This is a genomic window from Corallococcus sp. CA047B, from assembly GCF_003612065.1.
GTDB classification, from domain to species: Bacteria; Myxococcota; Myxococcia; order Myxococcales; family Myxococcaceae; genus Corallococcus; species Corallococcus praedator.
Genome location: NZ_RAWD01000006.1, coordinates 1 through 86,675, shown reverse-complemented (window position 1 = coordinate 86,675; position 86,675 = coordinate 1). Strand labels below are relative to the sequence as shown.

The window sequence follows — 86,675 nt, the reverse complement described above, 5'->3', positions numbered from 1 at the left end:
CTCCCGCCCCACGCCCGCGCAGACGCCGGCCGTGAAGGCCCCGCCCTCGCCGGCGGACGCGGAGTCCATCGCCCAGGCCGACATGGAGCTGGGGCTGCTGGAGGAGTTCCCGGACGCCGACGCGCAGAGCGGCATCGCGTCCGCCATGCTGCACGCGCACTCGGATGCGCCGGTGTCGCAGAACCGCATCGTGGAGCGCCTGAAGCAGGACGGCCGCCTGGAGTCGCTCTTCGGTGAGGTGTTCCGCGAGGACAACCCCTTCGTGGAGCAGCCGCACAAGGCCGCCATCGTGCGCGCGCTCGACACGGCGCTCACCCGCGGCACGGTGACGTCCGACGACCTGCGCGCCTTCTCCCGTGGCACCTACGCCCAGGAGTGGCAGCAGATTGGCGTGGCACTGGGCGACGCCCGGAAATAACCGGCTTCCCCGCTTCGCCCCCATCGCTTCACGCTTCTTCACGCGCGCGCCGGTTGCGCCGTGACGCGTGCGCGCGAGGATGGGGCCGCCATGGAAAGCCCGTTGCGCTTCATCCTGTTCTTCCTCTTCGTCGGCGTCGCGGCGGTCTACGTCCACATCTATCTGTACCGGCGCCTGTTCCGGGACACGTCTGAAAGCCGTGCGTGGCGGCTCACCGGCAAGGTGCTGCTGACGCTGCTGTGCCTGCCGCTGCTGTTGTCGTGGGTGGTGACGCGCGTGCTGCCCTCCGCGTTCGCCATGGCCGTCATGTCGTGGACGTGGATGGGCGTGGCCGTGTACCTGCTGCTCTCCCTGGCGACGCTGGGCGGGGTGCGCTGGCTCGTCGCCCGGACGCGGGGCCACCGGGGCGTGAAGGCCCCCGTCGCGGCGCCATCCCAGGAGCCGGTGGCGACGCCCTCCCTGGCGGAGCTGTCCGTCACCGTCCCGCCCCCTGGCGTGGACGAGGACCGGCGCCGGTTCCTGGCCCGGGCCACCGCGGGCGGCGCGGTGCTGGCGGCCGGCGGCCTGACGGGCTTTGGCATGTGGAGCGCCTTCCACCCGCCGGTGGTGAATGAAGTCACGGTGCGGCTGCCCGGCCTGCCCAAGGCCCTGGACGGCTTCAGCATCGTCCACATGAGCGACATCCACGTGGGCCCCATCATCCAGCGCCGCTTCATGGACGAGCTGGTGCGCCGGGCCAACGCGCTCAAGCCGGACCTGGTGGCCATCACCGGCGACCTGGTGGACGGCACGGTGAGCGACCTGGCCCACTCCGTGGCCGCGCTCCAGAACCTGAAGGCGCGCGCGGGCACGCACTTCATCACCGGCAACCACGAGTACTACTGGAACTCGAGCGCCTGGGCGGACGCGCTCACCGGCCTGGGCATCACGGTGTTGCGCAACCGTCACGTGTCCATCGGGGACGCGGGCGGCGCGTTCGACCTGGTGGGCGTGGACGACTGGTCCATGCGCAACGGGCCGCAGGGCTACAACCTGGACGCCGCGCTCGCCGGCCGGAACCCGGACCGGGCCTCCGTGCTGCTCGCACACCAACCTTCCAATTGGGATGTGGCGGCGAAGGCCGGCATGGGACTGCAACTGTCCGGGCACACCCACGGCGGACAGTTCTTCCCCTTCACCGTCGCCGTGTCCGCCATCTGGAAGCACGACGCCGGCCTCTTCCAGGAGGGCGACCGCCACCTGTACGTCAGCCGGGGCACCGGTTTCTGGGGCCCGCCCCTGCGCGTCGCCGCGCCGTCCGAAATCGTTAAGGTGACGCTTATCTCGTGAGGTGTAGATTTACCCGGAAATGAGCAAGGAACCAGCGAAGCGCGAAATCAAGCAGGAGCGGGCAGCGCGGACGCGGGTCGAAATCCTGGAGGCCGCCATCACATTGTTCGCTCGGCGGGGATACCTGTCGACGACGATGTCGGACCTGGCGAAGGCCATCCGGATGACGCCCGGCGCGCTGTACTGGCACTTCCCCACCAAGGAAGACCTGCTGCTGGCGGCCATCGAGGAGCTGCACTCCCGCTACCAGGCGGAGTTCCTGCCACTGCTCACCGAGCGCCGGATCCTCTCCGGCCGGGAGCAGCTGGTGTTCGTCGTCTCGCGCACCTCGCAGTTCCTGCGCTACCACCGCGAGTACGGCATCTTCTTCGGGATGCTGTCCGCCGAGTCCGCGGAGTCCAACGACCGCGTGACCGAGCTGCTGCGGGAGAAGATCGCCATCTACGTGCAGGTGCTGGCGGGGATGATCCGCTACGGCCAGAAGCGCAAGGAGTTCCGCGAAGAGGTGGACCCGCTGCACATGGCCCACACGATGATGGGCGGCTACCTGGGCATCCTGCTGCACCACAACCTGTTCCGCGCCATCGTGAACTACGACCCGCTGATGGCGTCGTTGGATCAGATCCTCTCCGGCGGCCTGCACGTGCGCGGCCCGCTGGGCTAGCCAGCGCCCCCCGGAAACGAAGACGCCCGCCCCCCGATGCGCTGGGGAGCGGGCGTCTTGTCATTTCAGGGGATTCACGACGGCGGTACACCCCGCCTCCCTCCACCTTCGAGGGAAGCGGAGCGGGGTCCGCGCGCTACGGCAGTTCGACCGGGCTCTTCGAGCTCTGCGGCTGGCGCACGGCGCGGGTCACGAAGTCCGTCGAGTTGTCGTCCGTGTCGTAGCCATTGCCCAGGGTTTCGTCCGCGCCGCCCACCGCCATCGTCGCGGAGGTGGAGGTGGCCTTGGCCTTGCGCTCCAGGCTGCCACCGGACGCGGGGTGCGCCGGAGCGGCCTTGCCTTCCGGGCCCGCGCCCGTGCCGTAGCCCATCAGGTCCACCACGTTCGGGTCCGTGGCCGTGGTGCCCATGGCGCCCGTGCCGATGCGGATGTGGCCGCCCGCCGTCATGCTGGCCGACGAGTTGATGCCGGACGTCTCGTCCGCGGTGACCTTGGGGTCGGAGAAGGTGCTGCTGCCAATCAGGTAGTAGCCGTGCGCCTTGATGACGGCATCCGCCTTCAGGGTGAAGGACCCGGAGTAGGTGGCGCCGGTGGCGGAGCGGTACTGGACCTTCCACCCGCCGATGCTCACGTCCTGGTTGGTGGGGTTGTAGAGCTCCACGAACTCGTCGGTCGCCGACGCCGTCGTGCCACCGCAAACCTCGCTGATGACCACGTGGCCCACGTTGGCGACGAGGCTCACGGTGATGGCCGCGGACTTCGTCACGCCCGCGTAGGACGCGTTGAGCTGGGTGCTGCCCTCCGCGCTCCCCGCCGTGAACGTCACCGAGGCGGTCGTCTGACCCTCCGGCACCGTCACCGTCGCGGACGACAGCTCACCCACGCCCGAGGGCGCGAGCACCACGTCCACCACCGCACCGCCCGCCGGGGCCTTGCGGTCCAGCGTCACGGTGAACACCTGCGTCTTGCCCGCGTTCACCGTCACCACGTCCGGCGTGATGCTGGCGAGCTTCGGGGGCGGAGGCAGCACGGTCAGCGCGCCCGTGCGCGTGATGCCGTTGAGCGAGGCGGACACGGAGCCCGCCCCTTCCCCGTCCGCCGCCGCGGTGAACACCACCGTCGCCGTCGTCTCACCGGGGTTCACCGTCACCGACGTGCTGGCCAGCGCGCCGAAGGGCGTGCCCGTGGGCGACGTCAGCGACAGCAGCACCTGCACCGCGGTCGTGGGCGCGGACTCCAGCGTCACCGTGTACACCTGCTGCGCGCCCGCGTTCACCGTGGCGGTGGACGGGGAGAGCGACACCAGCCGGGGCACGTCCGTGATGACGTTCACGGTGGCGTCCAGGGTCTGGCCGACATGGGTCACCGTCAACGTGCCGGCACCGGTGCTGGCCTCGTCCACGGTGAAGTCGAAGGTGGCGCTCTGCGCATCCGTGGCCACCGTCGCGTTGGTGAAGGCGCCGAAGCCCGCGGGAGACACCGTCAGCCCCAGCGTCGTGCCGGCCGGCGCGGGCCGGTCGAACGTCACCGTGAAGCGCCCCGTTCCACCCGGCGCCAGCCCCTGCGTCCGCGGCGTGAGGTTCGTGATGGACGCGGCCTCGTCCGTGCCCAGCACGCGCAACGTGGTCGTCTGCGAGGACGCGCCCAGCGTCGCGGTGAGGGTCACCGCCGCCGAGGGCGCCAGCGCCTGCAGCGCCACCGTGGCGCTCGTCTGGCCCGCGGGGATGACGACCTGTCCACCCACCGCGTTCAACGCCGCCGAATCGCTGGAGGTGATGGACACGGTGATGTCCACCACGGAGGCGAACGCCACCGACACCGTGAGCGCCTGGGGAATGGCGCTGGCGTTGCCCACGCGCGCGAAGCCGCCGGACGTGAAGGCCGTCAGGGCCGGCAGCGGCGTGAGCATGTCGACGACGCCCCGGGGCAGCAGCTTGTGGTCGCTGAAGGTGTAGGTCAGCACGCCGCGCAGCACGCGGTACTCGGTGCCCAGGACCTGCGTCGGGTAGGTGTAGGCCTGGTCGTCCACCATCAGGCCCGTGGCCGTCGGAGTCCCGGACTTGTTCTCATCGACGATGAACTCGCGCTGGGCGTTCTCCAGGCGGGTGTTGAACACGTTCTGGACCTCCACCAGCGCGCCCTCCAGGGCCTTCGCCCGGGGACCACCGGTGCGGATGGCCTCCGTGCGCACGACCACCGGCGCGGGCAGCGCGTTGCCGGAGCTGTGCTTCGTCACCGTGGCATCCGTGACCTCCAGCAGGCCGAAGTACTCCTTCAGCGTGCCTTCCACCCGGATGTTGTCACCCACCGCCACGGCCGCCTTGTCCGAGTAGATGTAGAGGCCGGAGTTCTCCGCCCCCATGCCCGCCGGATAGTTGGCCACCTGCACCCAGTAGCCACGCGTCGACTTCGCATCCACGGCGGTCACCACCACGTCGTCCACCGCCACCTTGGCGTTCACGAGCGACGTCTTGCCGGAGGAGGGCGTCGTCTTCACGTCGTAGACGGTGACGGGGCACGCGGCGCCGTTGGCGTTGGCGACCTGGCACGGATCGCACTCGTCGCCCACGCCGTCGCCGTCCGCGTCCTTCTGGTCCGGGTTGGGCACGAGCGGGCAGTTGTCGCCGGGAGCGACGATGCCGTCGTAGTCGAAGTCCGAGGGGTCGGTGGCCTCGCAGGCGCCGGCCGCCGCGGGGCAGCCGTCGCAGGCGTCGCCCTTGCCGTCAGCGTCGGTGTCCTTCTGGTTCGCGTTGGCCACGTACGGGCAGTTGTCACGCCACGTCGGCACGCCGTCGTGGTCGTCGTCCTCGCCGCGGAAGGCCACACAGGCGGTGGTGCCCGCCTCCAGGGGGCACGGGTCGCACGCATCGCCCACGCCGTCACCATCCGTGTCCGCCTGGCGCCCGTCGTCCATGGGACGCACGGGGTTGAAGATGGCCGGGCAGTTGTCCGTGGCGGCCGGGATGCCGTCCGCGTCCGCGTCGTCCGCGCTCGCCACGCCCGAATAGACGGTGGAGCCGTTGACCGCGGCGACGGGGAAGACGGTGCCTACCGCGTTGCGCGCCGGCTCGCACGTCGGCTCGTTGGCGGGCGTCTCACAGGCGAACAGCGGGTAGAGGTTCCGGGTGTCCGTCGAGCCCTGGAACGCCGTCAGGTTCTTGCCAATCTCCGACTGCACGCACGCGGCCTTCTGGGTGCCACACACGGCCAGCGCGTCACAGGTGTCCGCGCCCTTGAGGCCGTCCACCAGGGCCTGGTCGCCGTAGAGCGGCTTGCCACCGCGCATCGTCAGGACCACGTCCTGCGGATCCGCGGCGATGACCGCGCGGTACGGAGAGCCGGCGTAGGCGCCCTGCCGGAAGATGGCCAGGTCCGCCAGCTTGCCCGGCTTGATGCGGCCCACCTTCTCATAGACGTCCACCGCGTCCGCCGCGTTGGCCGTCACCATGCGCCACAGCTCCTCGTCGGTGAAGGTCTTGGCGTAGCGGGTGGAGTTGAGGTGGTCCGCGCAGCGCAGCTCGCGCAGCAGGTTCATGGAGCCGGAGCGGATCCAGTCCGTGCCCAGGGAGACGGACACGCCCAGCGTCTTGAACGCCGTCACCATGGCCGTGTCGCCGTACAGCGAGACGTTGGTGCGCGGCGACCAGACCAGGCCGGTGCCGTGCGCGGCCATCTGCGAAATCTCCCGGGCGGTGAGGCCCACGCCGTGGATGATGGCCGAGCGCGGATACAGCACGCTGGCCGCCCCGGAGGACAGGCAGCGGAACTCGTTGAGGGACGAGGCCTCGATGCCTTCGGAGACGTGCGGCAGGTACGCGGACGTGCGCGACGCGACATCCGCCGCGGACGGGAAGGAGCTGTAGGCGCAGCTGCCCACCAGCTCGGTGCCGCCACTGTCGCCCAGGGGGAAGGTGTCCGAGTCCGCGGCGCCTTCACCCAGGCCCTCCTGCAGGGCCGAGGCCGACACGTCCAGGTTGCGCAGGAACCCCTTCTGGCCACCCGCGCCCGCGACGGAGGTGGTGCCCGCCATCACCTGGCGCAGCTCCGCCCAGAGGATGGCGTCCGCCTTGGCGCTGCCCGAGTTGTTGAGCTGGGTGTGGCTGTTGTTGCCCGTGCGCCAGTCGTTGCGGTGCTCGTAGCGCTCCGTGCTGTTGCTGGCCAGGGGCGCGCCCTGGAAGCTGATGTGGTCGTGCGGGTTGATGAGGCCCGGGGAGATGACACCCGTGGGGCACATCACCTGCGTCGCGTCCGCGGCGCCGGCCGCCGTCGAGCAGTCGCACGCGGAGCAGGTGATGACGCCCTGCGCATCCACCAGCACCTGGCCGCCCAGGAACGTCTCACCGTCCGTGAGCACCACGCCGGTGAACAGCGTGCCCGCCGTGCCCGCCTTCGTCACCGCGCACGTGGCGCCGTCCGGAAGCGCCGCGGGAGGCGTGGCCCAACACTGCGTCGTCTTGGTGGGCGTGACGGTACAGTCCGCCTCGCACCCGTCGCCGCTCACCGCGTTGCCGTCGTCACAGACCTCCGTGACTTCCTTCTCGCCGTCGCCACACTTCGACGGAGTCAGCGTGCAGTTGGCTTCGCACCCGTCGGCCCCTTCCTTGTTGCCGTCGTCGCACTGCTCGCTTCCCTCCTTCTTGCCGTCGCCGCACACCACCACGGGAACTTCAGGATCATCGGATCCACAGGCACTGCCCAAAAGGAGGACCGCGCCCAGGGCGGCCAGCAATAAGCGGGGGGAGCTGCGCATGAAGCCTCCTGCCGGATAGGCAGTGCCGAGAAAGGTCGGAGCGTCGAGAAGCACCCCGGACCTCGCACGCGGCAGAGGACCCGGGGTGCAACATTTCAGCGATACCTGACCCGTGAAGTCCACTTCGTGGGACTCAAAGCGTCCGCCGTGTACCTGGAGGTGTGGTAGGAGCGCACCCAACGTGTGGGGGAGCGTGCTCATGACGCGGGCGCACAAGGTCTAGAGTAGGGGGGCACATGATCACCCGGAATCCGTCGAGTACCGTTTCCCGCTTCCTCGAAGGGCACCTGCGGCGCGATGCGCAGGCGCGTGAGCTGTCGGTCGCGCGCTTCATGAGCATCCTGTCCGGCATCTGCGTGGTGGTGGCCGCGGCGCTGGGTCCGTCCATGGGCTGGGACCTGACGCTGGCGCTGATGGGACTGTCGGCGGTGCTGGCGGGCTATTACGCGGTGATGTGGGCGGTGCTGCGCAAGGGCGTCTTCCACCCGGCCATCCCGTGGCTCAACGTGGCGATTGAAGTGAGCATCCCCGCGGTGGTGCTGACGTTCGACCTGCGCTACCAGGGGCCCGTCTACGCACTCACCGCGCCCACGATTGTCATCTGGGGCGCGCTGGTGACGCTGGCGGGCCTGCGCAGCAACCCGCGCCTGGGACTGGCCGCGGGCGCGCTGGTGGCGGCCGAGTACCTGACGCTCTACTTCGGCTTCGTGCGGCCGCTGTTGCCGGAAAGTCCGCTCATCACGCTGGCGCCGCTGTTCATCTGCGTGCGCGCGTTCTTCTTCGTGGCCACCGGGGCGCTGACGGCGGTGCTCGCGCGGCACTTCCTGGAGCGCACCCGGAGCGCGCTCGCGTCGCTGCGCGAGCAGGAGGTGATGGGCAAGTACGTGCTGCATGAGCGGCTGGGCGCGGGCGGCATGGCGGAGGTGTACCGGGCCACGTACTCGCCCGAGGGCGGCTTCGAGAAGCAGGTGGCCCTCAAGCGCATCCTGCCGTCGTTCGCGGACGACGCGTCCTTCGTGACGATGTTCCGCCGCGAGGCGGAGCTGTGCTCGTCGCTCAACCACCCCAACATCGTCCAGGTGTTCGACCTGGGCCGCCACGGCGGCACCTACTTCCTGGCGATGGAGTACGTGGACGGGCTGCCGCTCAGCGGCGTGCTCAAGCCGCAGGTCCGCAAGCCGCTGCCGCTTTCGGCCGCGACGTTCCTGGCCGCGGAGCTGGCGTCCGCGCTGGACTACGTGCACCGCAAGACGAGCCCGGACGGAGAGCTCCTGCGGCTGGTGCACCGCGACGTCAACCCGCCCAACGTCCTCATCTCGCGCATCGGCGAGGTGAAGCTGTCGGACTTCGGCATCGCGCGCGACGCGGCCCGCGCGAACCTCACGGTGGCCGGCAGCGTGCGCGGCAAGCTGGGGTACATGGCACCGGAGCAGGCCATGGGCCGGGACTTCGACGGGCGGGCGGACCTGTTCGCGCTGGGGCTCACGCTGCATGAGGCCCTCACCGGCCGGCGCGCACTGAGCGGCCATTCGGAGGAGCTGCTCCTGCGCGCGGCGGTGGATCAGGAGGTCGTCCCGCCCTCGCAGCTCAACCCCGCGGTGCCGGTGGCGCTGGACGCCATCGTCATGTCGCTCCTGCAGAAGGACCCGCAGCGGCGCACGCCCAACGGCGCGGCACTGCGCCAGCAACTCCTGGCGCTGGAGGGCCCCGCGGCCCCCTTCCCCCATGGACAGGCGGAGCTGGGACGGGTGGCGCGCGAGGCGAAGGCGCTCGCGACGGCGCTGACGAAGGAGGAGTCGGAGTCGTTCGCCGCCGTGGAGGCGCCGGCCGTGCGCTCGGCCTGAGGCCGGTCCCGTGCCCCCGGGGCGCGGAGCCGGGACGGTGCGGGAGCGCTGCACGGGGCATCGGAGCGCGCTACAACCCGACGCGTCCCCGCTCCTGGAGTGCGTCGCCTTGGACATCGCCGTCATCACCTACGCAGGAATGCCGCAGCTGTACCCGCTGGATGCGCCACTGGTACCCGCCCTGCGCGCGCTGGGGCTGGATGCCCGGCCGGTCATCTGGGACGACCCCTCCGTGGACTGGAGCAAGGTGCGCGCGGCGGTGGTGCGCAACGCGTGGGACAGCCACCTGCGCCGCGAGGAGTTCCTCGCGTGGGCGGAGCGGGTGGACGCCGTCACGCGGCTGTTCAACCCGTTGGACGTGCTGCGCTGGAACACGCACAAGGGCTACCTGAAGGACATGGAGGCCCGGGGGCTGCCCCTGACGCCCACCGTGTGGGTCGAGCCCGGCGGCACGCTGGACGTGGAGCAGGTGGCGCGCGAGCGGGACTGGGACGCGGTGGTGCTCAAGCCCGCGGTGGCGGCCGGCGGGCTCAAGGTCTTCATCTTCCGGCGCGAAGCGCTGCGCGACGCGAGCGCGAAGGTGACGGAGCTCGCGAAGGAGGGCGACGTGATGGTGCAGCCCTACCTCACCGCCTTCGAGACGGAGGGCGAGCGCTCCTACATCTTCTTCAACGGAGTCTTCAGCCACGCGGTGCGCCGCCCGCCCACGTTGGCCTCAGCGCCCCGGGGCTTCGCGGAGCCGCACGCGTTCACGCCGGACAACCCGGCGGAGCTCAAGGTGGCGGAGGCGGTGCTGGAGGCGTCCGGTGGCGCGCGGCTGTTGTATGCGCGCGTGGACGTGGCCACGGACAACGCGGGGCGCACCCGGTTGCAGGAGGTGGAGGTGACGGAGCCGTGCCTGTTCCTCACCCTGGATGCGGCGGCGCCGGAGCGGTTCGCCCGGGCCGTCATCGCCCGGCTGTAGCGTCCGGCCGGAGGTTCACGCTCGCCGGCCATTCGACCACTCGTGGACACCTGCGAACGCGGTGTGGCGGCGAGGGGTCGTGATGGGGTTATGTGTGGAGCATGCGCGCCCTGTTGCTCTCGTTGCTCATCCGCCAGCACATGGCCCTCAAGGAGAAGTTCAGCGCCAAGTACCCGCACGCCTGGTTGGTGTGGGAGGCGGGCGCGTGGAACGTCCCTGAAGAGCAGAATGTGTCGGCCACGCGGTTGCCCATGATGGACCTGCGCGACTGCCTGCCCGCGGGCGACGCGCTGTGCTTCGAGCTGATGGGGGTGGCGGAGCGCGGCCCCTTGAAGCTGGGGCGCGCCGAGCACAACACCTTCGTCGTCAACGACGCCACGGTGTCGCGCGAGCAGCTGGCCCTGCACCCCACCCCGGAGGGGCGCTGGACGGTGGAGCGGCTGGCGCACTCCCGGCCGGTGACGGTGAATGGCGGAACGCTGGAGCCCGAGCAGCCCCGGGTGCTTCAGCCCGGCGATGAGCTGAAGGTGGGCGACGTGCGCCTCACCTTCCACGACGCCGTGTCGTTCAACGCGCGCATCGGCCGTATCGCCGCGCAGGTGCTGGCACAGGCCTCCTCTCCGCCGCCGCGCTGACGCGAAGGCCGTGCGCCGCCTCCGGGAAGCCGTGAGCCCGGAAGCGCGGCACCGGATGCCGCGAACCCGACCTCAGGTGGCCGCGACGGACAGCGGACCGCCCCGGGCCCCTACCGCCCCACGGTGCCGAGCGTCGTGTCCCGGGGGTTCGGTGCCGTGGCGACCCACACCGCACCGCCCGCGAGCAACGCCGCCGCGCCCACGCCGGCCCAGACGTACCAGCGACGCGACCAGGGCTTGGAGGCCTGCGTCGTCACCGCGCCTTCCGGCACCTGCATCGCCAGGGCCTCGGAGGCCCCGTTCTTCTCCTGCGCGGCGACCGGCGTCGCGGAGGGATTCGCGGCGAGCCTCGCCTGGCTGGCGCGCGCCTCCGCCAACGCGGCCTGCTCACGCGCCCGCTGCAGCTCGCGGTCCCGCGTGAAGCGTTCGCGCTCCCGGCGCTGCTCCTCCTGGGCGCGCGCCTTGCCGTCCATCTCCGCGATGAGCTCGCGCACCACGTCCGCGTTCGCGGGCTCCTCCGACGACAGCGCCAGGTAGCGCCGGTAGAAGAAGGCCGCGCGCGACGGGTTGTTCAACTGCCGGTGGCACTGCGCGATGTTGAAGAGGAACGCGGGCAGCGGCTTGAGGCGGTACGACTCGCTGAAGGCCTTGAGCGCCCGGTCGAACTCACCCAGGTCGTACGCCAGGTTGCCTTCGGAGAAGCGATCGCGCGCCTGGGCTTCCGAAGAAACCGTGGGCGCCTCCTGCGCCACCACCGGCAGCGGCGCGCCCAGCCCGAGCGCCAGCACGAGGCTCAGCGCCTTGCGGTCAATGCGCCGCGAATGGATCAATGACCGCATCCCTGCTTCCTCCCTTGCGGCCCGGCCCGCGAGCCGGCGCGCGGCGCGGCCCCGCGCTCGCCTTCACGAGCGGCACGGTCAGCTCCGCGGCGGCGGCATCCTGCTTCAGCTCCACCGCGCGCTCCAGCGGAACGTAGCCCGCCAGCTCCACGCGAAGCTGCGACGGCACCGCCCGCCGGGCCAGCGCCTTCGTCAGCGGCGTGACGCCCAGCTCCTCCCCGGTGTCCACGCGAACCACCTTCGCGCCGGGCGGAGACGAGTGCACCGTCAGCGTCACCGCGTCGTTCGCGCCCGCGACCGTCCCGCTCGCGGCGGCCGTGGCCCCCTCCACCTGGACGACGTCGGCTTCGGGCGAGCGCGACGGATGCAGGCGCTTCCACGTCGTGATGCCGGACACCAGCGCCAGCGCGGCCAGCGCCGCCGACACCTGGAGCCGCCGGTCGCGCAGCACGGAGGGCACCCGCATGCGCAGGGTGGGCCGCTCCAGCTCCTCCACGGGAGACAGGGCGGAAGGCGCCGCCGTCACGGCGGGCAGCAGCAGCAGCGCGGTGGTGACCTCCGCCAGTTGCTGCGGCCGGGCTTCCGGCTCCTTCGCCAGGCAGCGCATCACCAGCGCCGCGAGCGCGGGCGGCATCGGTTCACCCGACGGCAGGTGCGAGGGCAGCGGCGGCGGCGGCTGGGTGATGATCTGCACCACCAGCTGCCCGAAGGCCGACGCCTGGAAGGGCGGATGGCCCGAGAGCATCTCGTAGAGGATGTTGCCCACCGCGTAGATGTCCGCGCGAGCGTCCACCGGCAGGCCCGCGGCCTGCTCCGGCGCCATGTACGCGGGCGTCCCGATGATGGTGCCATCCAGCGTGCCGGTGAGGCTCACGCCGGTCTGCGTCGTCATCAGCTTGGCGACGCCGAAGTCCAGCACCTTCACGAAGTCCGACTGCCCCGAGCGCTGGCTGATGAACAGGTTGTCCGGCTTGATGTCCCGGTGCACCACGCCCACCTGGTGGGCCGCGCCCAGCGCCGCGCACACCTGCACGGCCATGCGCTGCACCCGCGCGAGCGTCAGCCCCTCTTCCTTCAGCAGCGCGCCCAGGTTCTGGCCGCGCAAGAGCTCCATCACGCAGTAGACGTGCCCGTGGGGCGAGTCGTCCACGAAGTCGAAGACCTCCACGATGTGCTCGTGGTTGATCTGGTTGACGGTGCGCGCCTCCTGGAAGAAGCGCTGCACGAACGAGCTGTCCCGCGCGTGCTCCGGCCGCAGCACCTTGAGCGCCACCTGCCGACCCAGCCGCACATGCCGCGCCTGGAACACCCGCCCCATGGAGCCTTCACCCAGGAGCCGCTCGAGCTGGTAGTTGCCCAGCACCGTGCCCTCCTGGACCTCTTCTCCAGGCTGCGCCATCAGGGCCTGCGTCGTCCCGCCACCGTCGCTCACGGCGTCACCGTGGCCGGACAGGACTGTGTGGGCGAAGAGATCGTCGGTGACCATGGGGGGATCAGGTTTCCATGGCGGGGCGACCCTGCAACCCAGGGGCGGTCATCTATCGCTCCAACGACGGAAAAACTTTCGCCACGTGACGATTGGACCGCCCCACCCCGCATGGAGCTGTCCCATGTGCGGCCAATACGCACCTTCCGTCCACGGACATTGAAATACTTCTCCATACAGCGCACTCCCGTCCCGTTCCCCCGCATGGATGGTCGCCGCTTGGATGCGGTTGGTCAACGTGGGCGGAAGGCCCGGTAGCACGGTGGCTGGTGGATTGTTCCTGCCGTAAGGGGGCGCCAGAAGGGTCGCCTGGACACCGCTCGGCGGGCAGGAGGCTCGCTGGGGGAAGCTTGCCGGGGACGAGGGGGGTCCGCACTCCTCAAGACACGACCCAAGGGAGGCATGAAGATGGCGGACAAGAGGCTCTGGATCCTGGTGGCCAACGCGAGTCGCGCCCGGCTCTTCGCCACGGACGCGAAGGCGGAGAAGTGGGACCTCATCGAGCAGTTCCAGCATGACGAGAGCCGGGCCAAGCCCGTGGACCTCTTCAATCAGGCCGACAATCCCAACGCGGGCACGCTGCATGGTCCGGTGCCGGAGAACGACCCCAACGGACGGCGGGAGCTGGAGCACGACCGCTTCGCGCGGGAGCTGTCCGCGCGACTGGACAAGGGCGTGGATTCGCAGTCCTTCGACGAGCTGGTCATCGCCGCGCCGCCCGCGTTCCTGGGCAGGATGCGGGGCCTGCTGAGCACGCGCGTGAAGCAGCGGGTGCGGCTGGACCTGGACGCGGACTACTCGAACCTGCCCGCGCGGGACCTGCCTGACCGGGTGCCCCTGTTGTAGGCAGCCAGTCGGCCGGGGGGTATGTGGCCCGGGTTCTGGTATAGGACCTGGGTTACCTCTCTTCGCGCCCGACGTGCCATGCCTCCTCTCTTCTTGCGATCCCTGACGCTGCGTGGGCGGCTGCTGCTGTACATGACCCTGGTGTCCTGCGTGCCCCTGCTGGCCCTCACCGGGATGCAGGACTCGCTGATGCGGCGGCAGACGGAGGCGCAGATCGACTCCTCGCTGCGCATGGAGGCGGAGGGCTTCAAGGACCTGCTCGAGTCCACCCTCGCGGAGCGCGAGTCCAGCGCGCGCAGTTGGGCGGAGGACCCGGTGCTGCGCGCCGCGCTGCGCACGAAGGACGCATCCTCCAGCGACGCGATGCTGGCGCTGCTCCAGCGGCGCTACCTCACGCTCAACGGCATCGTGCTCTTCAGCAATGACGGCGTGGCCATCTCCACCAGCACGTCCGGCCTGCGCGACGCGTACGCCGGCACCAGCGCCCAGGTGCGCGCGTCCGCGTGGTTCCGCGAGGCCCAGGTCGGCCGCACCACGGCGGAGGGCGTGGACGTGGAGGATCCCATCTTCAGCGTGCACGTGCTGCCGCTGGCGGTGCCGGTGACGGACGAGGCGGGAAAGCCCCTGGGCGTGCTGCTGGCCGCGTTCGACTGGGGTCAGGTGGGAGAGCTGGCGAAGCCCGCGCTCGCCCGGGCCCAGCAGCGCGGCCACCCCAGCTTCTCCATGGAGGTGAAGAGCGCGAACGGCGCGACGCTGTTCGACACGCGCAAGGGCGCGCACGACGACACGGGCCGGGTGGCGGTGGCCGCGGTGAACGGCACGCTCGTGCGCGACGTGGGCGACGGGTGGCGGTTCCTGGCCCAGTTGGATCCCGCGGAGGCCTACGCGCCGCTCAACCACATGCGCCGGCTGGTGCTGGGACTGGCGGCCCTCTTCGTCGCGGCGGTGGGCGTGGGCTCCTGGATGCTGGCGCGCGGCATCACCCGCCCCCTGCGCGCGCTGAGCGAGATGGTCCGCCGCGTCGTGAAGGAGGGCGACCTCACCCAGGTGATGGAGGCCCAGACGGGCAAGGACGAGGTGGGCGAGCTGACGGAGGCGTTCGTGCAGATGATGAAGAACCTGCACGAGACGGCCACCAGCCTCCACCAGGGCACGCGCGTGCTCAGCGAGACGGTGGCGGAGCTCAACCTCGCCTCCGAGGTGCAGGAGCGCAACGTGGCCCGGCAGGCGGCCGCGCTCCAGGAGACGCAGGTCACCGCGCAGGAGATCAAGCAGACTTCGCTGCTGGCCGCGGAGAAGGCGGAGACGGTGCTGGGCGTGGCGGCGCGCGCGGAGGAGGTGGGCCGCGCGGGCGAGGGCGCCATCCGAGACAGCCTGGACGGCTTCCAGGGCCTGCACGAGCAGTCCGGGGAGATGGCCATGCGCATCGTGCAGCTCAACGAGCGCACGCAGCAGATTGGCGGCATCACCCAGACGGTGAAGGACCTGGCGGACCAGTCCAACATGCTCGCGCTCAACGCGGCCATCGAGGCGGTGCGCTCCGGCGAGCACGGCAAGGGCTTCAGCGTGGTGGCGCGGGAGATCCGCAACCTGGCGGACCAGTCCATCCAGGCCACGGAGAAGGTGCGCGACATCCTGGGGGACCTGGGCCACGCCATCATCTCCACCGCGAAGATGACCGAGCAGAGCCACGCGAGCGTCGCGGAGGGCCTGGATCAGGTGCGCACCAGCGGCGAGCACCTCAAGGAGCTGGCCGCCATCGTCCAGGACAACGCCGCGGCGGCGCGGCAGATCGCCGGCGCGGTGAGCCAGCAGAACGCGGGCATCGCCCAGATCTTCAGCGCGGTGACCGACCTGTCGTCGATGATGACCGAGACGCAGGCCAGCCTGAAGTCCACCACCGGCGCCGCGCGGCGGCTGCAGGAAGTGGCCGGACGGATGGAAGGCGTCGCCAGGGCGTACCGCATCTAGCCTGTCCCCCGGAGGAATCCCCGTGGCCGCTGTCCCCGCCGTGAAGGCCGTGCTGTTGGATCTGGGCAACGTGCTGGTGTTCCACGACAACGCCCTGCTCTTCGCGCGGCTCGCGGCGCGGGCGGGCCTGGAGCCCCAGGAAGCGGCGCGGCGGCTCACCGGCGCGGGGTGGACGGCGGCGAACCGGGGCCTGCTGGACGCGGAGGGCATCCGCCAGGACGTGTGCGGCGCGCTGGGCGTGGAGCTGCCCATGGCGGAGTTCGCGCCCCTGTGGAGCAGCCACTTCACGGTGCACCACGCGGTGCTGCCGCGCGTGGAGGGGCTCGTCGGCCGGGTGAGGCTGGTGCTGCTGTCCAACACCAACGCGCTGCACGTCGCGTACTTGAAGCCGCTCTTGCCGCTGCTGAAGCGCTTCGACGCGCTGGTGATGAGCTGCGAGGTGGGCGCGGTGAAGCCGGAGCCGACCATCTACCGGCTGGCGTTGGACAAGGCGGGCTGCGCGCCGGACGAGGCCGCCTTCTTCGACGACCTGCCCGAGTTCGTCGACGCGGCCCGGGCCCTGGGTGTGCGCGGGCACGTCTTCACGGACGCGCCCGCGTTCGATGCGCAGTTGAAGGCCCTGGGACTCTGAAGCCGGGACGCTAGCGGTAGCGGGCCAGGGGCGGCTCGCCCTGGGCGTCCTCCGTCCACTTGATCATCGCGGGCAGGCCGAGCACGGCGTCGCGCCAGGAGGTGAGCTCCGGACGGAACGGCACGCCGTAGGTGACGAAGCGGGTGATGACGGGCGCGTAGAACGCGTCCGCGATGCTGAAGGCACCGAAGAGGAACGGGCCTCCCTTGCCGTGGCGCTCGCGGCAGCCGGACAGGAGGGCCTGGATGCGGGCGATGTCCGCGTGCACGCCCGGCGCGTCCAGCCCCGGCACCGTCTTGCGCGCGGTGAGGTCCATGGGCAGGTGGCTGCGCAGGGCCTGGAAGCCGGAGTGCATCTCCGTCGTCACGGAGCGCGCCATCGCCCGCACGGGGCTCGCTTCGGGCCACAGCTTCGCGGCGGGGAAGGTCTCCGCCAGGTACTCGCAGATGGACAGCGAGTCCCACACCACGGTGTCGCCGTGCTTGAGCACCGGGACGCGGCCGCTGGGCGAGTGCATCGCGATGAGCGCCGCGGTCTCCGGCGTATCCAACGGAACGAGCACCTCGCGGAACGACTGGCCGGTGTGGGCCAGGGCCAGGTAGGGGCGCAGCGACCACGAGGAGAAGTTCTTGGAACCAACAACCAGGGTGAGTTCGGACATGGCGCGGCACCATACCGCCGCGCGCCCATCCGTCAGCTTCAACCGCCCGCGGTCACCCGCCGACGGCCCAGCAGTGAACGCACGCGCGACATGAGCGCGCTTTCGCCTCGGGGCTCCACGGGCGCGTCGATGCGGAACACCGCCACCGGCAGCTTGATGTTCTTCAATTCATTGCGGCCCAGCCGCACCGGGGGCGCCTTCAGCCGGCCCTCCACCTGCGCCGCCACCGTCTCGCTGACGTACACGGTGCCCGGACGCGCCAGGGACTCAATGCGGGCCGCGAGGTTCACGCCCTCGCCGAACACGTCGCCATCGCGGTGCACCACCATGCCCAGGTGCGCGCCCGCGCGGATGGCCATGCGCCGCTCACCCGGCACGCAGCGGTTGCGCGCATCCACGGCGGCGCGCCACTCCAGCGCGAACGACACCGCGGACAACCCCGCCTCGAACTCCAGCAGGAAACCACCCTCCTCCATCCGCTTCACCTCGCGCCCTCCGTGGCGCGGCAGCAGGTCCCGCACGAGCTGTCCATGCTCGTCGTGCAGGGCCTGCTGAAGACACTCATCCCGCCAGCGTTGACCAGCAGGGGCCTCCATGTCCGTGAACATGATGGCCGACAACTTCCGGGGCTCCGGGGCCTCCACCACCATCGTGCATCCTCCCTCCCCCCGGCGCAGACACCGTGATGCTACTGCACGACGGGCCCGGGCTCCCAACCTGGCCGGGAACCCACCCGGACGGACACGTTCCGGGGAACGCAACCGTGCGAAGTCAGAGGCGGACCCCACGTCCGCACCCCCAACCTAGTGACTTCCTGACGCGGCGCACCAAGCACCCGGAGGGTTCCGGGCCACCGGTGTCCGGCACCCGACGCGTCGCGGTGGGAGACCGTCCGCTGCGTGTCAGGAGGCCCGCGCGAAGCCGCGTCCCACGCGGCCTCGGAGGGCCTGCGGGCCATGCCTTACGCCGACGAGAAGGTCCGACAGAGGGCGCGCTCCCGGCTGCCTTCCACGAACCGGAAGGGGGGACTCACAGAAGCCGCGCGCGCGTGCTCACGTCTGTCGCGAAGAAGCGGAGCCCCGGCGATCCGCGCTGGACGCAGGATCGCCGAGGCTCGATGCGGCCTTACTGGACGGCGCGCAGACCCGACTGCTCTTCCGCCGCGTCGCTCAGCTCCGTCAGGAGCCGATCGCCTTCTGTCTCGTCGATGGGAACGAAGCGGCCGAGGTCAGCCCGGTAGGCGTGGACCTGCGCCGCCCCGATGTCGAACCACCAGCCGTGCAGCCGCAGCGTCCCCGCCGCGAGCCGATCCCGCACGATGGGGTAGGTCTTCAAGTGCTCGAGCTGCTCGAGGACGTTCAGCTGGGAGAGGCGATCCGCCTCGGGCAGCCCCACGCCCACCTGGGTGTTCTCCCGCAGCGCCTTGAGCGAGGGCGTTCCGTGCGCGAGCCACTTCTCCAGGTTCGGTGCGCCGTCCACGGCGCCTCCGGCCAGGATCGCCTTCATCGCGCCGCAGCTCGAGTGTCCGCAGACAACGACGTCCTCGATGGGCAGGAAGCCAAGAGAGAACTCGATCGCCGCCGCCTCCGAGCGATCCGCCGTGGGCTGCCCGTTGAGCGCGGCGGTCGGAACGAGGTTGCCCACGTTGCGCACGGTGAAGAGGTCACCGGGGTCCGTGGAGACGAGCAGATTCGGCACCACGCGGCTGTCCGAGCAACTGATGAAGAGGCAGTCCGGAGTCTGTCCCTTCGCGAGCCTCGCGAAGGTCGCGCGGTACGAGGGCAGGGTGTGACGCTGGAAATCGAGCAGACCTCTGATGAGCTTCTTCACTGAGCACCTCCGGGAGCGAGAGACGAAACGTGATGTGCGGGGGATGAAGGGGGGAGCGCAGCGGCAGGGCCCGTAGCGAGGGCCGCACGCGCGCCACGCCGACTCCAGACGTCCTCGAGCGGCTCCATGGTCACGGTGCCGCCCGTCTTGCGATACGTGTCAGCCCAGCTCTCGAGCGCCTCGAAGCCGGAGTGGTCGAGCATGTTCACCGCCACGTCCACCTCCACCTTGGAGCCCGAGGGAATCTTCGCGAGCGCCGCCGACAGCTTCGGCACCCCGACGAACGTCAGCGCGCCGCTGATGCAGACCTGGTGGGCGCCATTGGCGGCGTGGCTCTCCACGCGCACCTGGCCCAGCTGCCACAGGAGCCGGAGGATGGCCGCACCGAGCCCAAGGCCGATGCCCGCGAGCAGGTTGATGCCCACGACGCCGGCCACGGTGATGAGGTAGACGGGCAGCTCGCCCCGGTGCCGGAGCTCCCGGATGTGGGCCAGGTTCACGAGCTTCAGGCCCACGTGCACGAGCAGGCCGGCGAGCACCGTCAGGGGCACGAAGGACGCGAGCCCCCCCAGCAGGGTCACGAAGGCGAGCATCCACACCGCATGCAGCACCGCCGACCAGCGCGTCTTCGCGCCGGCATTGATGTTCGCGGCACTGCGCACGATGACGCCGGTGATGGGCAGACCGCCCACCAGCCCGGAGAGGGTGTTCGCCACGCCCTGCGCGAGCAGCTCGCGATCGAGGTTCGCCCGCGCGCCCGTGTGGAGCTTGTCGGTCGCCACCGCGCTCAAGAGCGATTCGGCGCTCGCCACGAGGGCGAGGGACAGCACGGCCACGACGAAGGCCCCCAACATGGACCCTTCTGGAAGGGAAGGCAGATTGATGGCCGACAGCGCGTCCGCCGCCAGTTGCACCCGTGCCACGTCCGCATTCAACACGGCCGCGACCGCGGTCCCGCCCACGACCGCCACCAGCGGACCCGGGACCTTCTTCAGCCGCCCGTTCGGCAGGAACTGCCACGCGATGAGGATTCCAAGCGTGAGCAGACCCAGCAGCGTGGCCGGTCCATGAAGGTCGGCGATCTGCCCGGGCAGCTCCCGCAGGTTGTTCCAGGCGTTGCTCTGCGGGGAGCCGCCGAGAACGATGTGGATCTGCCCCAGCACGATGAGGATGCCGATGCCCGCGAGCATTCCGTGAATCACGGCCGGCGAGATGGCGAGCGCCGAACGCGCCACCTTCAGCGCGCCGAGCGCCACCTGCACGAGCCCCGCCACGGCCACCGCCGCGCACGTCACGGCGAAGCCCAGCTCCTGGATGAAGCCAAAGACCATCACCGCGAGGCCCGCCGCGGGGCCGCTCACGAGAAGCGGCACGCCGCCCATGAGACCCACCACCAGGCCTCCCACGACGCCGGCGATGAGTCCCGCCATGATGGGCGCTCCGGAGGCGAGCGCGATGCCCATACACAGGGGCAGGGCCACCAGGAACACCACCAGCGAAGCTGGCAGATCCGAGGCGAGGATCTCCTTCAACGAGGGTCTCGCCTCTGCCGCTTTTCCACCCGAAGTCATTGCTTGCGCTCCCCTGTCATCTGCCGAGCCGTACAGGGGCTCGACGCGACAGGGGGGACTACGCAAGCGTTGTGCCAGCCCTGATCGGGCCCTTTCCTCCTGGGGCGTGGCTCGTCAGAACCGGGGGATGAAAGAAACTTGAAGCCCGCGGCTCAAGCGATGAAAGACTTTTTAAGTCCTTCACTCCGAGGGTGGGTTCTCCTCTAGACGGCGGAGAAAGGTCGGATAGGACAGGCCCAGTGCGCGGGCCGCCTCCATGCGCCTGCCTCCGAGCTGCTCGAGCACGTGCCGGACATAGAGTCGCTCCACTTCATCGAGCGGCCGAGGTGGACCTGACACGGAGAATGCGTTGGGATCGACCAGGGCCGGCGTGCCGCCCCCCTTGGAGAGGGACAGCAGCTCGAGCGCGGGCCCGCCCTCGAGCACGAGCGCCCGCTCGAGCACGTTGCGCAGCTCCCGGACATTGCCGGGGAAGGGATAGCTCAGCAGGCGCTCCTCCGCCGCGGGAGAGAAGGGGACCGGGCGTCGACCGAGCTCCGAGCACAGCTCCAGCACGAGCGTCCGTGCGAGCGGCAGCACATCCTCGCGACGCTCGCGCAAGGGAGGCACGTCCACCCGGAACACGCTGAGCCGGAAGAGGAGGTCCTCGCGAAAGCGCCCGGCGGCGACCTCCGCTTCGAGGTTCTTGTTGGTGGCCGCCACGATCCGGGCGGTGCTCGTCAGCTCGGTCGTGCCACCGAGTCGTCGGAAGGCCCCCTTGTCGAGGAACGTGAGCAGCTTTGCCTGGAGCGCGAGCGGCAGCTCACCCACCTCGTCGAGGAAGAGAAGCCCATCGCTCGCGAGCTCCACGAGCCCGCGCCTCGCCGTCTTCGCATCCGTGAAGGCGCCGCGCTCGTGTCCGAAGAGCTCGCTCTCCATCATCGTGTCCGGAAGCGCGGCGCAGTTGATCTGCACGAAGGCCCCCTGCTTCTGGCGCAAGGCGTGGAGCTGGCGGGCGAGCACCGCCTTCCCCGTACCCGTCTCCCCGAGCAGCAGGACGGGACTTCGCGGAGTGGTGGCGATCCGCCCCAGCATCTCGAGGGTTCGCTGCATCGCCGGCGAGCGAGGCTCCGCCATCCGATGCTGTCCTTCGAGGACGCTCTCGGCCTGGCGCAGCCGTTCCTGGAGCTGGAGGTCGCTTGCCGCGCGGCGTGCGCGCATCACCAGGTCGTCGATCTCGACCGGCTTGCTCAGGTAGTCGCGAGCACCCGCCCGGATGGCCTCGACAGCGCTCTCGATGTCGCCGTGCGCGGTCACCATCAACACGACCGTCGTCGGAAGCTGGGCACGCAGCTCGGGCAGGAAGACGAGCCCATCTCCGTCCGGCAGCCTTCGATCCAACACGACGAGGTCGGGCGCCTCCGCGGCGAGCGCGGCGCGGGTCTCATGCAGCGAGCGAGCAACCCGGACGCGAAAACCCTCCTGGCTCAGCATGGAGGCGGCGAGCGAGGAGAAGGTCCTGTCGTCATCGACGAGCAGCAGGGAGGTGCTCATGACGCCATTTTCTCGAGCGGAAGGCGAACCGTGAAGCGGCTGCCTCCGGGCACTCGGGTGTAGGAGACGCTTCCTCCATCATGGGCACGGATGGCCGTGCGCACCATCGGAAGCCCGAGCCCGATACCCTTCGACCGCCCCACCGCGAAGGGCTCCCAGAGCCGCGGCTCGAAGGCCGGGGGCACTCCTCCGGCGTTGTCCTCCACGACGAGCACCACCTCTCCACCTTCGCGAAGGAGCCGGACCTCGACGCGAGGCGTGGGCTGCTGGCCTATATCATGGGCCACGGCGCCGGCTTCGACGGCGTTGCGGATGAGATTGTCGACCGCGGAGACCAGCAGCGTCGGGTCCCCCTTCACGAAGAGCCCTTCCTGCAGCGTGGTCTCGATGGCGACATCCGCTGCTTCCGGCAGGAGCCTCACGGCTTGAAGCGCGTCCTGGACGAGCAGGTGTATCTCGCAGCTGCGCCGCTGCGTGGACTGGGGGGAAGCAAAGCTCAGCAATGAGCGGGCAAGGTGGCCAAGCCGGTCCGCCTGGGAACGCAGCGCCTGGACGGGCAATGTCGTCTCCCCTCCCTTCGCGCGAATCATGCTGAGCGCTGCCTGCATGCTGTTGAGCGCGTTCTTCACCTCATGGGCGATGAGCGAGGAGGCCGTGCCGAGCGCCGCCATCGTCTCCTGGCGCCGCAATCGTTCTTCCGCGGCCACCAGCGAACGGTAGGAGCGACGCAGGAGCACCGTGAAGAGGAGGAGCACTCCGCCGAGCAGCGCGGTGTGGAAGCCGAGCTGGCCGAGGTAGCGGCGCTTGAGCATCTCGCGGTCGCGCGCCTCGTCCTCGAGCACGGCGAGCAGCATGCCGGTTCCGGGAACAAGCGCCGCTGCGCCGAGCAGCCGCGTGCCTCCGAGCGTGACGGCCCCGGGAGCGTCCACCAGCGGGCGAAGGCGCGTGGCGAGCTCCGGCTGACGCAGCAGTGGCGGGGGCGTTGCCGGGAGGAGGAGCCGACCGCGCTCGCCGAGCAGGGCGACCATGGACTCGTTCGTCCCGCGAGGGGTCGTCGGTAGCAGCTCGTTCGCCGTCGCGAGCTCGCCCACGAGGAGGCCCACGACACGCTCGTCGCGCACGATGGGGACCGCGACCGCGACGAGCCCTCCGCCTTCCTCGTCCAGCAGTCCGACCGAAGCGACCCGCTCTTCCACCGTCCGCCGGAACCACGCGCGCGAAGCGAGCGGTGTGCGCCCGAGCGGCATGTCCGCCGGGTCGCTCCACATGCGATTGCCATTCGATGACACCAGCGCGACGCCCGCCGAGAAGAGGGACGTGTGGCTGAAGGCATTCTCAAGGAGCGCGACCTCGGGTCCTGCTGCTCCATCCTCGGGTCTGAGCGACGGGTGCTCCGCGAGCCGTTGCAGCTCCGAGCGCAGCAGTCCGAGATGTGCGCCAAGTGCCTGGGCCTGGAGGCCCGCACGGTCCGACAGGTGAGCGAGGAGCTCGCCCTCCGCTGCCTTCACATCCTCCTGGTAGGTCACGACGGGGCTCACGAAGGCGGCGCCCCAGAGGAGCATCAGACCGACCACGGCGGACCGGCCCGCTTTTCTCTGCGTGCGAAGAAGATCGCCCGGTGGGGGCACGAGAGAGGTCAGGGAGGGATGGGCCGGGGGCGACGACATGCGCCCATCATCAACACATTTCGACCCGCACGGCAGTCGCTCGTGGAGGAGGAGGACCCGCTGCCGTCCCCCTCCTACCCCTCCGAGCGCCTCCGCTTCAGCGTGCCGGAGCAGCGGGCGCCGTCTGTGCCCCCTTCAGCTCGTTGACCACGCGCGTGGCGCCGTACACGTGCTCCAGCGCGGCGAGGATGCCGTCGCCGTGCACCGCGACCGCGCGGTTGGACTCGGGCACGTAGGCGTAGCGGCCGCCCAGCGACGGCAGGTTGCCGTCGAAGATGAGGCCCACCACCTGCCCGTCGCGGTTGACCACCGGCGAGCCGGAGTTGCCGCCGATGATGTCGTTGGTCGTCGCCATGTCGAGCGGCGTCTCCGCAGGCACCTTCCCCTTCGCCTTCATCCACGGGTCCGGCAGCTTGAAGGGCTCCTTGCCGGTGTCGCGCGCGTACGCGCCGCCGAACGTGGTCAGCGCGGGCACCGCCGTGCCGTTGTCGTCCCAGCCCTTCACCTGTCCGTAGTTGAGCCGCAGCGTGAACGTGGCATCCGGCGCGCCCGACGTGCCGTTCACCGCCAGGTACGCCTTCGCGAGCCGCTCACCGTTGCGCTTGAGCACCGCCTCCACCGTGTCCTCGTACTGCTTGCGCGACGCGCGCGTCTGCGCGTCCACCTTGCGCGCCAGGACAATCATCGGATCCTTGGAGGCGTCCACCGCTGCCTTGCCGCCCTCCAGCAGCGCCTTGCGCACGTTCACGTCCCCCAGCTTCGTGCCGCGCACCAGCGAGCGCGCCAGGTCCGCCGGGGCTTCCTTGCCCAGCACCTCGCGCACGAACGCGTCATCCGCGCCCAGCGTCTCGCGCAGCTTGTTGAAGCCGAACGTCATCTGCAGCGTCTCCAGCTCCGGCGGGATGGGCGCGTCGCGCAGCAGCTGCTGACGCAGGCCGGGAAGCTGGCCGTCGGTGTACTCGCGCAGGCGCTCCGCGTTGGCCTTGGGCAGCTCCTCCGCCGCGCGCACCAGCGCCTGCGCGTGGGCGAACAGCTCCGAGCGGAAGGCGTCCCCCGCCCCCTTCATGCGGTGGTCGTTCATCATCCGGCGCCACGCATCCAGCGCCTTCGCCGTCTCCTCCCACATGCCCTGGGTGAGCGCCTTCGCCTGGGGGTTCGCGTCGATGCGCTTCTTCAGCTCCGCCTCCTCCTGACGCTTGCGCGCGAGCAGCGCGGGGTCCGCCAGCGCCTCCTGCCGGCCGCGCAGGGCCTTGAGCCCGTTCTCCACGCCACGCAGGCGCGAGCGCGCCATCCGGTAGCGATCCGCCGAGCCGCTGGTGAACTCGCGCAGCATCCCGCGCAGCTCCGCCAGCGTCAGCAGCGTCTGGGGCAGCGCCACGTCCCGCTGGAACTCCAGCTCCGCCACGGTGCTCTTGCGCTCGGTGCCGCCGGGGTGGCCGGAGACGAAGACGAGGTCGCCCTCCTTCACGCCCTCCTTCGCCCACGGCAGGTAGTCCGGGCTCTTCGCGGGCGCGTCGCCCTGCCACACGCGCACGAAGGACACGTCGTAGCCGAAGCGCGGGAAGTTGAAGTTGTCCGCGTCCCCGCCGAAGGCGGCCATGGAGAACTCGGGCGCGAAGACGAGCCGCACGTCCTGGAAGCGGCGGTACTTGTAGAGCTGGTACTTGCCACCGTTGTAGAGCGTCACCACGTCGCACCGCACGTCGGTGCCGGTGGCGCACGCGCCCTCCACCGCTGCGGTCTCCTTCTTGAGCGCGGTGTTGAAGGCCGCGCCGGTGAGCCCCTTCGTCGCCGTGTTCATCCGTTCGGTGACGTCCGTCATCTCCACCAGCTGGTTGGCCTCCACCTTGGGACAGCGCCGCTCCTCCTTCGCGGACTTCGCCTGGAAGCCCTTCGCCAGCAGGTCGTCCTTCGCGGTCGTCAGGTCCTCGATGCAGCTGCGCACGCAGTGGTGGTTCGTCATCACCAGGCCGTCCGGCGACACGAAGCTCGCGGAACAGCCGCCCGCCAGCCGCACCGAGCCCAGGCGCACCTTGTCCAGCCAGGCCTGCGTGGGTTCGAAGCCGTAGGTCTTCTTCACCTGGGCGGAGGGAAAGGCATCGTAGGTCCACATGCCCTCCTCCGCGGATGCGGGGAGGGACAACAGCAGGCCGAGCGCGAGCAGTCCGCGGTGCATGGGCAGGCTTCCTTGATGGGTGAGAAAAGGGCGTCCGGTTCTGTCAATGCGGACGGGCGCGCGTCAACCCGGCAGGCGACCGTGTATTCCAAGCCGGCGTGGGGGGCGGCGGGGTATGCTCGGGCCCAATGTCCGCGAAGCACCACGTCTACCTCGTCCCCGGGTTTTTCGGGTTCACCAACCTGGGCGAGCTCCTCTACTTCGGCCATGCGTACGAGTTCCTGAAGAAGGACCTGGCGCGCCGGGGGGTGGACGCGGAGGTGGTGACCATCGTCTCGCACCCCACCGCCTCCATCCGTCAGCGCACCGCGGATCTGCTCAAGGCCGTGCACGAGACGGCCTCCGGCGACGACGGCCCCATCCACCTGGTGGGCCACTCGACCGGCGGACTGGACGCCCGCCTGTTCGTCAGCCCGGGCGCGCAGGTGTCCGAGTCCCTGGAGCTGGAGCCCTTCGCGCGCCGGGTGCGCACGGTGGTGACCCTCTCCGCGCCCCACGCGGGCACGCCCCTGGCCACGTTCTTCCTGGGGCTCTTCGGCCAGCAGCTCCTGAAGCTCCTGTCGCTGTTCACCATGTACGTGCTGCGGTTCGGCCGGCTGCCCCTGAGCGTGGTGTTCCGCTTCGGGCACCTGATGGCGCGCGCGGATGATCAACTGGGGTGGAAGGCGACGCTGTTGGATCAGCTCTTCGACCAGCTCCTGGGTGACTTCTCCAGCGAGCGGCGCGACGCGGTGACGAAGTTCCTGTGGGACGTGGGGCGCGACACGTCGTTGATTCCGCAGCTCACGCCCGAAGGCATCGACCTGTTCAACGGCGGCACCCACGACCGGCCCGGCGTGCGCTACGGCTCCGTGGTGACGCAGGCCCGGCCCCCGTCCCTGCGCACGCGCCTGGCCGCGGGCATGGATCCGTACGCGCAGCTCACGCACACCATCTACGCGTTCGTGTATGGCCAGACGCAGCGCATGCCGCTCACGCAACTGCCCCTGCACACGCCCGCGCAGACGGCGGCGCTGGTGCAGGCCTACGGCGCGATGCCCGGCCCCACCGCGTGCGACGGCATCGTGCCCACGCGCTCGCAGGTGTACGGGCGCGTGCTGACGGCGGTGCGCGCGGACCACCTGGATGCCATTGGCCACTTCGACCAGCCGGCGCACCAGCCCCCGCACGTGGACTGGCTCATCTCCGGTTCGGGCTTCCGCAGGCCCCAGTTCGAGGCCATGTGGAAGACCATCGGCGACTTCCTGATGGAGGAAGAGCCCCCGCGCTAGCCGCGCTTGAACACCGCCAGGAAGCGCGCCTCCGCGACGCGCTGTCCGTCGGTGCCGGTGAGCTGCACGGGGATCCACGCCTCCGCCTTGTCGCCCGTGGATTGAAGCGAGGCCGCGAGGCCCGCGAGCAGCTCCTCGGAGGGTTCACACACCGCGCTCACCGCGCTCTTCGCCTTGGCGTGGAAGGACACCTCCATGCGGTTGACGAGCATCTTGTATTGGCTCGGCGGGAAGCGGCGGAAGAGCATCACGCCCATCGTCAACTCCATCACCGTCACCTGGGCGCCCAGGTACACGCTGCCCACGTGGTTCTTCGTCTTGCGGTTGAGCGGCACGGTCGCCTTCACGCGCGCGTCCGTCACCTCCTCCACGCGGTAGCCCATGGCCGCCGCCAGCGGGACGATGTTCTTCACCGCCAACGTCGTCAGCGCGTTCGCCGCGCCCGGCGACACCTGCCGCACCTTCTCCACCATCTCCAACGCGAACATCCGGACCTCCACCCTTCGACGCCACGCACATCCTGGCCACGTGGTGCTTCCGTCATAGAGTGCCCGGCCCTATGGACACCAGCGTGGACGTGGTCGTCATCGGGGCGGGTGTCGCGGGGCTCACCGCGGCCCGGGACATCGCCCGCACGGGCGCCACCGTGGCCGTGCTCGAAGCGCGCGACCGCGTGGGCGGACGCACCCTCACCCGCGAGGTGGGCGGCGGCGGCGTGGACCTGGGCGGCCAGTGGGTGGGCCCCCGCCAGCGCCATGTCCTGCGGCTCGCGGATGGCCTGGGCCTCAAGCGCTTCGCCCAGCACCACCAGGGCACCAAGGTGCTGGAGGTGCGCGGCGAGCGGCGCACGTACACGGGCAAGGTGCCGTCACTGCCCCTCCTGTCGCTGTTGGATCTGCAGCGCACGGTGTGGAAGCTGGATGGCCTGGCGAAGAAGGTCCCCCGGGAACAGCCCGCGGCCGCCGCCCGCGCCGTCGAATGGGACGCCCTCACCGTGGAGGAGTGGAAGCAGCGCCACGTGCCCACCTGGGGCGCGCGCGCCGCGCTGGACATCGCCACCCGCGCGGTGTTCGCCGCCGAGCCGTCGGAGCTGTCGTTCCTGCACTTCCTGTCCTATGTGCACTCCAACGGCGGCCTCATGCCGCTCACCGAAATCGAAGGCGGCGCCCAGGCCGAGCGCTTCGTGGACGGCGCGCAATCCCTCTCACGCCGGCTGGCCGAAGCCCTGCCCCCGGACCGCGTCGTCCTCTCCGCCCCCGTGCGCGCCCTCCTCCAGGACGCGCGCGGCGTCAGCGCCACCACGACCGAGGGCCGCACCGTCCGCGCGCGCTACGCCGTGGTGGCCACGCCGCCCGCGCTCGCGGAGCGCATCGACTTCGGCGCGGACCTGCCCGCCGGCCGCCGCCGCGTGCACGCGGAGCTGCCCATGGGCAGCGTCATCAAGGTCGTGGCCACCTATGCCCGCCCCTTCTGGCGTGAAGCGGGCCTGTCCGGCGAGGCCGTCAGCGACGTGGGCCCGGTGCGGCTGTGCTTCGACGACTGCGGCCCCGACGGGCACCACCCCGCCCTGGTGGGCTTCTTCCTGGGCGACACCGCCAGGGCGTGGACCGGCCGTCCCGCCCCGGACATCCACCGGGCCGCGCTGGAGGGCTTCGCGCGCTTCTTCGGGCCCCAGGCCCTGACGCCCGTCGCCGTGGCGGAGCTGGACTGGAAGGCGGAGGCGTTCAGCACCGGCTGCTACGTGGGCCTGCCCCGCCCCGGCACGCTCACCGCCATTGGAGACGCCCTGCGCGCCCCTTTCGGCCGGGTGCACTGGGCGGGCACCGAGACGGCCATCGAGGGCTGTGGCTATCTCGACGGCGCGGTCGAGTCCGGCGAGCGCGCCGCCACGGAGATCGCCGCCCGCCTGACCGCCCCCGACACGGCCTGAACCGGCGTGGATCGTCCGGCCGTCTGCCCTCCAGGCCGGCCGGACAGCCAGGCGCCGTATGCCGTGCCGTGGCACGAGGCCATGGCCATCCCCACCCTACCGGAAGCGCCGCGACGCCCTGCCGCGCACAACCACCTTACGAGGGATGCGGACCATGTACTCCACCAGCCACGTGAACCTTCCCCAGAACGCGCGCGAAGAGCTCATCGACATGCTCAACACGCTGCTCGCCAACGCCGTCGACCTGCATTGGCAGGTCAAGCAGGCGCACTGGAACATCCGGGGCACGCACTTCTACAGCCGCCATCTGCTCTTCGACGAAGTGGCCAAGCACGCGCGCAAGCACGCGGACTCCTACGCCGAACGCGCGGGCGCGCTGGGCGGCTACGCCCAGGGCACCATCCGCCTGGCCAGCAACAACAGCCAGCTGCCCGAATACGACCTCCAGGCCGTGGACGGCGAGGCCCACATCCGCGCGCTGGTGGAGCGCGTGGGCCGCTACGCCTCCAGCCTCCGCGACGGCATCACCAAGTCGGATGAGGTGAACGACCCGGTCACCGCGGACATCCTCACCCAGACCCTGGGCGAGACCGAGGAGGACCTCTGGTTCCTGGAGAGCCACCTCAACGGCGACGCCCGCGTGGGCACCACCATCCCGCCCCGGGGCGGCGGCAACCGCCGGGGCCGCACCGCCGAGGACATCAGCCAGGCCACCACCTGAGCGCCGTGTCCGGGATGACTCCCGCGCGGATCCCCTGCGCGGGGAAGTCCCAGGCCGTATAGAACGCGTCCTCTGGATTCCAGGAGGGCGCGGCGCATGGCGACTCAGCACGACCGGTTGGACGGCAAGGTGTGCCTCATCACGGGGGCCACCGGCGGCATCGGCCAGGAGACGGCGAAGGCCCTGGCGCGACTGGGGGCCACGCTGGTCCTCTCCGGCAGGGACGAGGCCCGCACGGCGGCGACCGTCGCCGCCGTGCGTGAAGCCGCGCCCCAGGCGCGCGTGGAGTCGCTGCTCGCGGACCTGTCGTCGCTTGCGTCCGTGCGCGCCCTGGCCCAGGCCTTCAGGGAACGCCATCAACGCCTGGACATCCTCATCAACAACGCGGGCCTCATCATCGACCGTCGGCAGGTGACGGTGGATGGTTACGAGGCCACGTTCGCGACGAACCACCTGTCGCACTTCCTCCTCACGCACCTGCTGCGCGACCTGCTGGTGGCCAGCGGCCCCGCTCGCATCATCAACGTGTCGTCGTTCGGGCACGCCTTCGCGAACACCGACTTCCTGGACGACCCGCAGACGGCGAACCAGCCCTACCGCCCCATCCAGGTCTACGGCAACGCCAAGCTCAGCAACATCCTGTTCACCAAGGGTCTAGCGAAGCGCCTCGCGGGCACGCAGGTGACGGCGAACGCGCTGCACCCGGGAGCGGTGCGCACGGGCTTCGGGCACAACAGCCAGGGCATCTTCCGCCACCTCGTGAAGCTGGGCGCGCCCTTCATGATCTCCCCCGAGAAGGGCGCGAGGACGTCGGTGTACCTGGCGGCCTCCCCCGAGGTCGCGGGCGTCAGCGGGGAGTACTTCAACAAATGCCGCAAGGCGAAGCCGTCGTCCGCCGCGCGGGACGAGGCGCTCGCGGAGCGGCTCTGGCAGGTGAGCGAACAGCTCACGGGAGTGAAGGCATGATCGACCTGTACACGTTCAAGACCCCCAACGGCCGCAAGATCTCCATCGCGTTGGAAGAGCTGGGCATCCCCTACAAGACCCACGTGGTGGACATCTCCAAGGGCGACCAGTTCAAGCCCGAGTTCCTGGCCATCAATCCCAACAACAAGATTCCGGCCATCGTGGACCACGCGGCGCCGGGCGGCACGCCCCTGGCCCTCTTCGAGTCGGGCGCCATCCTGCTGTACCTGGCGGAGAAGACGGGCACGCTGATGCCCACGGATCCGCGCGGCAAGGCGGAAGTGACGCAGTGGCTGATGTTCCAGATGGGCGGCGTGGGACCCATGCTGGGCCAGCTCAACCACTTCGAGGTCTACGCCAACACGAAGGTGCCCTACGCCATCGACCGCTTCCGCACGGAGTCCAAGCGCATCCTGGGCGTCCTGGACAAACACCTGGCCTCGCGCGACTACCTGGCGGCCCACTACTCCATCGCGGACATCGCCACGTACCCGTGGGTGAAGGCCGTGCACGGAAACCCCAAGTTCGCCGAGCTCTTCCAGGACACGCCCAACATCCTCCAGTGGCTGCACCGCGTGGGCAGCCGTCCCGCCGTGCAGCGGGGCATGCAGGTCCCCTGACAGGGGTTGGCCCCAAGGCATGGCTCCGCTCGAACAGCTCGTCTTCGACAACACCTACGCCCGCCTGCCTCCCGGGTTCGCCGCCCGGGTGGCCCCCGCGCCCTTCCCGGACGCGCACGTGGTGAGCGTGAACCCGGCCGCGCTGCGCCTGCTGGGATTGGACGCGGACGCGGCGACGCACCCGGAGTTCGCCCGGGTGTTCGGCGGGGCCCGGCCGCTGCCCGGCATGGAGCCCCTGGCCATGGTGTACGCGGGGCACCAGTTCGGCGTGTACGTGCCCCGCCTGGGAGACGGCCGCGCGCTGCTCCTGGGCGAGGTGCGGGCGCCGGACGGCGCGAAGTGGGACCTGCACCTGAAGGGCGGCGGGCCCACGCCCTTCTCGCGCGGCGGTGACGGCAGGGCGGTGCTGCGCTCCACCGTGCGCGAGTACCTGGCCGGGGAGGCCCTGCACGCCCTGGGCATCCCCACCACCCGGGCGCTGTGCATGCTGGGCAGCCGCACGCCGGTGTACCGCGAAGAGGTGGAGACCGGGGCGATGCTGGTGCGCATGGCGCCCTCGCACGTGCGCTTCGGCACCTTCGAGTTCTTCCACCACACCGAGCAGCACGCGCACGTGGCCACGCTCGCGGAGCACGTCATCACCGGCCACTTCCCGCACCTCGCGGCGCAGGAGCGGCGCCACGCGCGCTTCTTCGAGGAGGTGGTGGAGCGCACCGCGAGGCTCATCGCCGGATGGCAGGCGGTGGGCTTCGAGCACGGCGTGATGAACACCGACAACATGTCCATCCTGGGGCTCACGCTGGACTACGGGCCCTACGGCTTCCTGGACGACTTCGACCCCGGCTTCGTCTGCAACCACTCCGACCACCAGGGCCGCTATGCGTTTGACCAGCAGCCGCGCGTCGCGCTGTGGAACCTGGCCTGTCTGGGTGAAGCACTCCTGACGCTCATCACCGAGGACGAGGCCCGCGCCGCCCTGGGCGCCTTCCAGCCCGCGTTCGCCGCGCACTTCCTCGCGCGCATGCGCGAGAAGCTGGGCCTGTCCGGGACCCGCGACGAGGACCGCGCGCTGGTGGAGGACCTGTTCGGCCTGATGGCCGCCTCGCACGTGGACTACACGCGCTTCTTCCGCGCGCTGAACCGGTTCGATTCAAGGCCCGACGCGCGCAACGACGCGCTTCGCGATTCCTTCCTGCCGCCGGAGGACTTCGACGCATGGGCCGCGCGCTACCGGGCGAGGCTTGCCTCCGAGGGCAGCGTGGACAGCGTGCGCCACGCGCGCATGGACCGCGTCAATCCGAAGTACGTCCTGCGCAACTGGGTGGCGCAGCAGGCCATCGCCCGGGCCCAGGAAGGGGACTTCGCGGAGGTGGACCGGGTGCTGGCGCTGGTGTCCGCGCCCTTCGACGAACACCCCGGTTCGGAGGCCTCCGCGGCCTCTCCGCCGACGTGGGGCCGGCACCTCGTGGTGAGCTGCAGCTCCTGACGCGCTCTGTCGTTGGAGGCCCGTGGGGAAGCCCAGCAGGCAGGCGGGCACCTCCGGGCGGGAAGCCCGGGAACGGGGTGCCTAGCTTGGAGGGCATGATCGAACCTCCTGCCCCGCCCCGCCTCGTGTTCCGCGCCCTCGGTCCAGGGCTCGCCGGCGCCACCGCGCTGACGCTGGTGCACGAGGGTGCCCGCCGCGTCCTGAAGCACCCTCCGCGCATGGATGTGTTGGGCATGCGCTCGCTCAAGAAGGGCATCCGCTTCTTCGGCGGCGAGCCCGCGAGGGACCGTCAGTTGCATCGCCAGACGCTGGCGGCGGACCTGGTGTCCAACGGGCTCTTCTTCTCGCTCGTCGCCCTGGGGCGTCCCAAGCGGCCGTACCTGCGCGGCGCGGTGCTGGGGCTGCTCGCCGGCCTGGGCGCGGTGGTGCTGCCGCCGAAGCTGGGCCTGGGCAGGGCGCCGTCCCAGGCAAGGCCCTCCACGTCGCTGCTCACCGTGGCCTGGTACACGCTGGGCGGACTCGTGGCCGCGCGCGCGACGCGCCGGTTGATGGCCCGGAGCGAACTCCTGCGGCCCCTGGGGCGACCTGTCGGTTAGGGGCCCGCACGCGGGGCGGGCACCAAGGTTGGCGAGTGGATTCCGTCTCGCACGGGCACTTGCCGCATACGTCGGGGCGACACCAGCCTTGAAGGTTCATGGCCACTGACTTCACCCGCCTGCCCTTGCGCGGCTTCCAGGATGCGTTGAACGTCGTCGTCGAGTCGCCTCGCGGTTCGACGGTGAAGCTCAAATACGACACGAAACTCCAGGCCTTCACCCTGTCGCGGCCGCTGACGCGCGGGTTCCGCTATCCGTTCGACTGGGGCTTCATCCCCAGCACGCAGGGCCCGGACGGCGACCCGCTGGACGCGCTGGTGTACTGGGACGTGCCCACGTGGCCCGGCGTCGTGCTGCCGTGCCGGCCGCTGGGCGTGCTCCTGGTGGACCAGAAGAAGAAGGACAGCCAGACGGGCGCGCGCGAGCGCAACGACCGCGTGCTCGTCGTCCCCGTGAACGCGCCCCGCGCGGAGGGGATGAATTCCTACCAGGACCTGTCCCGGCGCGAGCTGGAGGAGCTGGAGCACTTCTTCCTCGCGGTGGTGCATTTCGCGGACAAGGACGCGCACGTCCTCGGCTGGGAAGGTCCCGAGGCCGCCGAGCGCATGGTCGTCCAATACGCCCAGAAGGAGGGCTGAGCCACCATGCCCCCTCCCACTCCCATCCGGGGCCTGGGCCCCGACACCGCGCTGGGCGACGCCGCCCGCCGCATCCTCGCCGGACGTCTGGCCGACGCACGCCACCCCGAAGCCCAGTTGGACGGTGAGCTGGACGAGGATGGCGTGCACGACATGCGCGTGGCCACCCGCCGCCTGCGCGCCGCGCTCCAGGTGTTCCACGCCACCGGCAGGCTCACCCGCCTGGAGGCGGACGTGAAGCGTCTCCAGGACGCCCTGGGCGAAGTGCGCGACCTGCACGTCCAGGACGCGTGGCTGGGCTCCGCCGCCAAGGGGAAGAAGGACACGGCGAAGGCGCTGGCCGGCCTGCGCGAGTCGCATCTGTCCGGCCTGAAGGCGAAGGAGAAGACGCTGCGCGCGGAGCTGGAGCGCTGGTCGGAGCGCACCGTGCCGCGCCTGTTGAAGAAGCTGGACTCGCTGGAGGATGACCACCGCTTCGCCGGCAAGCGCGTGCGCGGCCACCTGCGCCAGCGCCTGCGCCGCGTGGAGAAGCGCCTGGAGCGCTACGCGGACGCGCCCGACGCCATGTCCGCGCATGCCCTGCGCAAGGACTTGAAGAAGCTGCGCTACGAGCTGGAAATCTACCAGCCGGCCTTCCGCCGCACCGTGGGCGCGCTGCTGGAGGTGCTGGTGCCCCTGCAGGACGGGCTGGGCGAACTGCACGACGCGGACGTGCGTCTGGAGCTGTTCGAACGCGCCGCCGCCGAGGCCCCGCCCGGACAGCGCAAGGCCGCGCGCAAGCTGCTGCCCCGGGCCCGGGAGGAGCGCGCGGAGCGCTCCGCCGAAATCGCCCGCGAGGTGCAGCGCTGGCACGCGGAGGCCATTCCCAAACGGCTGCGCAAGGCGTTGACCTGACCTCAGGCGTGGACAATCCACCGACACTCGCCCCGCCGGGCCCCTGGTGGGGAAGCGGAGGCGTCCCTACATCCCTGAGGCATGTGATCCCCCCTGCGCACAGGTCGGAGGGCAGGCAACCCTCCCCAGGGGGCATCCGGAAGAACCTTCGGATCAGGGCTCTGTAAAAACTGCCGGTTTCCGCCCTAAGCATTGGGGCGTCTTCGCGCAACTCACCAGAATCATTGAGGTTGGTCGTCGGCCGGCATTGGCACCTGCATTGCTAAAGGTCTCCCCGTCGCAGCAAACGAGCGGAACACATCCCGCCCTCTTCCCCGAGAGACCCCCATGCAGGCTTCCAACTCCTTCTCTTCTGCTGACTCGCTCTCCACGTACCTCTCGGAGATCAACCAGTACCCGCTGCTGAGCCCGCAGGAGGAGCAGGCGCTCTCCCGCAGCTTCCGCGCCGGCGACCTGTCCGCGGGCCACCACCTGGTGACGAGCAACCTGCGCTTCGTGGTGAAGGTGGCGTACGAGTACCGCTCCTACGGCCTGAAGATGTCGGACCTCATCCAGGAGGCGAACATCGGCCTGATGAAGGCCGTGCAGAAGTTCGACCCGGAGAAGGGCATCCGCCTCATCTCCTACGCGGTGTGGTGGATCCGCGCGTACATCCAGAACTACGTGCTGCGCAACTGGAGCCTGGTGAAGCTGGGCACGACGCAGGCGCAGCGCCGGCTGTTCTTCAGCCTGGCCCGCACCCGCCGCGAGCTGGAGAAGCTGGGCGCCGGCGACGGCCACATCGTCAACGCGGAGGAGATCGCCCGCAAGCTGAACGTGAAGCCCACGGAAGTGCGTGAGATGGAGCAGCGCATGGGCGGCCGGGACCTGTCCCTGGACGCGCCAGTGGGTGAGGACGGGGACGCCACGCACCTGGACTTCGTGGAGTCCGAGGCCGCCTCCCACGCGGATGAGGTCGCGGACCGGCAGCAGGCGGGCCTCACCCGCACGCTGGTGCAGCGCGCCCTGACGCGCCTGGACCCGCGCGAGCGCTTCATCATCGAGCAGCGCGTGATGAGCGACTCGGAGATGACCCTGAGCGAGCTGGGCGAGCACTTCGGCTTCTCCCGCGAGCGCGCCCGTCAGCTGGAGATCCGCGCCAAGGACAAGCTGAAGGCGGAGCTGGCGAACCTGATGGCCGAGGCCGGCCTGGACCAGGCGGAACTGGCCGCGTAACGCGCGAGGCGCAGCACCTGCGACAGCGATTCGGCCCCGGACCCTCGCGTGGGAAGCGCGAAGGCACGGGGCCGAGTCATGTCCACGCTACTGCGGCGTCGTGGCACCCGGCGTCGACTCACCGCTCTCCGGCGCGGCGGGCGCCGCCGGCTGTGCGCGGGACGTGGCGTCGATGCGCAGCGCCTGGGGCTCGCCGCTGTTCGCGTCCGTGCGGTACGAGGCCCGCACCTGCGCGCCCTCCTGGATGTCCGCGGCGCTCGCGGCCCGGCCGTCCACCCGCACCTGCGTGGTGGGGCCCACCTGGAGCCGCAGTTGGGGCTCTCCGCCCTGGCTGAGCAGCACCTCGCGGGCGCTCGCGCTCAGCACCTCGCCGGAGATCTGCGAGTCCTGCGCGGCCGGCTGCGCGTTGGCGACCGGGGCCGCCACGGGGGCGTTCTGGCCCACGACTTCACGCGAGGGCGTCAGGCCCTGCTGGAGGCGGCGTTGGGCGTCCAGGGCGCTCGCCTGGGCCTGCTGGGCCTCGGACTGGGCGTGCTGGGTGCGCGCCTGGGCCTGCTGCTGGCTGGCCTGGGCCTCCTGGGATTCCTTCTGGGCGGTGGCCTGGGCCTCCTGGAGTTCCTGCTGCTTGCGCTGGAGGTCCTCCTGCGCGCTCGCGGCCTCGCGCTGTTGCCGGGAGGCTTCCTTCTGGGCGTCGCGGGCACTGTCGAAGGCCTCCTCCGAGCGGGCCTGCGCCTGCTCGACCTCCTGCCCTGGCGCGGCCCGGGTGGAGTCCTGCCGGGTGCGATCTCCGTCCTGGCAGGCGGTGCCCACCATCAGTGCGGCGACTCCCGCCGTGAGCCATACCGTGCGCGATTTCATGGGGTTCTCCTGTCGAGGGGATGACAGGGCAAAGATGGCGAGGGCGCGCGAGGAACCAAGCCATGAGGCCGCGAGCGCCCGGGACCCTGCTCGCTCCACGGCAGGCAGTCACTTTGGGGCTACCGCGACTGGAGGAATGGCGATAAGGGGCGCCCCCCCATGCGCGCCTGCGGACTCGACTTCGGAACCAGCAACACCGCCCTGGCCCTGCCGGATGGCACCGTGTTGCCCCTGCAGCCCCACACGCCGGAGCCGCGTCTGTTCCGCTCCGTGTTGTTCTTCGCGGAGGACGAGAAGGAGATCTTCGCGGGCGCGGACGCCATCCAGCGCTACCTGGAGGACAACACCGGGCGGTTCATCCAGTCCGTGAAGTCCTTCCTGCACAGCACGTCCTTCCGGGCGACGCAGGTGAAGGGGCGCACGTTCACCATCGAGGACCTGGTGGCCATCCTGCTGCGCCGCGTGCGCGAGTCGGCCGGGGCACACCTGGGCGAGCTGCCGGACGCGGTGGTGATGGGGCGGCCGGCGGTGTTCACGCCGGATCCGGACGCGGACGCACTGGCGGAGAAGCGGCTGCGCAAGGCGGCGGAGCTGGCGGGCTTCACGCACGTGCAGTTCCTCATCGAGCCCATCGCGGCGGCGCTCGCGTACGAGGCGCGGCTGACGCGCGACGAGCTGGTGTTGGTGGCGGACTTCGGCGCCGGCACCACGGACCTGACGCTGATGAAGCTGGGGCCGTCGCGCAGGGGGAACCTGGACCGCAAGCCGGACGTGGTGGGGTCCACGGGTGTGCGCATCGGTGGTGACCGGTTCGACGCGGAGATCATGCGGCACAAGCTGTTGCCGCGCTTCGGGGCGGGGTCCACGTACAAGGTGAAGGGCTTCAGCGAGAAGCGGATGCCCATTCCGCAGCACGTGATGGCGAAGCTGTTGAACTGGCATGAGATGTCCTTCATCCGGGAGAAGTCCACGCAGGAGCTGCTGGAGGTGATGCTCGACACGAGCGACCGCCCGGCGGAGATCGAAGCGCTCTACGACCTGGTGATGGACAACCTGGGCTACCGGCTGTTCCGGTCCATTGAAGCGGCGAAGGTGCGCCTGTCGAGCGAGGACGTGGCGACCATCGACTTCGAGGAGGGGCGCATCCACCTGCACGAGCCGATTACGCGCGCCGAGTTCGACACGGCGAGCGGTGCGTTGCTGGATGAACTCTCTCAGTGCACCGAGGGGCTGTTGGCGAAGCACCCGGAGGCCAGGGACATTGACGCTGTGTTCCTCACGGGCGGTTCGTCACAGATTCCGGCCGTGCGGGAGCTGTACGTGAAGCGCTTCGGTGAAGACCGCGTGCGCACCGCGGATGCGTTCACCTCCGTGGCGGAAGGCCTGGGGCGCGCATCCTCGTGGCTCGCGGGGTGAAGCATGGATGGGCCCACGGCACGGCGGCACTGGCTCGCGGCGGGCGCCGCGCTGACACTGTCGCTGGCGTGTGTCGGGCCCACGGACAGGACCTTCGTCACGGGCCGAATTGAGCCCCGGCAGATCCGCTTCGTGACGCTCTCCAAAGCCCCCGCGGACAAGCCAGGTGGATGGCAGGCCGCCTGCATCCACATCCGGATCTCGCGCGAGAACACCGGCGAATCCGTCCTGTGCAAATTCGGCGTCGAGCTCCCAATGCATAACAATCAGGGCCCGGTCTCCAGGGCACTCGCCCAGCGCATCACGGCGGACTGGATCAATGCGGCCTCGCATACCGTCCTCGGTCGCGCCAGACTGGAGTCGCCGCTCGGAATGCTCTGTGAGTCGCTGAAGGCAGTATTGCGGCCAACCCTTCAGTCATCCGCGGAGGGAGCCCGGTTCTCCGTGGTTTGCAACGAGAAGACCACCCCGGTGCAGTTTGGTGCATTCACCCTCTGACATCGGAGCTCTCGCGCCATGCTGCCAGATACGGAGCAACTGATGGCCATCGCCAGCCACTATTGGCCGGCCTCGATGAAAGCAGCATTGGAGGAAGGCAATCCCGAGTTCGTGCGTCGCTCCAGCCGCTGGGACGAAGCTCTCCAATTCATCCCGCAGTGGCATGGCTTTCTTGCGGACCTGGACACATTGCTTCCAGGCTTCACCGTGGGAGACGGCACGGTGCCGTCCCAATCCTCCTTCCGCTGCATTGCCTATCCCGCGAAGGGCGTTCCCCTCCCGCCGGTTCCCTGGGTCGTCGTGGGATGCGTGAGCATCCTGGCACCTGTCTTCACCGTGTATGGCATCTCGTTCGAGTACGAGGGACGCAAGCGCCGTGAAGCCCGGTTGCACCAGAGTCCGCTGCCTGAGGCCATGGCTGGGACGGCGCGACTCATCGCCCAGGAACTGGAAACCCGCTTTGGAGTCCAGGAACTGCCCCGGGAAGTGGCGGCAATCCCAGTGCCGGTCACCGTCCAGTGGACAGAGCCGCCTCAGAGCACCTTGTTCGATGCGCTGTTCGACAGCGAGCCAACCATCGTCCCGTGACGGTAGCTCAGGGCCCCACGTCCACCGTGCGGATGGCCCAGTCCACGCCGCCGCGGCCGTCGCGTGCCACCACCCAGAGGGTGATTCGCTCCGGCGTCATGGACGTCTGGTAGGTCGTCGTCGGGTCGCCGGGCTTGCCGTCCACCGGCTCCAATGAACGGAACGAGTTCACCTCGCCCTCCCCCGTCGCGAACCAGCTGTAGAAGACCTGCTCCGTCTTCGTCCCGTCCGCCGCGGTGTAGGCCTCCTCGCTGCCCTCCGCTAGCACCGGCTTGAACGTCACCTCCGTGTCCAACGGCAGCGGCCCCACCAGCGGGGACTCGTCCCACAGCACGTCCTGCATCACCGGGTTCAGGTTCGGCGTCTGCGTCGAGCGCAGCGTGATGCGCCGCACCCCTCGCTCCACGCCCTCCGGCGTCCCGCTGCCGTCCGTCGCCTCGTACCCCACGAACAGCGGCAGCCCCGTCTCCAGCACCGCGCGCACCGTCGGATCGTTGAAGTCGAACCCGCCTCCGCTCCCGCCCCCCGTGCTGCCCGTCGCCGCCTGGAACGCCGCGATGAGCAGCGCCTGCACCGCCGGGTCGCTCAACGACAACACCCCGTCCTGCAACGCGACACCGTTGGCGCCCGGACAGCCCGTGTCCCCGTAGGGATTCACGTCCGGCCGGCACAGCGCGTACGTCACCGTCACCGGACGGCCGTCCGGCGTCACCGCCAGCGCGTTGAACGTCACCGGCGGCGGCAACGTGGACGCGTCCGGATCCAACGCCAGCTCCGCGGGCTCCGCCTTGATGGCCAGCACGCGCACGCGGCGAATCTCACTCTGCACTTCGAAGTCGGGACCGCACGCGCTCAACACCAGCAGGGCGGCACACAGCAGGACGGGAGTGCGCATGGCGTCAGAAGCTCCCCTTGGCGCCGAGGATGGGCAGGATGGGCAGGCCCTTGAAGAACTCGCGCTGAGAGTAATTGTAGTTGTAGGCCACGCCTTCGACGGACTGGTTGTTGTAGGCGTTCGTCAGGTCCAGGTAGACGTCCAGGTTCCACGTGTCGAAGATGAAGTTCTTGTCCACGCGGATGTCCAACTGGTTGAACGACGGCAGCCGCTGCGAATTGACCGCGCCGTAGTACGGGATGAACACGTCCGTCGTGTCGTCACGCCGCGCCCCCTCCACCGGCGTCGTCGGGTTGCCGGACGCCAGGCGGAAGCGCGCGCCCACCTCCCAGCCCTTCGGCAGCTTGTAGCTGGCAATGGCCGTCAGCACGTGCGTCTGGTCGTTGTCGAACAGGCGCCAGGCCGCGTCCGGCGCGTCCCGGCGCTCGCTGCGGCTGAGCGTGTACGAAATCCAGCCGAACAGCCGGTCCGTCAGCGCCCGACGCACCAGCAACTCGAAGCCGTAGATGCGCCCCACGCCGCCGTTCTTCAGCACCTCCGGCACCGACTCGCCGTCGCGGATGATGCGCGCGTTGGAGCGCACGATGAGGTCGTCCAGGTCGTTGTAGAAGACCTCGCTGCCCACGAACCACTCGGGCCGCGCCTGCCACTCCGCGCCCACGCTGTACTGGAGCGACCGCTTCGCCCCCAGGTCCGGATTGCCGAACCCCGGCGACGGCTCATCCTGCACCGGCGGGCTGTGGTAGACGCCCGCGCCGCCCTTCAACGTCAGCGCCTCCGTGAGCGCGTAGCGCACCGCCAGCCGCGGGTTCACCGTGCGCTTCACCTCCTGCTGATCCGTGAAGATGTAGCTCTCCGTGCGGATGCCCGGCACCACCAGCAGCTCCTTCACCGGCCGCCACCGCACCTCCGCCCACGCGGACGGGTAGTACTGGGTGAAGTTGCCGTCGATGTTGATGAGGTCCTCCGTCACCAACGGCGTCGGAGGCTCGCCCTCGCGCGGCGGCTGCTGGATGCTCGCGCGCACCTTCGCCAGGTTCGTCACCACGTCCAGACCGCCCGCCACCGTCACCGCGTCGTTGAACGCGTACTCAACCGTGGGCCGCAGGAACAGGTCCGTGGACGCGATGCGCAGGCCGCGCTCGCCAATGGCGAAGTCCAGCAGCGTGTTGCCGACGAGCGCGTGCGTGTCCAACGTCAGCTTGCCTTCGCGGTACTGGTGCCGCAGGCGCAGCTGGTTGAAGCCCGTCGTCACATCCAGGCCGCCGTTGACGGAAGGGTCGTTGTCCGCCGGCTGGTCCAACAGCAGCGCCAGCCGGTCGCGCGACGTGAGCCCCTGCAGCGTGAAGGTGTGGCGCTTGTTCGGCTTCCACACCAGCTTCGCCTGCGCGTCGTAGTAGCGCGGCGCCACCTGGAGGCTGTCGTCGTCGAACGGCACCGCCTTGAGCACCACGTCGATGTATGAACGCCGGCCGCCAATCGCGAAGCTCAGCGTGTCCGTGATGGGGCCCTCCACCACCGCGTTGGACTCAATCAGGCTGATGCCCACCGTGGCGTGCAGCCGGTCCGTGCGCGGCTCGCGGCTGCGCACGTTGATGACGCCGCCGGTGATGTCGCCGTAGTACGCGGAGAAGTTGCCGGGCAGGTAGTCCACCGCCTCCAGCAGCTCCGAGTTGTACACGGAGGTGAGTCCACCAAAGTGATACAGGATGGGGATGCGCAGGCCGTCCAGGAAGACGCCGGACTCCTGGGGGCTGGTGCCACGGATGACCAGCGCGCCGCCGTTGAACGCGGGCCGCGCCACGCCCGGCAGGTTCTGCACCACCTTGAGCGTGTCGCCCTGCGTGCCCGGGATGCGCTGCACCTCCGCCACCTGGATGGTGGTGCGCGTCACCTCCTTGCGCTCACGGTCGCTTCGCACCACCGTCTCGTACGGGCTGAAGATGCGCCGCTGCACGTAGTACGTGGCCTGCGTCTCCTGCCCTTCCGCGATGGTCTCCTGCGTGCGGAAGCGGTCGTAGCTGCCCAGCACCACCACCACCGGGTGCGTGCCCACCGGGACGCCCCGGAAGGAGAAGCGGCCCTCGCCGTCCGTCACGGTGGAGCGATCCAACTCCGTCAGCACCACCTCCGCGCCGACCAGCGGCTTGCGCGTGCCGCGCTCCAGCGCCTTGCCGCTGAAGTTCACCGGCCCCTGCGGCTCCGCGATGCCGCCGTCGGTGGCGGTCTCCGGAGGCGGCTCCGGCGCGCGGAAGACGAACTGGTAGGCGTACTGGATGCGCACCGGAGAAGGGACGTTGTCCACCTCCGCGGGCTCGAACTGGAACTGCTTCACCGCGGCGATGGCCGCTTCATCGAAGCCGTTGCCGGCGGGCTGGGTGACCTCGACATTCGTGACGGTGCCCGTCTCCGAGATGTCGATGAACATCACCACCGTGCCCTCCAGCTGCTGGGCGGCGGCCTCCGGTGGATAGGTCGCTTCGACCTGGCGCAGGAGCGCGGGCGGCTTCGTCAGCACGCCGGTGGGAACGCCAGCATCGCCGACGGGAACACCTGCGTCCGGGGCCTGTGCGGCAGCCCCGGTCGCAAGCAATAGACAGACGACGCAAGCGAGCGTTTTCATGAAGGGTGCGCGGGTCTCCCGCGCCCCCTCCTAGCGCCCTCCGAGGCTGGGGGCGAGCACGATTTCGATGCGCCGGTTCTGGCTCTTGTGCTCCGGCGTGTCGTTGGGGACGATGGGCTGGTACTGCCCGTAGCCCGCCGCGGACAGCGACGTCGGATCCACGCCCGAGTCCTGCAGCGAGCGCACCACCGCCATCGCGCGCGCCAGGCTCAGCTCCCAGTTGGACGGGAACTGCCCGCCGCCGGTGGGCACGTCGTCCGTGTGGCCTTCCACGCGGATGATGCGGCCCCGCACCGTCTTGAGCGCGTCCGCGATCTTCACGAGCGCCTCCTGCCCTTCCTTGCCCACGCGCGCGGAGCCGGACGCGAAGAGGATCTTGTCCTTCAACTGCACCGTCATCCGGCCCTTCATCTCCGACAGCTCGATCTTCCCGTCGGAGATCTCCTGCTTGAGGCTCTGGGCCAGGTTCTCGTACTCGGAGCTCTTCTTCTCCAGCTCCTCCTTGGCCTGCGCGAGCTTCTTCGTGTTGCGCGCCAGCTCGTCGTTGAGCGCGGCCAGCTGCGCGTTCTTCTCCTCCAGGGCGCGGCGCTCGGCCGCGGCGCTGGTGAGGCGGTTCTCGGAGGCGTTGAGGCGCGTCTCCAGCGCGGCCTTCTCCTGGTTCAGCGCGGCCTGCTGCTCCTCCAGCGCCTTGATTTTCGCCTCGGCCGCCGTGCGCGCCGCCTTCTCGTCCGTGAGGTTCTTCGTCAGCCCTTCGGCTTCCAGGGCCTTCTCGTTGAACTTGCCCTGCGAGACGCAACCCGTGGACAGGGCAACCAGGGCAGCCAGAACCAGACGTGTCCGCATATGTGCGCTTCCTCCTGACAGATGTTGGTGGGTCCGAGCCTACCGCTCTCGGGCCCAGAACCTAGGAGAAACACGCAACTGCTATGGGGACCAACTTCCCGGCCTGGAGGCCTACTGGGGGAAGATGGGGTGGGTGTTCAGCCAGGAGCTGAAGAGGGCATCCGCGAAGGGCTTGCCGGGGATGTGGACGCCGCCGGACGCGCCGCCGGAGACGTGGAGTCCGGAGCCGGGCAGGTAGGTGAGGACGAGGTCATCGCCCTTGCGCACATCGTGGAGCGACGCGAGGAGCTTCTCCAGGGACTGGTTGAGGGCGTCCTCGCGCATGGCGGGGTTCTGGCGCAAGCCCTCGCGGAAGCTGCCCACGAGCTGGTCCTTGGTGATGGTGCGCAGGAACCGGAAGTGCAGTCGTTTCAGGCTGTTGGAGGCGACGGCCTGCTTGAAGCAGGTGGGCTCCTCCTCCATGTAGAGGCTCCACACGTAGACGTTGAAGAAGAGCTTCTTCTTCAGCTCCATGTGGGTGAGCGCGAGCGTGCGGCCCTCCACCTGGAGTGAATCCGGCATGTTGACCCCGCCCGCCTGTCCCGCCTGGGCGATACCGCCCACCAGCAGGAGCATCCCCAGCGCGAACCCTCGCGCCCCCATCTTCAACGCCGTCCCCGTCATCGCCTTCCCCTTCACCCTCTACCGAGCCGGTGATCGCAACGGTGTGCACTCCCCATGAAACCGCTACCCGCGCCGATCATTGGTTTGTGCACCATTGGACGGCAACAGGAACCTTCTGGCAAGGACGTTGGGGGCGCAAGTGACTCCCCGGTTGAGGAGCGAACGGCGGGGGATGGCGCGGGGCGTCAACAGCGCGGGAGCCGGGAGGGGACCCGACGGCGTCACGGCTCGGGGTTCTGCTTCGGCTCGTTCGGGGGAGTGGCCCGAGCGACCGGGGGTCCCTGCATCGCCGCGCGCAGCCGCCCGTCGAGTTCCTGGACCAGGATGCCCAGCAGTTCGTAGGCCTTGCGCGTGAAGAGGCCGACGAGCAGGCCCGCGAAGGCCATGCTGTAGGGGTTGAAGTGGGGAACGTCTCCGCTCAACTCCATCATGAAGACACTGCGACCGCCGCGCAGCGACAGGAACGCGACGAACCCCGACGCCAATCCCAGGACCACCTGCTTCGTCGCGAACCGAGCGCCTCCCTCCCGCAGCATCGCGATGATGGCGCCGACCAGCGCGCAGCACGCCACGACGAGCGCCAGCAGGTAGTCGGTTCGCGCATGCTCCAGGGGAATCTGGGCCCAGAAGTTCTGGAGCTGGCGCCCCAGGCTTTCGACCCAGGGGGGCTCGGGCAGGGCCGCGGTCCCTTCAGGCCCAGGGGGAGGCTGCGCGGAAGCGCCTGACTGCGGATCCATCCCGTCAGGGAACGTCAGCCGTGCTCTCACCTTCCTCACGTTCGACCGCATCTCCTCCAGGATGAGCGCAGCGCCCTTTCTCGATGCGCCCGCGCCGCGGACCGACAGGGAATCAATCTGGCTTCGCGACTCCATGGCGTAGCCATGAATCCAGGCCACCCCCAGCAGATGCCGTTGTGTGGAGTGGTTCCGCGCCTCCTGCGCCGCGAGCAGCACCGCGCCTGACTTCATGTCCGTGTCTTGAGCCGCGCCCAGAGGCATGGGTGGGGAGGAGATCTGGCTCATCAGCAGCGCGGTCTCCTCCCGCTCCAGCATGTCCACCTCCGCCCGGGCCTGCTGCCGCGAAGAGATTTCCGCGATGGAGGCAATCGCCAGGACCGCGCTCAAGAGCAGCAGGCAGAGCGTCATTCCTTCCGACACCCGCTGGACGAAGAAGAGCCCCATGGCCCGCAGCGAGGCGAGCACCGTGGGCATCGGTTCGACCGACAGACCCCTCGGGGCAACGGAGGGGATGGGAGGAACGACCGTCACGATGGGCGCGTTGGACGCGGGTTCGGTCCTGCCGGATTTCTCGCCGCTCGACTTGGCCATCATTCCCCCCTGCGGAATGCGTGGAAATTACCACACCCCTCTTCCACGCCGCAGCCACGGGTGAAGCCTCACACCTGCCATTCCCCGCTACGCGGCGGGGGCGGCCGCCGCGGCGAGCAGCAGGTCGATGTCCACGGGCTTGCGCAGGTAGGAGCGGGCGGCGAGGACTTCTCGGCGGCTGTCGAGCTGCGGATCGGCGCTCATCACCACCACCGGGATGTGGGCGAAGCGCGCGTCAGCCCGCTGCTCGGTGCGGAACTGGAACCCGTCCTTCACCGGCATCATCAGGTCCAGGAGGATGAGGTCGGGCGGCGGTCGCAGCGTCTCCAGCAGGGTGAGCGCGTGCGCCCCATGATCCGCGCACACCACCGTGTGCCCTTCTTCTTCCAACAGCTCACGGATGGATTCCCGGATGTAGAAGTCGTCCTCCACCACGAGGATGCAACGGCTCATGCCCGGCTCTCCCGCGCCGTGGCCCGTTCAGGAGGACGGGCACTCGCGGCGTCACGGGGCAGGAGTACCACGAAACATGCGCCCCCTTCCGGCCCCGCCTCCACCGAGATCCTCCCGCCGTGGGCTACGACGATCTGCTTGGAGATGAAGAGCCCCAGCCCCAGTCCTCCCGCGTTGCGCGACGCGAGCCCCCGGTCGAAGCGGTCGAAGATGCTCTCACGCTGCGCCTGGGGAACCCCGGGCCCCTGGTCACTCACCTCCAGGCGGACCTGGTCCCCCTGTTCCTCCAGACGCACTTCCAGCGGCGTGCCCGGCGCGTACTTCACCGCGTTGGACAGCAGGTTCGTCAGCACCTGCTCCAGCCGACGCCCATCCCACGTCCCCACGAGCACGGGCGGAACCTCCAGCCGCACCTGACAGCCTGCCTGCGCCAGTTGTCCGGAGAGGCGCTCCAGCACGTCGGAGATGAGCTGCGTGAGGTCCACCTCCTGGAACAACAGGTCGAGCGTGCCCGTCCGGATGCGCGCCACGTCGAGCAGGTCGTCGACGAGGCCCGTCAGCCGGTCCACCTGGAGCAATGACACACGCATCGCCTTCGCCAGCTTCTCCGGGCTCGGCATGCGGCCCTCGTCTGGCTTCACGCTCCGCTCGGTCATCTGCAATTGCATCCGCAGCGACGTGATGGGTGTCTTCAGCTCGTGCGAGGCGATGGAGAGGAATTCGTCGCGCGCGCCGAGCAACACCTTCAGCTCGCGCTCCACCTGCTTGAGCCGGGAGATGTCCCGCAGCGTGAGGATGGTCCGCGACGGCTGCTGCCCGATGGCCGGCACGAAGTCCGAGTCCACCACGAGGTGGAGACGTCCACCGGGGGCGTGCCCGACGGCCTCCAGGTCGCGGACCGGCGCATCCAGGGCACGCGCCAGGTTGAACGGCGCCTCGGCCTCGTCGGTGAGCCGGAAGGCGCGGCCGTGTTCCGTGTCATCCAGCCTGCTGGGAAAGTCGCCGTCCGCCAGCTCCTGCGCCGCGTGGTTCGCGAAGGTGAACTGGCGCGAGTCCGGGTTGACGAGCAGCGTGGGCGTCGGGAGGCGATCCAACACCGCCTCCAGCCATTGCTGCTGCTGCGCGAGGTCCTCCGCGTGCGCCTCCTGCTCCGCCGCCCGCATCCGCATGGCCGCCATGGTGAGCTGCGCCTGCACCCGGGCCAGCAGCTCCCGGGCCGCGAAGGGCTTGGTCAGGTAGTCGTCCGCGCCCAGCTCCAGCCCGCTCGCCGTGGCCTCCTCGCCCGCGCGGGCGGACAGCAGGATGACGGGCAGCGTGCGCAGCGCTTCGTCCGCCCGCAGCTGCCGCACCAGCTCGATGCCATCCATCACCGGCATCATCACGTCCGACAGGATGAGATCCGGCCTCGACTCCCGCGCCGAGCGCAGCGCCTCCGCGCCGTTCGGGACCGCCGTCACCCGGTAGCGCCGCTCCAGGAGGCGACGGACATAGTCGCGCATGTCCGCGTTGTCGTCGGCCAGCAGGACCCGAGGGCGGACGCCTCCCACCACCTCTTCGTGGGGAAGTCGCGCCGCCACCGGGGCGTCGGCTCGCGGCCCATTCTCGGAGGCATCATGGAGCGGGGCCTGCGGGGTGGGCGCTCCCGGCGCGGGCTCCTCCACCCAGCGCAGCGACTCCTCGACAAAGGCATCCACGCGCATCGGGTTGGCGGGGGGCTGCGCTCCCGGATCCGAAGCCGGCGCCCCCTTCCAGTAGGCGTTCCCGAGCGGCACGCGGACGAAGAACGTGGAGCCTTCCCCGACGGCGCTGCGCACCTCCACCGAACCGCCATGAAGCTTCGCCAGGTCCTGCACGAGCGCGAGCCCGATGCCGCTGCCCTCGTGGGTCCTCCCCTTCGCCTCCTGCACACGGTGGAAGCGCTGGAACACGCGGCCCAGCTCGCTCTCCGGGATGCCAATGCCCGTGTCCTGCACCGACAGCCGCGCGAAGCCGCCCTCCCGCTTCAACTCGACGCGGATCTCCCCGGCGTGGGTGAACTTGAACGCGTTCGACACGAGGTTGAGGACGATCTTCTCCCACATCTCGCGGTCGACGAGCACCGGCTCCCCGAGCGGCTCCGCGTCCACCACCAGGCGCATGCCCGCGCGCTCCACGGCGGAACGGAAGGCGCTCGCGAGGTCGCGGGTGAGCGAGGACAGGTCGGTGGGCTCCGCCGAGGCCCGGGCACGGCCCGCCTCGATGCGCGAGAAGTCGAGCAGCGCATTCACCAGCTTGAGCAGTCGCAGCGCATTGCGGTGCACGACCCGCAGCTCGTCCTGCACGCTTCCTGGCAGTCCGCCCTGCCGCCCGGCCAGCAGATCCTCCAGGGGCCCGAGCAGCAGCGTGAGCGGCGTGCGGAACTCGTGGCTCACGTTGCTGAAGAACGCGGTCTTCGCCTGATCGATCTCCGCCAGCGCCTCGGCCCTGCGCCGCTCCGCTTCATAGGCGCGCGCGTTCCCAAGGGCCGCGCTCGCCGCCCCACCCAGCATCTCCACGAAGGTCCGGTAGGACTCATCGAGCGGAAGCCGCTGGCTCGTCCCGACGACGAGGAAACCGAGCGGGACCTCCACGCCCGCGACCCGGACCGGCAACACGAAGGCCGTGCCCAGCGGCTCCGGGTACGGGCCCGCGGGGACGCGACCGAACCGCGCCTCCAGGTCCGTCACCGGCTCCACCCGTCCACTGCGAGCCGCGCGCGCGAGCGGCCACCCCGACTCCCCGTCTCCATCCACGAGACGGAGGACTTCCGGCGCGAGCGCACCTCCCGCCTGGGTTCCGCGCGTCCCACGCAGCCGGGCCTGGGTGCCGTCGGGCGTCGTCACGTAGAGGAGCGCGAACGGCAGGTCGAAGGCGTACTCCCCCAGCGTCGCGAGAAGCAGGTCGCACGCCTCGTCGAACACCAGGGCCTGCCCCGCGCGATCCGCCACGTCGCGCAGCGCCCGCGTCCGCCGCTGGGCGAGCATCGTGGAGGTGGTCTCCGTCACCGGGTGGAAGATGCCCACCACCTTGCCGAACTCGTCACGGATGGGGCTGGACGAGAAGGTGAAGAAGGTCTCCTCCGGGTAGCCGTTGCGCTCGAGGAACATCCGCTGGTTCTCGAGGTAAGAGGTCTCGCCCGCGAGCGCCCGCTCGAAGGGTTCACCAATGGCGGGCCACGCGGAGGCCCAGGTGACCCGGTAGCTCTCCCCCAGCGCGCGCGGGTGCACCGCGCCGCAGACCCCGCGGTAGCCATCGTTGTAGATCTGGCTGTGGCCGTCCCCCCAGATGATGTTGATGGGGAAGTTCGACGCGAGGCAGAGGCTCACGGTCGTGCGCAGGCTCTGCGGCCACGACTCGATGGGCCCCAGCGGGGACTTCGACCAGTCGAGTGACGCGATGAGCGTGGACATTTCGCCCCCACCCGCGAGCCACTCCAGCTTCCTGGGAAGGGCGCTCATCCTGCTGAAGGTATACGTACGCGGGTACGACGTCACAAGGATGGCGTTGGTACTTCGCGGAGTTGAACTGTCGCGCATTGAACCCGCGCCCGGGACAGACCCGGCCTGACAGCGCCAGGCCACCAGACAGGCGGTCCTGCCTCCCGCCCCAGGGCGGGCGTAGACTCTCCGCCCATGAGCGCTTCCGCCCCGCCCCAGGTCCACTTCCGCACCTGCAACCTCTGCGAAGCGATGTGCGGGGTGCGCATCGAAGTGGCCGACGGTCGCATCACGTCCATCAAGGGCGACGACGCGGACCCGTTCAGCCGGGGCCACATCTGTCCCAAGGCCGTGGCGCTGCGCGATCTGCATGAAGATCCGGACCGCCTGCGCCATCCCATGAAGCGCACCGCGTCCGGTTGGGAGCGCGTGTCCTGGGAGGACGCGCTCGGCGACATCACCCGGCGACTCCATGCCCTCCAGCAGGAGCACGGTCCCCACACCGTGGGCGCCTACCTGGGCAATCCCAACGTCCACAACCTGGGCGCGATGATGTTCGGCCCCGGCCTGCTTCGTGCGCTGCGCTCGCGCAACCGGTTCTCCGCCACCTCCGTGGACCAGCTTCCCCACCAGCTCGTGGCCCACTTCATGTTCGGCCACCAGTTGCTCGTCCCCATCCCGGACATCGACCGCACCCGGTACATGCTCATGCTGGGCGCCAATCCCCTGGCATCCAATGGCAGTCTGATGACCACGCCCGATGTCCGCGCCCGCCTCCGCGCCATCCAGGAGCGCGGAGGCAGGGTCGTCGTCATCGACCCGCGCCGCACGGAGACGGCCGGCATCGCCGACCAGCACGTCTTCGTCCGCCCCGGCACCGATGCGCTCGCCCTGCTCTCCCTGCTGCACATCGCCCTGGGAGAAGGCACCCAGCGCATGGGCCGGCTCGCCGCGTTCGTGGACGGGCTGGACACCATCGTGTCCCTGGTCCGCGACTTCCCTCCGGAGCGCACGGCACCGCACACCGGCATCGCGCCGGACGTGCTGCGCGGCATCGCCCGGGACTTCCTCGCGGCGGAGGGCGCCGTCTGCTACGGCCGCGTCGGCGTGTCCACGCAGCCCTTTGGCTCCCTCTGCCAATGGCTCATCAACGTCCTCAACATCGTCACCGGCAACCTGGACCGCGAAGGCGGCGCGCTCTTCACGCAGCCCGCGTTCGACCTCATCGGTGGGCCACGCGCGCTGGGCGTCAGCCCCGGCAGCCATGGCCGCTGGAAGAGCCGGGTGCGCGGCCTGCCGGAGTCCTCCGGCGAGCTGCCCGTGGCCGTGCTCGCGGAGGAGATCCTCACGCCGGGAGAGGGACGCATCCGCGCCCTCATCACCGTGGCCGGCAACCCCGTGCTGTCCACGCCCAATGGCACCCAGCTGGACACGGCGCTGTCACAGTTGGACCTCATGGTGAGCGTGGATCCGTACCTCAACGAGACCACCCGGCACGCCCACTACATCCTGCCCCCCGCGTCCCTGCTGGAGCGCGGGCACTACGACCTCGTCTTCCACGTGCTCGCCGTGCGCAACACGGCCAAGTACTCACCGCCCGTGTTCGCCGCCGCTCCGGAGTCCCGCCAGGATTGGGAGATCCTCCTGGAGCTCCAGCACCGCCTGGAGACACTGCGAAAGGGCCGCACCGCCCGCGCCACCTTCCAGTACCAGGCCCTCAAGCGTCTGGGGCCAGAGCGCCTGCTCGACCTGGGCCTGCGCATGGGGCCGTATGGCTCGCGCTTCCATCCGCTCAAGAAGGACGGCCTGTCGCTCGCGAAGCTGCGCGCTTCGCCCCACGGCATCGACCTGGGCCCCTTGAAGCCTTCCCTCCCAGGCCGCCTCCGCCACCGCTCCAAACGCATCCAACTGGCTCCGGAGCTGCTCGTCGCGGATGTCGCCCGGCTCCGCGCGACCTTCACGGACGACTCCGCGCCTCGCGAGAACGAATTGCTGCTCATTGGCCGGCGGCACCTTCGCGACAACAACTCCTGGATGCACAACGTGCCGGGACTGATGAAGGGCCGCCCGCGCTGCACCCTCATGATTCATCCGGACGATGCTTCGCGCCTGGGCCTCGCCGACGGCGTGGACGCCACCATCCGCTCTCGCGTGGGAGAGGTCACCGTGCCTGTCGCCGTCACCGCCGACGTCATGCCCGGTGTCGTCAGCCTGCCGCACGGCTACGGCCATCAGCGCTCCGGCATCCGCATGCAGGTGGCGGGCGCGCACGCGGGCGCCAGCATCAACGACCTCACGGATGAGCAGGCCCTGGATGCCGTCAGCGGCAACGCCGCCTTCAGCGGCACGCCGGTGCGGATACGGCCAGCGCTTCCCTCACCGTCCGACTCCGCCACACCAGCCGTGTAATCGCTCTCTCCAGGACAAACCCTGAAAAGTCTTGTCATCAGGATTTTCCTGAAGACTTGCAGTCATGGGTGGCCTCACGACGTCCCGGAGGCCATGGGGTGCGCCGCGACTCATTGGCATACATGGCGGCACTGGCGGCCTGTTTACAGGCAAACAGCCTTCCATTAGGGTCCCGCGCAATGCTGCGTGCGCGAGTCGTTGGTTTGTTCGTGCTGGCGGCGATCCTCGCGGTGCCTGGAATTGCCCGCGCGCAGATCGTGGTCGGCCTCTATCCGGTACAGGGAAAAATCGAGCCAGGGGTCCGCGCGGATGCGGAAGGGCTCATCGCCTCCGGGGTCCGGGCCAGCAACCGGCGACAGGGGTCGCTGGTCCTGCGCGGTCCCGTGCCGTTGAAGGCGTCGTGTGAGCCCAAGCCGACCACGGAGTGTCTGGCGGGGCTCGCGCGTGGAGGCGCCATCATCTACGCCGAGGCGACCGTGGTGGACGGGGTGGCTTCCGTCTCGATGTCGGCCATCACCGAGAGGCAGCACCGGACGGCCCCCGTCAAATTCCGTTTCATCCCCGGGTTCCTGGATCTGCGGCCGGTGCACTATGCCGTCGAGCAGCTCGAGAAGGCCCTCACCGAGCCGACATCGCAGCCGGTCGCGGAGGATGCGGCACAGGGCGTCGCATCCGCCGAGCCCGCGCCCGCGCCTGATATCCGCCCCGAGCCGCCGCCGGTCGCATCTGCGGCCCCCGCGGAGGTGGAACCGCTGGCCGAACAGGACCCGGTGTCGCTCCACGACAAGGCCCGCCCGACTTCGTCCGGGTGGATGCGCAAGACGGGCATCTACGCTTCGATTGGCGGCGCGCTCGTGGCCGGCGCCGGTGGAGTCTTCGGGCTGCGCAGCAAGAGCCTGAACAAGGACCTGTCGCAACGCTACAACGACGGCCGCCTGGTCCCGGCGGACCGCGCGAAGTACGACCAGGCGAAGACGTCCAGCACGCTCGCGAACACCCTGATGATTGGCGGCGGCGTCGTCGCGCTCACCGGTCTCACCCTGTGGGGACTGTCGGGTGTGTCGTTCGACTCGGATGGCGATGGCGGCGGGAACGTCTACGTGAGGGGGCGCTGGTGATTCGTTCGTTCTGGGTGTGGGGTTCGGTGCTGTTGCTCGCGTGCACGAGCACCTCCGAGGGGCTGTGCGACGACGACTCCGGCTGTCTGCCGGGGCTGCGCTGCGAGCAGGGGGTCTGTACCGGGTGCGCCGACGATGACGGGTGCGAAGCCTGGCAGGCCTGCACGTCGAGCCGGCGGTGCGCGCTGCGTCCGGGGATGTGCGCGACCCAGAAGGATTGCAGGACGTGGGAGGAGTGCGGGGCCAGCCACACCTGCCAGTTGGTGGCGGGCTCCTGCCAGTCGTCCGCGGACTGCAAGGACTACGAGGAGTGCAGCGGCCTGACGCGCAAGTGCGTCCCCCAGGCGGACCGGTGCACCACCGCTGACGACTGTGGCGGGGGACTCTGGACGCCGACATGCGGGCAGGACAACCGGTGCGGCGGCACGAGCATGGGAGGGAACGACGTGCTGCTTTGGGGCACGCTCCTGGAGGGCCTCTGCGGCGTTGACGCGATCTCCAGCATCCTGACGCCCACGCGCGTGCAGGTGGGCTTCGACTGCGACACCTCCTCCTCCTTCAGTGAGGCGGTGGTCGCCCCCAACGGCCGCGTCTATTACATCGGCAGGGGCGGCAACCCCGATCGGATCAAGATCATGGTTCCGGAGTCCTTCACGCTCAAGGACAAGATCCGCTCGTACCCCGTGGATGGACCCCGGAACGATACACAGGTTCCGTCACCGGCATGCTCCGCCACCCAGGACATCGGGAGCTTCGTCATGCGGGCGGGCACGGGCGCCGTTGCCTACAACTGCTCCCATGGGGGCAACACGTATTACAACAGTGCTGGGGACGTCGTGGCGACCGGGCATCGCCTGCTCGCGTGGAACGCCGCCGGCTACCTGCTCGGCGTCGGCAGCGGCTACGAGCTGTTCGTGCTGGCCCCGGATCAGCAGGTCATTCCCATCACCGGGCTGCCGGGCGACCATCTGGACACCATCGATGCGCGTGCGCATCCGACAGGGTTCATGTTGGCCATGAACCGGACCTCCGGAATCCAGGAGTTGTGGCATGTCGACAACAGCGGCGCTGCCACCGTCCTGGGCACGTACGGTGAGGGCCCGGCGGAAGCCGACAGGGTCAGCTACGGAATCCTGGACGCCGGGGGCGCCCTCTATTCGAGGAGCAGCCCGAGGGAGGATGTGGGGATCACCGACCTGGTCGTCAAGCGGCCGCCCGACGGCTCCCGTGGCACGATCATCTACTCCGAGAAGTCCGCTCCGACGCCGGTGAACGCCGCGGCGAACTACGAGAAGGTCTTCAACTTCATGCACGCCTCGCATCTCTTCGCGGGCCCGTAACGGAGGCCCGTCAGCTCAAGCCGCCGCTGGGACGGCCGGCGCAACCACCTGCGCCGCCGTCACCTTCCGGGTCCGCCACACCAGCGGCGTGAGCGCCCCCACCAGCACGAACACCGCCTGCACCGCGTGCGCGAGCACCGCGATGGACATGGCCTTCGCCGCGGAGGTCCCCATCGCCCCCGCCGCCAGCGAGAACACGCTGTCCGTCACGCCCACCTGCCCCGGCACCAGCGAGCCCAGGGCCAGCGCCACCAGGTAGAGCCCCTGCGTGAAGAGCGCCTGCACCACCGTCGCGTCGATACCCACCGCGTGCGCCAGCACCGCGTACTGCATCACCTGCAACACGCGGCTGCCCAGGAACGCCAGCATCGGCCGCCACGGACACAGCCCTCCGGCGCACAGTGAGGCCTGGAACGACTGCGCGTGCGCGCCCCACTTCCCGCACCGGCGCTGCATCCACGCGCCCAGCCGCTTCGCGCGCAGGCCCGCGCGCACGCCCAGGGACGCCAGCAGCAACACGAAGCCGTGCACCAGCATCGCCACCGTGAACGCGGACCAGCCCGTCATCAGGTAGGACGCCACCGCGCACGGAAAGGAGATGAGCCCTCCGGCCCCCAGCGACGCGGACTGGGACGTGGCCGCCGCCGCCGTCGCCGCCGCGCCCCCCGCGTAGGGCGTCAGCAGCGTCGCCTTCGTCGCCTCCGCCGCCGCGCGGCCCGCGGGCGCCATGCTCGACACCGCCGTGCCAATCAACTGCGCGCGCACCAACACCGACAGCGGCACCTGCCCCGCGCGGGCACCGTAGGACAGGCGCGTCGCCGTCGCGTCGCACCCCTGACGTCCCAGCTCGATGAGCACCACCCAGGGCAACAGCGGCATCGCGGTCAGGAGCGTGGTCTTCAGCTCACCGGCGCCCGCCTTGTTCACCATCGCCGTCAGCATGCCCAGGCCGCCGAGCGCGAAGACGGGCTTGAGCACCGTCAGCAGCCTGCGCTTCCAGACGCACGGTTCGGCTGCCCGCCCTTCTGGAACGACCGCCAACGGTCCAGCCAGGGCCACTTCGTGGTGCACGCTGTTCACACTCGCCCCCCTCGCCCATCCCCACGTGCCCCACCGAGGGGTCCATTTCTGAAGCTGTGCAGCCCTCGCCGCCATGGCGAGGCCTGACTGTCGACGGCTGGCAGCCCCCCCATGGCTCGCGTTCGGGGGTGGACAGACCCGCGTCTCCCCAGGGTCGGAATGGAGCCTTCGTGGATCCACGCGACGGCCCGTCCACACCGCCCGTGGGCCTGCTTTGCACGCTCGGCAGCAGGGCCGAAGGCGGTTAGGGTGGCGCCGCCTTCAGTCAGGCTTCACGCGGGAGCATGCAATGAAAGCAGTGCGCTTCTCGGCCTTCGGTCCGCCCTCGGACGTCGCCCAGGTGGTGGAGGAATCCCCCGCGCCGCTCCAACCCGGCGAGGCGCGACTGGCCGTCCTCGCCACGCCCATCAACCCCTCTGACCTGCTCACCCTCTCCGGTGAATACGGCGTGCTGCCCAAGCTGCCCGCCACCCCGGGCAACGAGGGCGTGGGCCGCGTGGTGGAGGTGGCGGGCTCCGACGCCGTGGCGGTGGGCGACCTGGTGTTCCTGCCGCTGGGCGCGGGCACCTGGCGCACCCACCTCACCGCGCCCGCCGCGCAATTGCTGCCCGTGCCGCCGGGGTTGGACCTGCTCCAGGCGAGCATGCTGCTCGTGAATCCGCCCACCGCGTACCTGATGCTGCGCCAGTTCGTGACGCTCCAGCCCGGCGAGTGGGTGGTGCAGAACGCCGCCAACTCCGCCGTGGGCCGCTACCTCATCACCCTGGCGCAGGTGATGGGCTTGAAGACCGTCAACGTGGTGCGCCGCCAGGACCTGGCCGACGAGCTGAAGGCCCAGGGCGCGGACGTGGTGCTGCTGGACACGGATGAATTGCCCAAACAGGTGCGCGACGCGACGGGCGGCGCGAAGGTGCGGCTGGGCATCGACGCGGTGGGTGGGGAGTCGTCCCGGCGGCTGGGCGACTGTCTTTCCACCGGCGGCGTGCTGGTGAACTACGGCGCGATGAGCGGCAAGGGCCCCAAGCTGTCCGCGGCGGCCACCATCTTCAAGGACGTCACCCTGCGCGGCTTCTGGCTGGTGCGCTGGATGCGCAACGCCCCGCGCGAGGAGCAGAACTCCACCTTCGCGCGGCTCGCGGAGCTGATGTCCGTGGGCACGCTGCAGGCGCCCGTGGACGGCACCTTCCCGCTGGAGCGCATCCACGACGCGGTGAAGCGCGCCCAGGAGCCGGGCCGCAACGGGAAGATCATCCTGACCCCCAACCCCTCGGCCTGAAAGCTTGAAGGGCCGCCCCCTCCCCCACGGCATTGAAGGAGCAACGACCATGAAGCGAGTCGAAGGCAAGGTGGCACTGGTGACCGGCGGCGCGGGAGGCCTGGGCGCCGCGTCCGCGCGGATGCTCGCGCGCGAGGGCGCGAAGGTGGTGGTGACCGACCGGCGCGAGGCTGAAGCGCGCGCGGTGGCGGAGTCGCTGGGCGACGCGGGGCTGTTCGTCGCGCTGGACGTCACCCAGGAGGCCCAGTGGGAGAACGCCATGGCGCGCACCCTGGAGAAGTTCGGGCGGCTGGACGTGCTCGTGAACAACGCGGGCATGGGCATCGTGAAGGACATCGAGACCATGTCGCTGGACGAGTGGCGGCTGGTGCACGCGGTCAACCTGGACGGCGTCTTCCTGGGCTGCAAGCACGGCATCGCCGCGATGCGCAAGAGCAACGCGAAGGGCTCCATCATCAACATCTCCTCCATCGCCGGCATCGTGGGCGTGGGGCAGTTCCCCGCGTACAGCTCCAGCAAGGGCGGCGTGCGCCTGTTGTCCAAGTCCGTGGCGCTGCACTGCGCGGCCAAGGGCTACGGCATCCGGTGCAACTCCGTGCACCCGGGCTACGTGGAGACCGCCATGGTGGAGGCGCTGGCCCAGGCCGGAGGGCAAGCGGAGAAGACGCGCGCGCGCATGCTCAAGGGCATCCCCCTGGGCAGCTTCGGTGAGCCCGACGACGTGGCGAACGCGGTGCTCTACCTCGCGTCGGACGAGTCCAAGGTGATGACCGGCGCCGAGGTCATCCTCGACGGCGGCGCCACCGCGCAGTAACGCGGGGCGCCCGGCTCACGCCCAGGGCGCCTGGAGCAGTTCGGAGAAGCGGATGGCCAGCTCCGGCCGGCCCACCATCGCCTGGCCCCAGGCGTTCGCCTGCGTGGCCCAGGTGGCGGGCGTCAGTCCCACGACCTCGAAGAGCTTCAGCACGTCCGCGCCCCCCTGCAGCGCCTTGAGCATCCGCGCGTATTGCAGGAGCGTGGGCAGGGACGTGCCGGGGAAGAGCACCTCCCGGTCCAGCGGGCGCGCGGGCACCTGGGGCTGGAGGTCCGTCATCAACATGCGGGCATTGGCCAGGGCCCGGGCCTGCTCCTTCCCGTGCTCCACCAGCCGGGCGGCCTCGCGGGCTTCGGCGGCGCGGCGCTCCTCCTCGGCCCGGCGCTCCTGGTCGCGGCGGCGGGACTCGGCCACCTGGCGTTCGATTTCACGTTCGCGCTCGCGCTCCTCGTGCGCGCGGCGGCGGTCGCGGCGCTCGCGCATCATCCGCAGCGCGTCGTGCGTGTCGTCCAGGAAGTCGCGGTGGATGTTGGACTCCTCCGGCGGCGACGGCGTGGTGCGCACGCGCTGCTCGAAGGCGGGGAGGCGCGACTCGAAGTACGCCAGTTCCGCCTCCATCTCCTGGAGGTGGCGCGGGTCTTCTGACTCCACCCCGTGGAGCAGCGCCCAGGCCCCCTTGGACACGGAGAGGGACGCGGTGCGCGGGCGCGTGCCCACGGTCTCCTCCGCCGCGGCCCAGAGGGCTCGCAGCCTGCGGGGCAGCACGTCCAGCGTCACCTCCGCCAGCAGTTGCTCCGCGTGGGGATAGAGCCCCACGGGGTCCAGGCGCCACCACGCCTGGAAGCGCACCAGGGCGTCGGGCTCCGCCTCGCGCTGCTTCTCCCACAGGCGGTCGCGCCAGCCGGCGAAGGCGGCGAGCAACAGGCCGCGTTCGAAGGGATGGGATTGGAAGCGCTGCCAGACGGCCTCCACCAGGACCTCGCGTCCGGAGTACGCGCTCCACTGCCGCGCCACGCGGGACATGGGGGCCACCAGGAGGTGCTGATCCGGTCCCTCCCAGACCGCCATCAACAGCCGGGCCGCGTGTTCGACGCCGGAGGCAGGAAGGCGCGCCTGCTCGCGCCGCGAGGGGAACATCACCAGGGCCTCCAGCAGGGCCTCACCGCTGTATGGGTCGCGAGCCCAGTCGTTCAGCCGCCGCTGTTCATCCACCCCCGCGTGGTGGAGGAAGTGCACGAAGAGGAAGTCCTTGAAGCACGCGATGCGGTCCTTCTCCGCGCCGCGCTCAATCGCATGCACCGTCTCCTCCAGGAAGCACCACATCGCCTCCGTCTCCTCCTCCTCGGGAGGCTCGGCGGTGTCGCCGGGGGTGGCGGCCCAGCCGAAGAAGTGCAGCGCGGTCTCCGCGGGCAGGTCGCGCAGCACCGAGCGCGCCCAGCGGGCCCAGCGCTGCTGGTTCTCCAGCCCCCAGGCGTGGAAGGACTGCCGCTTCGCGAGGCGCAGGAGTTCATCCGCGAGGGAACCGACGGTGCGCACGGACACGGTGAGCAGCGCGTCCAGGGCCCCTTCGGGCGGGGGGAAGGGCAGGTCCCTGAGCACCTCCTGCACGAAGCGCTCGTTGCCCTCGCGCTTCAGCCGGGGGAAGAGCAGCGGTGAGCCCCACCCGCTCAGCGTGCGCCGGACGAAGGTGACGGTGTCCGCGTCCGGCGAGTCCAACGCCTGCGCCACCTCCACCTCGTCCCGCAGGGCCAGCGCGCATTCGAAGCGCACGTCCAGGTCGGTGCCATAAAGGCCCTGGTGCAGCGCGGCCGACACGACGGAGGGGGGCGCCTCTCGCGACACCCGCGTCCAGGCGACGGCGGCGCGCGCGCCGATTCCGGGCACGTCCAGCACGCCCAGGGCCAGCAGGCGGATCCGCTCGCGCTCGTCGGGGGTGAGCCGGACGGGGAAGGCGTTGCGCCAGCGCGTCAGGGCCAGCATCGCCTCCACCGCCATGCGCCCGTCCTGGTGCAGCAGGTAGCGCACCGTGGCGCGCGCATCCTGGGAGGCCGTGCCTTCGTGCACCCACGCGAGCGCCGCCAGGTTGCGCAGGTCCGCGTCCGGCGCCTTGTTGGACAGGTACGCGAGGGAGTCCGGCAGGGGACTGAACGGGGCGATGCGCTCGGTGAGGAGGACTTCGTCCATGGGCAGGGCGGCCGCCCAGGCATCCTCCATGTCGAGCGAGAAGCCGCGTTGCACCAGCCGGGACTCGATGCGCCGCGCGTCCTCGATGAGCCGCAGCGCCACGCCCCATTGCCGTGCATAGCGGGCCGCCAGGGCTTCCACCTGGGAAGGGTCCAGCGCGGCGGTGCGGGCCGCCAGGGCGAAGCGGTCCACCCCGGACTTCAACAACTCGCGCGCGGCGCCGTAGCGCTCCGGGGGGACGGGGCCACAGAAGCAGTGCGGGCAGGCGGCGTCGGACGGGATGAAGCGGATGCATCCGGGGCAGCGCACCTCGGCGCCCCGGCGCACGCCGCTGTCGAGCGGAGCGGACATGCCCCGTGTCTACTCCGTCGGAGGTCCTTCGTGCACCCCGAGGGAGTGCTGGCGCCGGAAGTGGCTTCAGGGTTCGGCCACCGCGGACTCCGCGGCCAGGGGGGAGGCAGCGGCTTCCCGCTGCGCCTTCTCCGTCCACAGCGCCCGGAAGCGCGCTTCCATCCGCGCGCCCAGCGGCTCCGAGTCCAGGTACAGGCTCGTCTCGTCGTAGCGGGTGAACGAGCTCAACGTCCAGTTGTGGCTGCCCATCACCAGGTGCCTGTTGTCCACCAGCACCAGCTTGGAGTGCGTGAGCCGGCTCGCCGTGTCGTAGCGCACCGGCACCTTGCGGGCCGTCAGCGCCTGGAAGGCCGGCAGGTTGATGATGCGGGAATGATAGACATCCCCCTTCGCGTCCTGGTCCAGGATGACCTTGACGTCCACGCCGCGCTCATGCGCCGCGATGAGCTTTTGCAGCAGGCCATGCGTGGGGTATTTCGCATCCACGTACCGGAAGAAGAAGAGGACGACCCGCACGGAGCGCGCCGCCCCTGAGAGCAGACTCTCCACGAACTCCGGGTACTGGCCGTGCCTCAACAACACACCCGCCCGGACCGTGCCGGAGGCGTCCTCGGCGTGGGCACGGGCCTGCTCCAGCCGTTCCTGTTCGGTCCGCGCCACGCTCGCCCGCGTGGCCCCCAGACGCCGTGCCACTCCGTAGGGGTGCTCCCGCGCATCCCGCAGGGCCTCCTCCAGTTCCATCAGCACCTGCGCCACCGGGCCCTGTCCCCGCGCGCGACGCCACTGGAACGAGCCACCGCTGGCGGCCACCCATTGCACGTACCGGGCGAAGGAGGGCTCCTGGACGAACGCCTCCAGCGCCTCGCTCCGGAACACCGGCGGGCGCTCCTCCAGGAGGATCCGCCCGCGAAGCTGCTCCAGCCCCTTCACGCCCAGGCCCTCCACCCGCAGCAGGGACTCCAGCGTGAGGAAGGGGCCGTGCGCGCGGCGGTAGCTCACGATGCGCTCCGCCAGCACCCGCCCCAGGCCCGGCAGCCCTTCCAGCTCCTCCGCGCTGGCCGCGTTCACGTCCAGGGCATCCACCCACTCGTGCGGTGTCACGAAGGGCAGCGCGGACGTGTCAGCCTCCTCGCGCACGGGCCTGCTGTAGCGGGCGGACGCGGCGCCTTCCTCCAGCGCACGGGCGTAGCGGCTCATCCGCCGTTGCAGCACCTCCCGGGCCCGGCGCAGGGCGAACTGGCGCGCGATGTCCTCGTCGGAGGCCTCATCCAAGACGAGCTCCCCGCCACGCGCGCGGCTGAGTTCCACCAGCAGCCCGGTGGCCCGCTCCAGCTCGCCCGGCTCCCACCGCACCTGCTCCGACCAGCCACGCACCATCGGCACGAACCACTCAGGACGCATGGGTTGCCTCCGCTTTGCGCGCACCCTCGGTCCAGAGCCGCTCGAAGTCCTGCCCCAGCCCCATCGCGAGCTGCGGGGAGCTCACCGCCAGGGAATCCTCATGGCTCACGTGGAAGGCGGAGTGCGTCCAGTTGTGACTGCCCAGCAACACCCGGTCATCCACGATGACGAACTTGCTGTGGGTGCTCACGTGACGTTCGGAGTGGAAGAGCCGCACCGGCAAGCCCAGCTCCCGCATGTAGAGCGCGGAGGTGGTGTTGGCGATGTGGACCTCCGGCGTGTCCGACACCCCCACCAGCACCCGTACGTCCACGTTGCGCCACCGCGCCTGGGCCAGTTGCTCCACCAGGCCCCGCACCGACCGCAGCGGATCCCTCAACACCCGCGTGTCGATGATGAAGACAGACACCCAGAGCCGCTTGCGCGCCAGCGCGAACCAGCTCGCCGCGAAGGGCGCGTAGTCCCCGTCGTGGAGCAGCGTGCCTTCAGACACGGGAAAGGCCTCGAAGCTCATGGCGCCTCCGCGGTCACGGTCGCCAGCCGCTCCCTCAATCCCTGCTCATAGTGGCGGTAGGTGAGGAGCAACCGGCGCGTGAAGTCCTGGTACGCCGCCAGCGCCAGGGAGACCCGTGGCGCCGCCTCCTTCTCCGAAGGGGTCTTCGCCTTCGCCTCCTGTTCGGCCTGGAAGACCAGCGCCACCTCCTGCCAGGAGAGCGTCGCGAGCTGTTCGTGGATGAGCAGGCGGTGCTCCTCCAGCAAATCCTCGATGGCTTCCAGCCGTTCGTATGTGGGGGGCATGGGCATGGGGGACGTCCTCGCTACATGCTGCCCGCTTCCTCGAGCAGCAGTTGGAGCATCCGTTCAAAGTCCCGCAGGGCCTGGTCCTCGGGGCTGGTGGGCGCGTAGGGGTCGCCGAAGTCGAACAGGTCGATGGACGTGCTGTCGCCTGGCAGGGCGTTGGGGTCGAACTCCGGGTCCAGGTGGAGCATGTCCGCGAAGTTGCCGAGGTTGGGATAGCCCATCAGTGGACCTCCTCCCGTTCCCCTTCGGGCAGGTACGCACGGAGGGTGGCCTCGACGAGTGCCTTCAATTCCTCCGGGGTCCACGCCAGGGTGGACGCACGGAAGAAGCGGCGCGTGACGGGGTCCTCCACCTTCTCCCAGTCATACAGTTGCTCCAGCCGGAGCTGGACCAACTGCTCGCGCGTCATCGTCATCGCCAACCGGCGCAGCTGCTCCCTGAGGAGCTGCTCGAAGCGGGGTTGGAGGGGGACCACCAGGAGCTCCATGCAGGAAATCTGGGAGGTGCTCCAGGGCCTTCAAGAGACGGCCCAAAGGAGGCTTCCCTGCCCGGCCCCGCGGGACGACAAGGCCCGCACCGGCCTGCGAGCGTGCCGAGCGTCCGCTGCCGTGCGTGGGCCGAGGGCCTACCCTCTGGTGTGCGCCTCGGGGTGGGAGCAAGCACCCCCAGGCGCTGCCTGCGAAGGCATTGGAAACCGGGGGTTCGCATGGAGCGCCTTCTCACCCGCGATGCGCGGATGGCACCGGCACGGGGTGTCTGGCATGGCAGTCGCGCTGTTCCCCGGTGGCTCCACGGCACGCTGCCAGGAGCCTGGGTCGCGCTCCTCTTCGCGTGTCTGTCCTTCACCCCTTCCCTGCTGCCGCGCACCGGACCCTTCCAGGGCTTCGTCAGCGGCATGAGCGCGGCCATCGGCTACGGGCTGGGGGTGATGGGCGCGTGGCTGTGGCGAGAGTTCGCCCACCGTCCCGCGAGGACGCCGCGTCCCCGGGCATGGCAGGGCTTCTTCGTGGCGGGCGGCGTGGCGCTGGTCGCCGCGCTGCTGCTGGGCTGGCAATGGCAGCGGCACATCCGGGAGCTCATGGGGATGCCCCACCCGGGCAGCGTGGGCTACCTGTTCGCGCCGGCCATCGCGGCGTTCGTGTTCTTCCTGCTGCTCTTCGTGGGACGCGGCCTGCGCGCGGTGTATCGCGGGCTGGATGCGCGGCTCGCGCGGCACATCGGGCCTCGCGCGGCCCGCGCGATGAGCGTGCTGGCGGTGGTGGCCCTCACCTTCCTGGTGGCCAGCGGCCTCTTGAAGGACGGCCTCATCTCCATGGCGGACCGCACGCTGGCGCTGCAGGACACGACGACCGAGCAGGGGGTGTTCCAGCCCGACACCGCGCTGCGCTCCGGTGGCCCCGGCTCGCGGGTGGAGTGGGAGTCATTGGGACGGGAGGGACGCAACTTCGTGGGACGCGGCCCCACCGTGGACGAACTCTCCCGGTTCAGCGGAACGGACGCGAAGGAGCCCATCCGCGTGTACGCGGGCTATGCGTCCGCTCCGGATGCGGAGGGCCGGGCCGAGCTGGCGGTCCAGGAGCTGGAGCGGACCGGCGCCTTCCAGCGCGCGCACCTGCTGGTCGTGACCACCACGGGCAGCGGCTGGGTGGTGCCTGAAGCCGTGAATGCCTTCGAGTACGTGACGGGCGGCGACTCCGCCATCGTCGCCACGCAGTACTCACACCTGTGGTCGTGGCTCTCCGTGCTGGTGGACCAGAAGAAGGCCCGCGAGGAGGGCCGCGCGCTCTTCGATGCGGTGTACGAGCGCTGGTCGCGGCTTCCCGAAGGTCAGCGCCCGAAGCTACAGGTGTTTGGCGAGAGCCTGGGCTCCTACGGCGGGGAGACCGCGTTCAGCGGCGAGCGGGACCTGGCCAACCGCACCGACGGGGTGCTGTTCGTGGGACCGCCCCACTTCAACACGCTGTATCGCGAGTTCACCGACCAGCGTGACCCCGGCAGCCCCGAGGTGGAGCCCCTCTACCGGAACGGTCGCACCGTCCGCTTCAGTCGCCGGCCGGGCGAAGCCATCCCTCCCGCGAACGCACCCTGGGGGCCCTCCCGCGTGCTGTATCTGATTCATCCCTCCGACCCCATCATCTGGTGGAGTCCCGGGCTCATGGTGAAGCGGCCGGACTGGCTGCGCGAGCCCCGAGGCCCCGACGTGCTGGGCGCGATGGTGTGGATTCCCTTCGTCACGTTCTGGCAGGTGACGGCCGACCTGCCCCTGGGGATGAAGGTGCCTCCCGGCTACGGCCACGTCTACACCGGCGAGCACGTGGATGGCTGGGTCGCGCTGTTGCAACCCAAGGGCTGGAGCGCCGACAAGTCAGCGCGCCTGCGTGAGCTGTTGAAGCCGGAGCCGTGAAGTGACGGGACTGGAAACACCTCGGCCCCGAAGGCGCGTGGGATTCGCGCTTCCGGGGCCGGGGTTCACTCATTCAGACGGGCCGCGAAGGGCGGTTCAGTACCAATCCCAGTAGTCGATGAAGATGATGATCGTGGTGCCGTTGGGGCAGTGGTAGATGATGATCAGCGAGTGGTGGTAGCGGGAGAGCTGATCAGGCCGCCCACCCATGAGGTTCGTCTGCCGGAACTGCGCGTCCACCGTGGTGCGCGCGAAGGGCAGCGGCTGCGGCACCTCCACGGAGGAGGTCTGCATCGTCGCGGGCAGGCGGGCCACGGCCTTGCCGGACGCGTCGATGACGTCCACCTCACCGCGGTACTCGCCCACCTGGATGTCCTCGGCGGCCGCACGCGCGCGCAGCTTGTAGTAGCCGGCGGGGATGCCCGCCTGCGGCGCGTCCAGGTAGGTGAAGCCGAAGTCCGCGCCTTCGGGCAGCGCGGAGGCGGGGACCTGCTCGAAGCCGGCGATGCTGCTGCCAGCGAACGTCATGCCGTCCTTCGACACGACGACGGTCTCTTCGGGGTTGATGTCCACGCCGGCCTCTTTGGCCGCTGCATGCAACTGGGCGCGGGGGTCCGTGCACTCCAGCGTGGGAGCCTTCGGGGCGTCGAGGCGCGGCAGGTACGCCGCCAGCCGCTCACCGGCGATGGCCGTGGTGGAGGTCAGGACCAGCGCCGCGACAAGGGAGAACGCCTGGACGAACTTTCGAGTCATGGGGCACCTTCTGGGAAATGACGAGGAGGGAAAGGCATTCCCGTGGGGGACACGGGAACGCCACTCGTCGTTTCGTGACCAGTGCATCCCAGATGCCAATCACAGCTCAGGGACGACGCTGCTTCCAGGGCCCGCGGGCTGTGACAGGAATGGCCACACACAGCGCCGGATTCGTAGCGCATCCCGCTACACGCGGAAGGCCCTGAATCCAGCCCGTGCCGGACATCAGGGCGTGCGCACTTCCTTCTGGAGGGTGAAGCTCTCCAGGCCGAACCCCTGGAGGCTGACTTCACGGAGCGTGCGGGACTTGAGCGCGACGCCCTCGGGCTGGACGGTGACGAGGTCCACCGCGACCGAGAAGGTGCGGTCGGGGAAGCGGACGGGGCGGGGGTTCGGGAAGTCCAGGCCCGGCGTGCAGGTCTCCCCGTTGGGGCCCTCGATGACACTGTGGCCGCTGCTCCACTTGCCGGGGAAGGCCACCAGCCGGGAGGCCTGCGCGATACCGCCCGGACCCGCGAGCTTCTCCTGGACGGGCACCACGCCGAAGCGCTCGAAGGCCAGCTTCCCGCCGTTGTAGCCCCTCACGGTGTAGGTGGACGCGCCATGGACCGAGGGGTCCACGTAGAGGGCGCCCAGGTCCTCTTCCTTCGAGCGCGCGACGACCACCCGCTCGAGCAATTCCGGGGCCCCGTCCGGCTGGGTCCCGGTGAAGGTCAGCACCATGCGGCTGTCCCAGTCCGGCTCCAGCGGGCTCAGCCAGGCATCCCACCCGGAGGCGTCCTTCAGGTCCAGCGTCACGCCGCTCTGCTTGCCATCCGTGCTCTTGACCACGAGCCCTTCCTCCGACGCGTACAGCTCCGAGGCGTCGAGCGGGCAGTGCTCGATGCCGGAGAACCACGCGCAGCCCTCGCCCTTCGCGTCGCTGGCGATGCCCGGCGTCGCGGCGAGCAGGAGTCCAACTCCCAGTCCGAGTCCGAGTGCGTTACGAACGATTGAACCGCGGTTCTTCCATCGCATGGCCATGCGCGCTGCTCCGAGGAGAGGGGGATGCTGCGCGGGAAAGCGATTGCATCCACCATGCCGCGCGACGCCTGGGATTGCGGCTGGGTGAAGACAAACCCGCTGTGTCCGCTGGGACCGTCATGCTTTGCTGTCAGTGTTTTCCTTTCATGGGAGGCAGTGATGGGAGCATTGGACGGGAAGATCGCGGTCGTCACGGGCGGCGGCACGGGCATCGGGCTGGCGATCGCGGAGCGCTTCGCGCGCGAGGGCGCGGAGGTGGTCATCGCCGGACGCCGCCAGCAACGCCTGGAGGATGCGGCGGCGCAGTTGGGGCATGGCGTCCGGGGCGTGGTGACGGACGTGGGGGACGACGCGCAGGTGAAGCGGCTCATCGACTCCGTGCCGCGCGTGGACCTGTTGGTGACGTGTGCCGGGGGCGCCGTGTTCGGGCCGGTGGAGGCCGTGCCTTCGAAGGCGTGGAGGGACCTGTTCAACGACCGGTTCTTCGGCCAGCTCTCCGCCTGTCACTACGCGGTGCCGAAGATGGCCGCGGGCAGCGCCATCATCCTCTGCTCCGGCATCGCCGGGCACGCCGCCCTGGTGAACTACTCCGGTGGCGCGGGCCTGTGCGGCGCGGTCAACGCCATGGGCCGCTCGCTTTCGGTCGAGCTCGCGCCCAAGGGCATCCGCGTCAACGTCCTGTCTCCGGGGCTGACCCGCGACACGGACATCGACTGGGGCGTTCCGCCCGAGCAGCTGGGCGCGTTCATGGACGCGCTCGTGAGCAACATCCCCCTCAAGCGTCCGGGCACCGTCCGGGACATGGCGGACGCGGCCTACTTCCTCGCGACGTGCTCCTACGCCACCGGGCAGGTCATCGACATCGACGGCGGTTGGACCGCGGTCTGAGCGCAGCCCCGGCTCTTGCGCCGTGATGAATCCGTGGCGCCATGACGCGCGTGTCCGGATCCAGGAGGGCGCGGCGGAGCGAACTCCCTCGTGTCCCCTGAGCGTGTGCTCCGTGGCATGGGGGTTGCCTTGGAGGCGCGCCACCACGAGGGGGAGAAGTGAAGATGCCGCGATTCGGTTGTCTGATGCTGTTGTGGTGGCTCCTCCCTGGCGCGTCCGCGAGCGCCGGGGAGCCCATGCCGTCTTCGTCCAGCGCCTGGTTCGAGAATCCCGCCCGCACGCGCGGGCTGCTCGGTTCGACCGCGCTTCCGCTGCATGAGGGAGAGGGCTTCATCGGGCAGCAGGCGCTCTTCGCCACCGTCGCGGAGGTGGGCCTGAGCGAGCGCGTATCCGTGAGCGTGGCCTCGGCCGTCCCCGTCGTCGCACTGGCCCGGACCTTCAGCGACGTGCCCTTCAGCCTCATGGGGGGCATCAAGGTGACGCGTCCGCTGACCGAGCGGCTGCATCTGGCGTTCGGCGTCCAGGGAGGCAGCTTCGACAGCGACCTCTACGAATTGCAGACGCTCAACGCCGTCGCGGTCTACGGCATCCTAACGTACGGAACGGGTGACGCCCATGTATCGCTCACGGTCCAGCCCTTCGTCGCCTGGGGAAGCTTCCACTCCGGGAGCGTGATGGTGCTGCCCATGCTGGGAGGCTTCGTCCGGCTGGGGGAGCACTGGGGCCTCGCGGGAGAGGTCGCGCTCTCCCCGGTCGATGGCGTCAGCGGCGCGTTCGGCTTCGCGACGGCGGGCGCGCGGTTCATGGGACGGAACTGGTCGCTGGACCTGGGAGTCCTCTCCGAGCAGCAATGGAAGGACGCGGACCGGCCCTCCGTGCTGCCCGGAGGCTCATTCCTGTTTCACTGGCGCTGAGCCGAAGGCCCAGACGAAGCAGACGTGCCTCCTGCTCCGCCCGGAGTTGCTTCAAAGTCATCGCCAGGAGGACTACCGGGCCCTCGCGGACACTTCCTGTGCGGGTGAGACGGGTTCAATGAAGACCTGTGTCACAATCTGAGTGGTGTTGCCCGCCGCGTCGGTGGCCGTCACCATCAGCGGGACAAAACCCCGGTTGACCAGATCCACCGTGTGGATGACCTGACCCGAGCCACTCTCCACCGTGCTCGTCTGGAGCCACTGGGTCGTCACCCGCGTGGGCGTGACGTCCTCGACGGATGACGTCACGGTCACCACCGGGCTCGCAAGCGAAGCATCCGGCAGCGGCGAAAGGATGACGAGCACGGGCGGCGTGAGATCCACCGTCACCGTCATCTGCTTGCGGCTTGTGGCCCCTCGCGTGTCCGTGGCAGTCAGCTCGACAACGTGGGTGCCTTCCGCCAGCGGCAGCCAGGTGATGACGAAGCCTCCGCTCAAGTCCGGCGTCACCGGGACGGGCACCCCTCCATCTACCCGGAAGGAGGCGGAGATGACGGGCACGGCGTTGGGCTGGGGCGTCGTCCAGCCACACGCCTTCAGCGTCGTCTCCTGCGTGTAGCGCGGCAGGTTGCACATCGTCACGCTCGGTGGGTCCGTGAACTGGCTGTCCGTCACCTGGATGGTGGTGGTGCAGCTGGCCTGATTCCCTCCGACGTCCGTGGCCGTGTAGGTCACCGTCGTGGTGCCCACCGGGTACGTCCCCGCGGCCGGGCCCGCCACCAGGGGCGACGCACAGGCGTCGCTCGCGGTGGCCACGCCCGGCGTCACCGTGGCGCCGTCCGGGCCCGTGCGCTCGATGCGGATGGGTGCCGGACATGTGATGTTGGGCGGCTGCGTGTCACGCACCGTCACCGGCACGGTGCAACTTACCCCATTGCCGGCGCTGTCGGTGGCGGTGCAGGTGGCGTTGGTGGTCCCCAGAGGGAAGATGCCGCCAGACGCCGGGGTGCAGGTGGTCGTCACCGTACCGCAGGTGTCCGTAGCTATCGTCGCGAGGCTGACCATCGCACCGCCCGCGATGCACTCCTGCTCCGGCACGGGTGCGCACGTAAGCTGCGGTGGCGTTTCATCCCGGACCGTCACCGTGCCTTCACACGAGGACGTTAGGCCCGTGCTGTCCGTGCACGTCAGTGTCGCCTTGTGCGAGCCCAGCGGGTACTGCGGGGCCGGAGATTGCACGCACTCCACGGTGTCGCCCGTGTCCGGGTCGAAGGAGCCGTCATTCACCGACGCCCACCCGCCGCACGTCCCATTAGCAGCCACCGTCAGGTTGCGGCAGCGGGCCACCGGCGGCCGGTTGACGCAGAAGGAACCGGGACAGCTCGGACCATCCGCCACATCGTCCCAGACGAGCTGTTCGACGGCGCTGGCCGGCTCGCTCATCCCTTCCGTGTAGGCAAAAACCTGGATGCTGTTGTCACACGCCTGCAACGGCACAATGAAGGCGAAGGTCGGGTCGAAGCCACAGTTGGTGCAGAGCGTAACTTCCGGGCCGCCGTTGAGGCGGTACCAGATCCTATCCACTACCGCAGGCCGGCTCTGCACCTGTCCGGAGACCTGCTTGGAATCCGAAGTGGCACAGCCCTCCAGCGAAGTCAGGCTCACCGCTAAAGGGGGCACCAGCTTGATGCGCTGTCCGCAGCCCAGCGTCACGCCAATGGGTGCAAAGCTGGCGGTGTTCACCGTGCCCGAATCACTCACCATGGAAGCACTGGGCTTGAGGGTGAAGGTGCCCTGGGGGAGCGACAGGGAGATCTGCCCGCTGGTCTCCGCATACGATGCGGGGTTCGGGATGTTCCAGACTGCGGGCGTGCCATGGAAGGAGCCGCCCACCACGTACGACGCCGACTGACTGCGCCAGTCCTTGCCGTTGAAACTCCCTGACACATCGGCCCTGGGATTGAAGAATCGCCCCAGGGTGGCGGAGTACGCCACCTGCACTTCGTTGAAGCAGTATTCGTGGTCGAGGCGGAAGCGCTGCTCGGGACTCAGGACGGTGCTGTAGGAACTGGTCGCCGACGGTCGGAGCGCGAGCAAGCCATAGCGGAAGCGCGCCGGGTCGTACATGCCCGGTCGGGTGGTGAAGGCGTTGTTGATCAGCGGTTCGGACCAGTAGTTCAAGACGAGCCCGTTCTGGGACCAGGTGGTCGGTAGATCGTAGGGGCTCGGCAACACCTGCTCATAGGGGGTGGTTGAAGTCAGTTCGCCAAGGCTCGGATCGAAGGTGCCGGGAAAGGCGGTGTCGCTGAAGCCACCGGAGGCGACCGCCGAGAGGTAGGTCCCCTTTGCTGAGATGTTGACGTTGTTGGGCACTCCATCGCCGTTGGTGTCCTGATCCGCCTCGAAAAAGAGCGCCTGCAGGGAACTCCAGGCCCCCGGGTGCTGGCGCATGTAGGGATCCACCAGTTGGACGGAGCCATAGAAATACGCGGGGTGCATGTCATAGGCGTGACGCGTCACCCCACCCACCTGCCGCGTCAGTAAGGACGTCTGTCCCTCCGTGACGGACAGGGTGCCCGGGAGGTTGGGAGCGTTGTACACCGTGAAGTCCCGGCCCGTGCCCAGGTACGTCGCGGCGTCCACCGTATAGGGCCCCACGGGCAGGTTGGGCACCGTCCACCAGGTGGCCGGACTGCTCACAGGAGACCAGGGCCCGGGCAGGGACAGGCTTCGACTGTCAGGTCCGGAGAAGGAAATAAGCTTGGCGTAGAGAACACGTGCATCGTGGATCTCGAATGCCCCGGTCACATGGCCGACCGCAGGAGGAACCGGGGTCGCCACGGGGATGCACGTTCGGACGACTTCATCGCAGCCGGCCGCGACCTGCACGGGGACCTCGGTCAACACCGGCCCCGTAGGCGTGTTGACGCGGTAGGTGAGTGTGGCGCTCTGGGCAACGGGGGTGATGTAGCTTCTGTACAGGCTCGTGGAAGGAACATGGAGGGAGAGCCCAGAGACCGAGACCCCGGCGACCACCGCAGGGGTCTGGCAGGTCGCATCCGTTCCGAGCTGGTACTCGACCACGCCGATGCAGCTCTGGAGGGTAACCTCCGTGGGCGTGGGCTGTGCCGTCACGGGCCGGACTGTCACCCCGGGCAGGCCGGGAAAACTGTAGCCTCCACGGGTGGCATTGACGGTGTAGACAACGCCCAGATCGCCCCGGGCCCCTGCCTCGACCAGCATCTCGAAGCGATACTCCGAGGGACTCACGGACACGAGGGAGGTGGTGCTCGCGGCGAAGCCCGTGGGCGAGCTGCTCGTCGCCGAAACAATGCCGGAGCCATTGCGCCAAGCGTCTGTCGCCAGCATCGCCAGTACGTCCGGGTTCGTATTGGTGAGGCGCACCGTGCCCTTCAGTATGTTCGGCTCCAGCTCCACCGCGCCGCCGTCGAGGGCGGCTTCCGCCTGGGCGAGGAAGTCGCGATCCCCCGGTTCCGAACCCCTGTCGGCATCACAGGCGAGGGGCCCCACAAGGCATAGGAGTGCCGCAGAAAATCTTCCGAGTTTCAAAATCACCGATCACCTGGATTTCACCCAATAAAGCTCACTAAAATTTCACGGTGTATACGTGGATTTCTCGATAAATGTCAAACACACAAAGGGCGGAGAGGAATTGGGTCCAGCAACACCCTGGGTCGTGCTCGGTATTGGAAGCGTGCCGACCGCTAAAAGCGACCATGTATTTCATGAATTGGCAGCAAATCAAATAGACACTGGAGCGGATTTAATCCGGCTTAACTCCACCGCGCCCCGGTGTTCCCAGACAATGTCCCTGCTTCGAATCGAAGCGCAGCACCCGAGGGGGATGTCACATGGGAAGCACCATCCAACCGAACTCCGGCGCCAACGCGTCGCGCACCACCTTCAAGCCCGTGGCGGCCACCGTGCCGCCGCCGGCCGCCAACGCGACAACATCCGCCGCGCCCAGGCTGGCCGCCGCCACGGACTCCTTCGAGTCCCAGCCGAGCCGCAAGCAGGCCGTGAACCTGACCGGTGGGCCGCCCGTCGTCACCGTCATGCCCGCGGTGGACCTGGCCCCCAAGCCCGCCACGTACACCGTGCAGGAAGGCGACACCGGCTACGCCATCGCGCACAAGCTGGGCGTGAGCCTGGAGGCCCTGCGCAATGCCAACCCGCAGGCGGGAGGGCTGGGGGGCGGTACGGGAGGGTTCCTGAGCATCGGGGACACGCTCACCATCCCGTCGGGCACCACCCCTTCGCAGGCCGCGCCGGTCGCGGCCACGCCCGCCACGGTCGTCGCCACGCCGGTGACGCCGCAGCCCGCGACGGAAGCGACGGCGGCACCGGCCGTCGTCGCCCCCGACGATGCCGCGCCCCCGGCGCAATACACCGTCGTCGCCGGGGACAATGCCTCGATCATCGCCGCGAAGCTGGGGGTGAGCGTCCAGGCGTTGCTCTCCGAGAACGGGAGCGCGGAGGGGCTTGTCGCGGGCTCGGGGAAGTTCCTCCAGGTGGGACAGCGGCTCGACATCCCCGAGCCGCCTCCGCCTCCGCTCGCCCAGGCCCCCACCGGTTCACCGGACCTCAACGCCGCACCGGCCATGACGACCGCCGGCGAAGCGAACCAGGAGAGCTTCGGCCCGGACTCGGCGGACCCGACGCGCTACGACGGAAGGTGCTTGAGCTTCGTGGCGGATACCGCCGTCCAGGCAGGGCTGGGAGACCCCATCCTGTCCCAGCCGAACGCCGCGACGGCCCTCTACGAGGCTCAGCGGCAGGGCCGCCTGTACACGGACATGTCGAACATGCCGGAGGGCGCGATCGTCTTCTGGCAGGCCACGGGGAAGAACGGCGACCAGGGCCACGTCGCCATCTACCTGGGCAAGGATGAGAATGGCGCGGACCTCATGCTGACCAGCACCGGCTTCGGAGAGAGCACCGGCAGCGGGGTGCAGGTGATGACGCTCGACCAGCTCACGGGGCTGGAGTCGGTGGAGCCCGCAGGCTGGATGATGCCTCGCTAGGAATCCGTGGCGGCATGACGTGGCTGTCAGGAACCCGTTGAACGCGGTGGGGCGAAATCCCCACCGCATCCTGAGACAGCCTTCCCTGGCATGGGGGTTGCGTATGGGGCGCGCCACCACGAGGGGGAAACAATGACACCACGTTGCATCTGTCTGTTCATGTTGTGGCTGGCCCTCCCCGGCGCTTCCGCCAGCGCCCAGGAGCCGGGCGAGGCGCCACTTCCATCCTCATCCAGCGGCTGGTTCGAGAATCCCTCCCGCACGCGCGGCCTCACCGGATCCACGGCGCTTCCGCTTCACGCGGGAGAGGGTTTCATCGGACAGCAGGCGCTCTTCGCCACCGTCGCGGAGGTGGGCCTGAGCGAGCGCGTGTCCGTGCACCTTGCCTCGGCCATCCCCTTCCAGGTGATGTTCCGTGACACCTCCTTCAGCCTCCTCGGTGGCATCAAGCTGACCACGCCCCTGACCGAGAAGCTGCATCTGGCCTTCGGTGTCCAGGGAGGCTCCTACGACAGCGACTTCCCGGGCTCGTGGGGGCTCTACAACGCCGTCGCCGCCTACGGCACCCTCACCTACGGGACGGGCGACGCGAACCTCTCCCTCACGGTCCAGCCCATCTACGCCTGGGCCACTGACGAAGATGGGGGCCTGATGGTGCTGCCCATGCTGGGGGGCTTCCTGCGCATGGGCGAGCACTGGGGCCTCGCGGGCGAAGCCGCCATCTCACCGGCGCGAGGAATCGCCGATGCCTTCGCCTTCGCGACGGCGGGCGCACGGCTCATGGGTCCACGGTGGTCCGTGGACCTGGGGGTCCTCGCCGGAATGCAATTGCAGGGACAGGACGTGCCCGCCTTCGTTCCCAGCGCTTCCTTCCTGTATCACTGGCGCTGAAGCCAGCCCCTCACGGCTTTGGCGCGGGCGTCGTCTTCGGCGCGGGCGTCGCCGGGGTGGTGGTCTGGGCCGCCTTCGCCTTGGTGTACGCGGCCACGCGGTTGGTGACTTCGCCCATCAGGTCGTTGGGGATGGGGACGGAGAGGTTGTACTGGGCGATGCGCCACCCGGCGGGCTCCTTCACCAACACACCGCTGCCACGCGCCGGGCCCAGGTTGGGCGTGTCCAGCGCTTCGTCGAACCACGCCGTCTGGCCGTCCTTCGACAGGAAGACGTTGCGCGACACCGACTTGAAGCTCCAGGCCTTGCCCTTGGAGAAGAACGGCTTGGACCACACGCGGAACTGGTCCACCGTCCAGCGCTCCGTCCCGTCCGTGCCCATGAAGACCGCGTCCGGCGTGAAGAGCGCGAAGTAGCGCGCTTCGTTCGCCGCAGCCGCCGCGCGGTGCCAGTCGTCCAGCACCGTGGCCACCGCCACCTTCGGGTCGGCGGGGGCAGGAGGCACGGGCGCGGCGGGGTTGGCGGCGAGCGTCAGCAACAACAAGGAGACGGAAGGCACCGGGTTCACCTCGACGGGATGGGTGTTCGCGGTATGAAGCGGCACGACGTGCCCTGGGTCAAGGCACGCGGACAAGGTGGTGGTGGCGTGGTGCTCGAAAGTTTTCAGGTCGGCACGGGCGACGTGCCCACGGTGCTGCTGCATGGCTTCCTTGGCAGCGGTCGCAACCTGCGCTCGCTCGCGGTCGCGTGGACGCAGGCCGACCCACGCCGCCGCATCCTGCTGCCCGACCTCACCGGCCACGGCCAGTCCCCCGCCCTGCCCGCGGACGCGGACCTGTCCACGCTCGCCCGCGACGTCGTGGACACGCTGGACGCCCAGGGCTTCACCGGCGCCATCGACTGGGTGGGCCACTCGCTGGGCGGCCGCGTGTCACTCTCCGCGAGCCTCCACGCCTCCGACCGCGTGGGCAGCGTCAGCCTGCTGGACATCGCCCCCGGCCCAGTGCCCCTGGACCTGTCGGAGAGCGGCTTCGTCCTGGACATCCTCATGCAGGCCCCGCCCCGCGCCGACAACCGCCGGGCCCTGCGCGCGGACCTCACAGGACGCGGCCTGTCCGAAGGCCTGTCCGACTGGCTGCTCATGAACCTGGTGCCCGACGGCGACGGCGTGCGCTGGAGATTCGACCGCGACGCCCTCTTCCGCCTGCACAAGCGCGTCAACGTCGAGGACCTCTGGCCCGCCGTGGAGCGCCCCGTCCACCCGCCCCTGCGCTGCATCCGGGGCGGGCGCAGCCGGTACGTGCCGGACGCCGCCGTCGCGCGCCTGGAGGCCGCCGACTGCCCCGTGACCTTCCTCCCGGACGCGGGCCACTTCGTCCACGTGGACAGTGCCCAGGCCGTGCTGGCCTGGCTGATGGCCTGATGGATTCCCAGACCGTCCTGCTCGTGTTCATCGCCGTCGGGCTGGACGGTGTCGCCGGACTCGCGGGCGGCGTGCTGTCCGAGCGCTGGTTGCAGCGCCGGCTGCCCGCACTGGTGGCCTTCGCCGCCGGCACCCTGCTGTGCGCCGTCTTCCTGGAGGTGCTGCCGGAGGCCGTGGCCACGCTCGGGGATTCCGCCTTCACGTGGGCCTTTGGCAGCTTCGTCGCCCTGGCCCTCCTGGAGTGGGCGCTGGGCCATCACCACCACCACGCGGAGGCCGCCGCGGGACACGTGCATGGCCATGCGCATGGGCACACCCATGCGCACGGCGCGCCCACGCTGCCGGCGGCGCTGCTCGCGTCGGATGCGCTGCACAACATCGGAGATGGCGCGGCCGTGGCGGCTGCCTTCCTCGTGTCCCCCAACGCGGGCTTCGCCACCGCGTTCGCCGTCATCATCCACGAGCTGCCTCAGGAGGTGGGTGACTACGCGCTCTTGCGCGCCGCGGGCTGGTCCCGGGCGAAATCGCTCGTCGCGCTGGGCGCGGTGCAGCTCACCGCCGCGGTGGGCGCCGGGGCCGTGCTGGTGGGCACCCGGTACCTGCCCTCGCTCCAGGGCACCGTGCTGGCCATCGCCGGAGGCTCGTTCCTCTACATCGGCGCGGTGGACCTCCTGCCGGAGCTGCGCCGGGGCCCGGACTCGCGCCAGCGCGTGGTGGGCTTCCTGTGTGGGCTGCTCCTCATTGGCGGCCTCCACTTCCTGGAGCGATTCCTCGGCGGCCACCACTGAGCGAGGATGCGGCCCATGCAAGCAAAGTCCGTGATTGTCACCGGTGCCTCCTCCGGCATCGGAGAGGCGCTGGCGGTGGCCCTGGCGGCCCGGGGTGCGAACGTGACGCTGGCCGCGCGCGACGGCGCGGCGCTGGAGCGGGTGAAGGCCCGCTGCGAGGCCGCCGGAGGCAAGGCCCTGGCGGTGCCCACCGACGTGGGGGACCCGGAGGCGTGCCGCGTGCTCGTGGAGCGTGCGGTCGCCGAGTTCGGCGGCGTGGACGTGCTCGTCAACAACGCGGGCATCACCATGCACGCGCGGTTCGAGGACGTGAAGGACCTGGGCCTCTTCGAGCGGCTGATGCGCATCAACTACCTGGGCGCGGTGTACTGCACCTTCCATGCGCTGCCGCACCTCAAGGCGCGCAAGGGATTGCTCGTCGCCATCTCCTCGCTCACGGGCAAGACGGGCGTGCCCACGCGCACCGGCTATGCCGCGAGCAAGCACGCCATGCAGGGCTTCTTCGATTCGCTGCGCATCGAGCTGATGGGCACCGGCACCGACGTGCTCGTGGTGTCGCCGGGCTTCGTGGCCACGGGCATCCGCGCGAACGCACTGGGCGCCGAAGGCCGGCCCCTGGGGCAGAGCCCTCGCGACGAGGAGGGCGCCACCATGGACGTGGACACCTGCGTGGGCCTCATCCTGCGCGCCATGGAGCGCCGCCAGCGCGAGGTCGTGATGACGCTCACCGGCCGCGTGGGGATGGTGCTCAAGCTCGTGGCCCCGGGGCTGCTGGACACGCTGGCCGCGCGCGCCATCCGGGGCAAGAAGGCCTGAGCGGGCCTGGGGCTACTTCTCCATCCTCGACACCATGCCCCACAGGCCATCGAAGGTGGCGTTGCCCACCTGGTGCAGGCCGAAGCCCCAGAGGAAGGCGGACATCCACGCGCCGGAGCCGCCCCACGTGGGGGAGAAGACGTCCAGCAACTGGAGCCCCAGCAGCACCGCGATGATGGACATCATCCCCAGCACCGCGAGCTCCACCTTCCACAGGTCGCCCGAGCGCGGCAGGGGGATCCAGTCCAGGTTCACCAGCGCCTCGGTGCCCGTCTTCGTGGTTCCCGGCGGAGGCAGGGGCGTGATGTTGCCGCCCGCGGGCGCGCCGGGCAGCGGCGGTGGGGCCTCCGCGGGCTTCTGGGAGAAGGGGTCCAGCGTCACGTCCGGGAACGCCTCCAGCGCCGTCTGCCGGGTGCCGATGGACGCGGCCTTCTGTCGCAGCGTCGCGTGGCGCTCGAAGGCCTCGCGGGCCGCGCGGTAGTCGGGCGTGGCCAGGTTCGTCTCCCCCTGGTTCAGGTGCGCTCGCGCCGACTTCAGTCGAGCATCCACGTCCGCCTCCCAGTCGAACTGGGCGCTCAGGTCCCCGCCTCCTTGCAGCCGGGCCGCGGCCAGGGCCTCCTCCAGGTTGTCCACCAGCGCGCGCAGGTACAGCGATTGCGCGGACTGGTAGTACAGGAAGGCTTCGTCCACGCTGGCCGACTTGCGGGCGCGCGCCCTTGCGAGCTGCTCCGCCACGCGCGTGCGCAGCTCCGTCCACTCCTCCGGCGTGAAGCCGCCCGGCAGTTCCCTGCCGGAGAGGGAGCCCTCCAGGTCCGACAGGAGGATTTCGAGGAACGCCTCGCGCGCGGTGTCCACCAGCCGGCGCGACGTCTCCAGGTCGGTGCCCGGAAGCTGCTGCCGCGCCTTCAACACATACATGGGCAGCTCACCCTGGAGCCGGCGGCTCACCGCGTCGTCTCCGCGCTGGGAGACCAGTGTCTGGGATTGCTGCTCCAGTTCCTCCAGCCGTGACTCCAGCACCGCGCGGGCCACGCCTTCCAGGTCGAGCGTGCGCAGGTATTGCGCCTGCTCCGTGAAGTCCGCGGACGTGGCCTGGTCGTTCTGGAGCAGCGTCTCCACCGACTTGAGCTTCTTCTCCGCGTCCAGCAGGGCCATGCCCTTGAGCCCCTCCAACTGGCGCAGGAGGACGGACCAGAGCGAGAACAACTGGAGGCGCGCCTCGAAGAGCGCCAGCACCGAGTCCTGCACCACGAGCCCGCTCAGCGGCCGCTGGATGTTCTCCAGCAGCGCGTCCACCTGCCGCCGCAGCGCCGAGGCCACCGCCGCCTCGCGCTCCAGCGGACGGGCGGGCACCAGCTCCTGCAGCTTCTGGCGCGCCGCCTCCGCCCGGCTGCGCAGCGTCACGCGCGGGCGCACGCGCTGCACGTAGAAGCGCACCGCCGCGGACGTCACCACGCCCAGGAAGATGAGGAACGCGCCCCACAGGGCGGGCGTCTTCACCCAGACGGTGAAGGTCTGCTCCACCGGCGCGCCCTGGGGCACGAGCAGCCGCACCGTGCCGGTGTACTCGCCGGACTCCGGCAGGCCCTCCACGTCCAGGCTCAGGAGGCCCGTGCCGTTCGCGGGCACCTGGAACACGCCCCCCGGGCCCATGCCTCCGTCCGCGCTGGCGTCGTCGCCCGACGCGGCCTGTCCGCGAAAGGACCAGTGCGCGTCCTGCGCCTGCACCGGCGCGGCGCCGTTGCCCGCCCCGCCCTCCTTGCGGTCCAGTTGCACCACCGCCGCGGGCCCCACCTCGCCGCCCACGCCCGCCGTCTCCTTGAAGGTCAGCCGCACCGTGGCCTTCCCAGAGAACGGCCCCAGCGTCCAGCCGCGCGCGGGCGCCACCGGGTAGAACTGCACCGTCGGGGCCACCGCTACGCGCTGGATGAGGAGCGGGGCCACCTCCCGCACGCCGTCGCCCAGCAGCACCACGCGGCCCCGGTACTCACCGGGCGCGGGCAGGTCCGCCGACAGCGCCACCGTCACCGGCTGCCGCACGGAGATGGGCGCCTCCGTCGCGCCGTCCGTCGCCGTCCCCACTCGCACCGTGACGGGCACCTGCGTGCCATCCGTGGACAACAGCGGATCCACCAGCACCGTCACCCGCGTGCCCGCCGGTTCCCCGCCCGGAGGCGCTTCGCCCCCGGCTTCCGGAAGCCCGGTCAGCAGGTCCACCCGCAGCACCGTCTCCACGTGGGCGGTGGACGTGCGCAGCCGCACCTCGTTGTTGGCGTTCAGCCCCGCGACGCTGAAGCGCGGCGCCGTGAACGCGAGCGTTGGAAGCAGGCAGAGCACCGCCCACGTCAGGCCCACGCTGGCGCGCGGGAAGACGGTCACGGTCGTGCGACTTCGAGCGGGAAGGCCCATGCGACCGACGATAGCAGTCCCCTCCCCCGGCCCCGCACGTCCGTGCACGCGCGCCGTTCAGTCCCAACCCAGGCGGCGCAACACGCCCGGCGGCAGGCTGGCACGGATGGTCTCCAGGGGGATGCCCTCGTCGTCCTCGGCGGATTCGTGGCCGGGGCGCGGGTCGCCGCTGTGGTGCAGCGCGACCAGCTCCAGGTCCTGCGTGAAGCACGGCGAACCGGACGAACCCGGATGCGTGTTGGTGCAGTACGTGATGCGCGTGTGTGAACGGTTGAGCGCCTGGAACGTGTCCAGCGCCACCTGCATCGGCCGGCCCTTGGGGTGCTGCACGACGAGCGCCAGCGCGCCGGTGGTGAAGGGCGCGGGCGACGGGGGCAACGGGATGAAGCCGCGCGGACGGTCCCCCAGCCGGTCCTCGCCGGGGGCGTCCTGGATCTGCAGGAAGGCGTAGTCCAGTTCGTCGTGCGTGGCTTCGCGCGGGCGCGGATGCATCAGGTCCGCCGGGCTGTGCGGACTCTGCGCCAGGCACGCCGTCACCGCGTACACGCGGCCGGGGTGCACCGCGATGCGGTCGGGCAGCACCTTCAGGTCGAAGCGCACGCGCAGCGCCTCCACCAGCCGGTGCTCGATGACGTGCGAGTTGGTGAGCACCACGTCCGGCGCCACCAGGAAGCCCGTGCCCAGCGCGCGCCCCCCGTCCAGCTCCACCCGGCACACCCGCCGCGACAGGAGGGTCAGCCGGTCCCTCCAGGCCTCCGGCGTCATCGGCTGCTTCGCCGCCTGGACGATGCGCGCCAACGCGCTGCCGGAGATGCTGCGCTGCACGGAGGAGAAATACGACTGGAGGAAGCGCCGGATGCGCGGATGGCCCGGCGCCGCCGCCTGCGCGCCGCGCACGAGCACGTCCGTCCACCCTTCCGTCTCCGCGGTGTGCACGAGCGCCCGGGCCCGGGCCGCGCCCTCCCGCTCCATGGAAGGCACGAAGTCCCGACCGCACTTCACCGTGACCATCCGGTGGAGCTCCTCCACCGAGGAGAATGCGCCCAACAGGGCGTGGGTGAGTTCCTCCCGCTCGGAGCCTTCAAGCTCCATCCGTGTCCTCTCGCGGCCGCCTGGCTCACTCCTGCCGTGTGCCTTGCAGTGTACGCATGCGGGCCACGATTGCACTGAGACCGGAGCGCTCGCCGGGCGGGCCCCCACGCCGCCTCCACCTTCCGCCCACCACCGGGCGGACAGGGGCCGCTCGCGCTCCGTGAGTGGGGAATGACCCTGAACCTGGGGACCCGGGTCCCCCTCCCACGGACTCCAGGGAGGGGTGCCTGCGCCCCGCTCCGGTTCAGCGCACCGCCCAGGTGGTGGGCGGCAGCAACGAGGTGATGCCTGGCTGACCGGGCACGTCCAGCCGCGAGGCGCCCGCCTGGAGCGTCCCGGCGAGCGTGGGCAGCACGCGGAAGGACACCTGCACCGGCGCCGCGCCCTCGGTCCTCGGGGCGATGCGCAGCGACAGCAGCCCGTCCTGCACCTCCCACGACGCGACCCGGGACGACGCCACCAGCGCATCCAGGCTCGCGGCGTCCACCTGCACACCCGCGGGCAGCTCCTGCTGGAACAGCAGCGGCAGGGACGCGGGCGCGCCCACCACCACCCGCACGTCCGCGAGCTGGCCCACGCGCGCCTCCTTCGGCGCGTCCACCGTCAGCTCCAGGCCGCCCTTCGCCTCGTTCTTCCAGGGCACCGCCGCGGCCAGCGCCAGCGAGAAGCCCAGCCCCGGCACCGCGGGCTCCGCGCGCACCGTCCACGCGTGCGTCCCCGCCGAGCCCGGCGCCGCGGCCTCCAATGACAGCACCTCGCGCAGCGCCTTCGCGTCGTAGGTGCCCTCCGTGACCGTCTTCCCGTCGCGCTCCAGCGTCACGCGCACCTGGGACGGCAGCGGGTCCTTGAAGAGCGCCAGCGCCGCGCGCAGGCCCACGCGGTTCGCCTGCCCATCCCCCCAGCCCTGGCCGGGCGAGTAGCGCGCCAGCAGGAAGGCGCCCAGGTCCGCCAGCGGCGCCTTCGCATCGCCCTGCAGGGCGAGCACCGCCATCGCCGTGGCCTCCGCGACGGAGGGCTCCTGGCCGTCCGCGCGCACCGTGCCCGGCTCCACCGACAGCGACGCGGTGCCGTCCGCGCCCGGCTTCACCGCTTCGCGCACGCGGGTGCGCAGCGCGTCCGCCACGCTGCCCGTCACCGCGCCCTCCGCCAGCAACACCGCCGCCGTGTAGCCGTCCTTCACCTGCGGCAGGTAGCGCTCGAAGACGCCCGCGGAGCGCGCGGTGAAGGCCGCGGCGCGCTGCTTGCCCGCGTCGGTGCCCACCGAAGCGCGCACCGTGCGCGCGCAGTCCGCCGTCGCCACCAGCAGGCGCTGGAGCTGCCAGCCCTCACCGCCCTGGCAGGTGCCGTCCGGCCGCTGCGCCTTCGCCACCTGGTCCACGAGCCGCTCGCCCAGCCGCGCGAGCACCGGGTTGTCCGGGTGGGCCAGCGCCCCTTCCGCGAGCCGCGTCGCCACGTCCACCGACGGCGCTCTCGCGGCCCGGAGCACCCGCTGCCCCGCCACCTGCGCCAGGGTCTTCAGCGCGGCCGCGTCCGGCGTCTCGCCCAGCGCCTGGAGCAGCGTGGGCGCCTGCCCCGCGAGCAGCAGCGTGTACGCATCCGCGGCCACGTCCCCGGGCCTGCGCTCCACCGCCGCCAGCTCCGAGCGGACCACGCCCAGCGCGCCCGGGTACACCTGCAACCGCACCCGTTCGCTGCCGGCCTGCGCGTCCGCCGGCCCCGTCAGGGACAGCGTGCGCGGCGCAGCCAGCGAGCCGCCCCGCGTCTGGACCACGGGCTGACCGGTGGCCCACACGTCGAAGTCGCGCACCACCGCGTCGGCCTCACCCAGCGTGGCCCGCACCGTCACCGGCCCCGCGCCCTGAGCGCGCACCGTCACCAGCTCCACCGCGCTGCCCCGCGCGGGCACCTTCACCGTGCGCGAGCCGGCCTCCACCTGCGCGCCGCGCACGTCCACCTTCAGCGCGGCCACCACCTCCTTGTCGGTGGTGTTCACCACCTGCACCGGCAGGCGCACCGTGTCGCCCGAGCGCAGGAAGGGCGGCAGCACCGGATCCACGTACGTGGGCAGCGTGCCCGCGAAGGACGTCACCGCCCCCGCCTGCGCGCCGGAGCGCGAGTGCGCGAGCGCCAGCACCCGCCACTGCGTCAGCCGGTCCGGCACGCGCACGGGCACCGTCGCCTGGCCGCTTCCGTCCGTCACCACCAGGGGCTCGAAGAGGAACGTCTCCGGGAACCACGCGCGGGTGGGCACTGGCGCCCCGTCCGCGCCCGGCTCGGAGGGTTCGGCCTGCTCCTGCTCCGCGAACGCGTCATCGGAGTCCCGCTCCGCCATCACGGGCGCCGCGGCCGGCGGGGGCATCGCCATGCCACCGCCACCCGGCCCCGTCCCTCGCGCGCCCAGACCTCCCTCGTCGAAGGACGCCGAGCCGAAGGACTTCATGCTCTTCTTGTTCAGGCCCTGCGCGACCGCCACCTCCATGGAGGGCGCCTCCTCCGCGCTCCCGGAGAGCGCGGCGGCGGACGACCCGAAGAGCCTCCTCACGCTGTCGCCCACGGCCGCCAGGGCCACCATGGCCCCCACGCCCAGCACGAAGCCCAGGACCCCACCCTTCATCCCGCGCGAAATCATGGCGACTCCCGGGCGACCCACGCGCCCCAGTTCACGACGTCTTCCGGCAACCGCGTGCCACTCACCACCACCGCGCGAGGATCCGTCAGCGACAACAGGTCCTCGGGCAGGCGCGACAGCCGCAGCCTGCGTCCGAACGCGTCCGTCACCTTCTGCCCGCGCTGCTCGCAAGCGGCGAGCGACTCCTTCCACAGCCGGGCGAGCCCTTCTGGATCCAACGTCTCCCCCTTGGGCGCCGTCTCCTCCCACTTGCGCGTGCGCGTGTGCAGCTCCGTCAGCACCGCGTAGAAGGGCTCCGTCAGCTCCGCGTCCGGCGAGAAGGGGCTGGTCGCGTTCGCCGTCACGCGCGCCTCCAGCTCCTCCGGCTTCGGCACCTCCGTCACGCGCAGCAGCGCCGCCGCCGCCGCGTTCGCGCCCCGGATGCGGCCCATCGCCAGCGCCTGTCCATCCAGCACCCCGAAGGCCGGCAACGACACCGTGGGCGCGGGCCGCAGGCCCTCCAGCGCGTCCGCGCCCGGCAGCGGCGCGAGCTGTGACAGCGTCTCATCCACGCCGAACAGGCCCACCGCCGCCGCGCCGTCCTTTCCGTCCACCACCGTGTGCACCTGCAGGTGGGCCAGCTCACCGGGCGCGTACGCGGGCTTGTCCGGCGACACCTCCACCGCCAGTTGCGCGCGCGGCGCCACGTACACGCGCGCCTGCGCGGCCACGCCCTCCACGTGGGCCCAGCCCTCGAAGTCCGCGGGCAGCGTGAAGCGCGCCGAGCGCGTGGGCGCGTCCACCACCTCCTTCAGCCGGGCCTTCCCCGCCACCAGCTCCAGCGTCCGGGGCAGCTCACCCTCGAAGCCCGGGCCGCGCAGCAGCTCCACCTTCACGGCTTCGCCCGCCTTCGCCAGCACCGGCGTCGCGCGCAGGCGCAGGGGCGGCAGCCTCGCGGGACGCAGCACCAGCTTCGTGTCGCCCACGTCCTGGCCGTCCCACTTCGCCTTCACCTTCAGCTCGTAGCCCAGGAACGTGGTGGCCCGGGCCTGGTAGGTGCGACCCTCGCTCCACGCGGGCTGCACGGAGAAGCGCACCACGCCCATGGCGCCCCCGACCGGCGAGCCGTCCGCCTCATCCGACGCCGCCAACGGCAGGCGCAGCCGGGAGAAGCGCTCCTTCAGGCACGGCAGCACCGACGCGGGAACCGCGCTGCCGGACGAAGGCAGCGGCAGCCACGACAGCGCCACGTCCCGCTTCCCGGGCACCTGCCGCCACGTCAGCACCGCGGGCAGCGTGGACACCCCGGGCAGCTCCGAAGGCAGACACGCGCGCGCATCCAGCGCGGGGCGGGCCAGGGCCGCCTCCAACTCCTGCGTGTTCCCGGTGGCCGTCTGGACCTGGGGTTGCAGCATGGGCAGGCCGGGGTCCGTGACGCGGAAGCGCAGCGCGAGCATCCGCTCCGCGCCGGACGGCAGGCCCCGGGCCCGCAGCACGGAGGCCATGCACGCGCCCGCCCCTTCGTCCGCGCCCGCCACGTCCAGCACCTGTCCCGACGCGCCCACCCGCGCCGCGAGCGACACCATGTCGCCCCCGGTGGCCGCGCTGACGAAGCGGGCGCAGGGATGGAAGGCGGGCAGCAGGCGCTCCAGCGCGAGCTGATCCTGAAGCGACGGCTGCTGTCCTCCCCGGTCATTCAGCAGGTCCTGGGAGGAGGCCAGCGACACCGGCGGCGGACGCGGGATGGGCCGGACCGGCAGGGGCGGCACCACCACGTTCACCGCGGGGCCGGGGTCCAGTTGGAAGGCGGCCACGCCGTCCTCGTCCGCCACCGCGCTCACACCGGGGTCCTTGGGGTCCCACGCGCGCGTCACCGTCACCTCCGCGCCCGGCAGCACCCGGCCCGCGGCGGTGGTGGCGCGCAGGTAGACGCGGTTGTTGAAGCCCGCGACCAGCCCGTCCTCCAGCTCCGTCACCGACGACACGGCGAGCGCGTCCTCGGACAGCAGGAGCGACACCGCGCCCCGCACCGGCTCACCGGTGGCATCGCGCGCCTCCACGCGCGCGCTCAGCGTGGACTGTCCGCGCAGGTCCGCGGGCACGCGCGGCAGCGTCACCTTGAAGCGGCCCGCGGCGTCCGTGCGCGCCTTCTTCGGCAGCTCGCCCTTGAGCCACTCCGTGGGGGGCGGCCACGCGCCGGCATGGCTCCACTCCAGCGCCACGTCCGTGTCCGCCACCGGCGCCCCGGACGCGTACGCCACCTCGCCCGTCACCTCCGGCGTTTCGTTGGCGCGCCAGAAGGGCCTCGGGCTGCGGGCCTCCAGTCGCAGGCGCGGCAGGGTGAAGGGCTCCACCGTGAAGTGGACCTCGCCGGACGCGCCGCCGCTGGTCCACGCCACCGTCCAGTCGCCCGTGGGCGCGCCCCGGTCCAGCGGCAGCTCCCCGGCCACCACGCCCCAGGGCCCCGCGGGCGCGCGCTCCTCCAGCACCACCTCCCCGGTGGGGTCCTTCACCATCCAAGTCCCCGGCCGCCCGTCGAGCGGCGACAGGTCCTTCGCCCGGAGCGCCACCGCGCGGAACCTCACCCGGTGCCCGGGCTCATAGAGGGGGCGGTCGGTCAGCACGCGCACCCGCGCGGGCGCGTACAGCGGCAGGGGCGCGTCCACCGTGTCGGTGCCCAGCGGCGTGGTGATGCGCGCGCGCAGCCGGTAGTCCCCGTCCGGCACCTGGGGCAGCGTCACCGGCGCGTTCAGCGGACCATTGCCGTCGCGCTTCCAGGAGGACTTCTCATCCACCGGCAGGGGCGTCTCCTTGCCGGCCGCGTCCACCAGGAACAGCGCCGCCGTGCCCCGGCCCACGCGCGCCCAGAGGTCGACGCCGTGTTCGTCCACCGCGTGCGCGTCGGCCCAGACGGACACCCGGCTGGAAGCGCCTCGCGCCAGCCCCTGGGCGGACAGCCCCGCCGTCTGACGGAACACGCCGTCCGGACAGCGGCGGACCTCCACGCCCTGGAAGGCCCAGGCGGACAGGCACATCCCGGACGTCATGTAGAGCAGCCCTCCCCCCACGACCAAC

At 70.4% G+C, this 86,675-nt stretch carries 69 protein-coding genes; 35 read left to right on the top strand and 34 right to left on the bottom strand.

Annotated elements, in window-relative coordinates:
- The 3 genes from D7X74_RS02470 to D7X74_RS02460 all read left to right on the top strand — a co-directional run.
- A partial coding sequence (locus D7X74_RS02470; RefSeq protein ID WP_120531290.1) for a hypothetical protein occupies positions 1-418 on the top strand: 418 nt, incomplete at its 5' end.
- Positions 419-508: 90 nt separating this feature from the next.
- Complete coding sequence (locus D7X74_RS02465) at positions 509-1,747, top strand: metallophosphoesterase (protein ID WP_120531285.1); 1,239 nt, start codon at positions 509-511, stop codon at positions 1,745-1,747.
- Positions 1,748-1,766: 19 nt separating this feature from the next.
- On the top strand, positions 1,767-2,411 hold the full coding sequence (locus D7X74_RS02460; RefSeq protein WP_120531284.1) for a TetR/AcrR family transcriptional regulator: 645 nt from the start codon (positions 1,767-1,769) through the stop codon (positions 2,409-2,411).
- Between the two features lie 136 nt (positions 2,412-2,547).
- Here the strand turns inward: D7X74_RS02460 and D7X74_RS02455 are convergent, their stop codons facing one another.
- Positions 2,548-7,161 (bottom strand): amidohydrolase family protein, encoded by a 4,614-nt coding sequence (locus D7X74_RS02455; protein ID WP_120531283.1) that lies wholly within the window; start codon positions 7,159-7,161, stop codon positions 2,548-2,550.
- Between the two features lie 236 nt (positions 7,162-7,397).
- Here D7X74_RS02455 and D7X74_RS02450 point away from each other — a divergent pair, with 236 nt between their 5' ends.
- From D7X74_RS02450 to D7X74_RS02440, 3 genes are all read left to right on the top strand, one after another.
- Complete coding sequence (locus tag D7X74_RS02450; RefSeq protein ID WP_120531282.1) at positions 7,398-9,005, top strand: serine/threonine-protein kinase; 1,608 nt, start codon at positions 7,398-7,400, stop codon at positions 9,003-9,005.
- 109 nt (positions 9,006-9,114) lie between these two features.
- Entirely contained in the window at positions 9,115-9,969 is an 855-nt protein-coding gene (locus tag D7X74_RS02445; protein ID WP_120531281.1) for a RimK family alpha-L-glutamate ligase, read from the top strand.
- 101 nt (positions 9,970-10,070) lie between these two features.
- A complete protein-coding gene (locus tag D7X74_RS02440) occupies positions 10,071-10,604 on the top strand; it encodes an FHA domain-containing protein (RefSeq protein ID WP_120531280.1) in 534 nt (177 codons plus the stop codon).
- A gap of 110 nt (positions 10,605-10,714) precedes the next feature.
- Here D7X74_RS02440 and D7X74_RS02435 read toward each other — a convergent pair whose 3' ends face one another.
- Together D7X74_RS02435 and D7X74_RS02430 are read right to left on the bottom strand one after the other, a co-directional pair.
- The gene (locus D7X74_RS02435; RefSeq protein ID WP_147446445.1) at positions 10,715-11,443 is read right to left on the bottom strand and encodes a tetratricopeptide repeat protein; all 729 of its coding nucleotides are present in this window, start codon (positions 11,441-11,443) and stop codon (positions 10,715-10,717) included.
- Positions 11,412-12,929 carry a serine/threonine-protein kinase gene (locus D7X74_RS02430; protein WP_120531278.1) on the bottom strand — a complete coding sequence of 506 codons (1,518 nt, stop codon included), beginning with the start codon at positions 12,927-12,929 and terminating at the stop codon, positions 11,412-11,414. Before D7X74_RS02430 ends, D7X74_RS02435 begins: the two co-directional genes overlap by 32 nt.
- 408 nt (positions 12,930-13,337) lie before the next feature.
- Here D7X74_RS02430 and D7X74_RS02425 point away from each other — a divergent pair, with 408 nt between their 5' ends.
- The 3 genes from D7X74_RS02425 to D7X74_RS02415 all read left to right on the top strand — a co-directional run bounded on the left by D7X74_RS02425 (position 13,338) and on the right by D7X74_RS02415 (position 16,377).
- Positions 13,338-13,775 carry a host attachment protein gene (locus tag D7X74_RS02425; RefSeq protein ID WP_120531289.1) on the top strand — a complete coding sequence of 146 codons (438 nt, stop codon included), beginning with the start codon at positions 13,338-13,340 and terminating at the stop codon, positions 13,773-13,775.
- Positions 13,776-13,853: 78 nt separating this feature from the next.
- Positions 13,854-15,746 carry a methyl-accepting chemotaxis protein gene (locus D7X74_RS02420; RefSeq protein ID WP_120531277.1) on the top strand — a complete coding sequence of 631 codons (1,893 nt, stop codon included), beginning with the start codon at positions 13,854-13,856 and terminating at the stop codon, positions 15,744-15,746.
- Positions 15,747-15,768: 22 nt separating this feature from the next.
- Entirely contained in the window at positions 15,769-16,377 is a 609-nt protein-coding gene (locus D7X74_RS02415) for an HAD family phosphatase (RefSeq protein WP_120531276.1), read from the top strand.
- A 10-nt stretch (positions 16,378-16,387) separates the two neighbouring features.
- On the opposite strand, the gene D7X74_RS02410 is transcribed toward D7X74_RS02415, so the two are convergent.
- From D7X74_RS02410 to D7X74_RS02380, 7 genes are all read right to left on the bottom strand, one after another.
- Entirely contained in the window at positions 16,388-17,038 is a 651-nt protein-coding gene (locus D7X74_RS02410; protein ID WP_120531275.1) for a glutathione S-transferase family protein, read from the bottom strand.
- A gap of 38 nt (positions 17,039-17,076) precedes the next feature.
- Positions 17,077-17,688 carry an adenylate/guanylate cyclase domain-containing protein gene (locus D7X74_RS02405; protein WP_120531274.1) on the bottom strand — a complete coding sequence of 204 codons (612 nt, stop codon included), beginning with the start codon at positions 17,686-17,688 and terminating at the stop codon, positions 17,077-17,079.
- Between the two features lie 475 nt (positions 17,689-18,163).
- Positions 18,164-18,868 (bottom strand): carbonic anhydrase, encoded by a 705-nt coding sequence (locus D7X74_RS02400; protein ID WP_120531273.1) that lies wholly within the window; start codon positions 18,866-18,868, stop codon positions 18,164-18,166.
- Positions 18,865-20,439, bottom strand: a complete 1,575-nt coding sequence (locus D7X74_RS02395; protein ID WP_120531272.1) for a SulP family inorganic anion transporter — start codon at positions 20,437-20,439, stop codon at positions 18,865-18,867. The genes D7X74_RS02400 and D7X74_RS02395 overlap by 4 nt, the downstream gene beginning before the upstream one ends.
- A 180-nt stretch (positions 20,440-20,619) precedes the next feature.
- On the bottom strand, positions 20,620-21,972 hold the full coding sequence (locus D7X74_RS02390) for a sigma-54 dependent transcriptional regulator (protein ID WP_120531271.1): 1,353 nt from the start codon (positions 21,970-21,972) through the stop codon (positions 20,620-20,622).
- The gene (locus D7X74_RS02385; protein WP_370450703.1) at positions 21,969-23,510 is read right to left on the bottom strand and encodes an ATP-binding protein; all 1,542 of its coding nucleotides are present in this window, start codon (positions 23,508-23,510) and stop codon (positions 21,969-21,971) included. The genes D7X74_RS02390 and D7X74_RS02385 overlap by 4 nt, the downstream gene beginning before the upstream one ends.
- 226 nt (positions 23,511-23,736) lie before the next feature.
- Positions 23,737-25,815 (bottom strand): S46 family peptidase, encoded by a 2,079-nt coding sequence (locus tag D7X74_RS02380; RefSeq protein ID WP_120531269.1) that lies wholly within the window; start codon positions 25,813-25,815, stop codon positions 23,737-23,739.
- Between the two features lie 128 nt (positions 25,816-25,943).
- Between D7X74_RS02380 and D7X74_RS02375 the strand changes: the two genes are divergently transcribed.
- Complete coding sequence (locus D7X74_RS02375) at positions 25,944-27,086, top strand: triacylglycerol lipase (RefSeq protein WP_120531268.1); 1,143 nt, start codon at positions 25,944-25,946, stop codon at positions 27,084-27,086.
- Here the strand turns inward: D7X74_RS02375 and D7X74_RS02370 are convergent.
- Positions 27,083-27,574 (bottom strand): DUF4442 domain-containing protein, encoded by a 492-nt coding sequence (locus D7X74_RS02370; RefSeq protein WP_120531267.1) that lies wholly within the window; start codon positions 27,572-27,574, stop codon positions 27,083-27,085. The genes D7X74_RS02375 and D7X74_RS02370 overlap by 4 nt on opposite strands.
- A gap of 71 nt (positions 27,575-27,645) precedes the next feature.
- Between D7X74_RS02370 and D7X74_RS02365 the strand changes: the two genes are divergently transcribed.
- The 9 genes from D7X74_RS02365 to D7X74_RS02325 all read left to right on the top strand — a co-directional run bounded on the left by D7X74_RS02365 (position 27,646) and on the right by D7X74_RS02325 (position 36,152).
- The gene (locus D7X74_RS02365; RefSeq protein ID WP_120531266.1) at positions 27,646-29,016 is read left to right on the top strand and encodes an FAD-dependent oxidoreductase; all 1,371 of its coding nucleotides are present in this window, start codon (positions 27,646-27,648) and stop codon (positions 29,014-29,016) included.
- A 154-nt stretch (positions 29,017-29,170) separates the two neighbouring features.
- Complete coding sequence (gene dps / locus D7X74_RS02360; RefSeq protein ID WP_120531265.1) at positions 29,171-29,737, top strand: DNA starvation/stationary phase protection protein Dps; 567 nt, start codon at positions 29,171-29,173, stop codon at positions 29,735-29,737.
- 96 nt (positions 29,738-29,833) lie between these two features.
- A complete protein-coding gene (locus D7X74_RS02355; protein ID WP_120531264.1) occupies positions 29,834-30,703 on the top strand; it encodes an SDR family oxidoreductase in 870 nt (289 codons plus the stop codon).
- The gene (locus D7X74_RS02350; RefSeq protein WP_120531263.1) at positions 30,700-31,323 is read left to right on the top strand and encodes a glutathione S-transferase N-terminal domain-containing protein; all 624 of its coding nucleotides are present in this window, start codon (positions 30,700-30,702) and stop codon (positions 31,321-31,323) included. The genes D7X74_RS02355 and D7X74_RS02350 overlap by 4 nt, the downstream gene beginning before the upstream one ends.
- 19 nt (positions 31,324-31,342) lie before the next feature.
- Positions 31,343-32,809, top strand: coding sequence for a YdiU family protein (locus D7X74_RS02345; RefSeq protein ID WP_120531262.1), 1,467 nt, complete (start codon positions 31,343-31,345; stop codon positions 32,807-32,809).
- A gap of 95 nt (positions 32,810-32,904) precedes the next feature.
- Positions 32,905-33,405 carry a hypothetical protein gene (locus D7X74_RS02340; protein WP_120531261.1) on the top strand — a complete coding sequence of 167 codons (501 nt, stop codon included), beginning with the start codon at positions 32,905-32,907 and terminating at the stop codon, positions 33,403-33,405.
- A 98-nt stretch (positions 33,406-33,503) separates the two neighbouring features.
- Complete coding sequence (locus D7X74_RS02335) at positions 33,504-34,043, top strand: inorganic diphosphatase (RefSeq protein WP_120531260.1); 540 nt, start codon at positions 33,504-33,506, stop codon at positions 34,041-34,043.
- Between the two features lie 6 nt (positions 34,044-34,049).
- Positions 34,050-34,937, top strand: coding sequence for a CHAD domain-containing protein (locus tag D7X74_RS02330; RefSeq protein ID WP_120531259.1), 888 nt, complete (start codon positions 34,050-34,052; stop codon positions 34,935-34,937).
- A gap of 327 nt (positions 34,938-35,264) precedes the next feature.
- Positions 35,265-36,152, top strand: coding sequence for an RNA polymerase factor sigma-32 (locus D7X74_RS02325; protein ID WP_120531258.1), 888 nt, complete (start codon positions 35,265-35,267; stop codon positions 36,150-36,152).
- Between the two features lie 87 nt (positions 36,153-36,239).
- Here the strand turns inward: D7X74_RS02325 and D7X74_RS02320 are convergent, their stop codons facing one another.
- Positions 36,240-37,010, bottom strand: coding sequence for a hypothetical protein (locus D7X74_RS02320; protein ID WP_120531257.1), 771 nt, complete (start codon positions 37,008-37,010; stop codon positions 36,240-36,242).
- A gap of 159 nt (positions 37,011-37,169) precedes the next feature.
- Between D7X74_RS02320 and D7X74_RS02315 the strand changes: the two genes are divergently transcribed.
- From D7X74_RS02315 to D7X74_RS02305, 3 genes are read left to right on the top strand one after another with little or no spacing between them, the layout of a single operon-like run.
- The gene (locus tag D7X74_RS02315; RefSeq protein ID WP_120531256.1) at positions 37,170-38,426 is read left to right on the top strand and encodes an Hsp70 family protein; all 1,257 of its coding nucleotides are present in this window, start codon (positions 37,170-37,172) and stop codon (positions 38,424-38,426) included.
- A gap of 3 nt (positions 38,427-38,429) precedes the next feature.
- Positions 38,430-38,924, top strand: coding sequence for a hypothetical protein (locus D7X74_RS02310; RefSeq protein ID WP_120531255.1), 495 nt, complete (start codon positions 38,430-38,432; stop codon positions 38,922-38,924).
- A gap of 18 nt (positions 38,925-38,942) precedes the next feature.
- Positions 38,943-39,512 (top strand): hypothetical protein, encoded by a 570-nt coding sequence (locus D7X74_RS02305; RefSeq protein ID WP_120531254.1) that lies wholly within the window; start codon positions 38,943-38,945, stop codon positions 39,510-39,512.
- A gap of 7 nt (positions 39,513-39,519) precedes the next feature.
- Here the strand turns inward: D7X74_RS02305 and D7X74_RS02300 are convergent, their stop codons facing one another.
- From D7X74_RS02300 to D7X74_RS02270, 7 genes are all read right to left on the bottom strand, one after another.
- Positions 39,520-40,407, bottom strand: coding sequence for a hypothetical protein (locus tag D7X74_RS02300; RefSeq protein WP_120531253.1), 888 nt, complete (start codon positions 40,405-40,407; stop codon positions 39,520-39,522).
- Positions 40,408-40,411: 4 nt separating this feature from the next.
- Positions 40,412-43,030, bottom strand: coding sequence for a TonB-dependent receptor domain-containing protein (locus D7X74_RS02295; protein ID WP_120531252.1), 2,619 nt, complete (start codon positions 43,028-43,030; stop codon positions 40,412-40,414).
- A 30-nt stretch (positions 43,031-43,060) separates the two neighbouring features.
- Complete coding sequence (locus tag D7X74_RS02290; RefSeq protein ID WP_120531251.1) at positions 43,061-43,873, bottom strand: OmpA family protein; 813 nt, start codon at positions 43,871-43,873, stop codon at positions 43,061-43,063.
- Between the two features lie 111 nt (positions 43,874-43,984).
- Positions 43,985-44,536, bottom strand: a complete 552-nt coding sequence (locus D7X74_RS02285) for a chalcone isomerase family protein (protein ID WP_120531250.1) — start codon at positions 44,534-44,536, stop codon at positions 43,985-43,987.
- Between the two features lie 221 nt (positions 44,537-44,757).
- Positions 44,758-45,864 carry a hypothetical protein gene (locus tag D7X74_RS02280; RefSeq protein ID WP_147446444.1) on the bottom strand — a complete coding sequence of 369 codons (1,107 nt, stop codon included), beginning with the start codon at positions 45,862-45,864 and terminating at the stop codon, positions 44,758-44,760.
- 87 nt (positions 45,865-45,951) lie between these two features.
- Positions 45,952-46,317 (bottom strand): response regulator, encoded by a 366-nt coding sequence (locus D7X74_RS02275; protein ID WP_120531248.1) that lies wholly within the window; start codon positions 46,315-46,317, stop codon positions 45,952-45,954.
- Positions 46,314-49,745 carry an ATP-binding protein gene (locus tag D7X74_RS02270; RefSeq protein WP_158620345.1) on the bottom strand — a complete coding sequence of 1,144 codons (3,432 nt, stop codon included), beginning with the start codon at positions 49,743-49,745 and terminating at the stop codon, positions 46,314-46,316. Before D7X74_RS02270 ends, D7X74_RS02275 begins: the two co-directional genes overlap by 4 nt.
- A gap of 222 nt (positions 49,746-49,967) precedes the next feature.
- Between D7X74_RS02270 and D7X74_RS02265 the strand changes: the two genes are divergently transcribed.
- The 3 genes from D7X74_RS02265 to D7X74_RS02255 all read left to right on the top strand — a co-directional run bounded on the left by D7X74_RS02265 (position 49,968) and on the right by D7X74_RS02255 (position 54,639).
- Complete coding sequence (locus D7X74_RS02265) at positions 49,968-52,181, top strand: molybdopterin oxidoreductase family protein (RefSeq protein ID WP_120531246.1); 2,214 nt, start codon at positions 49,968-49,970, stop codon at positions 52,179-52,181.
- A 203-nt stretch (positions 52,182-52,384) separates the two neighbouring features.
- On the top strand, positions 52,385-53,299 hold the full coding sequence (locus D7X74_RS02260; RefSeq protein ID WP_120531245.1) for a hypothetical protein: 915 nt from the start codon (positions 52,385-52,387) through the stop codon (positions 53,297-53,299).
- Positions 53,296-54,639 carry a hypothetical protein gene (locus D7X74_RS02255; RefSeq protein WP_147446442.1) on the top strand — a complete coding sequence of 448 codons (1,344 nt, stop codon included), beginning with the start codon at positions 53,296-53,298 and terminating at the stop codon, positions 54,637-54,639. Before D7X74_RS02260 ends, D7X74_RS02255 begins: the two co-directional genes overlap by 4 nt.
- Positions 54,640-54,654: 15 nt before the next feature.
- Here the strand turns inward: D7X74_RS02255 and D7X74_RS02250 are convergent, their stop codons facing one another.
- Positions 54,655-55,719 carry a lysylphosphatidylglycerol synthase domain-containing protein gene (locus D7X74_RS02250; protein ID WP_233595489.1) on the bottom strand — a complete coding sequence of 355 codons (1,065 nt, stop codon included), beginning with the start codon at positions 55,717-55,719 and terminating at the stop codon, positions 54,655-54,657.
- Positions 55,720-56,008: 289 nt separating this feature from the next.
- Between D7X74_RS02250 and D7X74_RS02245 the strand changes: the two genes are divergently transcribed.
- Together D7X74_RS02245 and D7X74_RS02240 are read left to right on the top strand one after the other, a co-directional pair.
- On the top strand, positions 56,009-56,995 hold the full coding sequence (locus tag D7X74_RS02245) for a zinc-dependent alcohol dehydrogenase family protein (protein WP_120531243.1): 987 nt from the start codon (positions 56,009-56,011) through the stop codon (positions 56,993-56,995).
- A gap of 49 nt (positions 56,996-57,044) precedes the next feature.
- On the top strand, positions 57,045-57,809 hold the full coding sequence (locus D7X74_RS02240; protein ID WP_120531242.1) for a glucose 1-dehydrogenase: 765 nt from the start codon (positions 57,045-57,047) through the stop codon (positions 57,807-57,809).
- Positions 57,810-57,824: 15 nt separating this feature from the next.
- On the opposite strand, the gene D7X74_RS44940 is transcribed toward D7X74_RS02240, so the two are convergent.
- The 6 genes from D7X74_RS44940 to D7X74_RS02210 all read right to left on the bottom strand — a co-directional run bounded on the left by D7X74_RS44940 (position 57,825) and on the right by D7X74_RS02210 (position 63,033).
- Positions 57,825-60,344: a hypothetical protein gene (locus D7X74_RS44940; RefSeq protein ID WP_120531241.1), complete on the bottom strand. Its 2,520-nt coding sequence runs from the start codon at positions 60,342-60,344 to the stop codon at positions 57,825-57,827.
- A 66-nt stretch (positions 60,345-60,410) separates the two neighbouring features.
- Positions 60,411-61,745 (bottom strand): phospholipase D-like domain-containing protein, encoded by a 1,335-nt coding sequence (locus D7X74_RS02230; RefSeq protein WP_120531240.1) that lies wholly within the window; start codon positions 61,743-61,745, stop codon positions 60,411-60,413.
- Positions 61,735-62,259, bottom strand: a complete 525-nt coding sequence (locus D7X74_RS02225) for a phospholipase D-like domain-containing protein (protein WP_120531239.1) — start codon at positions 62,257-62,259, stop codon at positions 61,735-61,737. Before D7X74_RS02225 ends, D7X74_RS02230 begins: the two co-directional genes overlap by 11 nt.
- On the bottom strand, positions 62,256-62,549 hold the full coding sequence (locus D7X74_RS02220) for a hypothetical protein (RefSeq protein WP_120531238.1): 294 nt from the start codon (positions 62,547-62,549) through the stop codon (positions 62,256-62,258). Before D7X74_RS02220 ends, D7X74_RS02225 begins: the two co-directional genes overlap by 4 nt.
- A 14-nt stretch (positions 62,550-62,563) precedes the next feature.
- Positions 62,564-62,767, bottom strand: a complete 204-nt coding sequence (locus D7X74_RS02215) for a hypothetical protein (RefSeq protein WP_120531237.1) — start codon at positions 62,765-62,767, stop codon at positions 62,564-62,566.
- The gene (locus D7X74_RS02210; RefSeq protein WP_120531236.1) at positions 62,767-63,033 is read right to left on the bottom strand and encodes a hypothetical protein; all 267 of its coding nucleotides are present in this window, start codon (positions 63,031-63,033) and stop codon (positions 62,767-62,769) included. Before D7X74_RS02210 ends, D7X74_RS02215 begins: the two co-directional genes overlap by 1 nt.
- Before the next feature lie 219 nt (positions 63,034-63,252).
- Between D7X74_RS02210 and D7X74_RS02205 the strand changes: the two genes are divergently transcribed.
- Positions 63,253-64,950 (top strand): alpha/beta-hydrolase family protein, encoded by a 1,698-nt coding sequence (locus tag D7X74_RS02205; protein ID WP_120531235.1) that lies wholly within the window; start codon positions 63,253-63,255, stop codon positions 64,948-64,950.
- A gap of 96 nt (positions 64,951-65,046) precedes the next feature.
- On the opposite strand, the gene D7X74_RS02200 is transcribed toward D7X74_RS02205, so the two are convergent.
- Both D7X74_RS02200 and D7X74_RS02195 read right to left on the bottom strand, forming a co-directional pair.
- The gene (locus D7X74_RS02200; RefSeq protein WP_120531234.1) at positions 65,047-65,703 is read right to left on the bottom strand and encodes a hypothetical protein; all 657 of its coding nucleotides are present in this window, start codon (positions 65,701-65,703) and stop codon (positions 65,047-65,049) included.
- Between the two features lie 225 nt (positions 65,704-65,928).
- A complete protein-coding gene (locus D7X74_RS02195) occupies positions 65,929-66,726 on the bottom strand; it encodes a hypothetical protein (protein ID WP_120531233.1) in 798 nt (265 codons plus the stop codon).
- A gap of 159 nt (positions 66,727-66,885) precedes the next feature.
- Between D7X74_RS02195 and D7X74_RS02190 the strand changes: the two genes are divergently transcribed.
- Positions 66,886-67,614, top strand: coding sequence for an SDR family NAD(P)-dependent oxidoreductase (locus D7X74_RS02190; protein ID WP_120531232.1), 729 nt, complete (start codon positions 66,886-66,888; stop codon positions 67,612-67,614).
- Positions 67,615-67,778: 164 nt separating this feature from the next.
- A complete protein-coding gene (locus D7X74_RS02185) occupies positions 67,779-68,528 on the top strand; it encodes a hypothetical protein (protein WP_120531287.1) in 750 nt (249 codons plus the stop codon).
- A 72-nt stretch (positions 68,529-68,600) separates the two neighbouring features.
- Here D7X74_RS02185 and D7X74_RS02180 read toward each other — a convergent pair whose 3' ends face one another.
- Positions 68,601-71,933, bottom strand: coding sequence for an HYR domain-containing protein (locus D7X74_RS02180; protein WP_147446440.1), 3,333 nt, complete (start codon positions 71,931-71,933; stop codon positions 68,601-68,603).
- A gap of 467 nt (positions 71,934-72,400) precedes the next feature.
- On the opposite strand from D7X74_RS02180, the gene D7X74_RS02175 reads away from it, so the two are divergent.
- Both D7X74_RS02175 and D7X74_RS02170 read left to right on the top strand, forming a co-directional pair.
- The gene (locus tag D7X74_RS02175; RefSeq protein ID WP_120531230.1) at positions 72,401-73,573 is read left to right on the top strand and encodes a LysM peptidoglycan-binding domain-containing protein; all 1,173 of its coding nucleotides are present in this window, start codon (positions 72,401-72,403) and stop codon (positions 73,571-73,573) included.
- A gap of 132 nt (positions 73,574-73,705) precedes the next feature.
- Complete coding sequence (locus D7X74_RS02170) at positions 73,706-74,464, top strand: hypothetical protein (protein ID WP_120531229.1); 759 nt, start codon at positions 73,706-73,708, stop codon at positions 74,462-74,464.
- Between the two features lie 10 nt (positions 74,465-74,474).
- Here the strand turns inward: D7X74_RS02170 and D7X74_RS02165 are convergent, their stop codons facing one another.
- Entirely contained in the window at positions 74,475-75,023 is a 549-nt protein-coding gene (locus tag D7X74_RS02165; protein ID WP_199732743.1) for a nuclear transport factor 2 family protein, read from the bottom strand.
- A gap of 87 nt (positions 75,024-75,110) precedes the next feature.
- Here D7X74_RS02165 and D7X74_RS02160 point away from each other — a divergent pair, with 87 nt between their 5' ends.
- The 3 genes from D7X74_RS02160 to D7X74_RS02150 are packed head-to-tail and all read left to right on the top strand — an operon-like array spanning position 75,111 to position 77,491.
- Positions 75,111-75,887 carry an alpha/beta fold hydrolase gene (locus tag D7X74_RS02160; RefSeq protein ID WP_120531286.1) on the top strand — a complete coding sequence of 259 codons (777 nt, stop codon included), beginning with the start codon at positions 75,111-75,113 and terminating at the stop codon, positions 75,885-75,887.
- The gene (locus tag D7X74_RS02155; RefSeq protein WP_120531227.1) at positions 75,887-76,675 is read left to right on the top strand and encodes a ZIP family metal transporter; all 789 of its coding nucleotides are present in this window, start codon (positions 75,887-75,889) and stop codon (positions 76,673-76,675) included. The genes D7X74_RS02160 and D7X74_RS02155 overlap by 1 nt, the downstream gene beginning before the upstream one ends.
- Positions 76,676-76,681: 6 nt before the next feature.
- Positions 76,682-77,491, top strand: a complete 810-nt coding sequence (locus D7X74_RS02150; RefSeq protein ID WP_120531226.1) for an SDR family oxidoreductase — start codon at positions 76,682-76,684, stop codon at positions 77,489-77,491.
- 12 nt (positions 77,492-77,503) lie between these two features.
- Here the strand turns inward: D7X74_RS02150 and D7X74_RS02145 are convergent, their stop codons facing one another.
- The 4 genes from D7X74_RS02145 to D7X74_RS02130 form a co-directional block, all read right to left on the bottom strand.
- Complete coding sequence (locus tag D7X74_RS02145; protein WP_120531225.1) at positions 77,504-79,870, bottom strand: hypothetical protein; 2,367 nt, start codon at positions 79,868-79,870, stop codon at positions 77,504-77,506.
- Between the two features lie 87 nt (positions 79,871-79,957).
- Complete coding sequence (locus D7X74_RS02140; RefSeq protein ID WP_120531224.1) at positions 79,958-80,992, bottom strand: trypsin-like peptidase domain-containing protein; 1,035 nt, start codon at positions 80,990-80,992, stop codon at positions 79,958-79,960.
- A gap of 244 nt (positions 80,993-81,236) precedes the next feature.
- On the bottom strand, positions 81,237-83,606 hold the full coding sequence (locus tag D7X74_RS02135; protein ID WP_199741745.1) for an alpha-2-macroglobulin family protein: 2,370 nt from the start codon (positions 83,604-83,606) through the stop codon (positions 81,237-81,239).
- Positions 83,607-83,617: 11 nt separating this feature from the next.
- A complete protein-coding gene (locus tag D7X74_RS02130; protein ID WP_233601931.1) occupies positions 83,618-86,674 on the bottom strand; it encodes an MG2 domain-containing protein in 3,057 nt (1,018 codons plus the stop codon).
- Position 86,675: the final 1 nt, after the last annotated feature.

What these genes read in the sequence shown, in the direction of transcription:
- D7X74_RS02465 (WP_120531285.1), top strand. Translation starts at nt 509, where the DNA reads ATGGAAAGCCCGTTGCGCTTCATCCTGTTCTTCCTCTTCGTCGGCGTC.
- D7X74_RS02460 (WP_120531284.1), top strand. Translation starts at nt 1,767, where the DNA reads ATGAGCAAGGAACCAGCGAAGCGCGAAATCAAGCAGGAGCGGGCAGCG.
- D7X74_RS02455 (WP_120531283.1), bottom strand. Translation starts at nt 7,161, where the DNA reads ATGCGCAGCTCCCCCCGCTTATTGCTGGCCGCCCTGGGCGCGGTCCTC.
- D7X74_RS02450 (WP_120531282.1), top strand. Translation starts at nt 7,398, where the DNA reads ATGATCACCCGGAATCCGTCGAGTACCGTTTCCCGCTTCCTCGAAGGG.
- D7X74_RS02440 (WP_120531280.1), top strand. Translation starts at nt 10,071, where the DNA reads ATGCGCGCCCTGTTGCTCTCGTTGCTCATCCGCCAGCACATGGCCCTC.
- D7X74_RS02435 (WP_147446445.1), bottom strand. Translation starts at nt 11,443, where the DNA reads ATGCGGTCATTGATCCATTCGCGGCGCATTGACCGCAAGGCGCTGAGC.
- D7X74_RS02430 (WP_120531278.1), bottom strand. Translation starts at nt 12,929, where the DNA reads ATGGTCACCGACGATCTCTTCGCCCACACAGTCCTGTCCGGCCACGGT.
- D7X74_RS02425 (WP_120531289.1), top strand. Translation starts at nt 13,338, where the DNA reads ATGGCGGACAAGAGGCTCTGGATCCTGGTGGCCAACGCGAGTCGCGCC.
- D7X74_RS02420 (WP_120531277.1), top strand. Translation starts at nt 13,854, where the DNA reads ATGCCTCCTCTCTTCTTGCGATCCCTGACGCTGCGTGGGCGGCTGCTG.
- D7X74_RS02410 (WP_120531275.1), bottom strand. Translation starts at nt 17,038, where the DNA reads ATGTCCGAACTCACCCTGGTTGTTGGTTCCAAGAACTTCTCCTCGTGG.
- D7X74_RS02405 (WP_120531274.1), bottom strand. Translation starts at nt 17,688, where the DNA reads ATGGTGGTGGAGGCCCCGGAGCCCCGGAAGTTGTCGGCCATCATGTTC.
- D7X74_RS02395 (WP_120531272.1), bottom strand. Translation starts at nt 20,439, where the DNA reads ATGACTTCGGGTGGAAAAGCGGCAGAGGCGAGACCCTCGTTGAAGGAG.
- D7X74_RS02390 (WP_120531271.1), bottom strand. Translation starts at nt 21,972, where the DNA reads ATGAGCACCTCCCTGCTGCTCGTCGATGACGACAGGACCTTCTCCTCG.
- D7X74_RS02380 (WP_120531269.1), bottom strand. Translation starts at nt 25,815, where the DNA reads ATGCACCGCGGACTGCTCGCGCTCGGCCTGCTGTTGTCCCTCCCCGCA.
- D7X74_RS02375 (WP_120531268.1), top strand. Translation starts at nt 25,944, where the DNA reads ATGTCCGCGAAGCACCACGTCTACCTCGTCCCCGGGTTTTTCGGGTTC.
- D7X74_RS02370 (WP_120531267.1), bottom strand. Translation starts at nt 27,574, where the DNA reads ATGTTCGCGTTGGAGATGGTGGAGAAGGTGCGGCAGGTGTCGCCGGGC.
- D7X74_RS02365 (WP_120531266.1), top strand. Translation starts at nt 27,646, where the DNA reads ATGGACACCAGCGTGGACGTGGTCGTCATCGGGGCGGGTGTCGCGGGG.
- dps (WP_120531265.1), top strand. Translation starts at nt 29,171, where the DNA reads ATGTACTCCACCAGCCACGTGAACCTTCCCCAGAACGCGCGCGAAGAG.
- D7X74_RS02355 (WP_120531264.1), top strand. Translation starts at nt 29,834, where the DNA reads ATGGCGACTCAGCACGACCGGTTGGACGGCAAGGTGTGCCTCATCACG.
- D7X74_RS02350 (WP_120531263.1), top strand. Translation starts at nt 30,700, where the DNA reads ATGATCGACCTGTACACGTTCAAGACCCCCAACGGCCGCAAGATCTCC.
- D7X74_RS02345 (WP_120531262.1), top strand. Translation starts at nt 31,343, where the DNA reads ATGGCTCCGCTCGAACAGCTCGTCTTCGACAACACCTACGCCCGCCTG.
- D7X74_RS02340 (WP_120531261.1), top strand. Translation starts at nt 32,905, where the DNA reads ATGATCGAACCTCCTGCCCCGCCCCGCCTCGTGTTCCGCGCCCTCGGT.
- D7X74_RS02335 (WP_120531260.1), top strand. Translation starts at nt 33,504, where the DNA reads ATGGCCACTGACTTCACCCGCCTGCCCTTGCGCGGCTTCCAGGATGCG.
- D7X74_RS02330 (WP_120531259.1), top strand. Translation starts at nt 34,050, where the DNA reads ATGCCCCCTCCCACTCCCATCCGGGGCCTGGGCCCCGACACCGCGCTG.
- D7X74_RS02325 (WP_120531258.1), top strand. Translation starts at nt 35,265, where the DNA reads ATGCAGGCTTCCAACTCCTTCTCTTCTGCTGACTCGCTCTCCACGTAC.
- D7X74_RS02320 (WP_120531257.1), bottom strand. Translation starts at nt 37,010, where the DNA reads ATGAAATCGCGCACGGTATGGCTCACGGCGGGAGTCGCCGCACTGATG.
- D7X74_RS02315 (WP_120531256.1), top strand. Translation starts at nt 37,170, where the DNA reads ATGCGCGCCTGCGGACTCGACTTCGGAACCAGCAACACCGCCCTGGCC.
- D7X74_RS02310 (WP_120531255.1), top strand. Translation starts at nt 38,430, where the DNA reads ATGGATGGGCCCACGGCACGGCGGCACTGGCTCGCGGCGGGCGCCGCG.
- D7X74_RS02305 (WP_120531254.1), top strand. Translation starts at nt 38,943, where the DNA reads ATGCTGCCAGATACGGAGCAACTGATGGCCATCGCCAGCCACTATTGG.
- D7X74_RS02300 (WP_120531253.1), bottom strand. Translation starts at nt 40,407, where the DNA reads ATGCGCACTCCCGTCCTGCTGTGTGCCGCCCTGCTGGTGTTGAGCGCG.
- D7X74_RS02295 (WP_120531252.1), bottom strand. Translation starts at nt 43,030, where the DNA reads ATGAAAACGCTCGCTTGCGTCGTCTGTCTATTGCTTGCGACCGGGGCT.
- D7X74_RS02290 (WP_120531251.1), bottom strand. Translation starts at nt 43,873, where the DNA reads ATGCGGACACGTCTGGTTCTGGCTGCCCTGGTTGCCCTGTCCACGGGT.
- D7X74_RS02285 (WP_120531250.1), bottom strand. Translation starts at nt 44,536, where the DNA reads ATGACGGGGACGGCGTTGAAGATGGGGGCGCGAGGGTTCGCGCTGGGG.
- D7X74_RS02280 (WP_147446444.1), bottom strand. Translation starts at nt 45,864, where the DNA reads ATGGCCAAGTCGAGCGGCGAGAAATCCGGCAGGACCGAACCCGCGTCC.
- D7X74_RS02275 (WP_120531248.1), bottom strand. Translation starts at nt 46,317, where the DNA reads ATGAGCCGTTGCATCCTCGTGGTGGAGGACGACTTCTACATCCGGGAA.
- D7X74_RS02270 (WP_158620345.1), bottom strand. Translation starts at nt 49,745, where the DNA reads ATGTCCACGCTCATCGCGTCACTCGACTGGTCGAAGTCCCCGCTGGGG.
- D7X74_RS02265 (WP_120531246.1), top strand. Translation starts at nt 49,968, where the DNA reads ATGAGCGCTTCCGCCCCGCCCCAGGTCCACTTCCGCACCTGCAACCTC.
- D7X74_RS02245 (WP_120531243.1), top strand. Translation starts at nt 56,009, where the DNA reads ATGAAAGCAGTGCGCTTCTCGGCCTTCGGTCCGCCCTCGGACGTCGCC.
- D7X74_RS02240 (WP_120531242.1), top strand. Translation starts at nt 57,045, where the DNA reads ATGAAGCGAGTCGAAGGCAAGGTGGCACTGGTGACCGGCGGCGCGGGA.
- D7X74_RS44940 (WP_120531241.1), bottom strand. Translation starts at nt 60,344, where the DNA reads ATGTCCGCTCCGCTCGACAGCGGCGTGCGCCGGGGCGCCGAGGTGCGC.
- D7X74_RS02230 (WP_120531240.1), bottom strand. Translation starts at nt 61,745, where the DNA reads ATGCGTCCTGAGTGGTTCGTGCCGATGGTGCGTGGCTGGTCGGAGCAG.
- D7X74_RS02225 (WP_120531239.1), bottom strand. Translation starts at nt 62,259, where the DNA reads ATGAGCTTCGAGGCCTTTCCCGTGTCTGAAGGCACGCTGCTCCACGAC.
- D7X74_RS02220 (WP_120531238.1), bottom strand. Translation starts at nt 62,549, where the DNA reads ATGCCCATGCCCCCCACATACGAACGGCTGGAAGCCATCGAGGATTTG.
- D7X74_RS02215 (WP_120531237.1), bottom strand. Translation starts at nt 62,767, where the DNA reads ATGGGCTATCCCAACCTCGGCAACTTCGCGGACATGCTCCACCTGGAC.
- D7X74_RS02210 (WP_120531236.1), bottom strand. Translation starts at nt 63,033, where the DNA reads ATGGAGCTCCTGGTGGTCCCCCTCCAACCCCGCTTCGAGCAGCTCCTC.
- D7X74_RS02205 (WP_120531235.1), top strand. Translation starts at nt 63,253, where the DNA reads ATGGAGCGCCTTCTCACCCGCGATGCGCGGATGGCACCGGCACGGGGT.
- D7X74_RS02200 (WP_120531234.1), bottom strand. Translation starts at nt 65,703, where the DNA reads ATGACTCGAAAGTTCGTCCAGGCGTTCTCCCTTGTCGCGGCGCTGGTC.
- D7X74_RS02195 (WP_120531233.1), bottom strand. Translation starts at nt 66,726, where the DNA reads ATGGCCATGCGATGGAAGAACCGCGGTTCAATCGTTCGTAACGCACTC.
- D7X74_RS02190 (WP_120531232.1), top strand. Translation starts at nt 66,886, where the DNA reads ATGGGAGCATTGGACGGGAAGATCGCGGTCGTCACGGGCGGCGGCACG.
- D7X74_RS02185 (WP_120531287.1), top strand. Translation starts at nt 67,779, where the DNA reads ATGCCGCGATTCGGTTGTCTGATGCTGTTGTGGTGGCTCCTCCCTGGC.
- D7X74_RS02175 (WP_120531230.1), top strand. Translation starts at nt 72,401, where the DNA reads ATGGGAAGCACCATCCAACCGAACTCCGGCGCCAACGCGTCGCGCACC.
- D7X74_RS02170 (WP_120531229.1), top strand. Translation starts at nt 73,706, where the DNA reads ATGACACCACGTTGCATCTGTCTGTTCATGTTGTGGCTGGCCCTCCCC.
- D7X74_RS02155 (WP_120531227.1), top strand. Translation starts at nt 75,887, where the DNA reads ATGGATTCCCAGACCGTCCTGCTCGTGTTCATCGCCGTCGGGCTGGAC.
- D7X74_RS02150 (WP_120531226.1), top strand. Translation starts at nt 76,682, where the DNA reads ATGCGGCCCATGCAAGCAAAGTCCGTGATTGTCACCGGTGCCTCCTCC.
- D7X74_RS02140 (WP_120531224.1), bottom strand. Translation starts at nt 80,992, where the DNA reads ATGGAGCTTGAAGGCTCCGAGCGGGAGGAACTCACCCACGCCCTGTTG.
- D7X74_RS02135 (WP_199741745.1), bottom strand. Translation starts at nt 83,606, where the DNA reads ATGAAGGGTGGGGTCCTGGGCTTCGTGCTGGGCGTGGGGGCCATGGTG.